Origin of the sequence: Yersinia similis (assembly GCF_001053095.1) — a bacterium.
Lineage (GTDB): Bacteria > Pseudomonadota > Gammaproteobacteria > Enterobacterales > Enterobacteriaceae > Yersinia > Yersinia similis.
On record NZ_CGBP01000006.1, the window covers coordinates 1 to 115,343 of the forward strand.

A 115,343-nucleotide genomic window follows, 5' to 3' on the forward strand; every position below is an offset into this window, starting at 1 on the left:
CTTTTCCGGGCAACAAACATGGGCTAACAAAAGTGTAGCGGTATTAAGCGCAGTTATTTAGCATCCCTTCGGACTAATTTCATACCATTGAAATCAATTGGGTTATGGCTGGCAGTGACCTCGATTCCACCATCCAATCCGAGATAGAACGTTGAGAAATATATTTCTTCTGTTCCAGATAAACCAATATCAAAAACATCAACGCCAGCATCTTGTAAACCACGGGAGAGTGCTGATTTTAATCTTTCAGTACTCATTCTTGCATCACCACCGAAAACTATTTTTTTAGGTCTTTCGAATTCACCGAATGCTCGCCCTATACGATAAGCGATATCTTCATTCAGTTCATCTCCTAGTCTTCCTCGGATATCATAAGATTTAAAGCAAGTTAAATTTTCCATTATTAATAGCCAATCCCATACTCTTCAAGACGAATTACATCATTTTCATTTAAATAAGTACCACTGCGAACTTCTATTAATTCTAATAATACTGAGCCTGGATTTTCCACCGCATGTGGTGTACCAATAGGAATATAAATTGATTCATTCTCGGTTAATAAAACTATATTATCTCCCTTCGTAACCTTTGCTGTTCCAGAGACAACGACCCAATGCTCTGCTCTATGATAATGAAGCTGAGTTGCTGTTTTTTCACCCGGCTTTACGGTTACAGCTTTAACCTGATAACGCTCACCTTCAGCTATAGTGTCATGCTTTCCCCAAGGACGGAATACTTCTCTATGCTGTAAATATTCAGGTCGGTCAACAACTTTTAGTTGCTCTACAATTTTTTTTACATCTTGTGTTGTATCTTTATCTGCGATTAATATCGCATCTTTTGTTTCTATTATAATTAAATTATGTACGCCAACGGCAGCAACTAGCCTATTTTGAGAGTATATATAGCTATTACTTGATTTATCTGTTAGTACATCACCACGAATAGCATTTCCATTAGCATCTTTCTCACTGACTTCCCACAGAGCTGACCACGAGCCGATATCACTCCATTTTGCATTCATACTAACAACAACGGTATTATCAGACTTCTCCATCACTGCATAATCAATCGAGTCACTAGAACAATTTATAAAATCACTCTCATTAACTCTAATAAAGTCAAGGTCATATCGAGATCCATTCATGGCATCTAAACAACTTTTATAAATGTCAGGCCTGAATTTCTTTAAAGCATCTAAATACACAGAAGACTTAAATAGGAACATCCCACTATTCCAGTAATACTCACCGGAGTCTACATATTGAGTTGCTTTTTCGATATTTGGTTTTTCAATAAAAGAGCTAACACTAAATGCCATATTGCTAATTTCAGCACCTTTTTTTATATATCCATATCCTGTTTCTGGCCCTGACGGTATAATACCAAATGTAACAAGTTTGTTATTCTTTGCATGTATAACTGCTTCTGAAATAGACCTCTCAAACTCTGATTTATCTTCAATTACATGATCTGCAGCTAATATTAGTAAAATCGGATTTTCGCCATCATTAACCGCTTTCAAAGCTGCCAATGCTATTGCCGGAGCAGTATTGCGGCCTTCAGGCTCTAAAATTATTCCACTATGATATGTTTCATTCTCTCTGAGTTGTTCTGCAACAACAAAACGATGCTCTTGATTGCAAATAAAAATAGGTGGTAAATGTTCTATATTAGACAATCTAGAAACTGTTTCCTGTAGCATCGTCGATGTAGATATTAATGAAAGGAATTGCTTAGGATATAAAGAACGTGATAATGGCCATAATCGACTACCAGAACCACCTGCCATAATAACTGGAAGTATATCATCTTTCATATTTATATTTTCTATTTAAGTGTAAAATTGAGAGTCAATTAGATTGAATCAGCACTACTATATCTTCACTAATATTAAAATAATTAAGTTAACATGATTTTCACCGATTAAATCAATTATGACTCATTCGATACGTTTTCATTTACTCAAATACAGAATACGTAGCGTGAAATTAGATCTCCATATATCTGAAAGTTCAACATTAATGTTAATAACCATATTACTAAAAACAGGCACACTTCAATTATATTAATTTTATGGGTATTTATTTCTTTAATATGTTAAATAGGTTTTTAATCTGTTCAGAAAGATCTATTTGGTGATTCCCCACAAACAATCCATGTTTATCTATATATTCGGCATCGGTTACTTCACCTGCGATTGTATAATCAAAAAATTTGAGTACTTCTTTATTCTTGAGAAAATTTCCCGTAACGATTGGCCGACATTCAATGCCAGCTTCAATAAGTTTTTTAACTAACTCAGCTCTTGTTATTGGAGAGGACTCTTTAAGAATTAAAGCGAATCCAAACCAACTACTTTCACCAGTCTCCTGTTGGATATCTATATAAGGATGGCTGCTGAATAGCTCTTTGAATATCGTGGCATTTTTCCTACGCATTTCAATAAAGCTTGGTAACTTCTTCAATTGTTCAATACCAATCGCTCCACTCATTTCCAACGGACGAACATTGTACCCTGGAAGAACGAATTTGAATGACTCTTCAAACGGATCAATACTTTTTTGGCCAGTAATATGATTGAACTCAGGTAAATTACGAGTCCAGCCATGCGCTCTTATACAAAGTAAGATATGATACAATTCTTCATCATCAGTTATAACACAACCACCTTCCATAGTTGCGATATGGTGAGAGAAGAAAGAACTGAATGTTCCCATTAAGCCATAGGTACCCGCCTGCTTACCATTTAGTCTTGCCCCCATAGATTCACAGTTATCTTCCAGAATAAAAATATCTTTACCTTCAGTAATTTTAGTAATAGCATCAAAATCGTTAGGATTCCCTAATAAATTTACAGCCAAAATTGCTTTTGTCTTTTCTGTAATCGCAGATTTTAATTTATCAAGATCTATGTTTAGTGTTTTTTTATCTATATCAACAAATCTCACGTTAAGACCGTATTGCTGTAATGGGAAATATGTTGTTGACCATGAGACTGCAGGAACAATAACTTCATCACCACGCTTAAACTTAGGCTTTTTAGTGAAAAATAATGCAGCAATCATTAATAAATTTGCTGTAGAACCTGAACTTACCATTACTGAATATTTAGAACCGAAGTATTCAGCAAAATCCTTTTCATACTGTTTTACAGACTCCCCCATAGTGAACATGTTTGAATCAATAATTCGTTGAATTGCGTTCAGCTCTTTTTCATCCCAAGTGCTACTAGCTAAAGGAAAATTAATCATTATTTTTCTCATTTAAAAAATATTGGCAGGTTTGTGATATACCACTTTCTAGATCTACTTTATTCGACCAACCGAATTCAGATAGCAAAGTATTATCTATTAATTTTCGACGCATCCCAACGGGTTTAGATTTGTCATAAACAAATGTCCCCTTATATCCTAGTATCTTAGCGATTACTTTGTAATATTCAGTGATAGTATAATCTTGACCCAAGCCTACATTAATATTCTGCGGCATCTTCGTGAAATTATTGATCGTATAGAATATAAAATCAGCTAAATCTTCAGCATACATAAACTCGCGCCTTGCTTCACCATCACCCCATATTTCAACTTCACTTTTACCAGTTTCAATTGCCGTGACAATCTTTTTTATAACAGCAGGAATCATATGAGAATTATTCTCATCAAATTTATCATATTTTCCATACAGATTACAGGGAATAGCAGTTTTATATTGAAACTCTGAATCTTCTCTATTTATATACTCGCATAATTTGGCACTTGTGATTTTAGCAAGCGCATAGCCTTCATTCGTTGACTCTAGTTCACCGGTAAGAATCATGTCCTCTGTTAATCCAGAGTCACAATCTTTTGGATACATACAAGAACTACCTAAATTCAGTAATTTTCTAATATTATTATCTTTTGCGGCAGTTAATAAATTAATACCCATTTGCATGTTTTCAACTAAAAATTTTACAGGGTTATTAATATTTGCATGGATTCCGCCAACGATCCCTGCAGCGTGGATAATAAAATTAGGTTTATGGTGTTTCAGATATGTTGTTATGTGCTTTTTTTCAAGAAGATCTAACTCTTTGCTTGATGGTGTAATAAATTCGTAGTCTTTAGACTTGGTGTGGGCGAGAATATTCTTCCCAACCATGCCACCTGCCCCTGTGAGTAATATCTTCACTTTTTTACCCTATTTAGACTCTATTGCAATAGAAACTTCATGACCGTGCGATTTTAAAATAGCTATTGCCTTTGCTTTTTGCAGATCATTTTTTACCATTTCAGCACACATTTCATTTACACTAATTTCAGGTACCCAACCCAGTTTTATTTTTGCTTTAGAAGGATCACCTAATAAAGTCTCGACTTCTGCAGGTCTAAAATATTTTTGGTCAACCTTAATAATAACATCGCCTACTTTTACGGACATAACATCGTCAGAGTCTTTGACCGATTTCACTACACCAATCTCATTAACACCCATACCTCTAAATTCTAATTCTATCCCCAATTCTGCCGCAGCCATACGAACAAATTCTCTGACAGAAATTTGTTTACCTGTCGCAATAACAAAATCTTCTGGTTGTTCCTGTTGGAGCATAAGCCATTGCATACGGACATAATCTTTTGCATGCCCCCAATCTCTTAGTGAATCTAGATTTCCTAAATGTAAGCAAGTTTCTAGTCCTTGCGAAATATTAGCAAGTACACGTGTAATTTTTCTTGTTACAAAGGTTTCACCACGACGCGGTGATTCATGGTTAAACAAAATACCGTTACAAGCATACATGCCATATGCCTCACGATAATTTACCGTAATCCAATATGCATATAATTTAGCTACAGCATAGGGAGAACGTGGATAGAATGGAGTAGTTTCTTTCTGAGGTATTTCTTGCACCAGACCATATAATTCAGACGTTGAGGCTTGATAAAATTTGGTTTTTTTTTCTAATCCTAAGAAACGAATAGCTTCAAGCAATCGCAAGGTTCCCATTGCATCAACATCCGCAGTATATTCAGGTGAGTCAAAAGATACTGCGACGTGTGACTGAGCACCCAAATTATATATTTCATCGGGTGTTATTTCTTTTACCAATCTAGTTAAGTTAGACGAATCAGTTAAATCGCCATAGTGTAAGAAAAAATTATCAGCACTCAAATTAGTGTCTTGAAATATGTGATCTATACGTTGTGTATTAAACGAAGATGAACGCCGTTGGATACCATGGACCTGATAACCTTTTTTTAGTAAAAATTCAGCAAGATATGACCCATCTTGACCAGTAATACCTGTAATTAATGCCTTTTTCATACTTACCTCTATTGAAATATTCTCTATTATTTTTATTTATCCGATTAGAAAAACAAACAAAATATTTAGGAAATGATGTATTATACCTTTTATCCATAATTATGGAGGTATATTAATAATCTACTATTTTTGTGGCGCTAGATAAAATATGCCATATTTTAGTCATTTACTGAAAAGTGTTTTCTGTCATAATTATAAAAATTATATTTTTCGTTCCAGCCATGTACACTTCCATTAAATAGGAGATAGTTAATATTTAAGTATTCACATCTTAAACCAGCATTGAAAGACCCAATAAAAATTCCCCATAGAAGTACTAGGGGGCAAGAAGTCTTATCTACAATGATTATCACCAAGTCGAATAGTCTTCTTTTGTAACGTAATCACTTAAATTGTTTTACTTATGTGGTTTTGTAACTTCACGAGGTATAATAAATAATATTATAGCTAGCTTATTATGGGGTAAAGTTATCTAGATTAAGTGTAGGCTACAGGATTATGTAAAATGCTTATAATATGTTCGAAGGTAAGTTAATAATCATATACCTAATCACGCCTTATTAAATAGCTGCGCTTAATAGTGCTCCACTTTCATCATCCCCTGCGAGGCAAGAGATTGGCTCAAATTTACCGCAAAATGCTATAGCGTAAAACTTGTAGACACCGCTCTTACTGAGCAATCATATACTCAAAAATTGCAGGTATGGCAGTAAAAGGCGTAGTTATTTAGAATGGTAATATATTAGCACTGAAGTAAATAAAAAAACTTCCAAGCTAATATTTTTATTTATTGATAGTAATCCAATTAGCGACAACTGGGTAGTCTTTTGATTCTGATTCATACCAAGGCCAAGGTGAAATTACAATTTGATCTTTATTTTTTGCTAACCAAGCCCCCCACCAGCTGAAAGTACTGTTAGCTATAACATGATTTTTTGCATTACTCATTAACCATAGATCTATTTCTTGATTGAATCCAATGGAGATACTCACGTTAATATTAGATGGAAATAAGTTAATTATATTTTTTTTACACCAATCAATATCATTACTGAAGATAAAGAACTCAGGATTTTCTACTTTATCTAAAATAATACCTATAGCTTCTTGATAATAATGGACAGAGCATACACCGTGTACTTTTAATGCTTCCTTATTATCTATATAATCACCACGTCTAATGTGAATTGAAACTGAATTTGTATTTTTTATTTTATCACAAAAGATCAATGCATCTGTTTCTATCTCTTTAGGAACAAAAATTTCTTTTAATTCGGAATGACATTCACTAAAATACTCCTCCTTTGCCCAATGACCTAACATTAGTACGTTTTTTCCACATACACGATTATGACCATTACACTCATGATGCCACTTATTTGATCTTGAGGAAAGAAATGGGAACCTATTCATCAACCTTATTTTCCACTCAGGAAAGATCTTCTCTTCTTCTTTAGTTAACTCTCTATTGGGTATTTTTAACCTATCTAACCGATACCCGCCATGAAGCGTATAATTGAATTTTTCATAGAAGCGTTTATCAATAATTAATTCTGCTCCCATACTTTTAGCTTTAGAATAAGCAGCAGCATACTCAAAAAGTTGATTCCCAAGCCCTCCCATTAAACGGCAAACTATTTTTTTGTTTGTCATTTTATTTTTCTCCAAGTCTTAATTAAATTATTTTATTATTTTTCAACTGACCATAGGCACTATGTATCATGATACATACCAAATCAGAGAATATGCATATTCATTATAGTACTGTAAGAAACCCCCTCTATACTCAGTGCTATACTATATCTTACTTTAATTGATATCGAAAAAATCCTGAGATAATATTAAAACTTCACATAACCCTCGCTAATTATTATTATTTAATTATAATAATTAATAGATAAATATTTTATATGTAATTTCCCACAGATAACGTCATTTTTATTCAGGAATGCTTTCTATGAATAAAAAAACCTAATAATAGTCTATTTTTGTAGATGCTATAAGAAAGTTATCCCCTCATAGTTCTTTATCATTTTTAAGCCATACCTCCAGTAAATTTAGACTTAATTATTTATATCTTCAGTATTTTTCGCTAAAAATTAAAAAAGGCATTATGCTGCTTTTAAAGTTAAAAGTCTTAAATGATCATATCAATACGTATTAAAAAATCATTACATATGCTTTCTTAACTTAATTTTTCTTACATGTAATAAGCATTTTAATTTAAGCAAAAGCAGTTTAAAAGTGTCTAATATACTTATTTCATAATCATCATTTTTTTTCCAATTAATGTTCCACGTGGTTTTTTCAATTTCCCTCATTATTTCTGCGAATTTATCAACACCAACTAAACCATGCTCTTCATTGAATATTTTCATTCTAAGCTCATAATTTTTATCAATAACGCCATTAATTACATCTGGTTGCATACAAGAATTTTCTAGTATTCTATACTTTGATACTTTAGTATTTATATATACTACATCACCGTGAAATCGTATCCATCGAATGTAAAATTCATAATCGATAATAGGATACCAATAATTATCAAACCCATTTATAGCCAATGCTTTTTTACGATCCATAACAACAGCTAACGTCGCAATATAATGGGAGCTAAAAATATAATTCTGAAGATCAACTCTTTCTTCATGCCCTTCAGTTACTATTAACTGCCTATATTTATTATAAATATTACGTAATCCCCTATAGAAAAAACCAATTTCTACCTTATTAGATTCATGTCTTTGTTCAAGAAAATATGCACCAAATCCAACCATTGGGATATTATAAAAACCGTCAAATTTATTCAGGTATTTATCTAACTGAGCAGGGAAATTTTCACATAACAAATCATCATCATGTAAAATAGTAATTAACTGTCCTCGGCCTAATTCTAAACAACGATTCCAATTACCTGCGGCCCCATAATTAGATTCATTTTTATAATATTTAAATTTATAAGTTAAAAAATCACGCATTTCTTCAATTGCTAAATCAGTATTTTCAGGATCATTATCAACCACAATTATTTCTACTGAAATACTAAATTTCAAATTAAATACACTTTGCAAAGTTTCTTTTAATAATGGAAACCTTTTATATGTAGGTATGGCTATTGTCAAAATCACATCATCTTCGTTAAAATAATTATTTATAATAAGATTACTATTCATTTAAAAACCTTGCTGTGACATTTAAACTTTCCTATTTACATGGTTTTAGTCATAACTAAAAATATATGAATTTTTTTAAAATTAATTTTTTAGAGAAAGAACAGAAATTATTTTCACTCTAACCACAAAACGAAACATAGCCCATTTTTGTGTAAATACATGTAAAAAACAATTAATAAAAATAAGGAAGGTAATAATAGAAGAAATTAAAGTAAATGAAATTCCATAACCCAACAACTAATAGTTTAAAAAATAGTTGTGATTTACCTAATAAATACTATATCGTCTATACAGATATCAGCGAATGAGCATAAATATTAATTAATAAAAACAGAACTAGCGGCCCATATTGGGAATTAATGTAATTCCTTTGTTGTTTAAATAAGAAATAGCTAGAAACCATTTTATATTTAAATTAGCAGACGAATTAATCATAGAATGCTAGACCCAATGACACCTAATCCACTATTTATACAACTTTTACATAAACTATATAACTTACTACCATTTGGAAAATCATGTAATTAAAAACAAGTCAAAAAACACCTAAAAAAATCAGCTAACACAACTAACCCTCTCGTAGCAATAGTGCATAGACGTAGTATCTATTTTATATAGCAACATATGGTTGCTAAATTGGCACTATTAAAAATATATTTTTATTTAATCTATCACTATTTAAAATTTATTATTTTTCTCATTTCGCTAACAATAGCATCTTTTGATGAATACTGAGGAATGAATCCAACTAACTGAAAAGCCTTTTTATTCTTGCTATAATAATAAATACGATCATTTTTTGGTATATTTATATCATCTAAATCAGTTATAAGATATTTCATTCCAAATTCATCATGCATAGTTTTCACTAAATCTTTCTTATTAATAGGGCAAAGCGAATAACAATCTAAAGCGCAATTATCAATGCCATTTGCTAATATAGAAGTAATTAAAGTATGAAAATCATCAGGATGTATATAATCTCTAACCATTTCTTTACTTGTTGTAACAAAAACTTCGTCGTCTCTTACTGCTCTACACATATCAGATAAAATGAATCGCGACTCTATATTCTGAGATGAACTAAAATAGCCAAAAACTCTTAAATCATATATCTTTAGTGACGATAATGATCTATGTCTTATCTCAGAGTAAAATTTTGCCAAACCATAAAAATCACTTCCATTATTATCTATATGAAAGCGACTATCCGTTCTAAGACTATCTTTATCGGAAAATACATCCCCATAAACTGCACCGCTACTAATAAAAACATATTTACAGTTTGAGTTTTTTTTTAAATATTTTATTACCAGATCATCATATTTATAAGTAATGTCGATAATTTCACTGCCCATCTCTTTAATTTTTTCTGGATCACCTGCACCAACAAAGTTTATTATGGCATCATATTTATAATTATGATCAAAATAATCTATATTACTTGATTTATAACCACTATGATTATTGAATGATAATAACCAAGCGCTTACATTTTCAGCATTTCTTGAGTATAAATGCAAGATAACCTTTTGGTTTTTAGATAGCCGAATTATAAGATCCTTAGCTATTTGACTTGTTGCGCCTAAAATTGCTAATTTCATATATTAAACCAACTATTTATAGGGAAATTGTTTATCAATTGGGTTACCAAAAGCTAATCTTGGTCTACATTCTCTTGCATCTTCCATCAAAACTTCAATAAGCATTGGCTTTGGATTATCAATAAACACATTGACTTTTTCTAAAAAGTCACATTCTGTTAATACAGTGTACGACTCAACATTATATGCTTTCCCAATTTTAGAGAATGATGAGCTATATCCACTCCAGTATGTTGACTCATTTCTACCGTCAAAATACATTTCCTGAAAAGCACGTACCATACCTAAAGAATTATTGTTTAAAACTATTGTTAGTATAGGACGATTTTCGCGAGATATAATATCTAGCTCTTGGATATTCAATTGAGCTCCACCATCCCCAGTAATTACTACAACAGGATAGTTTGTCGCATATGACACACCAATAGCTGTTGGGATGCCAAATCCCATCGCACCCAAGCCTCCAGAATTATGAATAGCTTGCCCTACACCTAAACGTAATGAATGGGCTGCCCACATCTGATTGTTGCCGACATCAGTTACGTAATGGACATTTTTATCATTAAAAGCATTATTTAGAATGGAGAAAAGGCTAAATGGACTTACTTTTAAATCTTGATATTCATCTACAAAATTTTTAGTCCAATTGTTTTCTAATTGTAGGAACCAAGAGTTATACGAATTACATTGCCTCGAACGTAAATAATAAGAAAAGAAATCCTCACATGATGCATTAATATTAAGTTGACATTTCACTCTATTATCTAATTGTTCAATATCAATATCAATTTGGACAATTTTCGCGTTTCTTGCAAAATCTTGCGTGTCAGCACCGGTCTGCCTTACGTCTAAACGGCTACCTAGAACAATAACCAAGTCAGCATTTTGTACTGCATAATTAGCAGTGCGGGTACCATAGCTACCGACCATACCAAAATAGCCTGGTATTGATAAAGTTTTCTCCGCACCTTTTAAACTGGCGACATGGGGTATATTATTTTCAGAAATTTTGTTTTGCCAAAGATTGAATTTTTCTTCGTGTATTGCACCACCACCAATTAAAAATACAGGTCGTTTAGACTGCTCTAGTAAGCTAAAAATCTCATCAAATATAGATGATGAATCTTTTTTAGATATCAGATTAGAATCTATTTCATTGTTAAGATAATTGATTATACTATCATCTAGTTCAGCTCTTTGCAGATCCATTGGGATATCAATAAGCACAGGCCCAGGTCTACCACTTCTTGCGATATCGATTGCATTTTGCAAACATGGAATTATTTCATCTTTGCTTTTTATCTGATATGCATACTTTGTTATACTTTTAACAATACTAACTATATCTAATTCTTGAAAACCTTGCTGCCGGATACCACGCCCCCCCTTAAGTTCATGAGTATTGACCTGGCCTGTAATAAAAATACAAGGAGAACTATCTAACCAACAATCTGCAATGCCAGTTATCAAATTTGTAGCACCAGGTCCACTAGTACCTAAAGCTAAACCTATTTTTTCATTACCCGTAGCTCTAGCTATTCCACCGGCTGCAAATGCTGCAGCCTGCTCATGGTGTACAGAAACTAATTTTGTTTTCCCTAATGAATTGATGCTATCCACAAGATGAGCAATCATTCCACCGATCAATTCAAAACCAAAATCTACATTATTAGCACTTAACACATGCGCTATTGCATCAGATGCTTTCATTTTCTGCCCCAGAAAAATTAAGCTAGCTAAACCAGCTCAATATACTAACTACATTAAAAATTCAAACCAAAGAACTCTTCAAACTTACTCACAACATAATCCAAATGATCATGTGTCAGGCCTGGGTAAATACCAATCCAGAAAGTTTGATTCATAATTCTATCGGTATTTGTCAATTCACCAACAACACGGTATTTCACATCATGGAAATACGGCTGGCGAGTTAAATTACCGGCAAATAGTAGGCGAGTTCCCACTTTAGCTTCATCAAGGAATTTAACTAGATCAATACGGCTAACTCCGCTATCTTCTTTCAGTGTGATAGGGAAACCAAACCATGATGGATCTGAATTTTCAGTTGCTTCTGGTAATTCAATAAAGTCAGCACAGGATTGAAGTGCGTCTTTAAGGTATTTAAAGTTAGCTTTACGTTTTTCAACAAACTCTTCTATGCGCTCTAGTTGCGCCAAACCACAGGCAGCCTGCATATCTGTGATTTTTAAGTTATAACCTAAATGGGAATAAGTATATTTATGATCATAACCGAATGGTAAAGAGCCAAGTTGCTGGCCGAAACGCTTTTTACATGTGTTGTCACAGCCTGGAGCACAATAACAATCACGACCCCAATCACGGAAAGATTCGATGATACTCTTCAGTTCCGCCGATTGTGTAAATACCGCCCCACCTTCACCCATGGTGATATGATGAGCAGGATAGAAGCTAACGGTACCAATATCGCCAAACGTACCAGCCATTTTTCCATCGTAGGTGGAACCCAACGCATCGCAGCAGTCTTCAATTAACCACAGGTTATATTTATCAGCTACTCGGCGAACTTCAGCTAGATCGAATAGATTACCTAATGTATGGGCAATCATAATAGCTTTGGTTTTATCACTAACCGCCGCTTCAATCAGGCTAGCATTTACATTGTAAGTTGGAATATCAACATCAACAAAGACAGGAATTAACCCATTCTGAATAGTTGGGTTTACTGTGGTTGGAAAACCTGCGGCAACAGTAATAACTTCGTCACCTGGTTTCAACGCCCGTACCCCTAATTTAGGTGAGGTCAGCGCGGTCAAAGCCAATAAGTTGGCTGAAGAGCCAGAAGTTGTAGTCAGAACATAAGGAACGCCCAAATACTCGCCTAGTTTTTTCTCAAAAGCGTCATTAAAACGGCCCGTAGTTAGCCAACCGTCTAAAGAAGCTTCAACCATTAACTGGAGTTCTTTGGTACCAATAACTTTACCTGAAGGTGGAACGACACTCTTACCTGCTTCAAATGGCTTAGGGGCCATAGCCGTTTCAGCGTACTGAGCAACCAGCTCAGCAATCTGTTGACGTAATTCTTCTTGACTCATTTATCTATGACCTCAAATCATTTAGTGTTCATGTAATTATTAATTTCAGTAATACTGTATTCATGCATATCTGTGCCTGATAACCAGTTCTTGTGCCAGCCCACAATATATTCGAGCGTAGTATTCAAGTTCCAGCGAGGATGCCAGCCAAGTTGCATTTTAGCTTTTGAACAATCCAGTTTCAGATAATGAGCTTCATGAGGGTGAGCATTGCCATCTAATTGCCAGCTTGCACCCTGTCCCCAATATTTCACCATTTTCTCAACAATATTTTTTACCGGAGTAGCATCAGCATCGTTAGGACCAAAGTTCCAACCTTCGGCATATTTAGCACCGTCAGTATATAACTTCTGTGCCAACAGCAAATAACCCGATAAAGGCTCCAACACATGCTGCCATGGGCGAATGGCATGTGGATTGCGGATAATCACTGGTTGGGACTGTTCAAACGCCCGAAGGATATCTGGAACGATGCGATCCAATGCCCAATCGCCACCACCGATAACATTACCAGCACGTACTGTCGCTACGGCAGTGCCATGCTGGTCATAGCTCGATGGATTGAAGAACGAATTACGATAGGATGACGTCACTAATTCCGCACAACCTTTACTGTTAGAGTAAGGGTCATATCCCCCCATCGCTTCATTTTCGCGATAGCCCCAGATCCACTCTTTATTATCGTAGCATTTATCACTGGTGATATTGACCACCGCCTTGACGCCACCAACATGGCGAATAGCCTCCAGTAAATAAACGGTACCCATAACATTCGTTGAGTAGGTTTCAACAGGCTCGGTGTAGGATAACCTGACCAGTGGCTGAGCAGCCATGTGGAAAACAATCTCTGGTTGGAATTCGCGGATTGATTCTAATAATTTGTTTTGATCACGAATATCACCGATTTCCGATTGCATCCCGTCGGCAACTCGTGCGGTATCAAATAGGCTAGGCACAGTGGGGGGGGCCAGAGAGTAACCTTTTACCGTTGCCCCCATGGTTTGCAACCATAAACTCAACCAGCCACCTTTAAACCCAGTATGACCGGTTACAAAAACCCGTTTACCTTGCCAGAAACTATTATTAATCATTTTGTTATTCCCATACCTTCCAAGGTGCCCTGCCTTCTTCCCATAGTTCATGCAGATAGATCTTGTCACGCAACGTATCCATTGGCTGCCAGAACCCGGCATGTTCAAACGCCATCAACTCCCCCTGAGCAGCTAATGTCATTAAAGGTTCCTGCTCCCAAGTAGACTTATCACCATCGATCAGATCGATAACTTTAGGCGACAAAACAAAATAACCGCCGTTGATCAATGCGCCATCGCCTTTTGGTTTTTCTTTAAAACTACGTACTTGTTTATCTTTAATATCCAGCGCACCAAAACGGCCTGGGGGATAGGTTGCCGTTAATGTAGCTTGCTTGCCATGGCTCTTATGGAATGCAATTAATTCAGCAATATTAACGTCACTAACACCATCACCATAGGTGAAACAGAAAGCCTCATCGTCTTTGACGTAATCCTTTACACGCCTAAGTCGGCCACCGGTCATAGAATCTTCACCGGTGTCTACTAACGTGACATTCCAAGGTTCGACTCGCTTTTGGTGTACTGTCATTTCATTATCACGCATGCAGAAGGTAATATCCGACATGTGCATAAAGTAATTCGCAAAATATTCTTTAATGACATAGCCTTTATAGCCACAGCAAATAACGAAATCATTTATGCCATAAGAAGAGTAAAGTTTCATAATATGCCAGAGAATAGGCTTCCCACCGATCTCTACCATTGGTTTTGGTTTTACTACGGTCTCTTCACTAAGACGGGTTCCAAGGCCTCCGGCCAAAATGACTGCTTTCACTTGAATCTCCATTACGTATTACTTTGATCTCTCAAAGTTATTTTGATGGCACAAAGGCATCAGAGAAAAATTTATTTTCAGCTAATCCATGATTAATGAAATCATTACGAGCAGCAGTAATCATAGCTAATGAACCACAGGCATAAACATTAAATAAGCTGAGATCGGGTATATCTTCAAGCACCGCTTGATGTACAAAACCAGTGGCTCCGGTCCAAGTACTATCATCGCCTGATACAACAGGCACATAATGAATATTAGGGTGTTGTATAGCCCACTCATTGGCAATGTCAGAATAGAAATTATGCCCTGCTGGCATTCCCCAATAGATATGAACCTGCCGTTGGTCATTCTTATTGATCAACGCCTCAACCATTGATTTCACTGGTGCAAAACCTGTTCCACCAGCAAGAAAAACAATAGGGAGATTATCTTCACGAACGAAAAAGGTCCCTTGCGGGCCTTCAATTCGCAAAAGCTGCTGTAATTTTAACTCATTAAAAATGATGTTGCTGAATACACCATTAACAACTTTACGTACGTGTAATTCGATATTGCCATTACCACCTGGAGCATTAGCAATAGAGTAACTACGGCGCTGTCCATTAATAATTAAATCAATGTATTGGCCCGCCAGATACTGTATTTTGGCCGTTGGTGGCAAACGTAAGGAGAGAATGGCAATATCTTCACCAATAAATTCAATGCTATCTAATTTACATGGATAAGTTTTTTTTTGTATATGACTTAACTCTGGATAGTAATTAACATCTAATTCAATATCAGATTTCGCCTTAGAGCAACAAGTTAGAATTGCACCTTTAGCAACATCTTCCTCAGTTAAAAAGGTATTTTCCGCACTGTCTACTTCACCAGAAATCAATATTGCCTTACAAGAACCACAGGTTCCATCTTTGCAGCTGTATTCAATATTTATATTACTATCCAGAGCCGCATCTAATATTGTAGATGTTCCATCGGAAGTAAAAATAATACCTGATGGATGCAGCTTAACATTTAATGACATAAAATAAGTCCAAATATATTATGTAAGGTTTATTAGACGTACTCAATACAAACTTAAGTCAAAAAAATTCAGTGACTAAAATAGAAACAAAAAAGCAAATAATTTTTGATAAAGAAGTACGGTTAAAAATCACTAAAGTAAAAAATTGTAGAAGGCCTTCTTCCTGCCGGTTCCAGAGTAAAAGGCAACTATTGGGGTTCTATCCCCCCCACGCTACCGCCCTTGGCTTGCAGCTACCAATGCACTGGTGATATGAAGCTTTAGGCCTACAACCATAACAGGGCCTTGAAGGTACGCGCTTTTACCTAAAACAGGTGTCGGAGCATTCCGAAATTACAGATGTAAGTTAAGTTAAGCACCCTATGACATAAAAACCCAAAATTTCGTGCTAATAATCGTACTTATATCCCTATATTACAAGAGAGATGTGATGTACATCATGTTCTATTTGATAAAGAGATTAGATCAAAATGAACAAATTCTAACCACCACAACATTTTACCCACTATTTATATTTTTTACTGATTCTTCATTGGATTAAAAATGTGAAATTTTTGAATGTGATAAACTATCAAAAGACATAATGTTTAGCAGTCATTATATATTATGTCGAATTAACTGTTCTAACAGGGTAATATGCCCCTCGTCGTCATTCAATGCTGGGATGTATTCAAACTTCTCTCCGCCCGCATGCAAGAAAAACTCTCGATTTTGCTCTTTTATTTCTTCCAGAGTTTCCAGACAATCGGCAGAGAAGCCTGGGCAAATAAGCTGAATATGCTTAACGCCTTGAGAAGGTAAACTTTTTAGGGTTTCATCAGTATAAGGTGTCAGCCAGGGTTCACGGCCAAAGCGGGATTGATAAGTCATTATGATTTTCTCGGCAGGCAGAGGTAATGCAGCCCTCAGTGCCCGGCTGGTATCTTCACAGCGGATAGGATAATCATCACCCAATTGAGCATAGCGCTTAGGAATACCATGAAAAGACATCACTAACCGGTCTGGCTGACCATGTTCCGCGAAAGAGCGTTCAACACTCTGTTTTAATGCTGAAATATAAGCTGGATGCTCAGCATAATCACGGATAAAAGAAACTGAGGGTAAGCGGCGGTAGCCTTTCAGAACCCGGGCAACAGCATCCCAGACCGCGGCGCTGGTTGAACAGGAATATTGCGGGTAAAGCGGTAATATAACTAGGTTGGTGACACCCTGAGCTAATAATTTTTCAATAGCATCTGGCAAATTTGGTGAACCATAGCTCATGCCTAATTCTACGGGAATATCGGGCATTCTTGCTGCCAGTGCTTTCTGCTGACGGCGGCTATAAACCAATAGAGGAGAACCCTCTTCCATCCAAACGGATTGATAAAGTTTTGCTACACGTGGTGACCGAAACGGTAAAATAACACCGTGCAGCAATGGCCACCATAGCAATGGGGAAGTATCAACTACCCGGCGGTCACTCAGAAACTCAGCTAAATAACGCTTGATAGCTTTCGACGTTGGGGCATTTGGTGTCCCCAAATTAACCATTAATACGCCGGGTTTGCTTTGCATCATGCCGAATCTCCTTTTGTAAGTACTACGCCCTTCTTACTTGAAATAGCTAAGGCGACCTTAGGCCGCCTTAGCTATAGTACCATCCAGAATTAACCGAGAATAGCCGCCAGTTCAGCACTGACTTCTACTACATTACGGGTTCCGTCCAGTTTAAAATATTGTGTATTACCTGCATCCGCTTCTTTATGATAGTAAGAAACCAATGGCGCTGTTTGTTGATGATACTCGATAAGACGCTTACGTACAGTCGCTTCCTGATCATCTTTGCGAATAGTCAACTCTTCGCCGGTAACATCATCTTTATCTTCAATTTTAGGTGGGTTGAATTTAATGTGGTAAACACGGCCTGAAGCAGCATGTACCCGACGGCCGACAATACGCTCAACAATCAGCTCGTCTGGAACATCAAACTCCAGTACATAATCAACTTTGATACCGGCTTCTTTCATGGCATCTGCCTGAGGAATGGTACGCGGGAACCCGTCTAACAGAAAACCATCGCGGCAATCTTCCTGTGTGATGCGCTCTTTGACTAATGCGATAACTAACTCATCAGTCACTAACTTGCCCGCATCCATAATTTCTTTTGCTTTCAGACCTAACTCAGAACCTGCTTTTACAGCGGCGCGCAACATGTCACCAGTAGAGATTTGCGGAATACCGTATTTCTCCATGATGAATTGAGCCTGAGTACCCTTACCTGCGCCCGGAGCGCCCAGCAGAATGATACGCATTGCGTAAATCCCCTTGCTTGTAGTTTTTCTATGTGTTTTTACTTAAATAAATAGAAATTGTGGAAAACAAGCAACCATACCATTTTCAGGGGGGTTGGCTCAAGGCGCGTGAGGTTGGGCGGCAAGATATTTGAGGAAATAAAATAATAAAATACAGATATAAATCAGACGGGTACAATAAAAAACACCCTTGAGAATACGTTAATCAAGGGTGTTTTTTTATCGATTAAGCAGTGAGTAACTGATTCATTCGGCGAATAAACTGGTTAGGATCTTCCAATGTTCCCCTCTCAGCGAGCAGCGCCTGATCCAGTAATAGCTCAACCCATTGTGCAAATTGAGTATCATCTGTTACTTCCGCAGCACGCTTAACCAAGCCATGATCCGGGTTCAGCTCAAAGATGTACTTCACTTCCGGAGCCTGTTGACCCGCGGCGGCGAATAGCTTAGCCATCTGCGTACTCATTTCATCCGCATCAGTCGTTACAATCGCAGGTGTATCCGTCAGGCGATGCGTTAGACGTACGTCTTTAACACGCTCACCCAATAGCGTTTTCACGCGTTCAACGAAGGGTTCCAGTGCTTTCTCTGCTTCTTGCTGCTCTGGATTTTCTTCATCAGCCAATTTATTCAGTGAGTCATCTGCTTTACTGACCGATTGGAACGCTTTGCCTTCGAACTCAGTCAGGTAGCTCATCATCCATTCGTCGATACGATCGGATAACAATAGGACCTCGATACCTTTTTTACGGAACAGTTCCAGATGCGGGCTACTCTTCGCAGCAGCATAGCTGTCAGCAGTGATGTAATAAATTTTCTCCTGCCCTTCTGCCATACGGCTGACATAGTCTTCCAGTGACACGGTCTGTGCGGAACTGTCGGTATGCGTTGAAGCAAAGCGCAATAGCTTAGCGATAGTCTCTTTATTGCTACCATCTTCCGCTGGGCCTTCTTTTAATGCCATGCCGAATTGTTGCCAGAATTGCTGATATTTCTCAGCATCATCTTTAGCCAGTTTTTCCAGCATTTGCAGCACACGCTTAGTCAATGCACTGCGCAGATTCTGTGTAATACGACTGTCTTGTAAAATCTCACGGGAGACGTTCAGCGGCAGATCGTTCGAATCTATCAAACCACGGACAAACCGCAGATAGTTCGGCATAAACTGCTCAGCTTCATCCATGATAAACACACGCTGCACATAAAGTTTTAAACCATGTTTGTGATCACGGTTCCACATATCCCATGGTGCCTGCGCGGGGATATACAGCAAGCTGGTGTATTCCTGCTTCCCTTCAACGCGGTTGTGGCTCCAACTGAGTGGGTCAGTAAAATCATGGGCAATATGTTTGTAAAATGCTTTGTATTCGTCGTCAGAGATTTCTGCTTTACCACGGGTCCACAGTGCCTGAGCTTTGTTGATTTTTTCCCAGGTGACAGTACCGTCTTCTTCATTTTTAACCTGAATTTCAACCGGCAGGGCAATATGGTCTGAGTATTTGCTGATAACAGAACGCAGACGCCAGTCATCCAGATACTCGTCTTCGCCTTCACGCAAATGTAGCGTAATTTCAGTACCACGCTCGTCTTTAGTTATATCGGCGATGGTGTAATCACCTTCACCAGCCGATTCCCAGAATACACCGGTATCGGCGGGGGCACCGGCTGCCCGGGTGCGTACGGTAACTTTATCGGCAACAATAAATGCTGAGTAGAAACCCACACCAAATTGACCAATTAATTGGCTGTCTTTGGCCTGATCAGAACCGATTGATTCAAGAAATGCTTTAGTCCCTGACTTGGCGATAGTACCAAGATTATCAATAACTTCGTCACGGCTCATACCGATGCCGTTATCACTCAGGGTTAAAGTACGTTTTTCTTTATCAGAAGATAAACGCACTCTCAGTTCGCCATCCCCTTCAAAGAGTTCGGGGTTAGACAGGGCACGGAAACGGAGTTTATCTGCAGCATCAGAAGCATTGGAGATCAGCTCGCGCAGAAAAATTTCTTTATTGGAATAAAGCGAGTGGATCATCAAATGGAGGAGCTGTTTTACTTCAGACTGGAATCCACGGGTTTCTTGACCTTTCATATTCATTAATTACCTCAATCCAAATTACCAACAGGCAGATAAAGTCGAACAATGAAGATCAAATGGGGCCAATAGCGGCACTTTCAAGCGGTAAAGCAGAAAAAAACAGAGAATCGGGGGCGATTGGCTTATTATCCTGAATAAAATTATCCGTAAGATAGTCAATAATAAGGTCATCGCCCACGGTTAGGAATACGATCAATACTTGATGGGATTACGCCCTGCTAACGAGTGAGATAACGTGGTGCCATCGACCATTTCTAACTCACCACCAACAGGAACACCATGAGCGATGCGGCTGGCCAGTATGCCATATTGGCCACACATCTGGCCGATATAGTTAGCCGTGGCATCCCCTTCAACGGTTGGATTCGTTGCTAAAATGACCTCACTGATAGTCTCAGTAGAAAGCCGCTTCTCCAGCAGATCTAACCCTATATCACCTGGGCCAATACCATCCATCGGTGATAAATGCCCCATGAGCACGAAATAACGCCCACCAAACTGGCCAGTTTGCTCAATGGCATGGATATCTGCCGGGCTTTCGACCACACAGATTTGACCATTTTGTTTGCGGCGGGTATTCAAGCAGATGGTGCAGTGCTCTTGCTCGGTAAATGTACGACAATCTGCACAATGGCCTATTTCAGACATTGCCCGTGTCAGAGCCTGCGCCAGGCGCATTCCACCACTACGATCGCGCTGTAATAGCTGAAATGCCATACGTTGCGCCGATTTCGGGCCAACACCCGGTAAACAACGCAACGCCTCCATTAATGACTCAAGGAGTGGACTGGTTTGCATCAGAACGGCATCTTAAAGCCTGGTGGCAATTGCATCCCATTGGATACAGAGGCCATTTTCTCTTTTTGCGTTTCATCAATACGACGAGCAGCGTCATTTAATGCGGCAGCAATCAAGTCTTCCAGCATCTCTTTATCATCTTCAACTAACAGGCTAGGGTCGATCTCAACCCGGCGGCAGTTATGCGCCCCATTAATTGTCACTTTTACCAAGCCCGCGCCAGATTCACCGGTAACTTCTAATTTGGCGACTTCTTCCTGCATCTGCTGCATTTTTTCCTGCATCTGCTGGGCTTGTTTCATTAAATTGCCAATACCGCCTTTACCAAACATAGTTATCTCTCATCGCAAAGGGCTGCGTCAGTGCACCATGCACTTATCGCAGCGGTTAAATCGGTCGGATACTGTCTTCATCCAGATCGGCATCGAAGAATCGACGCAGTGTCTGAATATTATTATCCGCAATAATTGACTGGCGTGCTTGTGCCAGCTTTTCTTCATAGATGGCCTGCCGCCATTCCAACGGGGTACGTTCCGCCGGATTGTCATCTTCAATAACGCTAAGTGTCACCGCGTTACCGTGTAATTCACTCAATGCATCACTCAGCGTTTTTTGTGCTGACGCTGAATTCAGATGACGCTGAGCAGAACGCAAATGCAGGCAAATATTACCCGGTTCTATTTCTTGTTTAAATGCATTCAGTGCAAGCTGCTGGACTAATTTAGGGATCTGTAACTTATTGACCTCTGCAGCCCAAGGATCACGGGCTATCGCCTCCTCAGCCAATTTAGCGGAAAGCTCTGGTGTTTTTTCATGTTCGAGCGCAGAGCGCAGCGCTTTAGGCGTGGCGATGGGTTCAGCCGCTACCTCAGGTTGATTTTTCGCGGTCCAGCGATAAGCTTCTTTTTTCGCAGGTTTCTTCTCTTCCATTGTTTTGGCTGCCAGGCGCTGCTGGCTACGCTCAGTCACCGAAGCTAAACGCTCCAGTGCTGAGTTTGCCGGCCGCGCTTTTCCTGGCGCTGCCGGCTCATTCTTTTTTGTTGTGGTCGTCCCCGACTGTCGCAGTAACTGCGTACGCGCCTGAAGCAATCGCGCCGTAGATTCCGGAAGCAGGGCGCTTGTCGCTACAGCGCCTAACGGCGGAGCCTCTTGATGAGAACTCGACGGTACTGGTACGGGTTGCTGCATATGTTGCCCCCCCTGAGAGATGGGCACAGCGTTATCGGCCATTGCAGATGGCGCGGCAACATGCGCTATTTGGGGCTCCACAATGATGGCTTTAGGATGAAAAGCCAGCGCTCGCAATAAGGTCATTTCAACCCCCATACGGCGATCTGGCGCATAAGCCAGCTCTTTACGGCCTACCAGCAAGGTTTGATAATACAGCTGAATATCAGCAGGCGGTAATGTGCGGGCCAGCTCCCGTAAACGGGGTTCAATGGCTGCATAGTGGTTATCCAGCATCGAAGGTAACAGCTGTACCATCGCAACTTTGTGCAGCAGGCTTAAGCTTTCCACCAACAGGTTTTCCCAGTCGACACCCCGCGATGCGGCCTGTTCTATCTGAGCCATAACCCGGGCACCATCAGCACTGACTAACGCCTCAATAATGGCGAGGGGCTGTTCGTCATCCAGCGTTCCCAGCATTTGGCTAACCGTTGCTGTCGTGACCTGCCCTTGCCCCATTGATACAGCCTGATCGGTTAAGCTTAGCGCATCTCGCATACTGCCATCAGCCGCTCGGGCCAGTAATTGCAAGGCTCGGGCATCACTTGTAATTTTTTCGGCCAGTAACACTTTTTCAAGTTGTGCGCGGATCTGCTCAACATCCAATGCTTTTAGGTGGAATTGCAAACATCGGGAAAGGATCGTAACGGGTAATTTTTGTGGATCAGTGGTCGCCAACAGAAATTTCACATGTGCTGGCGGCTCCTCAAGTGTCTTCAACAACGCGTTGAAACTGTGCCGCGATAGCATATGCACTTCATCGATCAAATAGACCTTGAAGCGGCCACGGGCAGGGGCATATTGGACATTATCCAACAGCTCACGGGTGTCCTCTACCTTAGTCCGGGAGGCGGCGTCTATCTCGATCAGATCAACAAAACGCCCCTGCTCAATCTCCTGGCAATTGGCGCAGGTACCGCAAGGGGTCGCAGTAATACCGGTTTCGCAGTTGAGGCCTTTAGCCAGCAATCTGGCTATCGAGGTTTTACCCACACCGCGAGTACCAGAGAATAAATAGGCGTGATGAATTCGCCCTAATGAAAGGCCATTAGCCAGCGCTGTCAGGACATGTTCCTGACCAACGACGTCGGCGAACGTTTGAGGGCGCCACTTACGGGCAAGGACCTGATAGCTCATTAATACTTCATCGTTGATTTATGATGGATAATTTAATCACTAATGAAAAAACCATGATTTAACCAAGTATATCTAATTTGGTTTATTTGCAAACCTACGCCGCATGAACCTACACAGCATGAACCCACCCTATACAGCATAGGACTCGCTCGTCGTAGTGTATCAGTACGCCCATTTTCATTCCCATAAATTTACCTTGTGAACACTAACTGACCTACCGTTCATCGTAAGGTTTGGTTTCAAAATTAATAGATATCCAAAAAAGTGAATAAACACATGGAAGAAATTTTAGCATTGGTATTTGTAGCCCACTCATCGCATCACTCATCACCGCACAAGATCAAAAAAAGTACTCTTAACGCAAAGTGAGGCAGAAAATATCCGTGTTCATGGGGTATGCCTAGGCTTCCATTTAGATGTAGTCGAAAAAATGATAGTCGAAAAAATGGCAGAGACGCAGGGATATGACGATATAGATCCAGATTTTGTCTGACTGGAATACCTTAACTATCTCGGAATACTCCCCGACATGTTAAAGAGTATCAGGCCAGAAGATGAGGTTGGGTGATCGGCGTTCTAGACTAAACAGCCCCGCTATTGGACTGATTCCATATAGATAGCGAGACTGTTATTTTCAATGCAATTAATGCCCGTCGAAAGAGACGAGGCTGTAGCAATGAATCCCTTGCTGAGTCAGGCGAGCTTCGCCGCCCAGTTCAGGTAAATTAATAATAAATGCCGCGTGAACCACTTCCCCCCCCAAGCGGCGAATAAGCTTAACAGTGGCTTCAATGGTACCGCCAGTCGCCAATAAGTCATCAACAACCAAGACTTTATCACCCGGTTGGATGCTATCCATATGGATCTCTAATGTGTCAGTGCCGTATTCTAATTCATAGCTTTCGCTGATCGTTTCACGTGGCAATTTCCCCGGTTTACGCACTGGAACAAACCCTACTCCCAGCGCCAGTGCCACCGGGGCACCAAACAAAAAACCGCGAGCTTCAGTACCCACGACTTTTGTCACACCGGACTCACAATAGTGTTCAGACAGCAGCTCGATACTGGCGGAATAGGCCTCTGGATTCTCCAGCAAGCTGGTCACATCACGGAACAATATTCCCGCTTTTGGGTAATCGGGGATAGTTTTGATACTGTCTTTTATATGTTTAAGCTGTTGTGCTGTCTTAGATGCAGAAGCGGTCATAATTTGTGCCTGATAAAACTGCTGGACATACTAAAGCGCGGCCAGATAATGCGAAAATGGCGTTATCTGAGTGACATAGGCCACCGAAAATTTCCGATAGAAACCCTGATAGCCTAATCGCCGCATCCTTAGCCTTAAGGATGCAACAAGGGATTACCCCCACGCACGAAACACTCAAATTTATGCAAACCGGCACCAAAAAGCAACTTATGTGCAAAGTTCATTGCCGTTTTTGTTGCGATGGGTCAATAACTGGCATCCGCAACATAAAAGTTAACAATACGGTTAACATCAAAAGTAGCATTCCCTTTACCCACCAGATTTTCACCAGCCAAAGTGAAACAGCAAAAGTCATTACTGTCACCAAAACTGCTTTCCATTTAACTCCTGGGGGTAAAGCACGATGTTGCTGCCATGTGCGTAAATAACTGCCAAACCATGAGCGGTAAAGCAACCAATGATGAAAGCGGGGAGAAGAACGAGCAAAGCACCACGCGGCCAAAAGTAAAAATGGTGTGGTGGGTAAAAGAGGAAGCACAACACCGAGCGTTCCCAATGCCACTGCCAACCACCCCAGCACTATTAATAACCAGCGAGACATAAGCACCCTTTATAGTTACTTTCGTCAAGAAGGCGTTATCATTAACGCATGTGGTGCCGACCATCAACAAATATTGTTGTCACTATTAGTACGATACATATCTACCCCGCCCATTGACTCGCTCATTCTCACTTGTAACCACCACTATTCAAAGGCAAGCTAACGGCAAAATGCCTAGGAGAGCGCTATGAGTACAGAAAAATTATTACAGGTGCTAGAGAGCCAGATTGAAGCATTGTCAGCTCAAATAGCCCCACAAGCCAATACGCCTTCTCAACAAGCACGTTTTGATCTGAATTTATTCAGTAACCACGGCAATCGCTTTCGCGATTACTTGCAAGAAGTGCGCAAAAATATGGCACAGCTAAAACAAGTTGTTAAAGAGAATCGCTTACAACAAGTAGCATTTCTGGCAGATAAGTTAGTTGCACAAATTTCAGCCTTACAAAGAGAACTAGCAACACAGAAAATAAGAAAATCTAATCCTGAACCACGTGATCATCAATCAGACCCTTATCATAAACTGGCTGAGCATCAAGATTATGAACGGCGGATCATGGCGATGATCCAAGACCGAGAAAGCCAGTTGGGTCAGCAGAGTTTGTTAGTTGAACAGCAGAAAATACAAAAAGAGTTAGCCGCTCTGGAAGGCCGTTTAATGCGTTGCCGCCAGGCACTGATAAGAATAGAGCGTAGTATTGAGAGAAAAGAGAACGGTTTTTGAATATTTGTCACATTTTTTGAATCGCTGAAGCTCTGGTCATGATTTATTATCTATAATATTTTCTGAACTAAAATGTTTTCTAAATGGAAACTTAGCGAAGCTGGCACTGGTGAATTACTGCTCTGCTCCGCTTCTTTCGTTAATTGAAACTTTAAATATTGGTCACATTATGTCAGTTGAACAAGCACCACCTGAACTACAACTGGCAGTAGATCTTATCTATCTGCTGGAATGTAACGAAATAGCACCGGAAACGGCTCTCGCAGCATTGGCTATCGTGCAACTTGATTACCAACGTAAGCTTCGCCATAAAGAATCAGACTGAACATACTACTTCTGATGTGTACTGAGGCGACTCGGCACAACATCGCCTCTGCTATTCCCGCGTTAACACTGCTGGCGCGATAACATGGGTTATCTCACGACATTAGCACTCTCACGACACCGGCCCTTTCGCAACATTAGTTATTTAACAACATTGGTTATTTAGCAACATTGGTTATTTAACAACATTGGTTATTTAACAACATTGGTTCTCCCACGTCAGCCACTATGGCTAATTGTTGGAGCCTTGATATCTGGAAAATCCAGGCAAGTCAGGGTAAATCAGGTTTCAGCTTTCCCTGCGTTGATTGCGTATCAGGCAAGCTTGTAGCTTCAATCGGGCGGCTGATTTCCTGAACTTCTGTGCCATCCGGTTTATGCAAATACACGTCTAACTGGTTAAACGCGATATTAATGTCATTTTCACGACATAATTTATCAATAGCCCGATTAAGCTCATCTACCGTATAACTGCGGTCACGTAGTTCACGGACATACAAACGTAGCTCGTGATCAAGTGTGCTGGCACCAAAATTAAGGAAGAAGACCTGAGGCTCTGGATCTGTCATTACCCGAGAATTGGCATGAGCCGCATGTAGCAGAACTTCTTTTACCTTTTCCAAATCCGAACCATACGCAACCCCCACTTTAATAATGATGCGGGTGATTGTGTCTGACAGTGACCAGTTAATCAGGCGCTCAGTCACAAATGCTTTATTCGGCACAATGACCTCTTTACGATCAAAATCGGTAATGGTGGTGGCACGGATACGAATTCTACTGACAGTCCCCGAGTAGGTACCAATCGTAATGGTATCGCCAATCCGTACAGGCCGCTCAAAGAGAATAATCAAGCCCGAGACAAAGTTGGCAAATATTTCCTGTAGACCAAAGCCCAACCCCACGGAGAGCGCTGCCACCAGCCATTGCAATTTATCCCATGAAACCCCGAGCGAGCTTAAGGCAGTTATCCCCCCCACAGCCGTGATCAGGTAAGTTAAGATCGTCGTAATAGCGTAAGAAGTGCCTTGGCGCAGTTGTAAGCGCGATAGCACCACCACCTCAAGTAAGCCCGGTAAATTTCGGGTCAGAACATAGGCAACCACCAGTGCCATCAAGGCAACTAGCATATTACCCAAGGTCACGGCTTGCGTTACGCTCGCACCAGCTACAGTGGCGGTGTAATGCCACAATGAGATACTGTCCAGATAAGAGATAACGGTTATCAGATCAGCCCAGATCCAGTAAAAACAGGTGGCAAAAATCAGGAATAGCGCCATTGTGGTCAAGCGCAATGATTGTTGGTTAATTTGATCCAGAGCCAATGGAGGTTCTTCTATCGGTTCACTGCCTTCGGCCCCTTCTTTCCCCATACTTTGCCGCCGCGCAATAGCTCGACGGTATGCCAAGCGCCGTGCAGCAACACCTAATCCACGGATCGCCGTCAGATAAACAATGTTCCACAAGAAGAGTAAATACAGGCTGTCAATCCAACGGCCAGCTAATTGCAGTGTTGTATAGAAATACCCCGCAACCATTAACCCCATCAAGACTATAGGTGTCGCAGTGACTGCAGTAATAATCACTAAGCGTACCGCATGGGAATCTTTTTCACGCCAGCTATCACGACAGAATGGGAAAATAAACAGTGCTAATAATGCCAAGGCAATAACAATCACTATCTGCCCGATAACATCATCCACAAGCCGTAGAGGGCTTCTTTCACCCAGAACAGACCAGAAAATAACCGGTAACAACGCGGCACCTAAGCGGACCATCTGGCGGCGATAATGCGCGCAACGGTCAGTTGATATCATAAAGTGCCGCTCGGTAATCCCCCCTGGAGATAGCATGCGATATGTCAGCTCAAAGACCAGCCAGAATAATGCCAGACGCTGGAAGAAGCTCCAGAGTAAACCGCTGAGGTTGAAATCAGCGAGCAAACACCAGTAGCCGATCCCCAGGATAAGTAAGACGTTCGGTAAGATCTCCAGCACAGTCAACAAAATAGCCTTTGGCGTATGCATTTGGCTATCGCGTTTCAATTGTCCGACATCAGCAGCCAGTTGATCCAAATAGGTATTAATAATGTGGTAGCGGGAGCGGATCACTACAGCCACAATCAGCATTGGTATTAGAAAAACCAGTGATTTGAGCAGGCCTGCCAGCGCATCCTCCAATGACAGAGTAACCTGGACGTTACTTAGTTCTGCTTTGATCGCCCCTGGCAGAGCTTTCAGCCAAGACCAATCCATTGGCTTATTACTACTAACCCAAAATATTTGCTGCGTTAATGTATGTTGCAGCGACTCATTGACACTGAGCAACTGCTGCTGGTTAATCTGTAAGTTGATTGCCAGTGTCAGTTGGTTACCCAGTTGCTTATTTAATTGATCCAGTAGTTCACGGCGTATATCAACAATCTGCCCCAGCGCATCTTCTACATTAGGGTCAACCTTCTCTTTGCTGTTCCCCAGCAGGGTTTGGATATAGTCATCCCCTTGGAATAACTTATCGCGCTGCTGGTTAATTTCAAATTGCTCCAGCCGCAAGTCAGCAATACGTGGCCCCATATTGGTGATAAGGCCAGAAGCCGGTAAGTTGAGCTGCTGCTGATAGAGAATTCGTGAAAGTAATAAGCTGCCACGCAATACGGTGATTTGTTCTTTTAAATTACGCTCAGATTGTAGAGCGCGATCTAACCAATTTTTTACCCGAATATTCTGCTGAACCAGCGTATTGCCCTCTTTCGTGGCATTAATCAGCCGTTCGCTTAACTCTTTGTTAATGGCCAATTCTCGGCTGACGAGCGGATCGTTCTGGATATCACTGCCATCAGTCTGTGCTTGCGCTTCTTTAACTGTTTTCTCGGAGAGAATCAGCCTTTTACCGCTGACAACCTCTTGTAGCAACTGAACATAACGCTCCAGTTGATTAATGTGTGCGGTCGTGTAATCCCGTTGTTTTTGCAGCAAATCTTGTAAGGTGGTATTTGCCTCCAGATTTTTACGCTGTAGATCCAACTGGCCGTTCAACATCACCTGTTCAGTTAGGAGTTCTTGCTGTTGCGTCGGGCGTAGGACCTCTTGATTCGGCGTCAGCCCATTGAGTTGGTTACGGATCTGCATTAAACGCATAGAAGCGCTATACATCGCGCTTTGCACACGTTCTGGCTGTGTTTGCAGGGCGATTAGCTGACTGTTATAAGCGGAGAGATCTTCCTGAGCTGATTGTAAATCATCCAGCGTTTCATTAAGACGTGATTCCAGTTGCCGCAAAGAATAATTAGCCAATGACTCTCGGGTCATGGTATCGGCTGAACTGTTCTTTAGCGCCTCCAACCCTTCGGTTGCCTGGCGTAACTTTGCAGGAGCTTGTGCCAATTGTTGCTTAAGCTGATTAGCCTCTTGTTTAGTGCGTTCAATGGTATCAAGGTACTCTAACGTTTGAGTCAAATCCTGCTGTGCTAACTTTTCCGCTGGCGACAATATTTTTTGTTTTGATAACAAATCGAGCTGGCTCTGTACCTCACTGCGAGTAGGCACATCAACATTTATTCCAGATGCAAAGGCCGATATTCCAAACGCAAAGGCCGAAGAAAATAACAATAAAAAAATAATAACCAGAGTAAACATCGTCTGGCGACATAATAGAAATAGATCTAATAGCGCAATTCGTGCTCTTGATGACACGAATAACGATAAAGAGGGCGAAGAAGGCCGTGTGTTAAATCTGCTACTCATATTTGAACTTCATTTCAATAGAGAGGCTGAAATCCTATCACGTTAAGTCTCAAGCTATGATAAGAAAAAACCTTTCAGGGCATGGATACCTGTAATAATGCGAGCAGCTACGCAGCCTGCGTTGCATAGGATGTAATAACTGAAAATATCAAATGATTGTAGCAGAAAAAATACCCTGCATATTATGTCAGAACGTCAGGACTTTTTCCGCAGCCAGAGTCCATTGAGCCAACTCCACTAGCGTCCCAATCTCCACACCATCAACGAGTGCCAGACCAGTAATACCACGCGCATCTGCGCAAGTTTTGCAGAGTTTTACGGGGACATTTTGTGCGGTGAGAATTTCCAGCATCTGTTGCAAATTATACCCTTCACGAGGTTGCTGACCGTTGAGACCGGCAATTACCGCATCAGACATTAGGAACAGGCGTAAATCCAAATCAGTTTGTTGCTCTTTCAACGCAATCGATAGGCGTAAGGCATTAAATAATGACTCATGGCCATAAGCGGCACCATTAGCAATAATGACCAGCGAACGCATATAAACCTCCAGTTAATCCGATATTCTGCTATTAGTCTCATTTCGCAATGAAAGACTATGGCCTAGCATCTCCAGATAGGCATCAATTAATACAGGTGCCTCTTGTTTTATATCAAAACTTTCTGGCATAAAAAGCCAATTCTCCATCAAACCTGTAATATAGGCCCTCATAATAATTGCCGCCCGATGAGTATCAAGATTAACAGGTAATTGATTAGCATCGATGCAACCTTGTAAAACCAGTTCAATTCGCTCATAGCTAGCTAAATCAAGGACTTTACGTGCGTCATGAACGGAGGTCATTTCACCGACGAATTCACATTTGTGGAAAACAATTTCCATCAGTGCACGACGTCGGTGGTCCTCACGAGTAGAAACTAAAATATAGATTAGGAGTTCGCGGAGTATACGTAGTGGATTATCAGGATATTTTGCCTGATACTCTATCTCGAGCTGATCAATTTTAGACTCGGATAACTCCCAAACTTCGTTAAACAGGTCTACCTTATTCTTGAAGTGCCAGTAAATAGCGCCTCGGGTTACACCCGCAGCGATAGCAATATCGGTAAGAGAAGTCCCGGAAACGCCATGCGCAGAAAACTCCCGCACTGCGGCATCTAGAATTTGTTGCCGAGTCTCTTCGGCTTGCTGTTTGGTTTTTCGTGCCATAGCGTTGTTTTTTCGGGGGGTGCGATTTACATACATTCACGAATGTATGTACCATAGCACGCACATATCATTTACGCAGCAATGGGTTTTAAAGCTTGTGATCCATTGAATTAAATTAAAAATCGGACACTTGAGGTTTATCTATGAGCAAAAACAGAGGGGTAATGCCTCTGGCTGCAATTCTGGTACTTTCAGGCAGCTTAGTACTTATAGGATGTAATGACAAAGATGCGGCGCAAACCGGTGCTCAACAGGCACCTGAGGTTGGTGTTGTGACATTGAAAACGGAGCCGCTGAATATCACAACCGATCTGCCAGGCCGCACGTCCGCATTCCGTGTTGCAGAAGTTCGCCCGCAGGTGAGCGGGATTATTCTCAAACGTAATTATGTTGAAGGCAGTGATGTCACCGCCGGAACATCCCTTTATCAAATTGACCCTGCGACTTATCAGGCCGCTTATGACAGTGCAAAAGGTGATCTGGCTAAAGCACAGGCTTCAGCACAAATTGCGCATTTAACCGTCAATCGCTACAAGCCATTGTTGGGTACTAACTACATCAGTAAACAAGAATATGATCAGGCCCTATCAGATGCCCAACAAGCAGATGCCACCGTGTTAGCAGCTAAAGCGGCACTGGAATCTGCACGCATTAATCTGGCGTATACCCAAGTGAGATCACCAATCAGCGGCCGTACCGGTAAATCTGCCGTGACGGAAGGTGCATTGGTTACCAGTGGTCAGGCGTCAGCAATGACCACCGTTCAGCAGCTTGATCCAATGTATGTCGATGTCACTCAATCAAGTGATGAGTTCCTACGGCTTAAAAAAGAGCTGACTGATGGCACGCTTAAGCAAGAGAACGGCAAAGCTAAAGTCCGTTTGTTGCTGGAAAACGGGGTTGAATATACAGAAACCGGTACTTTGGAGTTCTCCGGTGTCACTGTTGATGAAACTACCGGTTCGATTACTCTCCGTGCGATCTTCCCTAATCCGAATGAAACGTTACTGCCAGGTATGTTTGTCCGTGCCCGTTTGGATGAAGGTATCCGTCCTGATGCGCTGTTAGTTCCGCAACAGGGCGTGACTCGCAACCCGCGTGGTGAAGCGACAGCCATGGTCGTTGGCGCTGGTGATAAAGTTGAAATGCGTACCCTGGTAGCGAACCAAGCGATCGGTAATAAATGGCTGGTCACTGAAGGGCTGAAAGCGGGTGATCGCCTGATTATTTCCGGCTTGCAGAAAATCAAACCAGGTGTAGAGGTAAAAGTGCAGGAAGTTACTGACACTGCACCAGAAACAGCCCCGGCTGATACAGCGAAGAAGTCTTAAAAGGAGCCGGTAATTCATGGCTAAGTTCTTTATAGATCGCCCTATTTTCGCTTGGGTCATCGCCATCATCATTATGTTGGCTGGTGCCCTTGCGATAATGAAATTACCAGTAGCGCAATATCCGACCATTGCGCCACCGGCGATTACAATTGCCGCCAACTATCCTGGCGCCGATGCGACAACTGTGCAGAATACAGTGACGCAGGTTATCGAACAGAACATGAACGGCATCGATAACCTGCTATATATGTCTTCCAGCAGTGACTCCTCCGGTAACGTTCAGTTGACGTTAACCTTTAACTCTGGCACTGACCCAGATATTGCTCAGGTTCAGGTCCAGAATAAACTGCAATTAGCCATGCCACTGTTGCCACAAGAAGTGCAGCAACAAGGCGTGAGCGTTGAAAAGTCCAGTAGTAGCTTCCTGATGGTTGCCGGCTTTATTTCTGAAAACGGTACGATGCAGCAGGAAGATATCGCCGACTATGTGGGCTCTAACATTAAAGATCCCATCAGCCGTACGCCAGGGGTAGGTGATGTTCAGTTGTTCGGTTCCCAATATGCCATGCGTATCTGGATGGACCCGCATAAGCTGAATAACTACAAGCTAACACCGGTCGATGTTATTAACGCGATAAAAATACAGAACAACCAGGTTGCTGCGGGTCAGTTAGGAGGGACACCACCAGTACCGGGTCAGGAATTGAACTCATCAATCATTGCGCAAACCCGTTTGACCAATGCAGAAGAGTTCAGCCAGATATTACTTAAAGTAAATACCGACGGGTCGCAAGTTCGCTTGAAAGATGTGGCTATCGTTAAACTGGGTGCTGAAAGCTATAACATCATTGCCCGTTATAACGGTAAACCGGCGGCAGGTATTGGTATTAAACTGGCCACCGGTGCTAACGCCTTGAACACCTCGGCAGCAGTAAAAGCCGAACTGGCTAAATTACAGCCATTCTTCCCATCGGGGTTGACCGTAGTTTATCCGTATGACACCACACCATTTGTTAAAATTTCGATTAACGAAGTGGTTAAGACACTGATCGAAGCCATTATCTTGGTGTTCTTGGTAATGTACCTGTTCCTCCAGAACTTCCGCGCAACCTTGATCCCAACGATTGCGGTGCCGGTAGTGCTATTGGGTACCTTTGCTATTTTGTCCGCCTTTGGCTATTCGATAAACACCCTAACGATGTTCGGGATGGTGCTGGCGATAGGGCTATTGGTGGATGACGCCATTGTGGTGGTGGAAAACGTCGAACGCGTGATGCAAGAGGAGGGCTTACCACCGAAAGAAGCAACCAAAAAATCCATGGAACAGATCCAGGGTGCATTGGTTGGTATCGCGTTGGTATTGTCTGCGGTATTTGTCCCTATGGCCTTCTTCGGTGGCGCAACTGGGGCTATTTACCGTCAGTTCTCTATCACTATCGTTTCGGCCATGGTGCTTTCGGTTCTGGTGGCATTAATTCTGACACCAGCACTGTGTGCGACCATGCTAAAGCCGATCAAGAAAGGCGAGCATGGCCCAAAAACTGGCTTCTTCGGCTGGTTTAACAACATGTTTGAGAAGAGCACACACCACTATACCGACAGTGTCGCCAATATTTTGCGCAGCACAGGTCGTTATCTGGTTATCTATCTGGTCATTGTGATTGGTATGGCGGTGCTCTTCATGCGCCTACCGTCTTCATTCCTGCCAGAAGAAGATCAGGGCGTGTTCCTAACTATGGTGCAATTACCTTCGGGGGCCACGCAAGAACGTACCCAGAAAGTACTGAACCAGGTGACGGATTACTATCTCGACAAAGAAAAAGACGTGGTTAACTCCGTGTTCACCGTTAACGGCTTTGGTTTCAGTGGTCAAGGTCAGAACACCGGCCTGGCATTCGTTAGTCTGAAGAACTGGGATGAGCGTAAAGGCGAGCAAAATAAAGTTCCGGCAATTGTCAGTCGTGCCTCTGCTGCATTCTCAAAAATTAAAGACGGTATGGTATTCGCCTTTAACTTACCCGCCATTGTGGAGTTGGGTACGGCTACCGGTTTCGACTTCCAGTTAATTGATCAGGGTAACCTGGGGCATCAACAATTAACGGATGCACGTAACCAACTGTTGGGTATGGCAGCACAACATCCAGATATGCTGGTTGGCGTGCGTCCTAACGGGCTGGAAGATACACCACAGTTTAAAGTGGAAGTTGATCAGGAGAAGGCTCAAGCCTTGGGCGTTGCTATTTCTGACATCAATACCACGCTGGGTTCAGCTATGGGCGGCAGTTATGTAAACGACTTTATCGACCGAGGTCGTGTAAAGAAAGTTTATGTACAGGCCGATGCTCCATTCCGTATGTTGCCGGATGATATCGATAAGTGGTATGTCCGTAATAATATGGGTCAGATGGTGTCATTTGCGACCTTCTCCACGGCGAAATGGGAATATGGCTCACCACGGCTCGAACGTTATAACGGGTTGCCATCAATGGAGATCCTGGGTCAGGCTGCACCGGGTAAGAGTACCGGCGAAGCCATGGATCTGATGCAAGAACTGGCAGCTAAATTACCAAGCGGCGTAGGCTATGACTGGACCGGAATGTCCTATCAGGAACGTTTATCGGGTAATCAAGCTCCAGCACTGTATGCCATCTCATTGATTGTGGTCTTCTTGTGTTTGGCCGCTCTGTATGAAAGTTGGTCGATTCCATTCTCCGTTATGCTCGTGGTACCGCTCGGGGTTGTTGGTGCATTATTGGCAGCCACTCTGCGTGGGTTGGAAAACGACGTTTACTTCCAGGTAGGCTTGCTGACCACCATTGGGCTATCAGCCAAGAACGCCATCTTGATTGTTGAGTTTGCCAAAGACTTGATGGATAAAGAAGGTAAGGGCTTGGTGGAATCAACATTGGAAGCGGTGCGTATGCGTCTGCGCCCAATATTGATGACCTCACTGGCCTTTATCCTTGGGGTAATGCCACTGGTTATCAGTAGCGGTGCCGGTTCTGGTGCACAGAACGCGGTAGGTACCGGTGTAATGGGTGGGATGATCACTGCGACCGTACTGGCTATCTTCTTTGTTCCGCTATTCTTCGTTGTGGTTCGTCGCCGCTTCAGTAGAAAGTCTGATGATATTGAACATAGTCATCCGGTTAACACTCCGGTGAAATAAACCGCATCAACAACTTATCAGTTCATACTAAAAGGCCGCGCAAGCGGCCTCAGACTGCTGACAAACCCCGATGACTCACTCTTGAACGGTGAGGATAGGCAGAGGAGTAAAGCGTCCGCGCCAAGGATGGCGCGGCTCGAGCCTACATGGATGTATTTACGGCGTCTTTACGATCTGCCTGTTCTCTCCGTCGCGGGCACTTTGTCAATAACCTCAGGCCGCGCAAGCGGCCTTTTTTATTGCCGTGCCCCGTCCTAAATAACATTGACACATTTAACTCGCATACTGAGGAAAATGTGATGAACCAATATGTTAAACGCACACAACGCGATTACCCTCTATCCTTTAAAAAAGTGTCAACCTATAGCAGGACTAGTCACTGAGCTTATCCTTTCCCCCTCCCCTCTCTACAAAAAATAGCGATGAAGATTCATTTTGGACTTGAAACTGAAAACAGTAAAACGCATAATAATGTTATATTATAACATATCAAAAGGAATCATTATGAAGCCCAATATCCACCCTAGGTATCGGACTGTGGTATTTCACGATACCAGTGCAGATGCTTATTTTACTGTAGGTTCAACCATTGCCACTGAGCGGACAATCGAGCGCGATGGCCAGACATACCCTTACGTCACATTAGATATCTCTTCAGCCTCGCATCCGTACTACACCGGTAAGCAAAAAGAGTTTGCTAAAGAAGGCAGTACCGCACGCTTCCACCAACGCTTCGGTAGTTTCTTAACGAAGAAAACCAACTAATTTGGAGAGTTAACCATGCAAGTATTAAGTTCATTACGTTCGGCAAAGAACCGCCACCCAGACTGCAAGATTGTCCATCGCCGTGGCCGAGTGTACGTAATTTGTAAAAGCAACCCTCGTTTTAAAGCAGTTCAGGGAGGAACCCATAAAAAACGCTGATGTTAAGTTTGTTATAAGCTATAAGAGTGTTGTAACAGCTATCGGCCAACCAAATAACCATCAGTCAACCAAAGGTCCGTTGTGCTCTGCCGCCAACAGGCCTTTTTATTCATTTGTTATCAGAGAAGCGCCTGTAGACTCAGACCTGACGGAGCTTAGGAGCCCAATATGTAACGGATCAGATGATACCCCATATCCTCATACGGTTACTTACAACGCCCTACAATACGTTTAAACGCTTCACTATTGGTTACCGTATATAAAACGCTACTGGCCGCAGCTATTGGTTTGAGAAACCGCGTATTCATCTGGTTTTCAATAAAATAGACACTTATTTTTTCTGGCTAATCCGTGTTATCTCCCCCCCACATTATTGACTTCAACTTCCGTTGCTAACCCCATAGGTGACAGAAAATAGACCTTATATTATACTCACAAGACTGATTCTGACTTTGTTGCTCTGCCACCAAGTTTAATCCTCTTGGTTTGTGGAAGAATACACCGTACAATAAACAGAGAAATAATATGGCTATTAACATTCATGGCCAAACCGACAGATGTGACCAAACCAACAGAGCGGATCAGGTTAATAGTAGGGCGAATTAAATTAAGTGGTGATTCTCCCTTTTAAATATGTGAAAAATTATTTTGCAGATGTTATTTTATCGCAGAGCATGATGTTCAAATAACACGGTGATAAGTCACTCAACAATTCACATTGAAAAATATCATTAAATTTGATTTAAGTCATGTGGGTGATTGTTGAAATGCTAATATCCGAGCATTTCTCACAGCAATTATAATGTAGTTATGACGTATTTTTACCCCTATAGCTGGATGATTAATGAACAATGAAATGGCTGGTGACTTCACTTCAGAGCATTACTCAGTTTCATTACTGAAAGACGTTATCCGTAATAATATCCACTCAGTTGAGGAAGTTTTGGTTTCTGGGTTAATGTATTATTCAGAAGATGCTCGGTACACACCTGGATCATTAGAAATTCTTGAGATTACAAACCTCAAAGACAACCAGCATTCAATGACTTACCGATATCAGTGGTATATTTTTAATGCTTGTCTGGATATCAATACTGAAGAAATCCTAACAAACACTGTAACATTTATTGTACATCCTGAAAAAATCATTTTTGATATAATTAGTAATGACAGGCCTTCTCCTGCGGATGAATTGTAAGATTCCGTAATAAAGTTGCGCGATAAGCGAAGAAATGATTTATATTCATAACATAGCAAGTTTATTTACTTTAACGATAGACAGCTGTATTTATATGACTACGAATCTACTCACATTGTGTTATCAACACCGAATTAAGACTTTACGGAGGGGATGATATGGATGAGTACTCGCCTAAGCGGCATGACATTGCCCAGCTGAAGTTTCTATGTGAAAGCTTGTATGATGAAGGTATTGCAACTCTTGGCGACAGCCATCATGGCTGGATAAATGACCCGACATCGGCCATAAACCTTCAACTCAATGATTTGATCGAGCATATAGCTTCATTTGTGATGAGTTTTAAAATAAAATACCCGGATGGAAGCGAGCTTTCCGAGTTAGTGGAAGAATATTTAGACGACACATATACTCTGTTTAGCAGTTATGGAATCAATGATCCTGAATTGCGTCGTTGGCAGAAAACCAAAGAGCATTTATTCAGACTTTTCTCAGGGGAATACGTATGTACCCTGATGAAAACTTAAGGGATAGTTTCACCAATATTAATTTGTATATCGAGAAGAAAAACCACCATGACAAAAACTGACTACCTGATGCGTTTAAGAAAATGTACGACTATCGATACGTTAGAACGTGTAATTGAAAAAAATAAGTACGAACTTTCTGATGATGAACTGGAATTGTTTTACTCAGCAGCAGACCATCGCCTGGCTGAACTAACGATGAATAAGCTTTATGATAAAATTCCACCTACTGTTTGGCAACATGTGAAATAGTCTGCTTAACGCTGGTTAAGACACACAACGTTGAGCCGATAATCGCTATCGGCTTCAATGGGTTTGATGATTGGCTTATGTTTTAATTCTTAATAAAATTATTGGTCTAGTGGCGGTATTGGAGATTAGCGTTCAATCCCGTATTTCTGCCTACCTATTCTTAGGTGAAAATTGAGTGTTATCAAACTAATGTAAGATCATTTAAGTAACAAATGTATTCATTTGTTTGCTCATTCAAATTCAGCCCCATAGTCTAATAATTATAAGATATTATTAATCAGCCGTATTTTACAAACCTAATACATAAATAAAAATCAAACCACTCGTCCAGAATGGGAGGAATCTTATTTTCCCTGACGACAATTTCTTTGCTCAATCGTGTCGGAAATAAAAATCCACTGATAAATGACGTTTACGGCGAAAGGTCCCAGAGACTGAACTCAGAGCTGTGATGACACAGAAAAATAGTGATGATGCAGAGAAACAGTGGGGAAATAGGAAATAGCGATAAACTGATAAAGTGGAAATACGGTAAGGCTGAATTGGTGGAGGCCCTGCCAGCTACATCCCGGCACACACCTCGCCTGCTGCGGCTGCTTCCTTCCGGACCTGACCGAGTTCACAAGTTAGTGTTGCGGGAGAACCAACAGGGCCTCCATTGATATTAACGGCCCCTGTATTCTGGAGCGGTGGGCATTATTGACCATGCCCCGAAAAATAGCAAGACAACACACGCTAACCGATGGTTTCTTGCCCAGTAAATGCTCACATCAGGCTAAATCTATTTTCCTCTGGAATAAAATCCCCCATAGTGCTGGGTATCCATGTTGCTGTGGGCTACAACAGGCCACGCAAGCCATCGGTTAAAAGAGAGAATGCTGTGTCACCCTCAGAAAACCGTCATTCAAATCAGGATGAACACCAAAAACCAGATTACACTACAGAGCAAAATACGCCGCCGGTAGCCGATAGCTTTCGTCAGCGGGTATTCCATGTGGTTGCTGCGATCCCCTATGGGCAGGTAGCGACCTATGGTGATATAGCACAGTTAATTGGTTCCCCAAGAGCTGCCAGGCAAGTTGGCGGCGTGCTAAAGCGCTTACCAGAGGGGTCTGCACTACCCTGGCACCGGGTAATTAATCGACATGGTGAGATATCATTAACAGGCAATGATTATTTTAGGCAAAAAAAGGCGCTCGTTGCAGAAGGTATTTGTGTAGATGCTGCTGGTCGAATTAATTTGCAGCAATATCGTTGGCAATACAGCTAGCGCGATGTGATAGCGGATATACCCAACGTAAGTGGCGTTGCAGTACGGCACAACCTGCGGACTCCAATGAACTGACCTATGTCAGTGATTGGAGGGGGGAGCCACTAACACCGCTGCAACGTCAAATAAGAAGGGTATAAGGCTGTTTACTGTATCGTGGCAGCGTTTGGCGCTGGAGCGATTTCAATTGCCACCGAAGGTACAGGGACCAGCAATAGATCGGCCTGAGTACCGGCACCACGGTTTATGACTTCCTGGATAGTATCAGTGATAAACAGTAATTGCCCATTACGGGTGATCGCGGCACTGACAATGACGCGTGCATTTGGCTGGATATCCGACGGATTAAACGGTAAGGAGTAAGTAAACGGTGCCTGTTTACCTTCAGTACGAACCGCCTTCTGCGCGATAACTCGCGATGGGGCATCAGCCAGTGAGATATCCGACAATGTGACGGTTATCACCGCATCAGGCGGTAACGCAACGCGTTCACGAATATTAACGGTCCCATGGACAGTCGACTGTGCGACCGATGCCGCAACCGTTGCTGTACTTATAGGCGCTGCAACGGGAGCCTCCGCGCTTTGATGAGCACACCCTGTCAGGCTTACTGCTAATGCCGCGCCACCCACTATTTGCCATAATGCCTTTGGCTGCCAAGGTTTCATAGGCCTCTCTCCTTGTTATTATTAAGATGCTGGCTATTCACAGAAAAGCCTGCGTTAATAAGTGGCTTCAACCACCTAGCGCGCTAATTATAGCATAAAGCTCGAATTATTACCGAAGCGCCCCAATTTGATGTATTCAGCAGATCACTTCCCACGATTAATTTATCACTTGAGTAATGGTTTCACGGCAATATATTGACGACTGACGGGTTGATTCAGCACACTGTGTATGAACTCAACCATCAGGGGCTACAACATGAGTCAAGCATTAGAAAAACTGCTCGATCTGCTCGATCTCGAGAAAATTGAAGAAGGCATTTTCCGTGGACAAAGCGAAGATCTAGGTTTGCGGCAAGTATTTGGTGGTCAGGTTGTTGGTCAGGCGATTTATGCTGCGAAACAAACCGTCCCCGCAGAACGGACTGTTCACTCATTTCATAGCTATTTTCTGCGCCCTGGAGACAGCAGTAAACCCATTATTTATGACGTAGAAACACTGCGTGATGGCAACAGTTTCAGCGCCCGCCGGGTCAGTGCGATTCAAAATGGTAAGCCTATCTTTTATATGACGGCCTCGTTCCAAAGTCAGGAAGAAGGGTTTGAGCACCAAAATACAATGCCAGACGTCCCATCACCGGAAGGGTTAATGTCCGAAACGGATATTGCCCGCCAATTTTCGCACTTGATCCCCGAGAAAGTGCGAGAAAAGTTTATTGGCACACAACCTATTGAAATGCGCCCGGTAAAATTCCACAACCCGCTGCAAGGCAGTGTAGAAGAACCCCATCGCCATGTCTGGTTCCGTGCTAATGGCAAAATGCCGGATGACCTAAGGGTTCACCAATATTTACTGGGTTATGCCTCCGACTTTAATTTCCTGCCCACGGCTTTACAACCACACGGCATTGGTTTCCTTGAACCCGGTATGCAAATCGCCACTATCGACCACTCCATGTGGTTCCATCGGCCATTCCGTTTGGATGACTGGTTACTCTATGCCGTAGAAAGTACTTCTGCGTCAGGTGCCCGTGGTTTCGTTCGAGGGCAAATCTATAACCGGGAAGGGGTATTGGTGGCTTCTACTGTGCAGGAAGGTGTGATTCGTTTACATCACTGATGCGGGTGGCATAGATCAGTGAGGCGTTATCTCAACCAGTTGATGAAAAATAAAATAACACAGGGGCGATGCCACCATCGCCCCTGTACTTCATCGTTATTATGTATTTTTATGCGCAGCTGGTATTACTGAAACGGCATTTAACGACGCCCCATTATTCTCCAGAAACTGCCCTACTTTTCTTTATGTCTTTTTTCTTTTTAACTTACCGACATGCTAACGGTTGATGGCGACGTAACTTATTGGTTGTATGCATTTTCGCCGTGGCTGTTAACATCCAGACCTTCGCGCTCTTGCTCTTCAGGTACCCTCAGGCCCACAATCAAGCCCGCAATTTTAAAGGCAATGAAGGCAACAACACCTGACCAAACCACTGTCACACCAACACTGAATAACTGAACGCCAACTTGATGCCCCATGGTTACCCCAGCAGCATAACCAGTACCGCCCAACGACGCCGAGGTGAAGACGCCAGTCAGAATACAACCGACGATGCCACACACACCATGAACACCGAAGACATCACAGGTATCATCGACCCGTAGCCATTTTTTCAGTAGTACTACCCCCCATAGGCCAGCAACACCACCAACCAGACCAATAATCAATGCACCGCCAACACCTACCGTACCCGCTGCAGGGGTGATCGCAACCAAGCCTGCAATACAACCGGAACATGCACCCAACAGCGAAGGTTTACCTCGTAAAATCCACTCAGCAAATACCCACGAGAGGATGGCGCCCGCCGTTGCAACGACAGTATTCAAGAACGCTAGCGCTGCAATTTCGTTCGCAGCACTGGCTGAACCGGCATTGAAGCCAAACCAGCCAATATACAGAATCGCCGTACCGGTAAAGACCATCGGTAAATTATGAGGTTTGAAGGCCTCTTTACCGAATCCGGCACGTTTACCCAACAGATAAGCCCCGACCAAACCAGCAACAGCGGCGTTAATGTGCACCACTGTACCGCCTGCAAAGTCCAGCGCTCCATCCATTGCCAGGAAACCACCACCCCATACCATGTGCGCTATTGGTAGATAAGAGAAGGTGAACCACAGCACAGCAAAAATTAATACTGCTGAGAAACGAATACGCTCTGCGAATGAACCCACAATCAGAGCAACTGTGATACAGGCAAATGAAGCTTGGAACACGACATGAATATATTGATAGAATGAGCCACTCAGGCTAGTCAGCTCAATACCTTTCAGCATGGCCATATCAAAACTGCCGAAGAACGCATTACCCGCACTAAACGCTAGGCTGTAGCCGTAGAGAATCCACAAAACACATACCAAAGCAAAACTCACCATGACCTGAGTCATCATCGACAATACGTTTTTGGAGCGCAACAGGCCACCGTAGAACAGGGCAATACCGGGTATCGTCATAAACAGTACTAACGCAGTGCAAATCATCATAAAAGCATTATCTGCTTTGTCAGCAACTGCCGGAACTGCCGCCATTGCCCAAGAAGGTAGCAGTACTACCGCACCCAGGCCCAACACGGATAAAAGTTTTTTCATCATCAACCCATCCCTATTTTCTATATTTGAGCCTGCAAATTACAGCGCTGCTTCGTCTGTTTCGCCAGTACGGATGCGAATAACACGTTGCAATTCAGTAACGAAAATTTTGCCATCACCAATTTTGCCGGTATAGGCCGCTTTACTGATCACATCGATCACTTCATCTAATTGATCATCGGCGATGGCGATATCAATTTTTACTTTGGGTAAGAAATTGACGCTGTATTCAGCTCCTCGATAAAGCTCTGCATGCCCTTTCTGGCGACCAAATCCTTTGACTTCGGTTACGGTCAGCCCCTGAATACCTACAGAGGATAAGGCTTCTCGCACATCTTCCAGCTTAAATGGTTTTATCACCACGGTAACCAGCTTCATATTTGCCCCTTCTCGAATTAAGTCGAATTCACGTCTGCCACGAAACAGATAAAGCAAAGGCTATGCCATAAGTAATGACGGCGATAATTTAGTGTAAAAATAGCGTGTATAGGGAGATTGAGATAAGTAAAACCAGAGAGGGTCAATGCAGCTACCGCGATTGAATTGCTTTAGTGCACCAAATTGGTGCAATGAGCCTTGCAAAAGTGCATATTGAGGTTATTGACAAAGTGCCCGCGACGGAGAGAACAGGCAGATCGTAAAGACGCCGTAAATACATCCATGTAGGCTCGAGCCGCGCCATCCCTGGCGCGGACGCTTTACTCCTCTGCCTATCCTCACCGTTCAAGATCAAGTCATCGGGGTTTGTCAGCAGTCTGGAGGGCGGCTAACAGGCGATGAGTATGCAAGATGGATGGGCTTGCAAGATGGATGGGCTTGCAAGATGATAGTGCGATGTAGCGGTAAATATGGGCATTCAAAGGGCTGCCTACCCCTTAAGAGCAGAGGACGAGAATCAGTAAGTGAGTAAGTGAGTAAGTGAGTAAGTAAGTAAGTAAGTAAGTAAGTGAGTAAGTAAGTAAGTAAGTGAGTAAGTAAGTAAGTAAGTAAGTAAGTAAGTAAGTAAATAGCGTGGGGCGACATCACCCCACGTGGCACCGCTTAACTCACAGTTATTCCGGCTTGAGCAATAGCGCTTTGATCAATAGAGCCTTTATCAATAGCTCCCTGATCAATGGCAGCCAAATCTTCGCTGACTAACTGTAGCTGGTACATCTGATAATAACACCCACGGGCAGCCAACAGCGCTTGATGACTCCCCTGCTCAACTGCAACACCACGGTGCAGTACCAGAATAGTATCCGCATCCACAATCGTCGAAAGACGATGAGCAATAACCACCAGCGTGGTATTTTTTCGAATCACCTGTAATGCCCGCTGAATAGCCTGTTCAGTGCCAGAATCAATATTCGCAGTTGCTTCATCCAGAATCAGGATTTGTGGCGTTTGCACCAACACCCGAGCCATCGCCAGCAACTGTTTTTGCCCAACAGACAAGGTATTGCCCTGTTCCCCAAGTAAACTGTACAAGCCATCAGGTAAGGCACGAACCAACGGTGCCAATTGGACGGTTTCGAGTGCCTCCCACACTTGCTGTTCACTGATGTCACGCCCAAGGGTGATATTCGCAAAGAAGGAGTCGGCCAACACCACGGGATCTTGTTGTACCAACGCTACCCCCTGGCGCAAAGCCTGATGGGAGAGGCGTGATAATGGCCGATCATCAAGCAAAATCTCACCTTGCTGAATGGGATAGTAGCCCATCAACAGGTTAGCTAGCGTACTTTTGCCACTGCCAGTGTGCCCAACTAAAGCCACAAATCCACGGGAGGGGACATCGAGAGAAATATTGTGTAGCACCATTTTATCCGAGCGATACGCAAAGCTGACGTTTTCTACCTGAATACGACCACTGTTCAAGGGAGTATTGTCGCTACCATAACCCTGCTGCGCACGATCCATCAGATCAAAAATACGCTCTCCTGCCACCACAGCCTGTTGCATAATTGATTGCTGTGATGTCAGTTCAATCAACGGCTCATTCAAGCGGCCAAGGTAGTTAATGAACGCATACAGCACACCTACCCCCACAGAACCTTCAGGGCTGAAACCGAAAAGCAGCAGTAAACCGCATAACACCAAGGCAGAGAATAGGCTCAATAAAGGGCGTAATAGAAAACCCTCCAGCCGTAAGGTTTGCATCCGGGCAACATAATGCGCACGGCTGGCAGACGCCATGCGCTCCCCGAAGCGGGCCTGCTGACGGAATTGCTGAATGACGCCCATACCATTAATTATTTCATTAAAACCATCGTTAATATCAGCCAGATAGGATCGTACCCGGCGAACTATAGGAGTGCTATAGCGCTGATAGATGGTCATCACCACCAACACCGCAGGGAAGATACAAATTGAAATCAGCGCCATCCGCCAATCCAGACTAAACATCGCTACCAGCATCGCGCTAATTAAGGCCGCACTTTTCAAAACCGTAGAAACCACCATGACATATAAATCTTTGATCACTTCGGTGTCATTGGTTACTCGGGAAATCAACTGCCCAACAGGCTGAGTATCAAAAGCACTGAGGGGTTGGCGTAATGCGGCATCCATCACATCAATGCGTAGCCGCTGAACGACCCCCACTGCCGCACGGTTAAACAGCAATGCCTGAAAATAGTGCAATGTCGCGGCCAATAATTGCAACAACAGATAGGCCAATACCAAACCACTAACTAGCCCCAGAGGTAATGTGCCTTTGGCGACTACATGGTCAATAAAATAACTGATCAGTAGTGGACCACTCACCTCTGCTGCTGCTGCAACCCACAGCATTAAGACTGCCAGCCCCAGCGGTTTACGATAAGGCGAACCATAGGAAAGCAGGCGTTTCAACGTCGGCCAAAGTTGCTGAACGTTACTCATCGGCTTCGACCTCCTGCTCACCGTCATCCAATGCGGCTTCTAATTGCTGATAGCGGTACATCTCCCGATACCAACCCGTCTGATTGACTAAAAGGTTGTGGGCCCCCCGCTGCATCACATCGCCATGTTGCATCACCAGAATCTCGCTGGCTTCTGTCAATGCAGAAAGGCGATGCGCACTGATAATGACGGTGCGATGTTCTCCCCACTCACGCAGGTTTTTTAAAATTTCATACTCCGTCTGGCCATCAACCGCAGAAAGCGCATCATCAAGAATAAGTATTTCAGCATCCAACAAAAGCGCTCTGGCAATGGATATGCGCTGTTTTTGACCACCAGACAACATCACTCCACGCTCGCCCACTTCAGTGTCATACCCCTGTGGCAGACGCAAAATATCTTCATGTACACAGGCCAAGCGGGCAGCCTGCTCAATCTGTGCGGGGGTCGCATCGGGTTTACCCAAGGCAATATTACCGGCCACCGTATCGGAGAACAGAAAGGGGGTCTGACTAACGACCGATAAACGGCCACGCCAATCATTCAACCGAATATCCGACAGCGGATGCCCCTGATAACAAATAACACCGTCATCAATATCAAATTGCCGCTGGATTAAGGCCAGCAAGGTACTCTTACCCGAACCTGTTGGACCACATAGCCCCAGCATGGCCCCTGGAACCAGCGTCAGTGCCACATTATGTAGTGCCGGTTGATCATTGCCTGGATAACAAAAATGACGAATATTAACCGCTAATGTGTCACGCACATCAGACAAAGCAATGTGACCATCTTTAACCACAGGCGCTTCATCCAACAAACTGCGGATGCGGCTATAAGCGGCACTACCGCGCTCAACAATATTAAACATCCACGCCAATGCCAGCATCGGCCAAATCATTAGCCCCAAATACATAACAAAACTGGTTAATTGCCCCAAGGTAATGCTGTTATTCACCACCATCCAGCTACCGCCACCAATCGCTAATAAATTAGCGACACCAATAGCAACATAAATTGTAGGGTCAAAGCGGGCGTCAATGCGGGCCACATACATATTCTTCGCCCCGGTTTCTGCCGCCACTTGAGCAAACTGTTGTGACTGACGATCTTCCAGACCAAAGGCCTTAATCATGCGAATACTGGTCAGGCTCTCTTGAGCCTGATTATTAAGTAAAGAAAAGGCACCCTGAGCGGATTTAAAACGCTGGTGAAGTTGGTCACCGTAATACTTAATCACTATCGCCATGATGGGCATCGGTAATAGCGATAACAGTGTTAATTGCCAGCTGATTTGGGTGCTCATGACAATCAATACCGCACACCCCATGACCAGTGAATCGACCAGCGTTAATACCCCTTCACCAGCAGCGAAGACAACGCGATCGACATCATTGGTGGCGCGGGCCATTAAATCGCCAGTGCGATGACGTAAATAAAAACCGGGAGTTTGCCGACTCAGCTGACGATAAAAATCAGATCTCAGTTCCACCGCCAACTGATAAGAGGCACCAAATAATAAGACTCGCCAGACATAACGCAACAAATAGACCACCACGGCAGTCGCGAGCATCACGCCAATCCAAACCAATAACATATTGGTGGACATCTGTTTTGTGCTTATACCGTCTACAATAACCCCCACCAACTTGGGCGGAATTAATTGCAGAATAGCGATAATAATCAGTAGTAGCACCGCCCCTACATACCGGTGCCATTCACGGCGAAAATACCAACCTAATTGTGCAAACAATCTCACGCAGTTTTATTCCATGGTCTGATACCGAAAGTGTCGGTGTGTTTTTCGCGATAGGCGATGCTCTAGGATACCATTGATAAACAGGTTTCTTAGTGAATTATTCACTCCGGGACGGGCAGCACGGTGGTGTATTTAATCTTTTCCATCGCAAAACTTGACGTAACATCAATAAGCCCCGGAACGCCGTTAACCATCCGTTTATAAAAACGGTCATAACTTTTCATATCTGCCACTTCTACTTGCATGAGATAGTCGTATTCTCCGGCCATACGATAGAAAGCCAGTACCTCAGGCATTTGCTTAGTAAATGCGACAAACTCTTGGTACCAGTCACTGTTATGCTGCTGTGTTTTGATCAGTACAAATGCCGTCAGCCCCAGCCCCAATTTTTCGCTATCCAGTAACGCCACCCTCCGGCGGATAAAACCTTCATCCTCCAAACGCTTTAAACGTTTCCAGCAAGGGGTTGACGTTAGATTGACCGCATCGGCCAACACGTGTAGCGATTGCGTGCAATCTTCTTGCAGCATACGCAGTAGTTTACGATCTGTTTTATCTAGCATAGCGGTAAACCATAGAATTAATTTCTACCATTTGGCGATAAAGAAGGAAAAATGGCAACGCTTTTTTCTTTGATAACCGTTAACCTAGTCACCATTAGTTAACTACCTACATCACAGGCCATCAAATGACCAATACATGGGTAAAAAATGCTATCAATGAAATAGAAGCTGACTTTCAACGCTCCGCTGATACGCATTTAATTCGCTTAAATTTATCAGCTTTTCCAGGTGTTTATCTGTATTTAAAAGATGAAAGTACCCACCCAACAGGCAGTTTGAAACACCGCTTGGCGCGTTCACTGTTTTTATATGGCTTATGCAATGGCTGGATAACCGAAGGGACGACCATTATTGAAGCTTCATCGGGGAGTACTGCTGTCTCGGAAGCCTACTTTGCTCGCCTGATCGACCTGCCATTTATCGCTGTCATGCCAAGTGGTACCGCGCGACGTAAAGTGGAACAAATCACCTTCTATGGTGGCCGTTGCCATTTTGTCGATCACGCAGGACAAATTTATGCCGCATCGGAACAACTGGCCCGCGATTTGAACGGCCATTATATGGATCAATTTACTTATGCGGAACGGGCTACCGATTGGCGCGGCAATAACAATATTGCAGACAGCATCTTTCGTCAAATGGCACGGGAGCCTTTCCCAACCCCAGACTATATTGTGATGAGCGCAGGGACCGGTGGTACCTCAGCAACCTTAGGCCGTTATATCCGTTATCAAGGACATGACACTCAGTTAGTGGTGGTCGACCCGGAAAACTCGGTATTTTATGATTGCTTCTGTACCCGTGACCGCACTGTCACGGGCCGTTGTGGCAGCCGTATTGAAGGGATAGGCCGCCCACGTGCTGAACCTTCTTTTATTCCAGAAGTGATTGATAGCATGTTACGCGTGCCTGATGCCGCCAGTATCGCCACTCTTCATTGGCTGGAGAGTGTTCTTGGCCGCAAAGTGGGAGCCTCAACGGGTACCAATGTCTGGGGTGCATTGCAACTGGCAAAACAGATGCGTGAACAAGGTAAATCTGGCTCTATCGTGACATTGATCTGTGACAGCGGTGAACGTTATCTTGATACCTATTATAACGAGGAATGGGTCAGCAATAATATTGGTGATTTAACGCTATTCACCAATGAATTGAATAATCTGTAGGCAGATATATATCTGCGATTCGGATGAATGAATAGCTTAAAAAAGGGAAAAACGAAGCGCGAATAACGCCGCGGTGACTTTAGGTTTCAGTAGCTTCAAATTTCAGTAACTTTAAATTTCAAAGAGATAAAAGCGGTTTGTCAGATAGGCATGAACACTGACAAACCACCTTACGGAAGAAAAAAACCGGATGGTTCTCCGGCCGGCTAATAGCTATCACCTCAGAATTCGGGGGAATAGGTGAGGTGTGGTGAACTTAGCCAATGGTGCAAATAGTGGGCGACGCCTTGTTGCTCACAACGACCAATAATCTGTAATTGGGGTAATTCTTGCTTCAATTGCGGTAATGCATTGCCCATCACTAACCCACGCCCCACGCGCGACAACATCTCTTTATCATTCATCGCGTCGCCAAATGCCATACAGTCAGCCAAGGTTAAATCAAGATGGTGGCTTAGTTTTTCTAAAGCCACCCCTTTGTTACAACCACGGGGCAAAACTTCAAGACAATCCGTCGCTGAAAAACAGAAATCAGCTTCACCGCCCATCTGCTGTTCTAATTGCGCTTTCAATTCTACAAGCTCCTGATGTGAAGCAATAAAACAGAGCTTGTGATTACCGGTTAGAGGTAACTCATCCCATTCGGTAAGCTGGAAATGGAAACCACTGGTAGTGTGTGCTATCAGCAGATCGGGATCATTACGATCAGTAAACCAGCCATCATCACGAAAAAGGTGAATACTGGCATTTGTCTGCCATGGGGTACGCAGTACAAACTCCACCAACTCTGCCGGTAAGTCCATACCGTATAAGGGGTTACCCTCGGCGTCGCAGACTCGAGTGCCATTACCCGTAATCAAATAACCATTTAGGCCTGAATGGGATAATATGCCTTTCATATCAAGGTAGTGCCGTCCGGTCGCGAAGGTCAGAATTACCCCAGCATCGGCTAATTGATGTAGCGCATTCAATGTGATGCTACCTATCTTATGGTCACGCATCAGCAACGTTCCATCCATATCAAAAGCGGCTAAACGGTACATTCAAAACCTCGTAAAATATGAAACCGGTGGCATGGATAAAATTATGGCGTAGTATTTACGGAACTAATAGTGAACAAATAATTTAAACTATTCCGGATTTAATTATGCGCATTATTCACCGGCTTACCCAATATGAGCGTTTGTATCAAAAATTTGGTGACCACCTAGTTGCGACTACCGTGGGTGACGTGGCGAGTTTACTCTTTTGTAGCGAACGGCATGCCCGTACCCTGATTCAGCAACTACAGATGAAGAGTTGGCTCAGCTGGCATTCACAGGTGGGCAGAGGGAAACGAGCGCAACTGCAATGCCTGAAAAAACCTGATGTATTACGGGCTATTTACCTGCAACAGTTCCTTGAACAAGGCGATCATCAGGCGGCATTCTCATTAGCGCAATTGGAACCAGAACGCCTACAAACCTTACTTACCCCCCATATGGGCGGACAATGGCAAGCAGATAGCCCTATTCTGCGTATCCCCTACTACCGCGAACTGGAACCGCTTAATCCCATGAATGCTACAGGGCGGGCAGAACAGCACCTGATTTATACTTTGCATGCCGGACTGACACGGTTTAATACAGGCGACCCGTTGCCTAAACCTGATTTGGCTCATCACTGGCAAATCAGCGCAGATGGCTTAACCTGGCAGTTCTTCTTGCGCAGCCAATTACGTTGGCATAATGGCGACCACATTCATGGTAAGCAATTATTGCAAACACTGACGATTCTGCGCGCAAACCGACGTAGCCAACCCAGTTTTGCTAATATTGTTACTATTACTCTTCCCCACGCTTTATGCCTACAATTTACCCTTTCCCAACCAGATTATTGGCTAGCACACCGACTGGCTGATTTGCCCTGTAGGCTTTTTCATCCAGACGATCCCTTTTTGGGTGCCGGCCCCTTTAAATTAGCGACCTTTGATAAACATTTAGTTCGGCTAGAACAGCACGAATTTTACCATTTGCAACACCCTTATCTGGATATTATCGAGTACTGGATAACCCCTAGCCTGACGGTGAATTCAACAAATGGCAGTTGCCAGCATCCGGTTCGCATCACCATCGGGCAAGAGGAAGAGTTCCCACTGGCCCACCCCGTACAACGCAGCATGAGCCTCGGTTTCTGCTATCTGGCTATTAATCGTCATCGTAGCAATCTCTCTCCACAGCAAATAACCAAGCTACTGATGTTAGTCCAAACCTCGAGCATATTAGAGGCGCTTTCCATCAGCCGTGACGTAATAACGCCCTGCCATGAAATCCTTCCGGGCTGGCCTATTCCACAGTTTACGACGGATGAAAACCCACCCCTTCCAGACTGTTTGGTTCTGACCTATCAACCACCGATGGAGCTTGAGAGCGTCGCTGAGCAACTAAAAGTGGCACTAGCAGCTCATGGCTGTACATTAGAGATCCGCGCCTGCCATGATAAACAGTGGCAAGATGCTGACAAAATTAAAGAGAGTGATTTACTTTTGGCCGATCATTTAGTCGGTGAATCGCCAGAAGCCACAATGGAGAGCTGGCTACGGCTGGACCCTCTGTGGCGCGGAATTTTACAGAACGAACAGTGGAACCAGCAGCAAAAGACGCTGACATTCATTCAGCAGATAGAAAGTGCGCCAGAGCGTTTTCGCCAATTACAAGCTCATTACAATGACCTGATGTTAGCGGGACTGATTTTGCCGCTGTTTAACTATGAATATCAGGTCAACGCCCCACCACGTATCAATGGGGTTACATTAACGGCCTATGGTTGGTTCGATTTCTGTCAAGCCTGGCTACCGCCAATAACGAATTAATGGCTACTATAGCTAATAGGCAATTAGCTATAACGTTAAGCGGGCATAGCGGCATAGCGGCATAGCGGCATAGCAATCATAATCAGCCACCGGTTCTAATCTCTAACGCTAACAGCACAATGACAAGCAACCCAATGGAGGGTTACTACCCTTCTGCGTTTTAACTGAGTAACATACTGTCAGTTCTTAATTTATGCTGCCGGATTAGCCCAATCATTGTTACCCGCAGCCGTACGAGGTTACCGAATGAAACGTGCCGTAGTTGTTTTTAGTGGTGGGCAAGACTCCACCACCTGCTTAATTCAAGCGTTACAGCAATATGACGAAGTACATTGCATTACCTTCGATTACGGCCAACGCCACCGTACGGAAATAGATGTTGCCCGCAAACTTGCACTCCAACTAGGTGCCACAGCACATAAAGTGCTGGATGTCGGCATGCTGAACGAACTGGCCGTCAGCAGCCTGACTCGTGACAGTATTCCTATCCCGCCATATGATGCCAACGCTGAGGGTGCATTACCCAGCACTTTTGTCCCTGGGCGTAACATACTGTTTCTCACCTTAGCCTCTATTTATGCGTATCAAGTACAAGCCCAAGCCGTTATCACCGGTGTTTGCGAGACTGACTTCTCTGGCTATCCGGATTGCCGCGATGAGTTTGTTAAGGCATTGAACCACGCTATCGATTTAGGCATTGGCCGGGATATCGCTTTTATCACTCCTCTAATGTGGCTTGATAAAGCCGAAACGTGGGCGCTAGCCGATTACTATCAACAATTGGAGCTCATTCGCCACCATACACTGACTTGTTACAACGGAATTAAAGGGGACGGCTGTGGCCAATGTGCTGCCTGTCACCTACGAGCTAAAGGCCTGGCATCTTATCTGGCGAATAAACAGCAGGTTATATTAAGCCTCAAACAAAAGGTTGGGTTGGCCTAATATATACCCTAAATAATTCGAGTTGCAGGAAGGCGGCAACTGAGTAAGTCCCCAGGCGCTGACACCAGTAAGTGACTGGGGTGACAAATCTGCCGAGCCTGCCGGGGCAGATTTGAACGCTGCTTGTAGTAGCCTCATAGAAGCGAGGCCCATGGACGGGCCGAGTAACTAACGTAGCCAACGTACATGTAACTTGGAATATGAGCGGTATAGCAGCCTATCTATATAGTATGGCCGCAACACACTCTCAATAACTGTTCCATTCCTCAACCGCCGTTTGGGATTAATATCAAGCTACCCGATTGACTAGCTCCTCCAGTTTTTCACGTAACTCACCTTCCAGCGGCAACGCTTTCTGGCTACGTTGGTCAATACAGACGAATGTCAGTTCCGCATCAACAACTGGGATAGCGGTTGGCTCAAGCGTGATCGTATGCTTCATCACACCACTTTTACCGTTTAGTTTAAGTAACTGGCTATCGATACGTAGCAAGTCACCTAATACAGCAGGCCGACGGTAGCTAATATTGATATTCACCACGATAAAAGCAATTTGGCGCTCAACCATCCATTGGAATGCGGGTTGCCCATCCAGCCATTCCCAGCGAGCCTCTTCGAGAAACTCTAAGTATCGGGCATTATTAACATGTTGAAAAACATCAATATGGAAACCCCGGACTTTAATATGAGTATGCATGGCTATGAGCTTCTCCAATCTGTGAACAAGTATGAGAGGATGACCAACGAAACTGGTAGGACCTCAATACAAGATTAGCAGACGAAAATTACTGCATAGCGTGCTCACTATATAACCTTGATCAGAATCACAGTTTTAAATCACCGTCCTAATCCACATAATAAAATGCTAATAATTATGTTGGTACAAGCCGCCAGACCAATACCTACCCATGGCCTGGCGGCTTGATTTACCAATTTATTGTTCTATTTATAATCCATATACCACTTTTTATAATCCAGATACCGCTTTGGCTCCTATGAAACTCATCGGCAAGCATCAGGGGCCCCCTTACGACAAGAGCATCACAATTTAATCTTGTCGTTATTTCGTTCCAAGAAAGAGGGACCAAGGCCAGGCACTTCGAGTAATTGATCCACATGTGTGAATGGCCCCGACTGTTCACGATAGGTAATGATTGCTTCCGCCTTTTTTCTGCCAATACCACTCAAAAACTGCGCTAACTGTTCAGCATTAGCGCTATTAATATTGATCTGGTGTTGTTGGTTATCTGATGCGTTAACCGAGGAACCTGCTGCTACATTTTTAGTGTTATCACTTGTCTTCTCTGCCGACTGTGCTGGCGTACCTTTTACTTTAGCGCCGTTATCTGCTGCGATATTAGAAGACTTTTTTGAGACTTTATCCTGAGTATTATCTGTGGAAGCGGCAGGAGCCGCATAAGCGAAAGAATGAATATTGAGACCCGTTAGTAATACGGTTATGGCAAATAATTTTCCTAAAAATTTCATGCTGTATCCTCCTTGTGTTTGACAGCATGGCTACCTTGCCGTACCCCTTGTCTCAGCGCAAAGGGCAGATCACAGATATGCGAAAGGTCGCCAGAGCGACCTTTCTTTTATTACATCGGTTTGCAAATGAATGCGAAGCTTATTGCGGTTGTTGTTGCTCTGCAGGGCCTATTTTAATGGTTGCCTGCTTATGCAGATTAGCCATCAACGCATCAAAAATCATGCTAACAGACTCTTCCTGCATCTTCTCGATAAAGACCTTCGTTTCACTTTCCGGCAATTTACCCGGTGTCACCGATAACAGCTCGATCAATACGATGTTGCCTTGACGGTCCTGAGATAAACCATAAACCGGCTGGTCTTTCTGTGGATGCGCCAGAGCGAAGATAGTCTGCATAAGTTGATCATCAACCGATGCATATGACAGTGTTTTCTTGTCCCCGAAGCTGATATCAGCGGACTTCATCGCCTCTTCGCCTTTACCTTGTTTCAACGCGGTTAAGATCTTCTCACCATCCACACGCGCCTGTTGTTCCGCTTTTTGGCGTTTCACCAGCTCACTAATTTGATCGCGAACCTGATCGAATGGCTCAATACCTTCTGGCTTGTGACCATCAATACGAATGACAAAAGCACGGTCACCATCCACGGTAATAACATCTGAGTTACTACCCGTAGAACCATTCTCACCCATCAGGCGGCCATCAAAGATTGCCTGTACTACCGGTTTGAAATTAATTTCAGCCGGTACCGTGTCACGGGTGAACCAACCTGTTTGTTGAGCTTTAATCCCCGCGACCTCTTCGGCTGAAGCCAGAGATTCGTTATCGCTAGTTGCCGCATCATTGACTTTTTGCTGTAGCGCATAATAAGCGTCAAGCGCTTTTTCCTGCTTAAGCTTTTTAGCCAACTCATCATGAACTTCTGATAGCGGTTTAACTAACTCTGGTTTGATATCATTTAAGCGAACAATTAAATAGCCGACAGAAGATTTGATCACATCAGACAGTTGGCCTTTATCGTTCAGATTGGCGACTTTCACCTCTTCAGGTGTTGTTTCTGGCTCCAGCCAACCTAGTTCGCCACCATTATTACGAGAAATAATATCGGTGGATTTTTCTTTGGCTACCGCAGCAAAATCAGCACCTTTTTTCAGCTCATCAAGCGCCGCTTTAGCTTCGGCTTCTGTTTTAAACTGAATGACGCTGTAATTACGGCGTTCAGGTTGGGTGTAACTGCTGCGGTTCTGATCGTAATACGCTGCAATATCCTCTTCAGTCACCGTGATACTGCCCTGCATTGCCGCTGCATCCATAGCAATAAAACTGACCTTCATCTGTTCCGGTGCAATGAAATTATGTTTGTTCTGATCGTAATAAGCTTGTAGCTCTTCATCAGTAACTTTCTGCTGTGCTTGAAGTGCTTTGAGGTCCAAAGTAGCCAGGCGGACGTCACGTTGCTGTAAAACCAACGCTGACATTGCCTGAACTTCAATAGGCAGCACAAAACCGGTATCACTAAAGGCTTTCAGCAATTGCTGATTGATCAGCTGCTGACGTTGCAATTGAGCAAATTGCTCTGGGGTGTAGCCCAGTTGGTTAATCAGTGCGAGATATCTGTTATTGTCGAAATGTTCACCTGTTTGGAAATCAGGTATCTGGCGGATAGACTCTTTTACTTGTTCATCGCTAACAGTCAGACCCAATTTTCTAGCATATTGGTCAAGTAACACATTGTTGATCAATTGCCCAAGCACCTGTTGACGCAACTGTTGCATGTAGCCCTCATTCGCGGCCAGCACAGAGAACTGTTCACCTAATTTTTGTTGCAGGCGACCACGTTCACTTTGCATAGCCTGTTCTAACTGAGCCCGGCTAATGTCTTGGTCATTAACTTTGGCTGCGTAATCGTTGGAGCCACCAATCAAATAGCTGCCAACCCCAGTCAGGATAAAGGACAACATGATCAGGGCCAGAATGATTTTGAGCACGACGTTATTAGCAGCCGCGCGTAAATTGTCCATCATAATGTGACAATACTCCGCTGTAATGTGGATTAAAACTCTTGCGCAGGTCTAAATAAAACCAGCATTCCTTGCGACAGCCCTTCGTGCTGCTGCGCGTTAAAACTGCTTACTGTGCTTTTATTACCGTTAGCCAGCCACTAAGGTTCTTTCGTCAGACTGGTATTTTACGCCAGTTCAGTAGCTAAGCGAAAAAAAAGCGCATCATAAACGATGCGCCTTGTATCTTACCTTACCAGCTCAACTGCGTCAGGTTATTGTTTAACACAAACAATATTTGCCACAGGTGATATTTGACGCAAATCAGTTTACTGCGTCTTTCAGGCCTTTACCGGCACGAAAACCCGGTACTTTAGCGGCTGGAATACTAATTTCTTTACCTGTCTGCGGGTTGCGGCCAGTACGTGCAGAACGCTCACGTACTGCAAAAGTACCAAAACCAACCAGAGCCACATCATCCCCTTCTTTCAAGGATTCAGTAACAGAAGTAATAATTGCATCTAACGCACGCCCAGCGGCCGCTTTAGAAATATCAGCACCTGCGGCAATTTTGTCTATCAGTTGTGACTTATTCACTCTTTCATCCCCTTTAGAATTCTATCGTCGCGCCGAAAATCCCTACGGACAACACGACAGCGCGGCTGTTATATCAATCCTGTCCAACCTTGGCAAGCAGCCCAAGAGCTTAAAATTTTGCCGGACAGCCGAACTAACTTAGCGGCACAAAAAATAGCTGGCAAGCAGGATTTCACTTACCAGCATTAGTTTTATCAATACTTCTTGCGATCCGTCACTATTTTAGCGCTACTGGCTGGGCACCAAAGGCCGGGTGTTCCAACGCAATGGCTAAAACATCGTCAATTCGTTTAACCGGATGGATCTCCAGATCAGCTATAACATTGTCAGGAATCTCTTCCAGATCACGTTTGTTATCATCTGGAATCAACACCACTTTGATCCCACCACGGTGAGCAGCCAGTAATTTCTCTTTCAAACCGCCAATCGGCAATACTAAGCCGCGTAAGGTTATCTCACCAGTCATCGCAACGTCAGCACGAACGGGGTTACCCGTCAGACAAGAAACCAGCGCTGTACACATTGCAATACCGGCGCTCGGACCATCTTTAGGTGTTGCCCCTTCCGGCACATGTACGTGGATGTCGCGTTTTTCGTAGAAATCAGGGTTAATGCCCAATTTATCCGCGCGCGCACGCACCACGGTCAAAGCCGCCTGAATCGACTCTTGCATTACTTCACCCAGAGAGCCGGTATAAGTCAACTTGCCTTTACCCGGAACACAAGCAGTCTCGATAGTAAGTAAGTCGCCACCCACTTCAGTCCACGCCAAACCCGTTACCTGACCTACGCGGTTTTCAGTATCGGCACGACCATAGTCAACCTTTTGAACGCCAAGGAAATCTTTTAGGTTATCCCCGTTGATTTCAATGTGCTTAACCGTTTTGTCCATCAGCAGATTTTTTACCGCCTTACGACACAGTTTAGAAATTTCACGTTCCAAACTGCGCACCCCAGCTTCACGGGTGTAGTAACGGATAATACTCATAATGGCGCTGTCATCAATGGTCAATTCACCTTTCTTGATGGCATTACGCTCAAATTGTTTTGGCAACAGATGCTGCTTAGCAATATTGAGCTTCTCATCTTCGGTATAGCCGGACAGACGAATAACTTCCATACGATCCAGCAGCGGTGCTGGAATATTCATGGAATTAGAGGTCGCAACAAACATGACATCCGAGAGATCGTAATCCACTTCCAGGTAGTGGTCGTTAAATGCAACGTTTTGCTCTGGATCCAGAACTTCCAACAACGCAGAAGCAGGATCCCCACGCATATCCGATGCCATTTTATCGATCTCATCCAATAGGAAGAGTGGGTTTTTCACACCAACTTTCGCCATCTTCTGGATCAACTTACCCGGCATAGAACCAATATACGTACGGCGGTGACCACGGATTTCAGCTTCATCACGCACCCCCCCCAATGCCATACGCACATACTGGCGACCCGTTGCTTTAGCAATTGACTGCCCCAGTGAGGTTTTACCGACCCCTGGAGGCCCAACCAAGCAAAGGATTGGCCCTTTAATTTTGCTGACCCGGCTCTGGACTGCGAGATATTCCAAAATACGATCTTTAACACGCTCTAAACCGTAATGGTCGGTATCCAGAACTTCTTGTGCTTTAACCAGGTCTTTTTTAACTTTGCTGCGGCTATTCCAAGGAACCTGCAACATCCAGTCGATGTAGCCACGAACCACGGTTGCTTCCGCAGACATTGGCGACATCATTTTCAGTTTTTGCAGCTCCGCTTCGGTTTTTTCACGCGCATCTTTCGGCATTTTAGCCGCTTCAATTTTACGTTTCAGCGCTTCATGTTCGTCTGGTGTATCGTCCATCTCGCCCAGTTCTTTCTGAATAGCTTTCATTTGCTCATTCAGATAGTACTCACGCTGGCTCTTTTCCATCTGCTTTTTAACACGATTACGGATCCGCTTTTCAACCTGTAACAGATCGATTTCCGACTCCATCATCGCCATCAAGTATTCCAGACGTTCGGTGATATCGAACATTTCCAGAACAGCTTGTTTATCATTTAACTTCAATGGCATATGTGCAGCGATGGTATCAGCAAGACGTGCCGCATCATCAATGCTGTGCAACGAAGCCAGCACTTCCGGCGGGATTTTTTTGTTCAGTTTGATATAACCTTCAAACTGATTAATCGCGGTACGTACCAAGACTTCTTGTTCGCGATCATCCATAACGGGTGATTCAAGATATTCCGCCTGGGCAGCAAAATGCTCGCCACTGTCAGAAAGCGTGGTGATACGCGCACGCTGTAAACCTTCAACCAACACTTTTACTGTGCCGTCAGGCAACTTCAGCATTTGCAAAATCGAGGCTACGGTACCCACCGAAAACAGATCGTTGATACCAGGCTCGTCGGTCGAAGCTTCTTTCTGCGCAACCAGCATGATTCTTTTATCATGGTCCATCGCAGCTTCCAGGCACCGAATCGACTTTTCCCGGCCAACAAATAGTGGGATCACCATATGCGGATAAACCACCACATCGCGCAGAGGCAATACGGGGATTTCTATGCGTTCGGAACGCTCAGGGTTCATAGAGCTCTCTCTTAGTTTAGCTTCCGCCAGATTACTGGAAATCTCGTGAAACACGAGTCATCACGAGTTTCACTAAATAGGTATTTGAGTATATGGGGACGAATGTCTTACATTCAACGATAACAATACGAGGAAAAAGAAATGGGGGATAAAATCCCCCATTGTCATACTAACTGCCTGGACAAGCTGGTTAATTATTCACCAGAAGCTTGCGCTTCGGGCTGACCATAAATCAGCATCGGCGCGGATTGACCAGCAATAACTGATTCATCCACGACCACCTTCTCTACGCTATCCATTGATGGCAGATCATACATCGTATCCAGCAAAGCGCCTTCGACAATGGAGCGCAGGCCACGAGCACCTGTTTTACGCGCCATCGCTTTCTTGGCAATCGCAGTCAATGCTTCGTCACGGAACTCGAGCTCAACACCTTCAAGGCTGAATAATGCCTGATATTGCTTGGTCAGTGCATTTTTCGGCTCTTTAAGGATCTGAATCAGTGCGTCCTCACTCAGTTCGCTCAATGTGGCAACTACCGGCAAACGACCGATAAATTCAGGGATTAAGCCAAATTTGATTAAGTCTTCTGGCTCAACCTGACTCAGCAACTCGCCTTCTGTTGCCTTTTCTGATTGGCCTTTTACCACTGCGCCAAAGCCGATACCGGAACCGGTATTAATACGCTGCCCAATAACTTTGTCCAAACCGGCAAAAGCACCACCGCAGATAAACAGAATTTTGGAGGTATCAACCTGCAAAAACTCCTGCTGCGGATGCTTGCGGCCACCTTGTGGCGGCACCGCAGCAATAGTCCCTTCGATCAATTTCAGCAGAGCCTGTTGCACGCCTTCACCTGAGACATCACGGGTGATAGATGGATTATCAGACTTACGTGAAATCTTATCAATTTCATCGATATAGACGATACCACGTTGTGCTTTCTGTACGTCGTAATCACACTTCTGTAGTAGCTTCTGAATGATGTTTTCGACATCTTCACCCACATAGCCAGCTTCAGTCAGCGTAGTCGCGTCCGCCATAGTAAACGGCACGTCCAGGAGGCGAGCCAATGTTTCCGCCAACAGCGTTTTACCGCTACCTGTTGGACCAATCAGCAAAATATTACTTTTACCCAGTTCAATACCATTACTGGTATCACCGTTACGCAGACGCTTGTAGTGGTTATACACTGCAACTGCCAGCACTTTTTTCGCAGGTTCCTGCCCGATGACATAATCATCAAGGTGGTGACGAATTTCATGCGGTGTAGGCAGTGAACTGCGATCCCGGTGCGGGGAAACTTCCTTGATCTCTTCGCGAATAATGTCATTGCACAAATCGACACATTCATCGCAGATATACACTGACGGCCCGGCAATTAGCTTACGCACTTCATGCTGGCTTTTGCCGCAGAAAGAGCAATACAGCAGCTTTCCTGAACCGTCTTTGCGCTTATCTGTCATCAGTAAACCTCTTTTTCAGTATCTGCCACACCCGAAACTATGGTGGCAGGGAGACTATTCTCGCTATTTCTGGACATCACGTTAACACTCAACGGATAGCCGATATATCAGGGAGTGTTCGAACAACACGCGATTGCATCTACTCGATCCCATAATTTGTTCTATTTACATACACTATAGTATATCGGCTCGCAGAAATAATTCGTTAGTCACGACGGGTGAATACGGAATCAACTAACCCATATTCTACAGACTGTTCTGCTGACAAGAAACGGTCACGCTCTGTGTCTCTCTCGATTTCTTCGAGAGATTTCCCCGTGTGATATGCCATCAGTTCATTCATGCGCGATTTTACTTTTAAAATCTCTTTGGCATGGATTTCAATGTCTGTGGCCTGCCCCTGGAAACCGCCCAACGGTTGGTGAATCATCACCCGTGAATTCGGCAAGCAGAAACGTTTACCTTTGGCGCCCGCAGTCAACAGGAATGCCCCCATTGAACATGCTTGCCCCATACAGATAGTGCTGACATCAGGCTTAATGAATTGCATGGTGTCATAAATTGACATCCCGGCAGTAATCACCCCACCTGGTGAGTTAATATACAGAAAAATATCTTTTTCTGGATTCTCGGCTTCCAAAAACAGCATCTGTGCTGTGATTAGGTTAGCCATATGGTCTTCAACCTGACCCGTCAGGAAGATAATGCGTTCTTTCAACAGACGGGAGAAGATATCGTAAGAACGCTCCCCACGTGAAGTCTGCTCAACTACCATTGGCACCAGAGCCATGTTAGGTGCAAATTGATCTCGTTCGCCACTGTATGACATTACCGTCTCCTAATAGAATTTACTTTGGCGCCATTCATAACCGATTCTACTTGAGATAAGTAATGATGACTATGTTCATGCAACAAGGTCGCATACAAAACGCCTGGCCTCCCAGACTCATTCGACAATGGTAATCAGCCAGTATTTCATCAACATCTTATATGAACGTCTGTTAGCTTAATTGGGGATAAATACGTATTTTCAAGCCCCACGAATACCTTTTATCTAACGACCAATTCTTATCCCTACTGTAATCTCGACACCCAATTAATTATTTAGTTGCTAAGTGCTTCATTCTACTTTTTAAATATAGCGCAGATTACAACGAAACATGTCAGATGAATCATACTATTAAGTGATTATTGTTACCAAAAGAAAAAGCCCGTGACCAATAATGGCGACGGGCTTAATCAATCAAAATACTGAATGGGTCCCATCCAGCATCATGCGCTGAAAAACATTACGCTGCAGTGGTCTGATTCATCAGCTCACTGAAAGTCGTTGGTTTTTCAGTGACTTTGGCTTTAGCCAGCAGCGTTTCCACTGCTTGCTCTTCCAGAGCAACATTACGCATATTATTCATCAGCTCTTTATTCTTGCTGTAGAACTCAATCACTTCTTGTGGATCTTCGTAAGCAGATGCCATTTCTTCGATCAGAGCTTTAACACGATCTTCATCCGCTGTCAGCTCATGCTGGCTGATCACTTCGCCCAACAACAGACCAACAACAACACGGCGCTTAGCTTGTTCTTCGAACAGTTCGCGTGGCAGTTCAGCAGCTTGTTTCTCGTTGCCACCGAAACGCTGTGCAGCCTGACGACGCAGAACATCAATTTCGCCGTCAACCAGTGCAGTTGGAACGTCGATATTATTAGCGCTGACCAAGCCGTCGATTGCCTGAGTTTTAACACGGTTACGTACCGCGCCTTTCAGCTCACGCTCCATATTTTTACGCACTTCAGCACGCAAACCTGCCAATGAACCATCAGCAACACCAAAACGTTTGATAAATTCTTCAGTCAGTTCTGGCAGCTCGCGGACTTCAACTTTCTTCAACACGATGGCGAATTTAGCTGATTTACCTTTCAGGTTTTCTGCGTGGTAATCTTCTGGGAAGTTTACGTCGATAGTGAATTCTTCACCGGCCTTGTGGCCGATAACACCGTCTTCGAAACCAGGGATCATACGGCCCTGCCCCATTGCCAGCACGAAATCAGTCGCTTTGCCGCCTTCAAACTCTTCACCATCGATAGAGCCAGTGAAATCCAGAGTCGCGCGATCTTCAGCCGTTGCTGCAGCGTCGGTTTCTTTCCAGGTAGCTTGTTGCTTACGCAGTGTTTCCAGCATGGTATCAACGTCAGCGTCGTTAACTTCAACAACTGGCTTCTCAACTTCAATGCTTTCCAGATCTTTCAGTTCCACTTCTGGATACACTTCAAACTCAACAGAATAAGTAAAATCTTCACCCTGCTTGTACTCACCTGGCACGTAGTTTGGCGCGCCAGCTGGATTGATTTTTTCTTTGATGATCGCATCAACGAAATTACGTTGCATCAGATCACCCAGTACATCTTGACGTACTGACGAGCCGTAACGCTGTTCAACGATATTCATCGGCACATGGCCTTTGCGGAAACCGTCGATACGAACATTTTTAGCGGCTTTAATTAATTCACTTTTTACTGCTTTCTCAATGCTGTCAGCAGCAACAGTAATTGTTACACGGCGGCCAAGGCCTTGAGTGGTTTCAACAGAAACTTGCATCTTGTTACCTCAAAAAAATCACAGTGCTCGGTCAACTCCAGAAGCTGCAAACGAAGCAGCACCATTACCTTTTCAGGAATGATGCGAACTCTGAAAACACCCTCCAAGAACCGGGACGGCCGCATTACAGAACCGAGTATCCCAGATGTCAGAAGCGTCCCGAAACCATTCCGGAAAAATAAGACGCGACATTATAGCGGCGCATAGGTTATGAGTCGAGGAAAGCAAGCGAATGTTGTCGCGGTAAAATTCACGCATGAGTCGTTCCCTCGGCAAAAACTCCTATGGCGCAACTATTAAATGAAGATGTCGCCCGTACAGAAACACAAACGGCCCTAGAGCCGTTTGTAAAATTCTCATCTACTAATACCCTAAATCAGGCCAGAATGACTACTGCTATTAAGCCTGTTTATGGATTAAGCCAGCGTATTGGCACCACGACAAGAGGGAGATGCTGGCACGGTATCTTGTAATCCTGCCCACTCTTTCCGTGTATAAGTATGTAACGCCAGCGCGTGAACACTGCCAGCTAGCTCATCAGCCAGCACACTATAAATAGAACGATGGCGGCTCAGAAAACGCTGATCTTGGAACTTATCGCTCACGATCACAATTTTAAAATGACTTTCAGAGCCGGCAGGTACATTGTGGCGATAGCTTTCATTAATCACCTCCAAATGATCCGGTACGAATGCCGCTTTTAGTTTTTCTTCAATTTGTTCCCGAATCAAAATCATGTTGCTCTCCTTACTGCCGAGACAGAAAACTGCCTACTCTCTTGCAATATTAGTCGATTCCTGCTGCTTTATAACATTTTAGATACAAAATATCCTGGATAAATCTCTTTTGTCTGTATGGCGTATGACGCTAATCTGCTAATCAGATAAAAAGGTCACTTGTCAGTGTCTTAAGTAAAAATAGAGGTGTCTAGGGGGAAATCGGCTTTTAGATGAATTTCTGTTCATCAGGTTCTTCCCCCAGCCAATGGCAGTGTTATGATGGGGCAACTGCAAATTCGCAAAATAAGATGGCAGCTATCCTGCTCTGATTATTAAAGAATTCCATAACTATCGAGAAAGTGAACATGCTAAAGAAAATTCTTTTCCCGCTGTTGGCTGTTTTTATATTGGCCGGTTGTGCTACCACAAGTAACACGCTGAATGTCACGCCAAAAGTGGTATTGCCAACACAAGATCCAACACTGATGGGTGTAACTATCAGTATCAATGGCGCAGATCAGCGTCAGGACTCCGCGCTGGCTAAAGTTAATCGCGATGGGCAATTAGTGGTGCTAACACCATCACGTGATTTGCGCTTCCTGTTACAGGAAGTTCTCGAAAAACAAATGACGGCCCGCGGTTATATGATTGGTGCTGATGGTGCGGTTGACCTACAAATTGTAGTTAACCAACTGTATGCCGATGTGCAGGAAGGTAACTTGCGCTACAACATCACCACCAAAGCCGATATCTCAATCACGGCAACGGCGAAAAATGGCAACAAGCAGGTAAAAAACTACCGCGCGACCTACAATGTTCAGGGAGCGTTTACGGCAACTAACGAAAAAATCACCGATGCTGTAAATACCGTGTTAAGTGACGTTATTGCCGATATGGCGCAAGACACTAGCGTCAGTAGCTTTATCAAACAAAATGCACGCTAATTTGATGTTTGCTTAACCTTTTTTGCCTAACACAATTATAGTTACTTAACAGAATTATAGTTGCTTAACAGAATGCTCTGCCCCACACCTTGCGGCAGAGCAGGTAGATTTCTTATGCCCAATCGCTATTCAAACCTTTTTACCCAACGTAACTCTATTATTCTTCTGTTATTGGGCTTTGCCTCTGGCCTTCCTTTAGCGCTTACCAGTGGCACACTACAAGCATGGATGACCGTTGAAAATGTCAATCTTAAGACAATTGGTATTTTCTCGCTGGTTGGCCAAGCCTATGTTTTTAAGTTTCTTTGGTCCCCGCTGATGGACCGCTACACGCCGTCCTTTTTAGGGCGTCGGCGCGGTTGGTTGCTGATAAGCCAGTTATTACTCATTATTGCCATTATCGCGATGGGCTTTATGGAGCCTGCCAAACATTTATGGTGGCTGGCAGCGGTCGCGGTATTAGTCGCATTTTGTTCAGCTTCTCAAGATATCGTTTTTGATGCTTATAAAACTGACTTGCTTACCACTGAAGAACGCGGTACTGGTGCGGCAGTATCGGTATTAGGCTACCGCTTGGCAATGCTGGTTTCCGGTGGGTTAGCGTTGTGGATAGCAGATCGCTATCTCGGCTGGCAATCAACTTATTGGCTAATGGCCGGATTGATGTTGATTGGGGTGTTCGCTACCTTGCTCGCCCCTGAACCCGATATTCGAATTGCCCCACCCAAAACACTGGAACAGGCCATTGTCGCTCCATTACGTGATTTTTTCGGTCGTAATAATGCTTGGCTGATCTTGCTGCTTATTGTGTTTTACAAAATGGGGGATGCGTTTGCTGCAAGCCTGAGTACGACTTTTCTTATACGCGGCGTCGGGTTTGATGCCGGTGAAGTGGGGTTGGTGAATAAAACGCTGGGGCTGATCGCCACTATTATTGGCGCTCTATATGGCGGTCTATTAATGCAGCGACTGAGCTTATTCCGAGCCTTAATGATCTTCGGTATTTTACAAGCGGTTTCCAACATGGGCTATTGGCTACTAGCCATCACTGATAAAAATATATTATCCATGGGCAGTGCCATATTTTTGGAGAACTTGTGTGGTGGGATGGGAACCGCAGCCTTTGTCGCATTACTCATGACACTCTGTAACAAGTCCTTCTCCGCCACACAGTTTGCCCTATTATCAGCCCTCTCTGCTGTAGGCCGAGTTTATGTTGGCCCGATTGCTGGTTGGTTTGTCGAGGCCCATGGCTGGCCACTTTTCTATTTATTCTCTATCGCCGCCGCTATTCCAGGGCTATTGCTACTGTATATCTGCCGTCAAACGCTGGATCATACTCAGAAAACCGATGAATTCATGCCCCGGACCGCATTTAAAACGGCTTATCGTTGGGCACTACGCTTGCTCGTTATTGGCTGCCTGTTGCTGTCTATGTGGCTAATTTTGTTGATATGTAACGCACTGGATTGGACCTCCATACCACAAGTGGCCGATACCTTATTCTTAAGGGGAATTCAGTTCAGCATCGTCGGGATGACTCTCGGGGGGCTACTGGATTATTTAGCGCTCAGACGGCAAAAACTAGCCTAGTAAATCACTTCAGTCACATAAAGCCGGTGCTTGCACTGGCTGAGGTTATTGACAAAGTGCCTGCAACGGAGAGAACAGGCAGATCGTAAAGACGCCGGCTTCCCTGTATAAAAATAGCCTTCCCTGGGGGCTCGAGCCGCGCCCTCCCTGGCGCGGACGCTTTACTCCTCTGCCTATCCTCACCGTTCAAGATTGAGTCATCGGGGTTTGTCAGCAGTCTGAGCCGGTGCTTGCACTGGCTTTTTTGTTTTTATCAGAAAAACAAGCCTAACAAATAAACCCCACGGATACCTCACCCTCAATTCATTGACACAAATCACACCCTTAAATTCTTGTTGCATGTTTTTTTAAAAAAAACGAGATACGCATCACCTTAAACTATTTATCCTTTCGTGCTCCGAGATTATGATGAGCACACTTTTTGCTAAGGGCTCAGTCCCTTCGCTTTTCCTTAATATTTTTTATCTACACAGAGGCATTTATGCGTAAAATTCTTATCGGCGCTGCAGCACTGGCAACAGTGACTTTGACGCCATCCGTCCAAGCTGAATACCAGTGGGGATTCGGTAATGTCAGCTTGAACTACCTTGACTGGACCAGAAGCACGACGCATAAATCAGGCGATTCTTCGCATAAAGATGACTTCGCCTATATTGAGTTAGAAGGTGGGGCAGGCTTCAGTTGGGGTGAGATTTATGGTTTCTTCGATTTAGAAAACCCCTTCAATTCAAAAACAGCCCAACCAGGTGATAATCAACGCTATACCTTTAAAACAACTGGCCGCTATTATCTGGGTGACAGCGGTTTTAACCTTTATGGCCATGTTTACGGTACATATTCTCTGCCAGGGGATAACAGAAACTTCCATGAAGTGAATACACTGTATGGGGTTGGCTATAACGCTGCTTTCGATTCTCTGTGGCTAAAACCTTTTGTTGCCCTGCACTATGTTGATCAAACTTACTATTCAGGTAACAACGGCTATGTGGTTGGTTGGGTTGCTGGCTATGACTTCACTGCTTTCGATGAAAAATTCAGCATCACTAACTGGAATGAACTGGAATTTAACCGTGCAGAAGCCTATGCAGCAGGCAATGGCGGGAAAAATGGTATCAACGGCGCTATCGCATTGTGGTGGACACCGGTTAAGCAACTCACTACAGGTATTCAATACCGTTATGCCTATAAAAAATTAGGCGAAGACTTTTTACAAGATGGTATCGTTTACTCAATTAAATATAATTTCTAACTATAACTAAATGATTCCAAGGTACCTATTTAGGATACCTTGGAATATATTTTAATTTACCTTTATATCACATATTTTTTACATAAAATAAGCTCACATCCCAATTAAACATCACTATTTCCCTCACACAAAAATGCCAATGAACGTTGTTTTTCCTTAACATTCATGATTTTCTAACCATAGAGCATCGCCAATATATTATTGCTACTGGAAAATTGCCAAATAAGGTAACATCTGTGACCCCCTTAACATAAAGTGTCAACAAGGCGCTGACAGAATATTAAGCATGTTTACAGTCCTGCAACCTTCCCGTAAAATGCCCGCACACATGAAACGACAATAGAGCCATTTTGTAATTGAGGTCGTTAGATGAGACTTAAGAAATACATTAAAAATATGGGAATATTGTCTTTATTTGCAGCCACCGTCATGCTAAGTGGTTGCAATATGGTATTGATGAATCCCAAAGGCGCAATCGGAGTCGAACAAAAAACGCTGATACTGACTGCTATCGGTTTGATGTTGATCGTCGTTATTCCGGTTATTTTTATGGCGTTTGCTTTTGCCTGGAAGTTCCGTGCTTCCAACAAAAGTGCAACGTACACCCCGAACTGGTCCCACTCCAACAAAATTGAGCTTGTTGTTTGGGCTGTTCCAATCATTATCATCGCTATTTTGGCTACGATAACGTGGAAAACAACCCACGAACTTGATCCATTCAAACCTATCGTTGTGGCCGGTAAAGATCCGATCACCATCGAAGTGGTCTCCCTTGACTGGAAATGGTTATTTATCTACCCAGAACAAGGCATCGCTACCGTAAATGAACTGGCCTTCCCTACTGGTGTTCCGGTGAACTTCAAAATCACTTCTAACTCAGTAATGAACTCGTTCTTTATCCCTCAGTTAGGCGGGCAGATTTATGCGATGGCCGGGATGCAGACTAAATTGCATCTGATTGCCAATGAACCAGGTAAATACAACGGTATTTCCAGTAGTTTCAGTGGCCAAGGCTTCTCTGGTATGAAATTCACTGCGATTGCAACACCAACGCAGGAGGACTTCAACCAATGGGTCGAACAAGTGAAAAAATCGCCGAACACCCTGAATACAACTAACGATTTCGAGAAACTGGCTACGCCAAGTGAAAATAACCCGGTGGAATACTTCTCCAGTATCAAACCGGCGCTATTTAAAGAAATCATTGGTAAGTTTATGGGCGATATGAACATGCCAAAAAATGGTAATGGCATGCCAAAAGGCATGGATATGAGCCAGGGCATGGAAATGGGCGAACACACTGCTCACGCCGGAGCCGAGGAATAAAACGATGTTGGGAAAATTAACACTTGATGCGGTTCCATTAGGCGAACCAATCATAATGGTGACCGTTGCTGCAATTATTATTGGGGGAGCGGCACTTGTCGCTGCTCTGACTTATTTCGGCAAGTGGAAATGGCTGTGGAGCGAATGGCTGACTTCGGTTGACCATAAAAAAATCGGCATCATGTACATTCTGGTTGCCATGGTCATGCTGTTGCGTGGTTTTGCCGATGCCATCATGATGCGTAGTCAGCAAGCACTTGCTTCTGCGGGCGAAGCAGGTTTCCTGCCACCTCACCACTATGATCAAATCTTCACCGCGCACGGCGTTATCATGATTTTCTTCATGGCGATGCCTTTCGTTGTTGGCTTGATGAATATAGTTGTACCGCTACAAATCGGTGCACGTGACGTTGCCTTCCCGTTCCTAAACTCTCTGAGCTTCTGGCTCTTTGCTGTTGGGGTGGTGTTAATTAACATCTCTCTGGGAGTCGGTGAATTTGCTCAGACTGGCTGGCTTGCTTATCCACCACTATCAGGTATTGAATACAGTCCTGGTGTCGGGGTTGACTACTGGATATGGAGCCTACAGATCTCCGGTCTGGGGACATTGCTAACCGGTGTGAACTTCTTTGCGACTATCCTGAAGATGCGTGCACCTGGCATGTCAATGATGAAAATGCCGGTCTTCACTTGGGCTGCATTTTGTACCAACATCTTGATTATCGTTTCTTTCCCAATCCTGACAGTCACCGTCGCATTACTGACGCTGGATCGTTACCTTGGCACCCATTTCTTTACCAATGATATGGGTGGCAACATGATGATGTACATCAACCTGATTTGGGCCTGGGGCCATCCGGAAGTGTACATTTTGGTGTTGCCGGTATTCGGGGTCTTCTCCGAAGTTACCGCAACCTTCTCAAGAAAGCGCCTGTTTGGTTACACCTCTCTAGTGTGGGCAACCATCGCGATTACCGTCCTGTCGTTTATTGTTTGGCTACACCACTTCTTTACCATGGGGTCAGGTGCCAACGTTAACGCCTTCTTCGGTATTGCCACGATGATCATTTCCATCCCAACAGGGGTGAAAATCTTCAACTGGTTGTTCACTATGTACCAAGGCCGTATTCAAATTAACTCCGCGATGCTGTGGACTATTGGCTTCATCGTGACCTTCTCTATCGGCGGGATGACCGGGGTTCTGCTGGCCGTACCGGGTGCAAACTTTGTTCTGCATAACAGCCTGTTCCTGATTGCGCACTTCCATAACGTAATTATCGGTGGTGTGGTCTTCGGGTGCTTCGCTGGCCTAACGTATTGGTGGCCTAAATCATTCGGCTTTATGCTGAATGAAAAGTGGGGAATCCGTGCATTTTGGTTCTGGATTATTGGTTTCTTCGTTGCCTTTATGCCGCTGTACGTATTGGGCTTTATGGGAATGACCCGTCGTCTGAGCCAAGATATCAACCCAGAATTCCATACGATGCTCATGGTAGCCGCTGGTGGTGCCGCACTGATTGCTTGCGGTATCTTGTGTCAGGTAATCCAAGTATTCGTCAGTATCCGTGACCGCGAACAAAACCGTGATCTGACCGGTGACCCATGGGGTGCCCGTACGCTGGAATGGTCTACTTCTTCCCCTCCGCCGTTCTATAACTTCGCCGTTGTTCCTAATGTTGTTGACCGTGATGAGTTCTGGGACATGAAAGAGAAAGGCGAAGCCTATAAGCGCCCAGCGAAATACGAAGAAATCCACATGCCGAAGAATACTGGTGCAGGTGTGATTATTGCTGGCTTCAGCTTGATTTTCGGCTTTGCTATGGTCTGGTATATCTGGTGGCTAGCCATTATTGGCTTCGTTGGCATGATCGTTACCTGGATCGTGAAAAGCTTCGACGAGGATGTAGATTACTATGTGCCAGTGGCTGAAGTGGAGCGCATCGAAAATCTTCATCATGAACAAATCAGCAAAGCAGGCGTGAATCATGTCAACTGAAACTCTGACTAACCACAACGTAGCCCATGCAGAGCATGAGCATCACGATGCGGGAGCGACGAAAGTATTCGGCTTCTGGGTCTACCTGATGAGCGACTGTATTTTGTTTGCGACTCTATTCGCAACTTATGCAGTGCTGGTAAATGGGACCGCTGGCGGTCCTTCAGGTAAGGAGCTTTTCGATTTAAACTTTGTTCTGATCGAAACCTTCCTGCTGCTTTTCAGTAGTATTACTTACGGCGTGGCAATGCTGGGCATGAACAAAGGGAGTGTAAAGCAGGTCAATACCTGGTTGGGCTTCACCTTCCTGTTCGGTCTCGGCTTTATCGCAATGGAACTCTACGAATTCCATAAACTGATTGAAGAAGGTTACGGTCCGGCACGTAGTGGGTTCTTGTCGGCCTACTTTGCCTTGGTTGGCACCCATGGTCTTCACGTAACCGCTGGCCTCGCATGGATCATTATTATGATGATTCAAGTAGCAAGACGTGGTCTTAACTCAACCAATAGAACCCGTCTGATGTGTCTGAGTTTGTTCTGGCACTTCCTAGACGTGGTCTGGATCTGTGTATTCACCGTAGTTTATCTGTTAGGAGCCATATAATGAGTCATTCAACAACTACTCACGGTGGAGCCAGCCACGGTAGCTTGAAGTCCTATATTATAGGCTTCGTGCTGTCGGTGATCCTGACAGTTATTCCATTTGTTATGGTGATGAGTGGTACTGCTTCCTATACAACGACTCTGCTCACCGTGGTCGGTTTAGCTGTTGTGCAAATTGTTGTACATTTAGTGTACTTCTTACATATGAATACTTCGTCTGAAGAACGCTGGAATCTGGTGGCGCTCCTGTTCACCGCTATGATTATTGCAATCGTTGTAGTGGGCTCACTCTGGATTATGTACAACCTCAACATCAATATGATGGTTGACTGAAGAGCTGCATGTGATGATTAAGCAATACCTGCAAGTCACTAAGCCAGGAATTATTTTCGGTAATTTAATTTCTGTCATTGGGGGTTTTCTCCTCGCTTCCAAGGGCGATATTGATTACCTCCTGTTTCTCTCCACCTTATTAGGTGTCTCGTTAGTTGTTGCCTCCGGGTGCGTATTTAACAACTATATTGACCGAGATATCGATAAAATCATGGAGAGAACGAAGAATCGTGTCCTGGTAAAAGGGCTTATCGATCCGAAGGTATCCCTGATTTATGCATCGGTACTGGGTATTGCTGGCATGCTGTTGCTCTACGTGGCAGCTAATGCATTAGCAATGATGCTAGCTGTTATTGGTTTCGTTATCTATGTTGGGGTTTATAGCCTCTACATGAAACGCAAATCAGTCTACGGCACCTTGATTGGCAGCTTGTCAGGCGCCGCTCCCCCCGTTATTGGTTACTGTGCTGTAACGGGGCAATTCGACACTGGCGCACTGATCTTGTTGCTGATCTTCAGTCTGTGGCAAATGCCTCATTCCTATGCCATCGCCATTTTCCGCTTTAAGGATTATCAGGCTGCTAACATTCCGGTACTGCCGGTGATAAAAGGAATATCGGTCACCAAAAACCATATTACCCTTTATATTTTGGCGTTTATGGTCGCAACCTTGATGCTGACATTAAGTGGCTATGCTGGTTATAAATATCTGGTTGTGGCTGCCGCCGTTAGCGTCTGGTGGCTCGGTATGGCATTGCGCGGTTACAAGGCAACGAATGACAGCGTATGGGCGAGAAAACTCTTTGTCTTCTCAATCATTGCCATTACTTCATTGAGCGTAATGATGTCAGTTGATTTCAATGTACACTCTTCAGCGGTACTCCTGACTTACGCTGGGTAGTCTCAGCGAAAATGATGAGAGTGAAATAAATCAAGTGGCTGGCAGGAATCGCTCTTGCTAGCCACTCTGTATTTGTCCCCTGATCTGTATTTGTGCCCGACCCTATTTCTGTCAGTATCTTGTTATTTATTTTTGCACCGACTTGTCTCTACAGTTAGCTATTTACGATCCACGATTGACCACCAGTCACCTATAATAAATCATCAAAAATTAGCTCATACAATCATGCGCCTACGAACAACCCTCTACGATTAACGTCTTGTAAAATAAGCTATCTGAATTACAAACGGGCTAGCATTGTTCGGATACAAGTGGTTCTGTTTCCTCTCTAGTCTCGTCTGTCATACATTCTAAACATCAATAGATTTACCGACTGGCATAAACATCACTACAATAGCGCAGAATGTTTTTTTGAGGTGGCAATGAACGATAATAAAATGACTCCGCTAGAGCTTCGAGCTACCTGGGGGCTAGGTACGGTATTCTCACTACGCATGCTGGGCATGTTCATGGTGTTACCGGTTCTTACCACCTATGGTATGGCACTTTCCGGTGCCAGTGAGGCATTGATAGGTATCGCAATTGGTATCTATGGTTTATCTCAGGCCATTTTTCAGATCCCCTTTGGGCTGCTTTCTGATCGTATCGGTCGTAAACCCATGATTATCGGTGGGCTGTTGGTTTTTGCATTAGGAAGCATTATTGCCGCATTAAGTGATTCTATTTGGGGCATTATTCTTGGCCGTGCACTACAAGGCTCCGGGGCAATCGCCGCCGCTGTCATGGCGCTATTGTCTGATTTAACCCGTGAGCAAAACCGTACCAAAGCAATGGCATTTATTGGTGTCAGTTTTGGTGTCACCTTTGCTATGGCGATGGTGCTGGGGCCAATCGTGACGCATGCTTTTGGTCTGCAAGCTCTGTTTTGGGGGATCGCAGTACTGGCGCTGTTAGGCATTGTTATCACATTAGCCGTGGTTCCTTCAGCCGATAACCATGTCCTCAATCGTGAATCGAGCATGGTTAAAGGCAGCGTGAGCAAAGTGCTTCACAACAGTCGATTACTTAAACTCAATTTCGGCATCATGTGCTTGCACGTTCTACTGATGTCGAGCTTTGTTGCCTTGCCTCAAATGATGGCCAATGCTGGGTTAGCTCCCGCTCAACATTGGATTGTTTATCTGGTAACCATGTTGATCTCTTTCGCCGCAGTGGTACCGTTTATTATTTATGCCGAAATAAAACGCCGTATGAAGCAGGTCTTTATGGGCTGTGTGGCAGTATTGTTTATCGCTGAGGTCGTATTGTGGTTTGCTGGCCAAGACCTATGGATAATTATTGCCGGTGTACAGTTATTCTTTATTGCTTTTAATGTGATGGAGGCTATTTTGCCGTCGCTGATCAGTAAAGAATCACCCGCAGGTTACAAAGGCACAGCAATGGGGATTTATTCCACCAGCCAGTTTATTGGCGTAGCGATTGGCGGCAGTTTTGGGGGCTGGATATTTGGCCTTGAAGGTGCCGATATGGTATTTGCTGCTGGAGCCATTATCGCACTGGTATGGTTTGCCGTCAGTGCCACTATGCAAGAACCACCTTATGTTAGCAGCCTGCGTATAACCTTATCAGAATCGGCTGTAAAAAATACAACCTTGGAAGAGCGACTCAAAGCCCAGCCAGGTGTTACCGAGGCGGTCGTGGTCACGGCGGAGCACAGCGCTTATGTCAAAGTCGATATTAAACAGACCAATCGCAACCAGTTGGAACAGTTGATCAACACGGCTTAAAACAGAATGATTTATAGGGTGAAAAATTAAGGGGCAAAGACATGAAAAATCCGTTGCCCCTTTAGTCGTTGTACTTTTTAAAAGCTCAATAGCAACCTATTGGCTAACTATAAACTTGCTGAATATCAGTCACGGAAGTTATTGAACTGGAAGGGTTGCCCCAGATCGGCAGCACGTACCAGTGCCATAACCGACTGCAAGTCATCACGCGCTTTACCCGTGACACGAACTTGCTCACCTTGAATCTGTGCTTGCACTTTCAGCTTGCTATCTTTAATCAGCTTAACCAACTTTTTAGCCTGAACACTTTCAATGCCTTGCTTAAGTTTGGCATCTACACTGTAGGTTTTACCACTACGAGCCATCTCTTCCGGGATTTCCAGCGCGGCACCTTCAATACCCCGTTTACTCAACTGGGCACGTAAAATATCAAGCAATTGCTCTACCTGAAAATCAGATTCGCTGACGACTTTGATACTTTCGTTTTTTTCATTTAATTCGAAGCTCGCTGGCACATTACGAAAATCCCAGCGGTTCGCCAGATCACGGGTGGCGTTTTCAACGGCGTTACGCACTTCCTGCATATCAATTTCAGAAACAATGTCGAAAGATGGCATATTCCCCACTCCTGATAAAATAAATGGCGAGCATAATAACCGCTTTATTCCCATAGACAAAATTAAGCCACTAACTATTTCACAATACCTCTGTTTTTACCGAGAGCTTTATACTTGTGGTTAACGTTTCGTTTATCGCTGACCCTGCGTTTAGTGAAAAAAAAGTCTATAATCAAAGCATAACGCTTAAAAATAAGCAGTGTATTTTCTTTTCATACTAGGGGGATCCCAATGAAAATTACTGTGCTTGGTTGTGGAGCTCTTGGGCAGTTATGGCTTTCAATGTTGCATCAGCAAGGCCATGATGTGCAGGGCTGGCTTCGTGTGCCACAGCCCTTTTGTTCAGTTAATGTGATCATGTTAAACGGCGAGTCATTTAATCGAAATCTTACAACAAATGACCCAAAGCATTTGTTGCAAAGTGAACTGTTACTCGTGTGTTTAAAAGCCTGGCAAGTTTCCAGCGCGATTATAGCCTTGCTGCCAAAACTAAACCCAGAATGTAAAATATTACTGCTACATAACGGTATGGGAACACAGGAAGAGTTACCACAGAATGGACATGTTTTTCTGCACGGCGTTACCACTCATGCCGCACGCCGGGACGGCAATACAATTATCCATGTCGCCAGTGGCATGACCCATATTGGCCCAACCTCACCGGTTATAATAGATGACAGCCATCTGGCCGATACACTCCATCAAGCGCTGCCAGATGTCGCTTGGCATAATGATATCTCAGCCGCCTGTTGGCAAAAACTGGCGGTCAATTGTGTCATCAATCCTCTTACCGGTCTGCATAACTGCCGCAATGGTGATGTACAACGTTATCCTGAGCTGATTGAGCGTTTATGTGCTGAAGTCGCCAGCGTCATGGAGATGGAGGGATATCACACCTCAACCGAAAGTCTGCTCAGCTATGTCAACAATGTTATCCGGAGCACTGCCGATAATACCTCATCACTGTTACAGGATTTACGTAGCCAACGGCATACCGAAATCGACTATATAACCGGTTATTTACTGCGGCGCGCCCGTAATCATGGTATGGCATTACCAGAAAATGCTCGGCTGTATGAATTAATCAAACGTAAGGAAAATGATTATGAACGTATCGGCGCTAGTTTGCCTGGCTCCTGGTAGCGAGGAAACCGAGGCAGTCACAACTATTGATATTCTGGTACGCGCAGGCATCAATGTCACAACCGCCAGTGTCGCGGGTGATGGTGCACTGGAGATTATCTGTTCGCGCGGAGTGAGGCTGCTGGCCGATACCCGTTTAGTGGATGTCGCCGATCAAAAATTTGATGTGATAGTGCTCCCCGGTGGCATTAAGGGCGCGGAGTGCTTTCGCGATAGCCCGTTACTGGTTGCAACAGTCAGACAAACCCACAATGAGGGCCGTTTGGTTGCCGCAATTTGTGCGGCTCCCGCACTGGTGCTTGAGCATCATCAGCTATTTCCCGTAGGGAATATGACCGGGTTCCCTTCACTAAAAGATAAAATAGCCCCAAATAAATGGATGGATCAACGCGTCGTCTATGATAGACGGGTTAATTTAGTCACCAGCCAAGGGCCAGGAACATCCATCGATTTCGCCCTAAAAATTGTGTTTTTATTACTTGGCAGGGAAAAGGCAGAAGAAATTGCCTGGCAGCTAGTGTTGCCGCCAGGAATTTATAACTATCGTGAATAATGGTCGCCGTAACGGTTACTGTGCAAATCCTGAATGGCAACGCGCAGTAGTCGTCATAAAACTAAGGGCGATAGACTTTCACGTTGGTATATCCCTGCTCACGCAGATAAAGTGCCTGCAAACGGCTCATCACACCGCGATCACAATACAGCAAATAGGTTTTACTCTGATCCAGATCAGCAAATTGTGAGCTGAGCTTATAGAACGGCAGTGATCGCACTTCAACCTGATCCAATTTCAGTGGCTTCTCTTCCTGTTCATCAGGCGCACGAATATCTAGCAACACATCGGTATCGGCCAATTCAGCAACGGTTTCAACTTCAACGACTTGTTCGCGGCTTTGCTGTGCGATTTCACGGATATCAACGTTTTTGGCTTCGCTCACGACCCGATCCAGAACAGAGAAATCAAAGTGAGACTCCTCTTCTTCGATTTTGGCCTTAACCGCTTTTACCGTTGGGCTTTTTGAAATAACGCCACAATATTCCGGCATGGTTTTAGCAAAATCTTCCGTACCAATCTGCCGTGCCAAATTGATGATGTGCTCTTTATCGTGGGAGATAAGCGGACGCAAAATCAGGGTATCCGAGGCATTATCAATTAAACGCAGATTAGTCAGTGTCTGGCTGGATACCTGCCCCAGAGCCTCACCGGTAACTAAAGCCTGGACACCATAGCGTTCAGCAACCTGAGAAGCTGCACGCACCATCATGCGCTTTAGAACCACGCCCATCTGGCCGTCTTCGACTTTTTCCAGGATCTCGCCAACAACCGGTTCAAAATCAATGGCGATAAACCGCACTCGATGGGAGCTACCAAAGCGATTCCACAGATAATGTGCCACCTGCTTAACGCCGATTTCATGGGCTGAGCCACCGAGATTAAAGAAACAATAATGGACACGACAGCCACGGCGCATCAGCATATAGCTCGATACACCTGAGTCAAAACCGCCTGAAATCAGGGAGAGAACATCCTCCTGAGTGCCAATAGGGAAGCCCCCCAGCCCTTCATGACGAGCCTTAACCAAAGTCAGTTTATCTTGATCAACTTCCAAATTAACCGTCACCTGTGGGCGGGTCAGGTTGACTTTAGCACTTTCAATATGTTGATTCAGACCACCACCGACATATCTCTCAACATCACCAGAAGAGAATTCATGCTTACCACGACGTTTTACCCGAACGCAGAAAGTCTTACCAACCAGTGTCTCACGGTAGGCTTCGAGCGTTTGTTCAAAAATATTGTGCATATCGCTGTAGCTACGATCTTCTACTTCAAGGATATGGTGAATACCCGGTATGCGGGTCAGTGCATCACAAATCTCTGGGCCAAGATTGTCATTTTTGGTACGAAGCTCAATATGATCCCAATGACGGACAATCGCGAGGGTATCGTCCTCAAGGTGTTTCAGTACGTTGCGGATATTGGTAGTAAGAATCTTAATGAAGCGCAATCGCACAGATTGACTCTTGATGGTGATTTCTGGGAACAATTTAATGATAAACTTCATGGCGGCTTTTAGTTGTCTAGTGATGGAATGATAGCGTTACTATTGAAAGTAACGGCCATAAACGTTAGCGAAAATATGCAAGCCGTGGAGTATATCATTATATGATGTGCCGCTGCGTACTAAAACCTGGCCTAAACGCCACGATTTCCCCCACATTATCCGCTAGAATAGCCGGTAATAAATTTTTGGTCTGAATACGACGGATCTGATGTTCTGGTGGGTTATGCCCAGAAAATCCCTCATTAGCTGGAATGCATTACGTGACATTAATTTATGACGCTACATTAATTCATAACGTTATGTTAATTGATGTTACGTTCCATAGAAAACATTGAGTCGACGAAAACTATGCCGAAAAAAGCCGCTTCACCAGAAATCAAAGCCGCCAGCTTTGAAACATCACTTAGTGAACTGGAACAAATTGTTACTCGCCTGGAATCTGGTGAATTGCCGCTGGAAGATGCGCTAAACGAATTTGAACGGGGTGTACAGTTGGCCCGTCAAGGGCAACAAACCCTATTGCAAGCCGAGCAACGGGTGAAAATCCTCCTGAGTGACGATGTTGACGCCCCGTTAAAACCTTTTACCCCAGATACTGAGTAGCCTTATGTCGGATACCAATGCACCTGCTGATTTTAAACAACAACTTGCCGCTCATCAGCAGCGAGTCAATCAGGCTCTGCTAGATTTCATTGCTCCCCTGCCGTTTGGCAACAGCCATCTAGTCGAGGCCATGCGCTATGGTGCGGTAATCGGGGGGAAGCGGCTACGCCCCTATCTGGTCTATGTCACGGGGCAAATGTTTGGTTTGTCACTCGCCAATTTGGACGCCCCGGCGGCGGCAATTGAATGTATTCATGCCTATTCATTAATACATGATGATTTACCCGCCATGGATGATGATGATTTACGCCGTGGACAGCCTACTTGCCACGTTAAGTTTGGCGAGGCCCACGCTATTTTGGCCGGTGATGCACTGCAAACGCTGGCCTTTTCTATTTTGGCTGAAGCCTCTATGCCCGATGTCGCTGATAAAGATCGCCTATCAATGATTATCGAGTTGGCTCAAGCCAGTGGGGCTGCGGGGATGTGTGCTGGTCAGGCACTGGATCTAGAGGCGGAAACACGCCCTGTTTTATTAGATGACCTTGAGCAAATCCACCGTCATAAAACCGGTGCGTTGATTCGTGCGGCGGTTCGCCTTGGCGCACTGGCAGCCGGTGAAGCTGGCTGTAACACATTATTGTCACTCGATCGTTACGCCGAGGCCATCGGTTTGGCCTTTCAGGTCCAAGACGATATTTTAGACGTCATTGGCGACACGGCTACAATTGGCAAACGTCAAGGATCAGACCAACAACTGGGCAAAAGTACTTATCCGGCGCTACTTGGTCTGGATTGCGCCAAAACCAAAGCGATGGATCTTTATCAGGAAGCGCTAGAGGCCTTGGATGAATTGGCGAAGCAGTCCTATAACACCGATTCATTACAGGCATTGGCCCGTTTCATTATTGAGCGTAATAATTAAAACGTAATCATTTAAAATAGCCCCAGTATTATTGCCATTACCGCTAAACAGTGAGTAAATCCTGAACAGTGAGAACCGCGAGCAACGCAATAACATCAAGGATGATGGGGATGGCAGTTAAGCCGTTAGACACCTACATAAACACTTTTTATATGAGCATCGAATGAGTCTTGATATAGCCAAATACCCGACATTGGCACTTGCGGAGAACCCTGAAGAACTGCGCATGCTACCGAAAGAAAGCTTGCCGAAGTTATGTGATGAACTCCGGCAGTATTTGCTCACCTGTGTCAGCCGATCCAGCGGGCATTTTGCTTCGGGGTTAGGCGTAGTCGAACTGACTGTTGCATTGCATTACGTCTACAATACGCCGTTTGATCATTTGATATGGGACGTGGGTCATCAGGCTTATCCGCATAAAATATTAACTGGCCGTCGTGAGCGAATCTCTACTATTCGTCAAAAAGATGGTTTACACCCTTTTCCGTGGCGTGGTGAAAGTGAATACGACGTGCTTTCTGTTGGTCACTCCTCTACATCGATCAGCGCGGGTCTGGGTATGGCGGTTGCTGCCGAGCGGGAAGGTAAAGGGCGACGTACCGTTTGCGTTATCGGTGATGGCGCGATCACCGCAGGTATGGCTTTTGAAGCAATGAGTCATGCCGGAGATATTCACTCAGACATGCTGGTTATCCTTAATGATAACGAAATGTCTATTTCAGAAAATGTAGGTGGCCTGAACAACCACTTGGCTCAACTATTATCTGGAAAACTCTATGCCAGCCTGCGTGAAGGCGGTAAAAAAGCATTTTCTGCCTTACCACCGATTAAAGATCTGCTGAAACGGACCGAAGAGCATCTGAAAGGGATGGTAGTACCCAGTACGTTGTTTGAAGAGTTAGGTTTTAATTATATTGGTCCAGTTGATGGGCATGATGTACACACGTTGACGCAAACGCTAAAAAATATGCGCGACCTGAAAGGTCCACAACTTCTGCACATCATGACTAAAAAGGGCAAAGGCTATGCTCCGGCAGAAAAGGATCCAATCGGTTGGCATGCCGTACCTAAGTTTGATCCCGCCTCCGGCACCTTGCCTAAAAGCCAGAGCAGCCTACCCACTTACTCCAAAATCTTTGGCGAATGGTTATGCGAAACCGCAGCCAAAGATAGCAAATTAATGGCAGTGACACCGGCGATGCGTGAAGGCTCCGGTATGGTGCGTTTCTCGCGCGAATATCCGCAACAATATTTCGATGTCGCTATCGCTGAACAACATGCTGTGACTTTTGCCGCAGGCCTTGCTATTGGTGGTTACAAACCTGTGGTTGCCATCTATTCGACTTTCCTGCAACGCGCCTATGATCAGTTGATCCATGATGTCGCAATCCAAAATCTGCCCGTACTCTTTGCGATTGACCGTGGCGGTTTGGTCGGTGCTGATGGGCAGACCCACCAAGGTGCATTCGATCTTTCATTTATGCGCTGCATTCCAAACATGGTCATTATGGCCCCAAGTGATGAGAATGAGTGCCGTCAGATGTTGCACACCGGCTATCACCATAATGGACCTGCCGCAGTACGTTACCCACGAGGTAATGGTACCGGCGCGGTACAGGAGCCATTGGAGATGCTGCCTATCGGCAAAGGGGTGCTACGCCGTGAAGGTGAGAAGATTGCCATCCTTTGCTTTGGTACGTTACTTGCTCAGGCACAGCTTGTCGCAGAGAACCTCAATGCCACGCTGGTGGATATGCGTTTCGTGAAACCGCTAGATGAAGAATTGGTATTGGAAATGGCAGCAAAGCATCAGGTACTAGTGACCGTCGAAGAGAACGCTATCATGGGTGGAGCGGGTAGCGGTGTGAATGAGCTATTAATGGCAAAACGGCGGTTGGTCCCAGTACTCAATATTGGTTTACCCGATCTGTTTGTGCCACAAGGTGAGCAAGATGAAATGCGAGCTGAACTCGGTTTAGATGCAGTGGGTATACAGCGTCAAATTGAAGCCTGGCTAGCTTAACCGCTGCTCGCCTGGTTAAACACACCGATCATATTTTTTATGATCTCAGAATTTTTTAGATCTCAGAAACAATAAAGGGAGGTTATTGACAAAGTGCCCGCGACGGAGAGAACAGGCAGATCGTAAAGACGCCGTAAATACATCCATGTAGGCTCGAGCCGCGCCATCCTTGGCGCGGACGCTTTACTCCTCTGCCTATCCTCACCGTTCAAGATCGCGTCATCGGGGTTTGTCAGCAGTCTGAGGCATAACCCGTGGGTTATGCCTTTACGTGATAATATCGCTTACACCCTGAATTAATTGAACAATTACAGCGGCCAATAGTGCCCAATCACAAAGATAACCGCAGCGGCAGCAACCCCGGCAATAATATCATCAACCATTATCCCCGTTCCGCCATGAACGTTACGGTCAAACCAACGAATCGGCCAAGGCTTCCAGATATCAAAAATACGGAATACAATAAACCCTGCCACAACCCATTGCCAGCTATTTACCGGCAATGCCATCAAGGTTATCCACATCCCAACAAATTCATCCCACACAATACTGCCGTGATCATGAACTTGCATATCTTTGGCTGTACGGTGACAAATATAGATACCGATACCGATACCGAACATCACCAACAAGACGTAAAGCTGCCATGGCAACTGAATCAGTAACAGCCAGAATGGGATGGCTGCGATTGACCCCATAGTACCCGGTGCCCATGGTGATAACCCACTACCAAAACCGGTCGCCAGTAAGTGCCAGGGGTTGCTTAACCGCAGACGGCGCTTGGCTTCATCCATGAGATTTACCTGTTGAGAAATGATCAAAACCACGGAAATCCAGCTTGACTATTTTGCCTTCACGGAAGAATTTAACCCCTTCCGATTGAGGGCCTATCTGGCCAATACAGGTATAACCCGCGCCGGTATTACTGAGCGCGACTTCCAACGCGCCCCGGTTGATTTCTGGTACGGTAAAGCACAGTTCATAGTCTTCACCTCCACTCAACGCCCAGCGGAGAGCTTGCTCTGTATCAACCTGATGTTTTAATGCATCGGAATACGGCAACATATCAAGTTCAATACGAGCACCACAATGGCTGGCTTTCAGAATGTGTTGCAGATCAGAAATTAACCCATCAGAGATATCAATGGCGGCACTGGCAAGCATACGCAATGCTTGCCCCTGTAAAACTCGGGGTTGTGGCCGTAAATGACGATGAATTAATGCCACTCGATCAGATTCGTTATCTACCCGCAGTTCATTTTGCAAAATAGCCAGACCCGCAGCGCTATCACCCAATGTACCAGTAACATAGATCCAGTCACCAACCCGCGCACCAGCACGAGTCAATGCACGGCCTTCGGGGACAAAACCTTGAATAGTTAGTGTCAGACTCAATGGCCCACGGGTGGTATCACCACCGATCAATTGCATACCATAGTAATTGAGTTGATCAAATAAGCTGTCACTGAATGCCTGTAGCCAATCTTCATTTACCGATGGCAGAGTCAAAGCAAGAGATAACCAGGCAGGATCGGCCCCCATCGCGGCTAAATCGCTGAGGTTTACCGCTAGAGATTTGTAACCAAGATCGGCCGGATCGATATCCGGAAGGAAATGAACACCGGACACCAGTGTATCAGTACTGATGGCCAACAGCTGTTTCTCTGCCACTGTAAGAAGTGCGCAGTCGTCTCCAATACCCAGCTCCACATCCCGGCGGTTACTTCTAAACCGGTCAAAGTAGCGGGCAATGAGGTCAAATTCGCCACATGCCATAATACAATTCCAGAAATGTTAACTGATATATAAATTAAGGCCGGATACCGGCCTTAATTTATATCGTTAATGCATACCCTTCTATCTTGACGTTGCAGCACTGTTTGCATAAATGAAAAATGAGCAGCATTCAATCTGCTCTTGGCAGATTTGTCACCCGAATCACTGACGGGATCAGCTCAACGAGATTTCCTCGATTACTGCCTGGCTGCAACACCAATAACGTTGGATATAACGAGATTATTTTCTCTTACGTACTGTCGGAGCAACTTTATCCAGCACTCCGTTAACGAACTTATGGCTATCTTCCGCGCCGAAAGTTTTGGCCAGTTCGATCGCTTCATTGATTGCCACCTTATAAGGGACATCATCACGTTTGCTCAGTTCAAACAGAGCAATACGCAAAACAGCACGTTCAACCTGACCTAATTCTTCGAGCTGACGGGAAAGAAAAGGTGCCATTAATGCATCCAGAGATGCTGCATTAACCGCAACCCCTGACAGCAATTCGCGAAAATAGGCGATGTCTACATCTTTGACATCCTGCTCCGACAGGAACTGTAATTCAACATCAGCGATGTCGTTTTTAGACAACTGCCAAGAGTAAAGCGCTTGAACAGCGCACTCACGAGCGCGGCGACGAGCAGCAGGTTTCACGGAATTCCCCTTAACTAAATTCAGCCTTTAATAGCTTTGATTACATTAATCATTTCAAGCGCGGTCAGGGCAGCTTCTGCACCTTTATTACCCGCTTTAGTACCAGCACGCTCAATGGCCTGCTCAATACTTTCTGTGGTCAGCACACCGAACGCCACTGGAATATCGCTGTTCATAGCAACACTTGATAGACCAGAACTTGCTTCGCCAGCAACATACTCAAAGTGTGCTGTGCCCCCACGGATCACCGTACCCAGCGCAATTACCGCATCATAACGATTTGTTTTTGCTAAAACATTGGCAACTAACGGCAACTCATAAGCGCCTGGCACCCAGACAACGGTAATGTTGTCATCGGACACCTGACCAATGCGTTTCAGGGCATCAATTGCACCATCCAGCAGGCTGTCGTTGATAAAGTTGTTAAAACGCGCAATCGCAATCGCCACACGGGCATTAGGAGTAGCAACAACACCTTCGATAACGTTCATAGCTTTCCTCAATATGGGTTCATACCCCGCAGGGGGGCGGATTCTATCATATTCTTTCACCGCCCGCCCCTGCGCATTTGTAAAACGCCTGACAAGGCCGTGATTAGCAGGGGAATTCCCTACCCAATAATTAGATTAATACTTTGGCTTCAAGCGTAAACGCAAGTCTGGACCGACCAGCCGTACATCGCTGAATACAAATTCAGGGGCTTGCGATAAATTCGTCAGCCCCGCTAGCTCACATAATCCACGCGCATCACTGCCCAAGAGTTTGGGGGCGATATAAAGGATTAATTCATCCACCACTCCGGCTTGTAGCAATGCACCCGCCAGTTGTGGCCCAGCCTCTACCCAGACAGAATTAATCTTCCGTTTACCCAATTGCATCATCAAGACAACCAAATCCACGCCATTACCATAACGTGGCAACAACAGTTGTTCGATATTGTCAGGCCATAGCTGATCATCGGCATCTACGCGAGCCAGCCAGCATGGGCCATCTTGCTGTATCACTTTATGCAGTGGAGTCACGCGGTTATGGCTATCAAGTATAATTTTTACTGGTTGGCGAACACTATCCTGAGGATACAAAACCTGCGTTTCGGCATCTAAATCCTGCCAGCGTACAGTCAGTGAGGGGTCATCTGCCAATACAGTGGCACTGGTACTAAGAATAGCTGAACTCTCGGCCCTAAATCGCTGCACATCCTGACGTGCCTGTGGCGAGGTAATCCACTGGCTCTCACCTGATGCCATGGCTGTACGCCCGTCCAATGATGCCGCCATTTTCAATTGCACATAAGGGAAACCAGTCCGCATACGCTTCAAGAAACCAAGGTTAACAGCCTCGGCCTCAGCTAACATTAAGCCATGATCGACGGCGATACCGGCCTGTTTCAATTTATACAGCCCCCGCCCGGCAACTTCTGGATTAGGGTCCTGCATGGCAGCGACAACCCGTATCACACCGGCGGCGACCAACGCATCAGCACAAGGTGGCGTTCGGCCATAATGGCTACACGGCTCGAGAGTGACATAAGCCGTGGCTCCTCGCGCTTTCTCACCCGCCATACGTAACGCATGCACTTCAGCATGTGGCTCTCCAGCACGTAAGTGGTAACCTTCACCGACGATCTCGCCATCACGAACCAAGACACAGCCTACATTGGGGTTAGGCGACGTCGTAAAGCGCCCTAAACGCGCCAGCTCAAAAGCTCGGGCCATATAGAACTCATCAGGCTGCATGGCTTTCCTTAATTTTTAGACTGCCGTTAACGGTAATCTGAGGTTAAAACGTAATACAGAGTTAAAACGTAATATAGAGGTTAAAACGTTGCCTCAAATAAAAATAGCCAAGTGCCGATTAATCCTGCAAACGCGCAATTTCTTCGCCGAACTCGCGGATATCTTCAAAACTGCGATAAACCGATGCAAAGCGGATATAAGCGACTTTATCCAAACGTTTTAGCGCTTCCATCACTAAATTACCTACCATTTTGGTCGGCACTTCCCGCTCACCTGTGGCACGTAATTGAGATTTTATGTGGCTTATCGCGGTCTCAACATCATCTGAGCTAACTGGCCGCTTTTCTAACGCTTTCAACATGCCGCGTCGCAATTTCTCTTCATTGAACGGCTCGCGTACCTCGTCACTTTTTATGACCCGTGGTAACACCAGTTCAGCCACTTCAAAAGTGGTAAAACGCTCATTACAATCCAAACACTGGCGGCGGCGGCGAACTTGCGAGCCATCACTCACCAGACGAGAGTCAATCACTTTAGTATCCACAGCGGCACAAAACGGACAATGCATAACGCTTCCTGATTGGTGAACCTAAACTTACCGACAGTTTACCGCGAAGTGTGATGACAACAAAGGCCGATCAGCCATCAGATGTGTGCCTCGCGGCTTTACGATACTTATAAGCGGCATATTTATGGCGCAGATATTCGAAGCGGCCCAATTTCTCATCCTTTAGCTCACTCCCCAATGTCGCCCCGATATCTTTGATGCTCGCATCCAGTAATTTACTGGTTTCTGTTTCTTTTAGTTGTGGATTAAATGCATATATTGCACACCCTAACGCCGCTAAAATAGGCGCTATTGCAGCCACTGCACCGGTGGCGATAAATGTAGGTATCACACCTGCGGCGATGCCAGTTACCGCAAGCGAACTCAGCATAGCTAAATCCTTCTTAAGATTAGAAAATGAAAAATTACCTTTCGAACTTTTCGCCATTTTCTGAATTTTTTTCAATTTCAACTCAAGGACTTCACCAACCACTTTATTTATAGAATATTTTAAATTCTCATCACTAATAGAGTCATTTAGCTTACTCAACTCATTAGCTAAAGAGGCTAAATAAATTAATTTATTTTCTACCATTTCATGTTTTGACGATTTAAAAACCACAGCCTGATTTTTATTCTGGCTATCTTTCGTTCGCTGAGTGAACCTATCATAAATGTCTTCCATTTTTTTATTAATCTCTACGTTTTTTTTTGCATCTATTAGTCCGGATTTATCACCGCCTCCCCAAGCGTCTTTAAAGTGAATTGATGAAGAGCGTTGCCTTCTATTACTGAGTAAATTCTTACCTGATAATACTTTTTTTAACTGATACAAATAGTCATTCAACGTCTCAACGCTACAATTGACATGGGGTCGGGATCGCTGCAACTTAGCTGATTCCTTCGCTATCTTCGGGTAATATTTTGCAACAAAATTCAATAACTCTATAGCACCATTTATTCGTTCATTCGTAGTGTCAGATGCGATATCTCTTGGTTCAATGCGATAAGGCACACCTTCCAGTAACACTATGTACTTACTCATTTCAGTTTGCTTTTGAAGCGTCGAATCCAAAATATTTTTTAATACTTTACCATCATGACAATAAAGTAATTTTTTATTTATTTCCTTACACACTTCATCCAGTGATGAAATATCTTTTTGAGTTAAAAGATAAATTTCACCTTTGCTTACCCCCTTAACCTTATCATTATATTCACTTATAAATGACGCAATTAGCGATTTATTTTCTCTAGATAAAACAGAATTATAATTAGCCGAGAAACCCATATTATCAAATTGAGTGAAGTCATTAAAAGGTGAATCAACCACATCTGAATTTGGTATATCAACATCACCATATACCCATACATGTGATCCCCCTCCCTCGATAGCATTAATATGCATAACAACTCCTTTTAGTGATCAGCCTGTAAATTACTCACCGTTTAAAGGTGACTGATCACGGACCTATTAACTATCAGAAAAAGAATAAACTTATCAACAACGAAGAATATGGTGAAATATAGTGATTCTAATTAATTCTATTTTATGTATACAAAAGCAATAACTATTTAGCTGGGGAATTTACTGGCAAAAAAAACCCTGAAACCAACAGTTTCAGGGCTCTCTTATACATCGAACGATGATTAATTAACGATCACGGCAGTATTGAAGGTTGGTCAGCACCTTCTTTTTCAACTTTCTGCTGCAACATGTGTTCACGTTTCATCCCTAATTTCAGCGCCAGCGCGGACGCAACGTAGATAGATGAAACGGTACCGATAGTAACACCGATCAGCATCGTTAATGAGAAGCCTTGCAGCATCGCACCACCGAAGATAAACAGCATCAACACTACCATCAGGGTCGTCGCAGAAGTCATAATCGTACGACTTAAGGTTTGCGTCAGAGACACGTTCATGATCTCGTAAGGCGTTCCACGACGAATTTTGCGGAAGTTCTCACGAATACGGTCTGATACCACGATACTATCGTTCAGAGAGTAACCAATAACCGACATCAATGAAGCAATGATCGTCAGGTCAATCTCAATATGGAACAACGACAAGATCCCCATGGTAATGACCACGTCATGGGCCAATGAGATAACAGCCCCCAATGCCAGACGCCATTCAAAACGGAAACCAACGTAAACGAGAATAGACAGTAACGCGACCAATAGCGCCATACCACCAGCCTGGGCTAAATCACTGCCCACGCTAGGCCCGACGAATTCGATACGTTTTACTGATGCATTCTTATCAACAGATTCATTGATAACCGAGATGACTTTGTTACCTAACTCCTGCCCGGCAGTACCAGTCGCAGGCGGCATACGCACCATAACATCTCGAGAGCTACCAAAGTTTTGCAGAATCGGTGATTCAAAACCCGCGTTTTGCAACGTGTCACGTAGTTGATCAAGGTCCGCGGGGTTTTCCAGATTAATTTCAATCACCGTACCACCGGTGAAATCCAGACCCCAGTTGAATCCCTTAGTCGACATCACCACAATGGATGCGACTAACAACAACAGTGAAACGCCGAAAGCAACATAATCCCAGCGCATAAAGTCATAGACTTTACGGCCATAGTTTAGTTGTTCAACAGTATAATCCTGTGCCACAACGTACTCCTCAAATAGACAGCTTGTTAATGCGCTTGCCGCCGTAAAGCAGGTTGACGATGGCACGAGTACCGACTATTGCGGTGAACATTGACGTTACAACACCGATTGCCGTTGTAATAGCAAAGCCTTTAATCGAACCAGTACCCACAGCATAAAGAATAATTGCTGTGATAAGCGTCGTTATGTTCGCATCGACGATACTTGAAAAGGCACCTTTGTACCCTTCATGGATCGCTTGCTGGATCGTCCGCCCGTTTCTATACTCTTCTTTTATTCGCTCGTTAATCAGTACGTTAGCATCCACTGCTACCGCCAGCGTCAATACGATCCCGGCAATACCCGGCATGGTTAATGTCGCCCCCGGTAATAAGGACATCACGCCAACGATTAACACCAGGTTGGCCATCAGCGCAGTACTGGCAATCACACCAAACTTACGGTAGTAAATCACCATAAATAGGATGGATACAGCCAGCCCCCATAAACAGGCTTCTAAACCTTGCGCAATGTTCTGGGAACCCAAAGTTGGCCCGATAGTGCGCTCTTCCACAATCTGGATAGGTGCAATCAACGCACCAGCACGCAGTAACAGGGAAAGTTGACGCGCTTCAGCCGGGTTATCAATGCCGGTAATGCGGAAACTGTTACCTAAACGCGACTGGATGGTCGCTACATTGATAACTTCTTCTTGTTTAACCAGAATAGACCGGCCATTCGCATCTTTTTTACCGCTGTCTTTATATTCTACGAATAAAGTCGCCATCGGCTTACCGATATTGTCTTTAGTAAAATTAGACATCGCCGAACCACCCGCGCTATCGAGTGAGATATTAACCTGAGCCTGGTTATACTCGTCGGTACTGGAGGTTGAATCGGTAATATGGTCACCGGTCAAGATCACTCGTTTGTACAAGACAACCGGGCGGCCTTCACGGGTATTTTTCACTTCCGAATCGCCAGGTACACGGCCAGAAGCCGCAACAGAAGCGTCAACGTTAGTGTTTACTAAACGGAATTCCAACGTTGCAGTCGCACCCAGAATTTCTTTGGCACGCGCGGTGTCTTGAATACCGGGTAGCTCAACAACAATACGGTCGGAACCCTGCCGTTGGACTAACGGCTCAGCGACACCTAGCTGGTTAACTCGGTTACGCAGGATTGTAATATTTTGTTGAACCGCATATTCCCGAGCTTCTCGCAGACGCTCATCACTCATCACCGCTTTTAGCGTATTGCTGCCATTGGAGCTGAACACCAAATCACGATGGCGCGAAGAGAGGTAGCTGATAGCGTCATTGCGCGCTTTATCATCGCGAAAACGCACTTCAACACCATAGTTATCGAGCTTACGCACTGTGGCATACGGGATATTTTTCTCACGCAAATCAGTGCGTAAGGTATCCATCGTTTGCTCTTGCAGTTTGCCCAGCGCGGTATCCATATCCACTTCCATCAGGAAATGGACACCACCTCGCAGGTCAAGGCCTAATTTCATGGGTTCTGCACCCAATTTGGCAAGCCAGGAAGGTGTTGCCGGAGCCAGGTTCAGCGCGATAACGTATTTATCACCCATCGCCTCCACCAGTGCTTCGCGAGCACGTAGCTGGACATCAGGATCTCTAAAGCGAGCCAGGATTGCACCGTTTTCCAGCGCAATAGACTTGCTCGCTATGTTGTCTTTTTCTAAAATGTCACGGACTTGGACCAGCGTTGTTTCACTGGCGGCGATTCCTCGCGCACCAGTGATTTGAACAGCCGGATCCTCACCATAAAGGTTGGGAAGCGCATATAGCAGACCGATGAAGATCACAACGATCAGCATCAGATACTTCCACAAAGGATAACGGTTTAACACGGTAGTTCCCTTCGGGAAAATCGAAAATTACAGGGCCTTCATTGTACCTTTCGGTAACACGGCAGCCACGAAGTCACGCTTGATCATCACTTCGGTAATGTCATTCAGCGCGATAACAACATAGCCCGTTTCCGCAACTTTAGTAACACGACCAATCAAGCCACCCGTTGTTAATACTTCATCACCTTTGCCAATAGAATCCATCAATTTTTTGTGTTCTTTGGCACGTTTTTGCTGTGGACGCAGGATCATGAAGTAGAAAATCAGACCGAATACCACCAGCATAATCACCAGAGAATACGGGCTATTTTGAGCCGGAGCACCAGCGGATGCAACAGCATCGGAAATGAAAAAACTCATTAAAATTCCCTCGATTGTTATCAATATCAGTAGTGTGAAATCAGTGCGATAAAACAGCCGCGACAAATCGTAACTGCTCTCTCTATAAATACAAAGACAATAATTTTAGAATCAAACGTTTAATGGTGGAACTGGCTTCCCGATCCGACCATAGAAATCCTCAACGAAGTGCTCTAATTTACCCTCTTCAATAGCCTGACGTAAACCCGCCATTAAGCGCTGGTAATAACGCAGGTTATGAATAGTGTTCAACCGTGCGCCCAGTATTTCATTGCAACGATCAAGATGATGCAAGTAGGCACGGCTATAATGGCGACACGTGTAGCAATCACAGTGCTCATCCAACGTTGCCGTATCATCCTTATGCTTCGCATTACGGATTTTTACCACACCATCAGTCACAAACAAATGACCATTGCGGGCATTGCGCGTTGGCATGACACAGTCAAACATGTCAATACCACGGCGTACCCCCTCAACCAGATCCTCGGGTTTCCCCACGCCCATCAGGTAACGAGGTTTATCTTCTGGGATCTGTGGGCAGACATGTTCAAGGATACGGTGCATATCTTCTTTTGGTTCACCGACCGCCAAGCCGCCAACAGCGTAACCATCAAAGCCGATATCTACCAGCCCTTTTACTGACACATCACGTAAATCTTCGTAAACGCCGCCCTGAATGATACCGAATAAGGCATTCTTATTATTCAGTTCATCAAAGCGCTGGCGGCTACGGGTAGCCCAGCGCAGTGACATTTCCATCGAACGTTTAGCGTAATCCCAATCAGCAGGATAAGGCGTACACTCATCAAATATCATGACGATATCAGAACCGAGATCGTACTGAATTTCCATCGACTTTTCAGGGCTAAGAAACACCGAATCGCCATTGATTGGGTTTTTAAAATGAACCCCTTCTTCTTTGATTTTACACATCGCGCCAAGGCTGAAGACTTGGAACCCGCCGGAATCAGTCAGGATCGGGCCATGCCATTGCATGAAATCATGTAAGTCGCCGTGCAGCTTCATGATTTCCTGGCCTGGACGTAACCATAGATGGAAGGTGTTACCTAACAGGATCTGCGCCCCGGTCTCTTTAACTTCTTCCGGTGTCATCCCTTTCACGGTGCCATACGTCCCAACGGGCATAAAAGCCGGGGTTTCGACCACACCACGTTCAAATACCAGCCGACCGCGGCGGGCACGCCCATCAGTTTTTTGTAATTCGTACTTCACATAACCTCCAGCATCAGAGAAACAGTCTGATGTTGTTTTTGCCTGATCACACGCTTATGCCGTTGAAAATACACAACCTGTGTGACCGAAATTTATGGGTTAACCCTCTCTTGCGGTGCCCGTGGATTACGGCTGATAAACATAGCATCGCCGTAACTGAAAAAACGGTATTGTTCTGCCACAGCCTGCTGATAAGCGTTCATGGTGTTTTTGTAACCTGCAAAAGCAGAAACCAACATTATCAATGTTGATTCAGGTAGGTGGAAGTTAGTCACTAACGCATCCACAACCTGATAGTGATAGCCGGGATAAATGAAGATGCGGGTATCACCGAAGAACGGCGCAATTAACCCGTTTTCAGCGGCCTTAGCTGCACTTTCCAATGAACGTACCGATGTCGTACCGACAGCGACCACACGCTTGCCACGAGCTTTACAAGCCAGGACCGCATCAACCACCTCTTGCGGGACTTCCGCATATTCAGAGTGCATGATGTGGTCTTCGATGGTATCGACACGTACTGGCTGGAAAGTCCCCGCGCCAACATGTAGTGTCACAAAAGCCATCTCAATGCCTTTTTCCCGCAGTGCCGCCAGCAGGGGTTCATCGAAATGTAATCCGGCGGTTGGCGCCGCAACCGCCCCCGGACGTTGACTATAAACCGTTTGATACAGTTCGCGGTCTGCATCTTCATCAGGGCGGTCAATATAAGGAGGCAAAGGCATATGGCCGACTGCATTTAGGATGGTGAAAACATCCCGCTCATCGTCAAAACGCAACTCAAACAATGTGTCATGCCGTGCCAACATGGTCGCCCGGATACTTTCATCATCGCCCAATAGCAGTTCTGCGCCCGCTTTCGGTGCTTTAGAGGCTTTGACATGAGCCAATACCCGGTGGTCATCCAAAACACGCTCGACCAGCACTTCGAGCTTGCCACCACTGGCTTTACGGCCAAATAAACGGGCCGGTATCACCCGAGTATTATTGAACACCAGCAGATCACCCGGCTCCAGCTTATCCAGCAAATCGGTGAAAATGCCGTGCGTTAACGTCCCCGTAGGGCCATCCAGCGATAACAAGCGGCAACCGCTGCGCTGAGGCTGAGGGTAATGGGCAATTAGAGCTTCAGGTAGCTCAAAAGAAAAATCGGCAACACGCATGGCTTTCCACTTCATCTAAGACCAAACCCACACCAACAGGCCGTGTTGCTGCAAACTAATTTGAGTACCAGTGGTACACAAAATGGTAAAAAACAGCCTCATGGAGTCGGTTCACAAAAACAGGCGGCTAGTCTAGAGCCCTCAAGGGCTGGCTGCAAGAAATAAGGATAGTTCGTGGTGATTTGCATTATACTTCTTTACATGAACTTTCTCGCACACCTCCATCTGGCTGCTCTGGCCGACAGCTCATTGCTGGGTAATCTCTTGGCAGATTTTGTCCGTGGTAATCCACAGGGTGAATATCCCCCAGAAATTGTCGCTGGTATTATGATGCATCGCCGAGTTGATGTTATGACGGATACGCAACCGTTGGTTAAAGAAGCTCGCACCTATTTCAGTGCTGAGTATCGCCGGGTTTCACCGATTACACTGGATGTGCTGTGGGACCATTTTCTGGCGCGCCACTGGGATCAACTGGTACCAAATTGCACGCTACCCGATTTTCTTCAGTATGCACAGAGCCAGATTTTGCCACATTTGCCACATACGCCCGATCGTTTCCAAAGCCTTAATGCTTATCTGTGGTCAGAGCGTTGGCTCGAACGCTATGCTGAGCTCCCCTTCATTGCTGATGTACTACAAGGCATGGCGAATCGGCGGCCCAAACTAGCCGCCCTTGCAGGGTCTTTTTACGCTATAGAGCAACATTATCAACCGCTAGAAGACCTTTTTTTGACGTTTTACCCTGAAATGATGCGACATGCACAACATAAGCAGATTTAGATTAAAACGTTCTTTGCTGTATACCCATTTACGGTATAGCTATTGAATTTACGATATAGCCATTGAATTTACGGTATAGCCATTGAATTTACGGTATAGCTACTGAGTGCAGCCCACTTGCGCTTTTCAGCGAAATAGGTATCTTAGCAAGACTGCAAAACTAAAATCGTTTAACGATAGGCAAAAACTATCATAACAATTGGTATTTATTCCTTTCTTCATCACACTTAAATACCTATGCTGTTACGATAATTTTTAAGACATCTGGTTAATCCATCCCTATTAACAGGAGTAATTTATGGTTCTGGTAACTCGTCAAGCCCCTGATTTTACAGCGGCTGCTGTTCTTGGTAGTGGCGAAATCGTTGAAAACTTCAACCTGAAAAAGCACCTGAACGGCAGACCAGCCGTCCTGTTCTTCTGGCCAATGGACTTTACTTTCGTTTGCCCTTCAGAGTTGATCGCTTTCGACCACCGTTACGAAGAATTCCAAAAACGTGGTGTTGAAGTTGTTGGGGTTTCTTTCGATTCAGAGTTTGTGCATAACGCATGGCGTAAAACCCCAGTTGATAAAGGCGGTATTGGCGAAGTTAAATACCCAATGGTTGCTGATATCAAACGTGAAATCCAGAAAGCCTACGGTATCGAGCACCCAGATGCTGGCGTTGCGCTGCGTGGTTCATTCCTGATCGACAAAAACGGTATTGTTCGCAGCCAAATCGTTAACGACCTGCCAATCGGTCGTAACATCGACGAAATGATCCGTACCGTTGATGCACTGCAATTCCACGAAGAACACGGCGAAGTTTGCCCTGCACAGTGGGAAAAAGGCAAAGCAGGTATGGGCGCATCCCCAGATGGCGTAGCTAAATACCTGTCTGAAAACGCATCTAAGCTGTAATAAGATTTAAGCCGTTCCCGATAAGCTCGGGAGCTATCAAGCCAGTTAGTTCACACTGACTGGCTTTTTTTTACCTCCTAATACCGACCCTCATTTCGATTCATCATACCTTATTTCCAATCAGTCACTTTCCTTCCATTACTTTTATATCTATAAAAATCAATATATTGAATGAAAAATCCTCCCATCCTGATATTTAACAAAAAATTAATGAGTCTCACAAAATAATAATTCTGCTATTAATTATAATTGATGTGTAATTTTCACATTCCACAAACAAAGCAGCGTTTTTAGTGCTGTCAGACAACGATGACCGGGTAACTCCCGGCAGGCAGGAGCACAATAAGGAGTCCGTATGTTTTTAACGAAATGGAATAAGCCATTAGCAGTATTAGCTTTACTGGTAAGTGGCACGCTGCATGCCGCCTCCACACCTGCGGTGGAAGAGAAAAATGGCATGGTTGTGACCTCCCAGTATCTGGCTTCACAGGTTGGGGCAGATATTTTAAAAATGGGCGGTAATGCTGTTGATGCCGCGGTAGCAGTAGGATATGCCCAGGCAGTAGTAAATCCTTGCTGTGGCAATATTGGCGGGGGGGGGTTTATGACCATTCATCTTGCCGATGGAACCGATACATTTATTAACTTTCGTGAAACCGCCCCTTCCACCGCCAATGCTGATATGTACTTGGACAAAGATGGTAACGTTACCAAGGATGCCAGTTTGTATGGCTATCTAGCGGTAGGTGTGCCTGGTACTGTATTGGGCATGGATAGTGCGCAAAAGAAATACGGCAAACTAACCCGTCAGCAAGTCATGGCACCAGCTATCCGTTTGGCCCGTGACGGCTTTATCCTGACTCGCGCCGATACTGATATTCTGGACACTACCGTCAAACGTTTCCGTCAGGATCCTGAGTCTGCCCGTATCTTCCTGCGTAAAGATGGAGAGGCACTACAACCGGGTGATCGTCTGGTTCAGGCCGATCTGGCGGATACGTTAAGCGCGATTTCAGAGAAAGGGCCGAATGCGTTCTATCAGGGCAAAATACCGCAAGCCGTGGAAGCAGCGGCTAAAAAGAGGGGCGGAATACTGACCGCCGCCGATTTCGCCGATTATAAAATTACCGAAACCGCACCAATCACCTGTAGTTATCGCGGTTATAAATTCGTTTCAGCCCCTCCGCCGAGTTCCGGGGGCGTCACATTATGTGAAACGCTGAATGTTTTGGAGGGCTATAACCTCAAAAGTATGGGCTTTAACTCCGCTGACTATATCCATACGCTAACTGAGGCAATGCGCCATGCCTATATGGACCGCAATACCTTCCTCGGTGACCCAGAGTTTGTTAAAAATCCGCTTGACCGCCTACTGAGCAAAAGCTACGCCGACGATATCCGTAAACAGATCGTCGCCAACAAAGCGACACCATCAGTTGAAGTACAACCGGGTATGCAACCTCACGAAAAACCGGAGACAACACATTACTCCATCGTCGATCATGAGGGTAATGCCGTTTCTACCACGTATACCGTTAATGGTCGCTTTGGTGCCGTGGTTATTGCTCCTGGTACCGGCTTCTTCCTCAATAATGAAATGGATGATTTTACAGTTAAAGTTGGCGAACAAAATTTGTACGGATTGGTGCAAGGTGCAACCAACGCTATCGCCCCCGGTAAGCGCCCACTATCGTCAATGAGCCCGACACTAGTGACCAAAGATGGAAAAACATTTATGGTCTTGGGTTCACCGGGCGGCTCACGGATTATCAGCATCACGCTGCAAACCGCCTTGAACGTCATTGACCACGGTATGGCTCCGCAAGAAGCGGTTGATGCACCACGTATTCACCATCAGTGGCTACCCGATGAAGTCTATTATGAGCAACGCGGTGTATCAGCGGACAGTCTAAATATCCTGAAGAATATGGGGTATAAGATGGTTGAACAGAGTCCTTGGGGCGCAGCGGAGTTGATTTTAGTCGGCCTGCCCGGTGTTGAGGGCGTAAGCCCGGCTAACTCGGGTAATGATTCTGCTGTCTCGGGCAAAGTCCGTGAGGGCTACCTGTACGGTGCCAATGATGTCCGTCGCCCAGCGGGGGCTGCTATTGGCTACTAATTAATCTACTGGCTACTAATTAATCTAATGGCTATTGATTAAGCTATTGACCGATTACTAACCAAACTGTCGGCGGCGAAATATCTGAAAAAGAGTATCCCCCATCGAACTATTGGTGGGGGAAATTAATCAGACTTACGCGTATTAATTGTGAACAAAAAGCATTAACATTAATGATTAATCATGAATAAAAACATTAACTATGGATAAAACATAAACTATAGATAAAAAGTATTACCACGGTAATGAATGTCCCTGATAGTCAATAAATCCGTGGCCCCCTTTCCCTGAAGCCTGTTCGATTTGATCGACAACGCCCTTCACACTGGTAGTAATCGTCAACGGTGCCGCATCACCGCCCATATCCGTTTTCACCCAACCGGGATGAATCGATAATACCGTCAAGGTAGGATCTGCTACTTCTGCCACCAGATTACGCGTCATCATATTCAATGCGGCTTTACTGGCTGAATACAACGGTTTATGCCCAGAAACATTGTGACCAATACTGCCTAACTGGGAAGACATAAACGCCAATACGCTCTGGGTTGGATTGCGCTGTGCCAGCAAATGTTGAGCAATTCGGATAGGAGAGATAGCGTTAGTCTGGAACAGTTCCTGGATTTCATCTGGTGTGGCATCAACCGCAGATTGGTGTGCTGGCCCAGAAATTCCGGCGTTAACAAATATCAGGTCGAATCGCTGCCCCTGTACTTGTGGTAAAAACTGCCTAATGCTTTCTGGCTGATTGATATCTAATTTTAACCAATGGGCGGCATGTGCTGACGTATCTTGAGCGGCACCACGTGTGGTCGCGGTGACAAACCATCCGCGGCGGCTAAGCTCATCAACCAACCCTAGCCCTAATCCCCGTGAAGCACCAATAACCAATGCCGTTCTTTTCGCTGTGCCCATATCATGCTCCTTTCAGTGAGTGTTATTCGCCCTATAAATATTCTCTTGTCCCTATAAATATTATCTTACTGGAGCGAAAAAACAGCTCAGTTATAACTGAATTGTTATTACTGAGCCGCTCTGGTGAGTCATCCGTCGCCGCGCCTTTTGAAAGTTAGCACTTACCAACGCCGCACCATAAGGTGACACTCTTACCCTCCAGCCACACGTTTACGCCAGTATCACTGACAGCCAGACCTCCTCCACCTTCCAGACGCTGCCACTCAGCCACATTGAGTAAAGGAGAGGGTGGCAGGAAAATATCCGTATCACCGGAACGTTGTATCGCCACCATCACACGCTCAGTTTGATAACTACGAATAAAAACCAGGGAATCACCACTGGCATGGATCACCTGACAACCCCCGCGCCGCAACGCTATGCTTTTGTGGCGTAAAGCCGCCATACGTTGACACAGTGATAATAGGTCATGATCCCACAGAGCCTCATCCCACGGGAACGGCTTGCGGCAGAACGGATCATTCCCTCCATCCAGCCCAATCTCATCACCATAAAATAGGCAAGGCACGCCAATCCAACTAAACAACCATATTAGCGCCATTTGCATACGGGTTTTATCACCATTCAACAAGGTAAGAAAACGGGCAGTATCATGACTATCTAATTGATTAAATAAACGGAGTTGCTGACTATGGGGCAATCCCGCACGGTACTCATCCATCCAGTGGGCGCAATCCGCAGCATCCAGTTTTATAGGATGGCAAGCCACATCCAGCTCTGCCAGAAAACTACGGACTGGCAAAGCAAAACCCATATAATTCATTGCCGCGTCTTCCACTCCAGCGTGCAACCAATTACGTGCATCGCCAAAATGTTCGCCCAGAATATAAGCCTGCGGATTTTCTTCTTTTGCTGCCTGATAGATACCGTGCAGATGCTGCAAATTCCCTTTAGCGCCACCATCCTCCCCGAGCATGTGTACGACATCCAGACGCCAGCCATCAATACTGTATGGTGGCCGTAACCAATAACGCACCACGCTGTCATCACTGCGATAGATTCGTTCAGCAACCTCTTCATTGGCAAAATTAAGTTTTGGCAAACTGGCATTACCTTTCCAATCTAATGCTCGTCCATCAGGGAGGAACGTAAACCAACCACGATAAGGAGAATCTTCGTGATGGCAGGCGCCGTTTTCCCCTTGTTGATAGCGATCAAACCAGCGATGAGAATCACCAGTGTGGTTAAACACACCATCGAGTACCAACTTTATTCCTACTTCACGGGTGGCGGCTCGCAATTGCAGAAAATCACGCTCTCCCCCCAAATAGGGATCAACCTGATAATAATCTTCAGTATCATATTTATGCACACTTGGGGCGGTAAAAATGGGGTTCAAATACAGCGCAGTGACCCCTAGTTGCTGCAAATAAGGGATTTTCTGACTAATACCGGCCAGGTCGCCACCATAAAATGTCGATGCGGCATGCACATCATCCAATGGCTGCTGCCACTCGCGGCGAGATACCGGGCAACCGGCAGCGTGATGAATATAACTCCCCTCCTGCACACCATGCTCTGCCTGACTACTGGCAAAACGATCGGGGAAGATCTGATAAAAAATTTGGTCCGCAACCCACTCAGGCCCGCTATCGGGTACATCTATAGCAAACTGTGCCAACTGTGCTGGAGGGATAACCGAGAACCCCAACGGGCCAAACCACTGTTGGCGGTCATCCCATAATAGTTTGAAGCAGTAGCGCCGGGTTGGCTGCCCCTCATATAAAGGTAAAGAAACGCTATAGCGCCAGCGATCATGGCTCTTATGCCTCTCCATCGTGAGCAGCCACTCTTCATTATCTGGCTCACAACGCAGAAAGACTTGCGCGGGTAAACTATCACCTTGCAACCATAGCGTGATATGTAATGCGTCGTCTTCCAAACGAACAAAAGGCGAGACCGGAAGGTGCCAACCACTAAGCATAAAATTCTCCTGCTTTAACCAAAACTATTCCTGTGAAGACTATCTGGTGCAGACATTAACCTGATGCAGGCACTAGCCTTATTCAGATACTAACGTCGCGACACATTCATCTGAGATATACGATTTTTGATACAAACCATTTATTAGATGTAACCACTTGATAGATATAACCAATTGTTATGCATGGTTATTTTACAGATACACTCTAAATAATTCGAGTTACAAGAAAGCGACAAGCTGCGGCCTCATAGAGGCGTGACCCACGAATGATCCGAACAACGAACGTAGCCAACGCACATGCAACTTGAAGTATGACGAGTATATAAATAGTTTATCGTCACTAACCATGCCACGTTGTGGACAGCACCCCCTCATCTGTAAGTATAAATATTGAGGATGAGAGAGGGGGCGGAGAAGATTTTTTTAACTTGCCGGTATTAAAAGAAAAAAACCGGGACAGATGAACTGTACCCCGGCTTTGTATCGATTATCGACTCAGTGTTTATTGATCAATATCTATCATTCAGTGTTTATTGAACTGTGTTTTTAATCAGCATTCTTAATCAACGTGGCCTGTCTTTTCTGATACTTGACCTTAAAGTAATACCCCACCAGTAACAGCATGATCCACACTAATCCAACATACAGTGAGATTCGAGTCGTAGGGAACCAACCAATAAGGCCGATAATAAACACCAGAAAAATGATTGCTAGCACTGAAGTAAAGGTTCCACCACGCAGTGGGAAATCCAGTGCTTTGACCTGATCTTTACTCAGTGAACGGCGGAAAGCAATCTGAGAGAACAGGATCATGATCCAGACCCAGACAGTAGCAAACGTCGCTAATGACGCAATAACCAAGAAAACATTTTCCGGCATGATGTAGTTCAGATAAACCGCAATTAGCATGGCACACATCATCACCAGCACGGTGACCCACGGCACACCACGTTTAGAAATAGCAGTAAAGGCTTTTGGTGCATGGCCTTGCTCTGCCATCCCATTCAGCATACGCCCGACCCCAAACACATCGCTGTTAATTGCGGATACAGAAGCGGTGATAACCACAAAGTTCAAAATACCGGCTGCGATGGTGATACCCATATGCTGGAAGGTCAGAACGAACGGACTACCGTTCGTGCCCACTTGATTCCATGGGTAAATGGACATAATCACAAACAGAGTCCCGACGTAAAATACTAAAATACGCCATGGCACTGAGTTGATTGCTTTCGGAATCGATTTTTTCGGATCCTCGGCTTCACCGGCAGTAATACCAATAATCTCAATACCGCCATAGGCAAACATCACCAATTGTAATGACAGGATCATGCCAACAAAGCCATTACTGAAGAAGCCACCGTTAGTCCATAAATTATGGATACCCGTTGGCTGACCACCGTTACCAATACCCCAAATAATAATACCGATACCGGCCAAAATCATGATGATAATAGTGGCAACTTTGAAAAACGAGAACCAGAACTCTAGCTCACCGAAGACTTTCACACTCATCATATTGACCGCGCCGATGATCAAGACAACACTCAGCACCCATACCCAATGAGCGACATCTGGGAACCAGAGCCCCATATAGATACCGAAAGCTGTCACATCAGCAATAGCCACAATCAAGATCTCAAAACAATACGTCCAGCCGGTGATATAACCTGCCATCGGCCCAAGATAATCTTGCGCATAACGAGAGAAAGAGCTGGCCTGTGGGTTATTGACCGACATCTCACCCAAAGCACGCATGATAACAAATGCCACCACACCACCAATCAGGTATGCCAACAACACGCTTGGCCCGGCCATTCTTATCGCATCGGCCGAACCATAGAATAGGCCAGTCCCTATCGCTGAACCCAATGCAATAAAACGAATATGACGTGTCGTCAGGCCACGTTTAAGCTTATTTTTAACTGGTAATTCCATTCACAAAGCCCCGTCTTTTTTCAGCAAAAAGCCACGGATATTAACCGTGGCTAAAAATACTCTATTGCCGCGCAGCTATTGTTTAACCGCAATTTTCTGGCGACAGAAAATGCGATCGTACAACCCTATGACGACGAATACCAGCAAGGAAGGCGGTAACCATGCCAGACCTTGTTCTGCCAGCGGCAGATGATGAGCCCATGCAGGTAAAAAGTTCGCAAAAGTAGAGGCTTTCACGGCATCAAGAATACCGAACACCAGGCTAATCAACATAACTGGCGCGACGATACGTGACGCGTGATTCCACCATCGTAAGGTAAAACTCATCAGAACCAGCACAATACAAGGCGGATAAATCGCTGTCAGGACCGGAATAGAAATCTGAATAAGGTGGCTCAGCCCCAGATTAGAGACCAGCATTGAGAAGATACCGAGGATAAACACCAGCGTACGGTATGACAGCCGCAGGTATTGCGCAAAGAATTCAGCACAAGCGCAGGTCAGGCCAACTGCCGTCACCATACAGGCAATAAAGATCAGTGCCGCCAGGAACATACTGCCCAAGCCGCCAAAGGTGTGCTGGACATAAGCATGCAAAATGACCGCGCCATTTTGCGCATCGGGTACCAAACTACCGCTGCTAGAGCCTAATTTAAACAGGCTCAGATAAACCAGAGTCAGGCCAACACCCGCAATCAGCCCCGCCCAAATGGTATAACGAGTCAGTAACACGGCAGAAACCACGCCACGCGAGCGGGCTGCATTCACGATAACAATACCAAAGACTAATGCACCCAAGGTATCCATGGTGAGATAGCCATTAACGAAACCAGAGGAGAAAGGAACTTGCTGATAAGCATCTGTTGCCGTAATCAAAGGCCCCGCGGGCCAAATCAGGGCCGCAATCCCCAAAATAGCTAACGCTAAAATTTTCAACGGAGCCAGAATATGCCCGACCGTATCCAACAAACGCCCTGGGTACAGTGAAATTCCAATGACCAATGCAAAATAAACAACACTATAGATAAACAGTGGTAACGGGCCATTACCCGTTAAAGGTGCAATGCCGACTTCGAAGGAAACTGTAGCAGTGCGCGGAATGGCAAATAATGGGCCTACCGCCAAATAACAGACAGTAGCCAGTACCAAACCAGCACTACGGCCAATTGGCGTACTCAGAGCATCAATACCGCCCCCGACCCTGGCCAGAGCAATAACGGTAATAACCGGTAGCCCAACGGCAGTAATCAGGAAGCCCAGAGCAGCCCACCAAACATGTTCTCCTGACTGTAATCCAACCATCGGTGGGAAGATGATGTTGCCCGCCCCAACGAATAAGGCAAAGGTCATAAAACCTAATGCCATAATATCTTTAGATGATAAACGATGACTCATAGTGAAATAGTTGCCTAGTTAAAATGACCAAAAGAAAAAATTCTACGCTGTGGTCTTTCCTACGAGATCGAAACGATACAAAGCTCTGATAAACACGAACTCCGAGGGGTTAAAAGCCATCTATTTCGACAGTATGCAGTGTTTTTGAAGTTATTTGCAGGTGGAATAGGCCAACAACGGCGATAAGTAGACAGTTTATAGCGAAGAAAGGCAAGCTGGGATCATGAAAGCAGAATCATCATCCAGATAATTTTTACAAGCCAGTCGATGATGTCGAATTTATGGCGATATGCGCCATATGATTTGTATTATTTATAGCCAATAGTTAACAGCTCACAGCTAGAATATCAGATAAATATCCCCCAACAAGCTGGTCATACAGGCAACACAGGCCCTACCAATTCCACTGAATCGGAATAACCCCAAATTATGTTTGTTGGTTAAAACAGTGATAGATCTTAATTTTGAGCACCTATTAGGGTGCAAATTAATCAGTAAAACCCAATTTTTTTCGGGTTTTATTCAACATAGCAGGCGGTAATGGCAAATAGCCGTCATGGCTGACCAACTTTTGCCCTTCGGGGGATAGCACACGCTCAAGAAATGCCGCAGTGAGTGCTTCCAGCGGCTGTCCTGGTGCTTTATTAATATAAATATAGAGATAGCGTGATAACGGATAGAGGCCATTACTGACATTTTCTGCGGTTGGCATAATAAAATTTTGCCCATTCGCTGCCAGCGGCAGTGACTTAACACCACTGTTACGAAAACCAATACTGGAATAACCGATGCCATTCAATGAACCCGCAACCGCTTGTACCACGGATGCAGAACCAGGCAATTCATTGATATTATTTATAAAATCACCATCACAAAGTACCCGGCGTTTGAAATAGCCATACGTCCCCGATGCGGAATTACGGCCATAACGTTGTAGGGAACGAGCCGCCCAATCGCCACTCAACCCCAAGTCACCGAAATGTCGAATTCTCCGGGGCTCTCCGCAACGGCGATTTTGCGAAAAAACAGCATCCAGTTGCGATAACGTCAGCCCATTCAGAGGATTATCCTGATGAACAAACACCACTAGCGCATCCACAGCTACTGGTACCTCTAACGGTGGGTAGCCATAGCGTTGAATAAAAGCAGCAATCTCGCCATCTTTCATTGGCCGGCTCATTGGGCCAAGCTGCGTTGCCCCGGCAGCCAACGCGGCAGGAGCGGTAGATGAACCCGCAGCCTGTATTTGCAGATTAACGCCAGGATAGTGATGATTAAAATCATTTGCCCACAATGACATCAGATTGGCCAACGTGTCAGAGCCAACACTGGAAAGGTTTCCTGATAGGGTGCTGGCAACTGGCATTGATACCGCTGGAGAGACGCTCATTGAGGGAGAGGCTACCGTCACTGGCGGTGCCAAAGCCACAGGTTGAGTTAAAGCCACTGGCTGTACTAAAGCTATTGGTTGCGCTAAAGCTATTGGTTGCGCTAAAACAGCATAGCTATGCCATAGCATGACATTTAAGAGCGCCAGTTTTCCCCATTTCATTAGGCTTTTATCCGCACAGTCTTAGGATTTGACTGCATTCTCGACTAAAACAGTTGGAACAATCAACCTGTTCGGTAAGGTAAAGATAAAACGGGTACCCAGACCAATTTCACTCATCACATCCAAACGCGCATCATGGTGGCTCAGAGCATGTTTCACAATTGCCAACCCCAGCCCACTGCCACCCGTTTGCCGTGACCGGGCTTTATCGACCCGATAGAAGCGCTCGGTAAGGCGTGGAACATGCTCAGGGGGGATCCCCGGCCCGTTGTCGCTGACTTGAAATTGAGCACCTTGTGGTGTTTGTTGCCAGCAGACCTCAATCTTCGTCCCTTCAGGCGTATGATTTACGCCGTTGTAGACCAAATTCGATACCGCGCTACGCAGTTGGTCTTCGTTACCGAATACCTTTAATTGATCGTTAACTCTGAAAGTAATCTCATGGCGGCCATTGCTCAGTGCCTGTACCTCATGCTGCAATACTTTCAACATCAGCGGAATATCCACCCGCTCATTTAAATCCACATTTGGTGCGGCTTCGATACGTGATAATGTCAAAAGTTGCTTCACCAGCCCATCCATACGCTTAGTCTGCTCTTGCATCGTCCCCAAGGCTTTATCGCGCAACGGCCCGGCCAACTCTTGGTCATGCATCATTTCCAGATAGCCTTGCAGCACCGTCAGCGGCGTACGTAATTCGTGGCTAACGTTGGCAAAGAAGTTACGTCTTGCACCTTCCAACTGGCGCATTTGAGTCACATCACGGGCCACCATCAGTAACTGCCCTTCAGAATAAGGCATCACGCGAAACTCCACGTAGTAACCGTTATTCAATTGCAAGGTTAATGGGCGGGAAAACGTTTGTTGTTGCAGATATTGGCTAAATTCCGGGTAGCGCAATAAATTGAGAATATGCTGCCCGTTATCCTCTGGCCAGCGGAACCCCAACAATTGTTGAGCTAAACCATTACACCAGAAAATATTACCGTCAACCGTCGTGATAACCACGGCATCAGGCAGTGACTCTGCACCACTGCGAAAACGCTTAATTAAGAGCGCCAGCTCGCGCCGACGCCTGCGGTTGCGCAATTGCATCTGATATAAGCCGTAAAATAGGGGTTCCCAACTCCAACGCCCCGGCGGCGGTGTCATACTGCGATCAAGCCACAACCAATGGGAGAGTTTGAGTTGATTATAAAAGTTCCACGTCAGTGCAGCGACCACTGAAACCAGCAATAACCAAGGGAGATAGCCAATAAACGCCCCCAGTAATAATGCAGGCAAACAAAAAAGAGCCAGCTCTAAAGCCAGCGTTTTCCATGATAAGCGTTCTAACACAACGAATTCTCCGGCACTGAAAACTCAGTAGCGCGTTGAGAAACGGTATCCGGTTCCCCGGACAGTTTGTACCATTTTATCGTGACCATCAGTTTCAAGCGCCTTACGTAACCGACGAATATGCACATCAACCGTACGATCTTCTACATAAACGTTAGTGCCCCAAACATAATTAAGCAACTGTTCACGGCTATAAACACGCTCAGGATGAGTCATAAAGAAGTGCAATAATTTAAACTCAGTCGGCCCCATATCTAGCGCCTGATCATTCGCCATTACCCTGTGAGATGAAGGGTCAAGGCTCAACCCTTGCATTTCAATCACTTCTTCAACGGCCATTGGCGATATCCGCCGCATCACCGCTTTGATCCGCGCTACCAGCTCTTTAGGTGAAAAAGGCTTGGTAATATAATCATCTGCGCCCACTTCCAAACCGCGCACACGATCTTCTTCTTCACCACGGGCGGTCAGCATCATCACCGGAATATCTCGGGTCAACGCTTCACGTTTCATATGTTTAATAAACTGAATACCCGAGCCGCCGGGTAACATCCAGTCTAACAGCACTAAATCAGGAAAAGGCTCCGACAGGCGAGCTACCGCGCTGTCATAATCTTCGGCTTCTAACGGTTGGTAGCCATTTTGCTCCAACACAAAGCACACCATCTCACGGATTGGTGCTTCATCTTCCACCACCAGTATGCGTCTTGCCATCATCAACCCTGCCAGTATGTTAGCGGTCACTATTCGATTTCGGGGCCATTATGCGTCAGTTTTGTGACAGATTTATGAAAAATATCACGCTTCAGTGACCAATAAGCATAGTGATAAATATTATTTTTTTTGCAAAACTCAGTAATCAACTTTGCGAGGCATCTCGGAGATTTATTTCATCCTGTGTTTTTCACCGCGACATCTCGATGCCAACGCTTATAATCAGCGCCATTCTCTTTCGTCATCATCGGCTATAGCGAGAGCTTTATGCGCATTATTCATACCTCTGACTGGCATTTGGGGCAGTATTTTTTCACCAAAAGCCGTGCTGCTGAACATCAAGCATTTCTGCACTGGTTGATTGAGCAGATTAAAGAACACCAGGTTGATGCGCTGATTGTCGCAGGGGATATTTTTGATACCGGTGCCCCGCCCAGCTATGCCCGTGAGCTATATAACCGTTTTATTGTCGAGCTCCAGCCTACCGCCTGTCAATTAGTGGTGCTAGGTGGCAACCATGATTCAGTAGCCACACTAAATGAATCACGAGATTTACTTTCATACCTGAATACCACGGTAATCTCGTGTGCCAGTAGTGATCTGGAACAACAAGTGATTATCTTGAAAAATAGACAGCAGCAACCCGCAGCGGTGCTATGCGCCATTCCGTTTTTACGGCCCCGTGATCTGGTGACCAGTCAAGCGGGTGAATCTGGTGGTCAGAAACAACTGGCATTACAAGAAGCTATTGCTGGCCACTATCAAACGTTATATCAACGCGCCCTAGAGCTGCGATCTCAGCTTGGCTTGCCTCTGCCCATTATCGCCACCGGGCACCTGACCACCGTGGGTGTGACAACTACAGACTCAGTACGAGACATTTATATTGGTACACTAGATGCCTTTCCGGCTCAGGCTTTTCCGCCCGCTGATTACATTGCCCTTGGTCATATCCATCGCGCTCAACAGGTCGCTAAAACTGAACATATCCGCTACAGCGGCTCACCTATAGCGCTCAGTTTTGATGAACTAAACAAAGAGAAAAGTGTGTATTTGGTGGAGTTTGACCAGCAAAATCTGTCATCAGTTACCCCACTCTTCATTCCACAATTTCAACCGATGCAATTGATCAAAGGTGATTTGTGCCAAATAGAGCAGCAATTAGCTGCATTTGCTGGCCATGAAGGCTTACCCGTATGGTTAGATATAGAAGTGGCAACCCAAGACTATCTCACTGATATACAAAGACGGATCCAGGCACTGGCAGCGGACTTGCCCGTTGAAGTGGTATTACTGCGCCGTAGTAAAGAGCAACGCAATAACAGCATCCACCGGCAGGAAAAAGAGACGCTAAACGAATTGACCGTCAGTGACGTATTTGAACGTAGGCTGGCACTCGAGGCAGATTTACCCGCGCCTCGCCAGCAGCGAATGCGCCAAATGTTCAATTACGTTGTTGATGAAATAGCGCAAGATGGCAGTAACGATGCGGTGGAGGAGCCAGCCCAATGAAAATTTTGAGCCTACGTCTGAAAAACATTAATTCATTACAGGGCGAATGGAAGATAGATTTCACTGCCGAACCTTTTGCCAGTAACGGTTTATTTGCTATCACCGGTCCGACTGGCGCGGGTAAAACAACGCTGTTAGATGCTATCTGTCTGGCGCTGTATCACCAAACCCCTCGCCTCATTGTAACCCCCAACCAGAATGAGCTGATGACGCGCCATACCGCAGAATCGCTGGCAGAAGTTGAATTTGAAGTGAAAGGTATCCGTTATCGCGCCTTTTGGAGCCAGCGCCGCGCAAAAAACAGTCCAGATGGCAATTTGCAAGCCCCAAAGGTTGAGCTGGCCTTATGCGAAGACGGCAAAATTTTGGCCGATAAGGTCCGCGATAAATTAGAGATGGTGGCGGCAATCACGGGTCTGAATTTTGGCCGTTTTACCAAATCCATGATGCTGTCACAGGGGCAGTTTGCTGCCTTCCTCAATGCAGATGCCAATGATCGCGCTGAGTTACTGGAAGAATTGACGGGGACCGACATCTATGGACGTCTATCTGAACGCGTATTTGAAAAACATAAACAAGCCAAGATCGATCTGGAGGCATTGCACCAACGTGCCAGCGGCATCGAACTATTAAATGAAGAACAACGCCTGGCCCTGATACAGCAAATTGATGCACTGAGTCAACAAGAACAGCAGCTCAGTAAAGAACAGCTCGTCACGCAAAACCAAATAAACTGGCTAACAGGTTGGCAACAGCAACAACAACACGTACAGCAATATCAGCAGCAACAGGTGTTAGTTGAACATGACTATCAACAGGCACTGCCCGACCTACAACGCTTAGCGCGTAGCGAACCAGCAGAAAAATTGCGCCCGTTGCAACGAGAACGCGACCATAGCCAAAAGGATTTACAACAAGCGCAGCAACACATTACCGCATTGGCGCAACAGCAACTACAATATCAGGCACAGCTCACACCACTGGCTCAGGCAGTAGATCAAGCCACTGCGACACGGCAACAGCAACTGCTTAATCAGCGTGAGCAAGAAACACTCATCGAACAACAGATCGTACCGCTGGATAACCTTATCACCCAGCAGCAGCAGACATTGTCGCACCTTGCGGAGCAAATACAGCAATTACGCACCAAAGAACAGCAAAACAGCCAGCAGCTTGCGTTGAATGAGCAAAAACTATCGCAGACCCATCAACGCCTGCAACAACTGGCAGACTATGCCAATCTACATGCCCATCATCAACACTGGGAAAAACATCTCCCCCTATGGCATGAGCAGTTCCGCCAATTACAACTACAGCAACAACAATCAGCTCAAAGCGAACAACAGCTACATCAACAAACCGCCTTGCTGACCAAACTGCAACAGCAGGCTACAACGCTAAATGCGCAAGAGAAACAGCAACAAACGGCCTTAGCGGAGGCCAGCGCACAAGTAAGCAGTCTCCAGCAGAAATTATTAGCACTTGAACAACAGCACCCTTCAGCACAGTTGCGCCAGCAGCTAAACGAGTTCAATGATCAACGTCAGATACGCCAACAATTGGCGGCTTTATCGCCTTTAGCACAACAAATACAAGCACTCTATGATAAGCAGCAACAACAATTTACGGCTCAGTTGCAACAGCTTAAACAGTTAGAGCAACAGTTAACCGAAAAGCGTCAATTATATCAGCAGCAGAAACAACATCTGGTTGATTTAGAAGCCTTACTGGAACGCGAAAAACAGATTGTCACATTAGAAGCAGAAAGAGCCAAACTGCAACCAGGAGATGCCTGCCCACTATGTGGTGCTGTGGAGCACCCGGCAATCGCCGCGTACCAAGCGGTGAAACCCTCAGAAACAGCCGTACGAGTTGCAAAACTACGTCTACAGGTCGAACAGCTATACACTGAGGGAACTGAATTACGCACCCAAGTTGCAAGCATGCAACAACAGCAACAGCGTATAGATCAAGAGTTACAAGACCATCGCCAACAGTTAGCTGCATATCAGCAACGTTGGCAAACACTGACACAACCGTTATCGCTGGCATTCGCCTTGAATGAACCTGACGCATTAGCTCTGTGGCTAGAGCAACATGAGCAGCAAGAACAAGCGTGTCAACTAAAGCTGGTGGAGTATGAGCGTCTGACTCAGCAGCATCAGCAGGCCAAAGATATCCTGACCCAGTTGGAACAACAGCAGCAAGAACATCAACAACAGTTGGCACTGATCACTGAACGCCAAAAAAATGCTCAACAAACCTACCAACAGCTGCAATCGCAATATCAGCACCAGCAAGAAGCGCTTATAGCTCAGCAGCAAGTGTTCAACCATACGCTGACTGAATTATCCTTATCAGTACCCGATGCCGATCAACAACAGAATTGGCTAGCACAGCGGGAAGAGGAATGTCAGCGCTGGCAACAACATCAGCAAGAGCAACAGCGGCTCACTATTGAACAAAAAACGCTGGAAACACGTATTGAGAATGAACGGCGTCATTTACAGGAGTGTATTGACCAATTATCGGCGCTAAGTCAACAACGCCAGCAAGCTGAAACGCTATTACTGCAGCAAATCCAGCAGCGCCGGGCACTGTTTGGTGAAGATATCGTTGCCGAAGTCCGCCAGCGATTACGCTTACAGCAGCAACAGGCAGAGCTTGCCCAGCAAAACGCAGAAAAAGCCCTACAACAGGCTCAATCCCAACTGAATAGACTATCAGGTGAACTGACTGGGCTGGAGCAACAATGCCAACAGTATCAGCAACGTGCTACCACCACACAGGCTGAATTGCAACAAGCACTGTCCACCAGCGAATTTGCTGATGAAACGGCATTAACCGCAGCCCTGTTAAGTGAGGAAGAAAGGCAGCATCTACAACAACTGCAACAGCAATTAAATGAGCGACGGCAACAAGCTCAGATCCGCCTGCAACAAGCCAGGGAAATATTGGATCAACATTTACAGCTTTGTCCCCAAGGTGTCGATAAGTCCTCTGAATTAACCTTATTACAACAACAGTCAGAACAGCTATTGGCACAACTGAAAACCACAACGTTACGGCAAGGCGAACTACGCAATCAGTTAGAAAGCGACACCACTCGACGTCATAATCAACGTACGCTATTTGAACAAATTGAGCGTAGTCAGCAGCAATATGATGACTGGAGTTACCTCAATCAATTAATTGGCTCCAAAGAAGGCGATAAATTCCGTAAATTTGCGCAAGGTCTCACACTCGATCATCTGGTTTATCTGGCCAATAACCAACTTAATCGTTTACATGGGCGCTATCTATTACAACGTAAGACTACGGATGCATTGGAATTACAGGTGGTAGATACTTGGCAAGCGGATGCCATACGCGATACCCGCACACTGTCGGGGGGAGAAAGTTTCCTGGTGAGTCTGGCGCTAGCATTGGCACTGTCTGATTTAGTCAGCCATAAAACCAGTATTGACTCACTGTTCCTTGATGAAGGCTTCGGTACGTTGGATGCAGAAACCTTGGATACCGCTCTGGATGCCTTGGATAACCTGAACGCTTCAGGCAAAACTATTGGGGTAATAAGCCATGTCGATGCGATGAAAGATCGGATCCCGGTACAAATAAAAGTGAAAAAAGTTAACGGGTTAGGCGTCAGCCGTTTGGATAATGCCTTCCGAGTCAATCAAGACTGAACAGATACTCCAACTCATTGGCGTTACAACAAGGTTGTAAGTGAACAACAAATCGGTCGGGAATCAATTTGAACAGCATTTATGCTAGCCCGCAGGGTGAGCCTCAAGGACGAGGCTCATTAATCCCGATGAGTCTATCTATTGCAAGGTCAACCACAGTAAGTGATTCGGGTGAGTGAGCGTAGCTAACACCGCTGTAGCGTCAAGTTAGAGGGGAAATACCCAAAATCATTGGCGTTACAGCAAGGCAGCAAGTGAACAAATCCCGATGAGCTTACATTAGTAAGTGATTCGGGTGAGTGAGCGTAGCTAACACCGCTGTAGCGTCAAGGACGAGGGGTATTCCATAGCCAAGCAGCCCCCCGCACCCCACTCGAATCACCATGCAAAGCTTTAAGAATAGGCGTTTCACACTCACCACCAAATACCCAAGGGCTGATTAACGCAGGTAATGTGTCATACAAGCGGTCAACATTACTCATACCGCCTCCCAACACCACAACATCGGGATCGAACAGGTTAATAACATGGGCCAGCGATTTAGCAAAACGCCGCTCATAATTGTTCATTGCCTGTTCTGCGATGACATCGCCCTGCTCAACCAACTCAATAATTTCATGGCCTTTTAACGGTTTTCCACTCAACCTAAAGTAATCAGTGGCAAAACCCGTACCCGATACAAAAGTCTCGATACAGCCTTTTTTCCCGCAATAGCACGTCACTTCTTGTGCATATTCTCGCTCTTCTTCATCTTGCCAAGGTAACGGGTTATGCCCCCATTCACCGGCAATACCATTACCGCCAGCATGTGAACCCCCATCAATAGCAATACCCGAGCCACACCCCGTCCCGATAACGGCAGCAAACACCCATTTTTTACCTGCCCCCGCCCCGTCTGTTGCCTCAGAAACGGCCAGACAGTTCGCATCATTGGCTAACCGCACCGGACGGTTCAAAAACACCGAGAGATCTTTATCTAACTCCTGCCCATTCAACCATACTGAGTTTGAGTTTTTCACTTTGCCGGTAAAAGGAGAAAATGTGCCAGGGATACCGACCCCGATACTGCCTTGCTCGCCAGTCGCGTGCTCGGCATCAGCGATTAAATCAGCAATAGCCTGTAAGGTTTTTTGGTAATCATGGCGTGGAGTACCAACCCGTTTACGGAAAAGCACCTGCCCATCATTGGCCAATGCTATGACCTCTATTTTGGTACCACCCAGATCTATACCAATGCGCATCGCATCTCACCTCGTTGACAGGATTGTTTTATTTTCTTGCGATCAAGATACCCTGATAGGCTGGATAACTATGACCATGAAAGTATTATCTTTTCAGTTTGAACAATACACCGTAGCGATACAATCTTTGTTACCCATAATTTTGCATTCCGTCTGTTTTTAATCAATTAAACCGAGGATAGCATTCAGCTGATA

95 protein-coding genes, 1 other RNA gene, 4 pseudogenes and 1 other annotated feature are annotated in these 115,343 nt (G+C 44.9%); of the genes and pseudogenes, 34 read left to right on the plus strand and 66 right to left on the minus strand.

Going from position 1 to position 115,343, the window contains the following annotated elements; all coding sequences use genetic code 11:
- Positions 1–56: 56 nt before the first annotated feature.
- The 21 genes and pseudogenes from AC971_RS06335 to AC971_RS22790 form a co-directional block, all read right to left on the minus strand.
- Positions 57–401, minus strand: a pseudogene (locus tag AC971_RS06335) (phosphomannomutase CpsG); the annotation flags it as partial.
- A gap of 2 nt (positions 402–403) precedes the next feature.
- Positions 404–1,819 (minus strand): mannose-1-phosphate guanylyltransferase/mannose-6-phosphate isomerase, encoded by a 1,416-nt coding sequence (locus AC971_RS06340; protein WP_038402151.1) that lies wholly within the window; start codon positions 1,817–1,819, stop codon positions 404–406.
- A 265-nt stretch (positions 1,820–2,084) separates the two neighbouring features.
- Positions 2,085–3,254 (minus strand): DegT/DnrJ/EryC1/StrS family aminotransferase, encoded by a 1,170-nt coding sequence (locus AC971_RS06345; protein WP_025382878.1) that lies wholly within the window; start codon positions 3,252–3,254, stop codon positions 2,085–2,087.
- Complete coding sequence (locus tag AC971_RS06350; protein WP_025382877.1) at positions 3,247–4,173, minus strand: GDP-L-fucose synthase family protein; 927 nt, start codon at positions 4,171–4,173, stop codon at positions 3,247–3,249. The genes AC971_RS06345 and AC971_RS06350 overlap by 8 nt, the downstream gene beginning before the upstream one ends.
- Positions 4,174–4,182: 9 nt before the next feature.
- A complete protein-coding gene (gmd, locus tag AC971_RS06355) occupies positions 4,183–5,307 on the minus strand; it encodes a GDP-mannose 4,6-dehydratase (protein WP_025382876.1) in 1,125 nt (374 codons plus the stop codon).
- Positions 5,308–6,090: 783 nt separating this feature from the next.
- Entirely contained in the window at positions 6,091–6,960 is an 870-nt protein-coding gene (locus AC971_RS06360) for an alpha-1,2-fucosyltransferase (RefSeq protein ID WP_025382875.1), read from the minus strand.
- A 518-nt stretch (positions 6,961–7,478) separates the two neighbouring features.
- Positions 7,479–8,483, minus strand: a complete 1,005-nt coding sequence (locus AC971_RS06365; RefSeq protein WP_025382874.1) for a glycosyltransferase — start codon at positions 8,481–8,483, stop codon at positions 7,479–7,481.
- A 674-nt stretch (positions 8,484–9,157) separates the two neighbouring features.
- Positions 9,158–10,087: an NAD-dependent epimerase/dehydratase family protein gene (locus tag AC971_RS06370; protein WP_025382873.1), complete on the minus strand. Its 930-nt coding sequence runs from the start codon at positions 10,085–10,087 to the stop codon at positions 9,158–9,160.
- 12 nt (positions 10,088–10,099) lie between these two features.
- Complete coding sequence (locus AC971_RS06375) at positions 10,100–11,797, minus strand: thiamine pyrophosphate-binding protein (protein ID WP_025382872.1); 1,698 nt, start codon at positions 11,795–11,797, stop codon at positions 10,100–10,102.
- A 53-nt stretch (positions 11,798–11,850) separates the two neighbouring features.
- Positions 11,851–13,164: a lipopolysaccharide biosynthesis protein RfbH gene (gene rfbH, locus AC971_RS06380; protein WP_002208596.1), complete on the minus strand. Its 1,314-nt coding sequence runs from the start codon at positions 13,162–13,164 to the stop codon at positions 11,851–11,853.
- A 17-nt stretch (positions 13,165–13,181) separates the two neighbouring features.
- Positions 13,182–14,255 (minus strand): CDP-glucose 4,6-dehydratase, encoded by a 1,074-nt coding sequence (rfbG, locus tag AC971_RS06385; protein ID WP_071825481.1) that lies wholly within the window; start codon positions 14,253–14,255, stop codon positions 13,182–13,184.
- Between the two features lie 4 nt (positions 14,256–14,259).
- Positions 14,260–15,033: a glucose-1-phosphate cytidylyltransferase gene (rfbF, locus tag AC971_RS06390; protein WP_025382870.1), complete on the minus strand. Its 774-nt coding sequence runs from the start codon at positions 15,031–15,033 to the stop codon at positions 14,260–14,262.
- Positions 15,034–15,070: 37 nt separating this feature from the next.
- Positions 15,071–16,060, minus strand: coding sequence for a CDP-6-deoxy-delta-3,4-glucoseen reductase (locus tag AC971_RS06395; protein ID WP_025382869.1), 990 nt, complete (start codon positions 16,058–16,060; stop codon positions 15,071–15,073).
- Between the two features lie 597 nt (positions 16,061–16,657).
- Positions 16,658–17,620 (minus strand): ferrochelatase, encoded by a 963-nt coding sequence (hemH, locus tag AC971_RS06400; protein ID WP_025382868.1) that lies wholly within the window; start codon positions 17,618–17,620, stop codon positions 16,658–16,660.
- 89 nt (positions 17,621–17,709) lie between these two features.
- Complete coding sequence (gene adk / locus AC971_RS06405) at positions 17,710–18,354, minus strand: adenylate kinase (RefSeq protein WP_025382867.1); 645 nt, start codon at positions 18,352–18,354, stop codon at positions 17,710–17,712.
- Positions 18,355–18,580: 226 nt separating this feature from the next.
- Positions 18,581–20,449 (minus strand): molecular chaperone HtpG, encoded by a 1,869-nt coding sequence (gene htpG, locus AC971_RS06410; protein ID WP_174407867.1) that lies wholly within the window; start codon positions 20,447–20,449, stop codon positions 18,581–18,583.
- A 198-nt stretch (positions 20,450–20,647) separates the two neighbouring features.
- Complete coding sequence (recR, locus tag AC971_RS06415; RefSeq protein WP_025382865.1) at positions 20,648–21,253, minus strand: recombination mediator RecR; 606 nt, start codon at positions 21,251–21,253, stop codon at positions 20,648–20,650.
- Positions 21,253–21,585, minus strand: coding sequence for a YbaB/EbfC family nucleoid-associated protein (locus AC971_RS06420; RefSeq protein ID WP_002208604.1), 333 nt, complete (start codon positions 21,583–21,585; stop codon positions 21,253–21,255). The genes recR and AC971_RS06420 overlap by 1 nt, the downstream gene beginning before the upstream one ends.
- A gap of 55 nt (positions 21,586–21,640) precedes the next feature.
- Positions 21,641–23,617, minus strand: a complete 1,977-nt coding sequence (gene dnaX, locus AC971_RS06425; protein WP_025382864.1) for a DNA polymerase III subunit gamma/tau — start codon at positions 23,615–23,617, stop codon at positions 21,641–21,643.
- Positions 22,247–22,311, minus strand: a sequence feature (DnaX frameshifting element). Its footprint overlaps the gene before it by 65 nt.
- Positions 23,618–24,260: 643 nt before the next feature.
- Positions 24,261–24,824 carry an adenine phosphoribosyltransferase gene (gene apt, locus AC971_RS06430; protein WP_025382863.1) on the minus strand — a complete coding sequence of 188 codons (564 nt, stop codon included), beginning with the start codon at positions 24,822–24,824 and terminating at the stop codon, positions 24,261–24,263.
- Between the two features lie 220 nt (positions 24,825–25,044).
- The gene (locus AC971_RS22790; RefSeq protein WP_071825480.1) at positions 25,045–25,425 is read right to left on the minus strand and encodes a DUF454 family protein; all 381 of its coding nucleotides are present in this window, start codon (positions 25,423–25,425) and stop codon (positions 25,045–25,047) included.
- A 187-nt stretch (positions 25,426–25,612) separates the two neighbouring features.
- Between AC971_RS22790 and priC the strand changes: the two genes are divergently transcribed.
- Entirely contained in the window at positions 25,613–26,149 is a 537-nt protein-coding gene (gene priC / locus AC971_RS06440; protein ID WP_025382861.1) for a primosomal replication protein PriC, read from the plus strand.
- A 169-nt stretch (positions 26,150–26,318) separates the two neighbouring features.
- The gene (gene rsmS, locus AC971_RS06445; protein WP_002208611.1) at positions 26,319–26,474 is read left to right on the plus strand and encodes a pleiotropic regulatory protein RsmS; all 156 of its coding nucleotides are present in this window, start codon (positions 26,319–26,321) and stop codon (positions 26,472–26,474) included.
- A gap of 271 nt (positions 26,475–26,745) precedes the next feature.
- Here the strand turns inward: rsmS and mscK are convergent, their stop codons facing one another.
- From mscK to acrR, 3 genes are all read right to left on the minus strand, one after another.
- Positions 26,746–30,108, minus strand: a complete 3,363-nt coding sequence (gene mscK / locus AC971_RS06450; protein ID WP_025382860.1) for a mechanosensitive channel MscK — start codon at positions 30,106–30,108, stop codon at positions 26,746–26,748.
- A 295-nt stretch (positions 30,109–30,403) separates the two neighbouring features.
- Positions 30,404–30,757: a DsrE/DsrF/TusD sulfur relay family protein gene (locus tag AC971_RS06455; protein WP_025382859.1), complete on the minus strand. Its 354-nt coding sequence runs from the start codon at positions 30,755–30,757 to the stop codon at positions 30,404–30,406.
- A gap of 12 nt (positions 30,758–30,769) precedes the next feature.
- Positions 30,770–31,426 (minus strand): multidrug efflux transporter transcriptional repressor AcrR, encoded by a 657-nt coding sequence (gene acrR, locus AC971_RS06460; RefSeq protein WP_025382858.1) that lies wholly within the window; start codon positions 31,424–31,426, stop codon positions 30,770–30,772.
- A gap of 143 nt (positions 31,427–31,569) precedes the next feature.
- Here acrR and AC971_RS06465 point away from each other — a divergent pair, with 143 nt between their 5' ends.
- The 7 genes from AC971_RS06465 (at position 31,570) to ymoA (ending at position 38,827) form a co-directional block, all read left to right on the plus strand.
- A complete protein-coding gene (locus AC971_RS06465; RefSeq protein WP_025382857.1) occupies positions 31,570–32,757 on the plus strand; it encodes an efflux RND transporter periplasmic adaptor subunit in 1,188 nt (395 codons plus the stop codon).
- Positions 32,758–32,773: 16 nt separating this feature from the next.
- A complete protein-coding gene (acrB, locus tag AC971_RS06470; protein WP_025382856.1) occupies positions 32,774–35,926 on the plus strand; it encodes an efflux RND transporter permease AcrB in 3,153 nt (1,050 codons plus the stop codon).
- Positions 35,927–36,430: 504 nt separating this feature from the next.
- A complete protein-coding gene (locus AC971_RS06475; protein ID WP_025382855.1) occupies positions 36,431–36,691 on the plus strand; it encodes a type B 50S ribosomal protein L31 in 261 nt (86 codons plus the stop codon).
- Between the two features lie 15 nt (positions 36,692–36,706).
- Positions 36,707–36,850 carry a type B 50S ribosomal protein L36 gene (ykgO, locus tag AC971_RS21840; protein WP_038402146.1) on the plus strand — a complete coding sequence of 48 codons (144 nt, stop codon included), beginning with the start codon at positions 36,707–36,709 and terminating at the stop codon, positions 36,848–36,850.
- Between the two features lie 844 nt (positions 36,851–37,694).
- Positions 37,695–38,048: a hypothetical protein gene (locus AC971_RS06480; RefSeq protein ID WP_025382854.1), complete on the plus strand. Its 354-nt coding sequence runs from the start codon at positions 37,695–37,697 to the stop codon at positions 38,046–38,048.
- Positions 38,049–38,206: 158 nt separating this feature from the next.
- Positions 38,207–38,575 carry an Hha toxicity modulator TomB gene (tomB, locus tag AC971_RS06485; protein ID WP_025382853.1) on the plus strand — a complete coding sequence of 123 codons (369 nt, stop codon included), beginning with the start codon at positions 38,207–38,209 and terminating at the stop codon, positions 38,573–38,575.
- Between the two features lie 48 nt (positions 38,576–38,623).
- Positions 38,624–38,827 carry an expression modulating protein YmoA gene (gene ymoA / locus AC971_RS06490; RefSeq protein WP_002208622.1) on the plus strand — a complete coding sequence of 68 codons (204 nt, stop codon included), beginning with the start codon at positions 38,624–38,626 and terminating at the stop codon, positions 38,825–38,827.
- A 552-nt stretch (positions 38,828–39,379) separates the two neighbouring features.
- Here ymoA and ffs read toward each other — a convergent pair.
- Positions 39,380–39,476: signal recognition particle sRNA small type (gene ffs, locus AC971_RS22805), an RNA gene on the minus strand.
- A gap of 231 nt (positions 39,477–39,707) precedes the next feature.
- Here ffs and AC971_RS06500 point away from each other — a divergent pair.
- Positions 39,708–40,097, plus strand: coding sequence for an MGMT family protein (locus AC971_RS06500; RefSeq protein ID WP_025382851.1), 390 nt, complete (start codon positions 39,708–39,710; stop codon positions 40,095–40,097).
- 146 nt (positions 40,098–40,243) lie between these two features.
- Here AC971_RS06500 and AC971_RS06505 read toward each other — a convergent pair whose 3' ends face one another.
- Positions 40,244–40,765, minus strand: coding sequence for a YbaY family lipoprotein (locus tag AC971_RS06505; protein ID WP_025382850.1), 522 nt, complete (start codon positions 40,763–40,765; stop codon positions 40,244–40,246).
- A gap of 256 nt (positions 40,766–41,021) precedes the next feature.
- On the opposite strand from AC971_RS06505, the gene tesB reads away from it, so the two are divergent.
- Positions 41,022–41,882: an acyl-CoA thioesterase II gene (gene tesB, locus AC971_RS06510; RefSeq protein WP_025382849.1), complete on the plus strand. Its 861-nt coding sequence runs from the start codon at positions 41,022–41,024 to the stop codon at positions 41,880–41,882.
- A 239-nt stretch (positions 41,883–42,121) separates the two neighbouring features.
- Here tesB and amtB read toward each other — a convergent pair whose 3' ends face one another.
- The 6 genes and pseudogenes from amtB to AC971_RS06535 form a co-directional block, all read right to left on the minus strand.
- The gene (amtB, locus tag AC971_RS06515; protein ID WP_038402569.1) at positions 42,122–43,411 is read right to left on the minus strand and encodes an ammonium transporter AmtB; all 1,290 of its coding nucleotides are present in this window, start codon (positions 43,409–43,411) and stop codon (positions 42,122–42,124) included.
- 39 nt (positions 43,412–43,450) lie between these two features.
- On the minus strand, positions 43,451–43,789 hold the full coding sequence (glnK, locus tag AC971_RS06520; RefSeq protein WP_025382847.1) for a P-II family nitrogen regulator: 339 nt from the start codon (positions 43,787–43,789) through the stop codon (positions 43,451–43,453).
- Positions 43,790–44,004: 215 nt separating this feature from the next.
- A pseudogene (locus tag AC971_RS25055) lies at positions 44,005–44,073 on the minus strand (gluconate 5-dehydrogenase); the annotation flags it as partial.
- Between the two features lie 379 nt (positions 44,074–44,452).
- The gene (locus AC971_RS06525; protein ID WP_025382846.1) at positions 44,453–46,276 is read right to left on the minus strand and encodes a SmdB family multidrug efflux ABC transporter permease/ATP-binding protein; all 1,824 of its coding nucleotides are present in this window, start codon (positions 46,274–46,276) and stop codon (positions 44,453–44,455) included.
- On the minus strand, positions 46,269–48,035 hold the full coding sequence (locus tag AC971_RS06530; protein WP_025382845.1) for a SmdA family multidrug ABC transporter permease/ATP-binding protein: 1,767 nt from the start codon (positions 48,033–48,035) through the stop codon (positions 46,269–46,271). Before AC971_RS06530 ends, AC971_RS06525 begins: the two co-directional genes overlap by 8 nt.
- A gap of 101 nt (positions 48,036–48,136) precedes the next feature.
- Positions 48,137–48,598 (minus strand): Lrp/AsnC family transcriptional regulator, encoded by a 462-nt coding sequence (locus tag AC971_RS06535; RefSeq protein WP_025382844.1) that lies wholly within the window; start codon positions 48,596–48,598, stop codon positions 48,137–48,139.
- Positions 48,599–48,723: 125 nt separating this feature from the next.
- Between AC971_RS06535 and AC971_RS06540 the strand changes: the two genes are divergently transcribed.
- Entirely contained in the window at positions 48,724–49,764 is a 1,041-nt protein-coding gene (locus AC971_RS06540; protein ID WP_025382843.1) for a PLP-dependent cysteine synthase family protein, read from the plus strand.
- Positions 49,765–49,985: 221 nt separating this feature from the next.
- On the opposite strand, the gene cof is transcribed toward AC971_RS06540, so the two are convergent.
- Positions 49,986–50,807 carry an HMP-PP phosphatase gene (gene cof, locus AC971_RS06545; protein ID WP_025382842.1) on the minus strand — a complete coding sequence of 274 codons (822 nt, stop codon included), beginning with the start codon at positions 50,805–50,807 and terminating at the stop codon, positions 49,986–49,988.
- A 104-nt stretch (positions 50,808–50,911) separates the two neighbouring features.
- Between cof and AC971_RS06550 the strand changes: the two genes are divergently transcribed.
- On the plus strand, positions 50,912–52,615 hold the full coding sequence (locus AC971_RS06550) for an SgrR family transcriptional regulator (RefSeq protein WP_025382841.1): 1,704 nt from the start codon (positions 50,912–50,914) through the stop codon (positions 52,613–52,615).
- Positions 52,616–52,861: 246 nt separating this feature from the next.
- Positions 52,862–53,560 (plus strand): 7-cyano-7-deazaguanine synthase QueC, encoded by a 699-nt coding sequence (gene queC / locus AC971_RS06555; RefSeq protein ID WP_025382840.1) that lies wholly within the window; start codon positions 52,862–52,864, stop codon positions 53,558–53,560.
- Positions 53,561–53,849: 289 nt separating this feature from the next.
- On the opposite strand, the gene AC971_RS06560 is transcribed toward queC, so the two are convergent.
- The 9 genes from AC971_RS06560 to bolA form a co-directional block, all read right to left on the minus strand.
- On the minus strand, positions 53,850–54,257 hold the full coding sequence (locus AC971_RS06560; RefSeq protein ID WP_025382839.1) for an acyl-CoA thioesterase: 408 nt from the start codon (positions 54,255–54,257) through the stop codon (positions 53,850–53,852).
- A 344-nt stretch (positions 54,258–54,601) separates the two neighbouring features.
- Positions 54,602–55,048: a ComEA family DNA-binding protein gene (locus AC971_RS06565; RefSeq protein ID WP_025382838.1), complete on the minus strand. Its 447-nt coding sequence runs from the start codon at positions 55,046–55,048 to the stop codon at positions 54,602–54,604.
- Positions 55,049–55,187: 139 nt separating this feature from the next.
- The gene (gene ppiD / locus AC971_RS06570; protein WP_025382837.1) at positions 55,188–57,074 is read right to left on the minus strand and encodes a peptidylprolyl isomerase; all 1,887 of its coding nucleotides are present in this window, start codon (positions 57,072–57,074) and stop codon (positions 55,188–55,190) included.
- A 300-nt stretch (positions 57,075–57,374) separates the two neighbouring features.
- Positions 57,375–57,647: a nucleoid-associated protein HU-beta gene (gene hupB / locus AC971_RS06575; RefSeq protein ID WP_002208639.1), complete on the minus strand. Its 273-nt coding sequence runs from the start codon at positions 57,645–57,647 to the stop codon at positions 57,375–57,377.
- Between the two features lie 217 nt (positions 57,648–57,864).
- Positions 57,865–60,219: an endopeptidase La gene (lon, locus tag AC971_RS06580; RefSeq protein WP_025382836.1), complete on the minus strand. Its 2,355-nt coding sequence runs from the start codon at positions 60,217–60,219 to the stop codon at positions 57,865–57,867.
- A gap of 194 nt (positions 60,220–60,413) precedes the next feature.
- Entirely contained in the window at positions 60,414–61,685 is a 1,272-nt protein-coding gene (gene clpX / locus AC971_RS06585; protein WP_002208641.1) for an ATP-dependent protease ATP-binding subunit ClpX, read from the minus strand.
- A 205-nt stretch (positions 61,686–61,890) separates the two neighbouring features.
- The gene (clpP, locus tag AC971_RS06590; protein WP_002208642.1) at positions 61,891–62,514 is read right to left on the minus strand and encodes an ATP-dependent Clp endopeptidase proteolytic subunit ClpP; all 624 of its coding nucleotides are present in this window, start codon (positions 62,512–62,514) and stop codon (positions 61,891–61,893) included.
- 460 nt (positions 62,515–62,974) lie between these two features.
- Positions 62,975–64,279 (minus strand): trigger factor, encoded by a 1,305-nt coding sequence (gene tig, locus AC971_RS06595; RefSeq protein ID WP_025382835.1) that lies wholly within the window; start codon positions 64,277–64,279, stop codon positions 62,975–62,977.
- 416 nt (positions 64,280–64,695) lie between these two features.
- Entirely contained in the window at positions 64,696–65,016 is a 321-nt protein-coding gene (bolA, locus tag AC971_RS06600; RefSeq protein ID WP_002208644.1) for a transcriptional regulator BolA, read from the minus strand.
- Between the two features lie 347 nt (positions 65,017–65,363).
- Between bolA and AC971_RS06605 the strand changes: the two genes are divergently transcribed.
- The 9 genes from AC971_RS06605 to AC971_RS06645 all read left to right on the plus strand — a co-directional run bounded on the left by AC971_RS06605 (position 65,364) and on the right by AC971_RS06645 (position 75,730).
- Positions 65,364–65,942 carry a lipoprotein gene (locus tag AC971_RS06605; protein WP_025382834.1) on the plus strand — a complete coding sequence of 193 codons (579 nt, stop codon included), beginning with the start codon at positions 65,364–65,366 and terminating at the stop codon, positions 65,940–65,942.
- Positions 65,943–66,056: 114 nt separating this feature from the next.
- Positions 66,057–67,535, plus strand: coding sequence for a muropeptide MFS transporter AmpG (gene ampG / locus AC971_RS06610; RefSeq protein ID WP_025382833.1), 1,479 nt, complete (start codon positions 66,057–66,059; stop codon positions 67,533–67,535).
- Positions 67,536–68,016: 481 nt separating this feature from the next.
- Entirely contained in the window at positions 68,017–68,784 is a 768-nt protein-coding gene (locus tag AC971_RS06615; RefSeq protein ID WP_025382832.1) for a nucleoside-specific channel-forming Tsx family protein, read from the plus strand.
- Between the two features lie 369 nt (positions 68,785–69,153).
- The gene (gene cyoA / locus AC971_RS06620; protein WP_025382831.1) at positions 69,154–70,110 is read left to right on the plus strand and encodes a cytochrome o ubiquinol oxidase subunit II; all 957 of its coding nucleotides are present in this window, start codon (positions 69,154–69,156) and stop codon (positions 70,108–70,110) included.
- Between the two features lie 4 nt (positions 70,111–70,114).
- Entirely contained in the window at positions 70,115–72,106 is a 1,992-nt protein-coding gene (cyoB, locus tag AC971_RS06625; protein WP_025382830.1) for a cytochrome o ubiquinol oxidase subunit I, read from the plus strand.
- Positions 72,096–72,710, plus strand: a complete 615-nt coding sequence (locus AC971_RS06630; protein WP_025382829.1) for a cytochrome o ubiquinol oxidase subunit III — start codon at positions 72,096–72,098, stop codon at positions 72,708–72,710. The genes cyoB and AC971_RS06630 overlap by 11 nt, the downstream gene beginning before the upstream one ends.
- On the plus strand, positions 72,710–73,042 hold the full coding sequence (locus AC971_RS06635) for a cytochrome o ubiquinol oxidase subunit IV (protein ID WP_002208652.1): 333 nt from the start codon (positions 72,710–72,712) through the stop codon (positions 73,040–73,042). The genes AC971_RS06630 and AC971_RS06635 overlap by 1 nt, the downstream gene beginning before the upstream one ends.
- 13 nt (positions 73,043–73,055) lie before the next feature.
- Entirely contained in the window at positions 73,056–73,943 is an 888-nt protein-coding gene (cyoE, locus tag AC971_RS06640; protein WP_025382828.1) for a heme o synthase, read from the plus strand.
- 422 nt (positions 73,944–74,365) lie between these two features.
- A complete protein-coding gene (locus AC971_RS06645) occupies positions 74,366–75,730 on the plus strand; it encodes an MFS transporter (RefSeq protein WP_025382827.1) in 1,365 nt (454 codons plus the stop codon).
- 125 nt (positions 75,731–75,855) lie between these two features.
- Here AC971_RS06645 and AC971_RS06650 read toward each other — a convergent pair whose 3' ends face one another.
- The gene (locus AC971_RS06650; RefSeq protein WP_025382826.1) at positions 75,856–76,347 is read right to left on the minus strand and encodes a YajQ family cyclic di-GMP-binding protein; all 492 of its coding nucleotides are present in this window, start codon (positions 76,345–76,347) and stop codon (positions 75,856–75,858) included.
- Positions 76,348–76,578: 231 nt separating this feature from the next.
- Here AC971_RS06650 and panE point away from each other — a divergent pair, with 231 nt between their 5' ends.
- On the plus strand, positions 76,579–77,490 hold the full coding sequence (gene panE / locus AC971_RS06655) for a 2-dehydropantoate 2-reductase (protein WP_025382825.1): 912 nt from the start codon (positions 76,579–76,581) through the stop codon (positions 77,488–77,490).
- Positions 77,453–78,043 (plus strand): protein deglycase YajL, encoded by a 591-nt coding sequence (yajL, locus tag AC971_RS06660; RefSeq protein ID WP_025382824.1) that lies wholly within the window; start codon positions 77,453–77,455, stop codon positions 78,041–78,043. The genes panE and yajL overlap by 38 nt, the downstream gene beginning before the upstream one ends.
- A gap of 61 nt (positions 78,044–78,104) precedes the next feature.
- On the opposite strand, the gene thiI is transcribed toward yajL, so the two are convergent.
- Positions 78,105–79,556: a tRNA uracil 4-sulfurtransferase ThiI gene (gene thiI, locus AC971_RS06665; RefSeq protein ID WP_025382823.1), complete on the minus strand. Its 1,452-nt coding sequence runs from the start codon at positions 79,554–79,556 to the stop codon at positions 78,105–78,107.
- Between the two features lie 348 nt (positions 79,557–79,904).
- Between thiI and xseB the strand changes: the two genes are divergently transcribed.
- From xseB to dxs, 3 genes are all read left to right on the plus strand, one after another.
- Entirely contained in the window at positions 79,905–80,159 is a 255-nt protein-coding gene (xseB, locus tag AC971_RS06670; RefSeq protein WP_025382822.1) for an exodeoxyribonuclease VII small subunit, read from the plus strand.
- 4 nt (positions 80,160–80,163) lie between these two features.
- On the plus strand, positions 80,164–81,084 hold the full coding sequence (ispA, locus tag AC971_RS06675) for a (2E,6E)-farnesyl diphosphate synthase (protein WP_025382821.1): 921 nt from the start codon (positions 80,164–80,166) through the stop codon (positions 81,082–81,084).
- Between the two features lie 163 nt (positions 81,085–81,247).
- Positions 81,248–83,107, plus strand: coding sequence for a 1-deoxy-D-xylulose-5-phosphate synthase (gene dxs, locus AC971_RS06680; protein WP_025382820.1), 1,860 nt, complete (start codon positions 81,248–81,250; stop codon positions 83,105–83,107).
- A gap of 78 nt (positions 83,108–83,185) precedes the next feature.
- On the opposite strand, the pseudogene AC971_RS25060 reads toward dxs, so the two are convergent.
- The 14 genes and pseudogenes from AC971_RS25060 to queA all read right to left on the minus strand — a co-directional run.
- Positions 83,186–83,254, minus strand: a pseudogene (locus tag AC971_RS25060) (gluconate 5-dehydrogenase); the annotation flags it as partial.
- A 161-nt stretch (positions 83,255–83,415) separates the two neighbouring features.
- On the minus strand, positions 83,416–83,901 hold the full coding sequence (gene pgpA / locus AC971_RS06685; protein WP_025382819.1) for a phosphatidylglycerophosphatase A: 486 nt from the start codon (positions 83,899–83,901) through the stop codon (positions 83,416–83,418).
- Positions 83,894–84,883, minus strand: coding sequence for a thiamine-phosphate kinase (gene thiL / locus AC971_RS06690; RefSeq protein ID WP_025382818.1), 990 nt, complete (start codon positions 84,881–84,883; stop codon positions 83,894–83,896). The genes pgpA and thiL overlap by 8 nt, the downstream gene beginning before the upstream one ends.
- Positions 84,884–85,123: 240 nt before the next feature.
- A complete protein-coding gene (gene nusB, locus AC971_RS06695; RefSeq protein WP_002208665.1) occupies positions 85,124–85,540 on the minus strand; it encodes a transcription antitermination factor NusB in 417 nt (138 codons plus the stop codon).
- Between the two features lie 20 nt (positions 85,541–85,560).
- A complete protein-coding gene (gene ribH / locus AC971_RS06700) occupies positions 85,561–86,031 on the minus strand; it encodes a 6,7-dimethyl-8-ribityllumazine synthase (RefSeq protein ID WP_002208666.1) in 471 nt (156 codons plus the stop codon).
- A gap of 135 nt (positions 86,032–86,166) precedes the next feature.
- Complete coding sequence (gene ribD, locus AC971_RS06705; protein WP_025382817.1) at positions 86,167–87,276, minus strand: bifunctional diaminohydroxyphosphoribosylaminopyrimidine deaminase/5-amino-6-(5-phosphoribosylamino)uracil reductase RibD; 1,110 nt, start codon at positions 87,274–87,276, stop codon at positions 86,167–86,169.
- A 118-nt stretch (positions 87,277–87,394) separates the two neighbouring features.
- On the minus strand, positions 87,395–87,844 hold the full coding sequence (gene nrdR / locus AC971_RS06710) for a transcriptional regulator NrdR (RefSeq protein ID WP_004393175.1): 450 nt from the start codon (positions 87,842–87,844) through the stop codon (positions 87,395–87,397).
- A 70-nt stretch (positions 87,845–87,914) separates the two neighbouring features.
- Entirely contained in the window at positions 87,915–88,508 is a 594-nt protein-coding gene (locus tag AC971_RS06715) for a hypothetical protein (RefSeq protein ID WP_025382816.1), read from the minus strand.
- Between the two features lie 35 nt (positions 88,509–88,543).
- Positions 88,544–89,231, minus strand: a pseudogene (locus AC971_RS06720) (hypothetical protein).
- A 253-nt stretch (positions 89,232–89,484) separates the two neighbouring features.
- Positions 89,485–90,453, minus strand: a complete 969-nt coding sequence (gene secF / locus AC971_RS06725) for a protein translocase subunit SecF (RefSeq protein ID WP_025382815.1) — start codon at positions 90,451–90,453, stop codon at positions 89,485–89,487.
- 10 nt (positions 90,454–90,463) lie between these two features.
- Positions 90,464–92,311 carry a protein translocase subunit SecD gene (gene secD / locus AC971_RS06730; protein ID WP_025382814.1) on the minus strand — a complete coding sequence of 616 codons (1,848 nt, stop codon included), beginning with the start codon at positions 92,309–92,311 and terminating at the stop codon, positions 90,464–90,466.
- A 27-nt stretch (positions 92,312–92,338) separates the two neighbouring features.
- Complete coding sequence (gene yajC / locus AC971_RS06735; protein ID WP_025382813.1) at positions 92,339–92,671, minus strand: preprotein translocase subunit YajC; 333 nt, start codon at positions 92,669–92,671, stop codon at positions 92,339–92,341.
- Positions 92,672–92,782: 111 nt separating this feature from the next.
- The gene (tgt, locus tag AC971_RS06740; RefSeq protein WP_025382812.1) at positions 92,783–93,907 is read right to left on the minus strand and encodes a tRNA guanosine(34) transglycosylase Tgt; all 1,125 of its coding nucleotides are present in this window, start codon (positions 93,905–93,907) and stop codon (positions 92,783–92,785) included.
- 92 nt (positions 93,908–93,999) lie between these two features.
- Positions 94,000–95,070, minus strand: coding sequence for a tRNA preQ1(34) S-adenosylmethionine ribosyltransferase-isomerase QueA (gene queA, locus AC971_RS06745; RefSeq protein ID WP_025382811.1), 1,071 nt, complete (start codon positions 95,068–95,070; stop codon positions 94,000–94,002).
- A gap of 201 nt (positions 95,071–95,271) precedes the next feature.
- On the opposite strand from queA, the gene AC971_RS06750 reads away from it, so the two are divergent.
- The 3 genes from AC971_RS06750 to ggt all read left to right on the plus strand — a co-directional run bounded on the left by AC971_RS06750 (position 95,272) and on the right by ggt (position 98,873).
- Positions 95,272–95,853, plus strand: coding sequence for an acyl carrier protein phosphodiesterase (locus AC971_RS06750; RefSeq protein ID WP_038402143.1), 582 nt, complete (start codon positions 95,272–95,274; stop codon positions 95,851–95,853).
- A 298-nt stretch (positions 95,854–96,151) separates the two neighbouring features.
- Complete coding sequence (locus AC971_RS06755) at positions 96,152–96,754, plus strand: peroxiredoxin C (RefSeq protein WP_025382809.1); 603 nt, start codon at positions 96,152–96,154, stop codon at positions 96,752–96,754.
- A gap of 355 nt (positions 96,755–97,109) precedes the next feature.
- Positions 97,110–98,873, plus strand: a complete 1,764-nt coding sequence (gene ggt, locus AC971_RS06760; protein ID WP_025382808.1) for a gamma-glutamyltransferase — start codon at positions 97,110–97,112, stop codon at positions 98,871–98,873.
- Between the two features lie 234 nt (positions 98,874–99,107).
- On the opposite strand, the gene AC971_RS06765 is transcribed toward ggt, so the two are convergent.
- A complete protein-coding gene (locus AC971_RS06765) occupies positions 99,108–99,788 on the minus strand; it encodes an SDR family oxidoreductase (RefSeq protein WP_025382807.1) in 681 nt (226 codons plus the stop codon).
- On the opposite strand from AC971_RS06765, the gene AC971_RS25585 reads away from it, so the two are divergent.
- On the plus strand, positions 99,764–99,946 hold the full coding sequence (locus AC971_RS25585; protein WP_071825478.1) for a hypothetical protein: 183 nt from the start codon (positions 99,764–99,766) through the stop codon (positions 99,944–99,946). The genes AC971_RS06765 and AC971_RS25585 overlap by 25 nt on opposite strands.
- Here AC971_RS25585 and malZ read toward each other — a convergent pair.
- The 6 genes from malZ to phoB all read right to left on the minus strand — a co-directional run bounded on the left by malZ (position 99,943) and on the right by phoB (position 108,709).
- Positions 99,943–101,772: a maltodextrin glucosidase gene (gene malZ, locus AC971_RS06770; RefSeq protein WP_025382806.1), complete on the minus strand. Its 1,830-nt coding sequence runs from the start codon at positions 101,770–101,772 to the stop codon at positions 99,943–99,945. The genes AC971_RS25585 and malZ overlap by 4 nt on opposite strands.
- Positions 101,773–102,318: 546 nt before the next feature.
- On the minus strand, positions 102,319–103,710 hold the full coding sequence (proY, locus tag AC971_RS06775; RefSeq protein ID WP_025382805.1) for a proline-specific permease ProY: 1,392 nt from the start codon (positions 103,708–103,710) through the stop codon (positions 102,319–102,321).
- Between the two features lie 75 nt (positions 103,711–103,785).
- The gene (brnQ, locus tag AC971_RS06780) at positions 103,786–105,105 is read right to left on the minus strand and encodes a branched-chain amino acid transport system II carrier protein (protein ID WP_025382804.1); all 1,320 of its coding nucleotides are present in this window, start codon (positions 105,103–105,105) and stop codon (positions 103,786–103,788) included.
- Between the two features lie 487 nt (positions 105,106–105,592).
- Entirely contained in the window at positions 105,593–106,657 is a 1,065-nt protein-coding gene (locus AC971_RS06785; protein WP_025382803.1) for a PstS family phosphate ABC transporter substrate-binding protein, read from the minus strand.
- Positions 106,658–106,678: 21 nt separating this feature from the next.
- Complete coding sequence (gene phoR, locus AC971_RS06790) at positions 106,679–107,995, minus strand: phosphate regulon sensor histidine kinase PhoR (protein WP_025382802.1); 1,317 nt, start codon at positions 107,993–107,995, stop codon at positions 106,679–106,681.
- Positions 107,996–108,019: 24 nt separating this feature from the next.
- Complete coding sequence (phoB, locus tag AC971_RS06795) at positions 108,020–108,709, minus strand: phosphate response regulator transcription factor PhoB (protein WP_002208685.1); 690 nt, start codon at positions 108,707–108,709, stop codon at positions 108,020–108,022.
- A 267-nt stretch (positions 108,710–108,976) separates the two neighbouring features.
- On the opposite strand from phoB, the gene sbcD reads away from it, so the two are divergent.
- Both sbcD and AC971_RS06805 read left to right on the plus strand, forming a co-directional pair.
- Positions 108,977–110,221 (plus strand): exonuclease subunit SbcD, encoded by a 1,245-nt coding sequence (gene sbcD, locus AC971_RS06800; protein WP_025382801.1) that lies wholly within the window; start codon positions 108,977–108,979, stop codon positions 110,219–110,221.
- Positions 110,218–113,907 (plus strand): AAA family ATPase, encoded by a 3,690-nt coding sequence (locus tag AC971_RS06805; protein ID WP_025382800.1) that lies wholly within the window; start codon positions 110,218–110,220, stop codon positions 113,905–113,907. Before sbcD ends, AC971_RS06805 begins: the two co-directional genes overlap by 4 nt.
- A gap of 326 nt (positions 113,908–114,233) precedes the next feature.
- Here AC971_RS06805 and mak read toward each other — a convergent pair whose 3' ends face one another.
- The gene (mak, locus tag AC971_RS06810) at positions 114,234–115,148 is read right to left on the minus strand and encodes a fructokinase (RefSeq protein ID WP_025382799.1); all 915 of its coding nucleotides are present in this window, start codon (positions 115,146–115,148) and stop codon (positions 114,234–114,236) included.
- Positions 115,149–115,343: the final 195 nt, after the last annotated feature.

Excerpts from the sequence above, each read along its gene's own strand:
- AC971_RS06340 (WP_038402151.1), bottom strand. The coding sequence starts at position 1,819 with ATGAAAGATGATATACTTCCAGTTATTATGGCAGGTGGTTCTGGTAGT.
- AC971_RS06345 (WP_025382878.1), bottom strand. The coding sequence starts at position 3,254 with ATGATTAATTTTCCTTTAGCTAGTAGCACTTGGGATGAAAAAGAGCTG.
- gmd (WP_025382876.1), bottom strand. The coding sequence starts at position 5,307 with ATGAAAAAGGCATTAATTACAGGTATTACTGGTCAAGATGGGTCATAT.
- AC971_RS06360 (WP_025382875.1), bottom strand. The coding sequence starts at position 6,960 with ATGACAAACAAAAAAATAGTTTGCCGTTTAATGGGAGGGCTTGGGAAT.
- AC971_RS06365 (WP_025382874.1), bottom strand. The coding sequence starts at position 8,483 with ATGAATAGTAATCTTATTATAAATAATTATTTTAACGAAGATGATGTG.
- AC971_RS06370 (WP_025382873.1), bottom strand. The coding sequence starts at position 10,087 with ATGAAATTAGCAATTTTAGGCGCAACAAGTCAAATAGCTAAGGATCTT.
- AC971_RS06375 (WP_025382872.1), bottom strand. The coding sequence starts at position 11,797 with ATGAAAGCATCTGATGCAATAGCGCATGTGTTAAGTGCTAATAATGTA.
- rfbH (WP_002208596.1), bottom strand. The coding sequence starts at position 13,164 with ATGAGTCAAGAAGAATTACGTCAACAGATTGCTGAGCTGGTTGCTCAG.
- rfbG (WP_071825481.1), bottom strand. The coding sequence starts at position 14,255 with ATGATTAATAATAGTTTCTGGCAAGGTAAACGGGTTTTTGTAACCGGT.
- AC971_RS06395 (WP_025382869.1), bottom strand. The coding sequence starts at position 16,060 with ATGTCATTAAATGTTAAGCTGCATCCATCAGGTATTATTTTTACTTCC.
- hemH (WP_025382868.1), bottom strand. The coding sequence starts at position 17,620 with ATGATGCAAAGCAAACCCGGCGTATTAATGGTTAATTTGGGGACACCA.
- adk (WP_025382867.1), bottom strand. The coding sequence starts at position 18,354 with ATGCGTATCATTCTGCTGGGCGCTCCGGGCGCAGGTAAGGGTACTCAG.
- htpG (WP_174407867.1), bottom strand. The coding sequence starts at position 20,449 with ATGAAAGGTCAAGAAACCCGTGGATTCCAGTCTGAAGTAAAACAGCTC.
- recR (WP_025382865.1), bottom strand. The coding sequence starts at position 21,253 with ATGCAAACCAGTCCACTCCTTGAGTCATTAATGGAGGCGTTGCGTTGT.
- AC971_RS06420 (WP_002208604.1), bottom strand. The coding sequence starts at position 21,585 with ATGTTTGGTAAAGGCGGTATTGGCAATTTAATGAAACAAGCCCAGCAG.
- dnaX (WP_025382864.1), bottom strand. The coding sequence starts at position 23,617 with ATGAGCTATCAGGTCCTTGCCCGTAAGTGGCGCCCTCAAACGTTCGCC.
- apt (WP_025382863.1), bottom strand. The coding sequence starts at position 24,824 with ATGACCGCTTCTGCATCTAAGACAGCACAACAGCTTAAACATATAAAA.
- AC971_RS22790 (WP_071825480.1), bottom strand. The coding sequence starts at position 25,425 with ATGTCTCGCTGGTTATTAATAGTGCTGGGGTGGTTGGCAGTGGCATTG.
- priC (WP_025382861.1), top strand. The coding sequence starts at position 25,613 with ATGAGTACAGAAAAATTATTACAGGTGCTAGAGAGCCAGATTGAAGCA.
- rsmS (WP_002208611.1), top strand. The coding sequence starts at position 26,319 with ATGTCAGTTGAACAAGCACCACCTGAACTACAACTGGCAGTAGATCTT.
- mscK (WP_025382860.1), bottom strand. The coding sequence starts at position 30,108 with ATGTTTACTCTGGTTATTATTTTTTTATTGTTATTTTCTTCGGCCTTT.
- AC971_RS06455 (WP_025382859.1), bottom strand. The coding sequence starts at position 30,757 with ATGCGTTCGCTGGTCATTATTGCTAATGGTGCCGCTTATGGCCATGAG.
- acrR (WP_025382858.1), bottom strand. The coding sequence starts at position 31,426 with ATGGCACGAAAAACCAAACAGCAAGCCGAAGAGACTCGGCAACAAATT.
- AC971_RS06465 (WP_025382857.1), top strand. The coding sequence starts at position 31,570 with ATGAGCAAAAACAGAGGGGTAATGCCTCTGGCTGCAATTCTGGTACTT.
- acrB (WP_025382856.1), top strand. The coding sequence starts at position 32,774 with ATGGCTAAGTTCTTTATAGATCGCCCTATTTTCGCTTGGGTCATCGCC.
- AC971_RS06475 (WP_025382855.1), top strand. The coding sequence starts at position 36,431 with ATGAAGCCCAATATCCACCCTAGGTATCGGACTGTGGTATTTCACGAT.
- ykgO (WP_038402146.1), top strand. The coding sequence starts at position 36,707 with ATGCAAGTATTAAGTTCATTACGTTCGGCAAAGAACCGCCACCCAGAC.
- AC971_RS06480 (WP_025382854.1), top strand. The coding sequence starts at position 37,695 with ATGAACAATGAAATGGCTGGTGACTTCACTTCAGAGCATTACTCAGTT.
- tomB (WP_025382853.1), top strand. The coding sequence starts at position 38,207 with ATGGATGAGTACTCGCCTAAGCGGCATGACATTGCCCAGCTGAAGTTT.
- ymoA (WP_002208622.1), top strand. The coding sequence starts at position 38,624 with ATGACAAAAACTGACTACCTGATGCGTTTAAGAAAATGTACGACTATC.
- AC971_RS06505 (WP_025382850.1), bottom strand. The coding sequence starts at position 40,765 with ATGAAACCTTGGCAGCCAAAGGCATTATGGCAAATAGTGGGTGGCGCG.
- tesB (WP_025382849.1), top strand. The coding sequence starts at position 41,022 with ATGAGTCAAGCATTAGAAAAACTGCTCGATCTGCTCGATCTCGAGAAA.
- amtB (WP_038402569.1), bottom strand. The coding sequence starts at position 43,411 with ATGAAAAAACTTTTATCCGTGTTGGGCCTGGGTGCGGTAGTACTGCTA.
- glnK (WP_025382847.1), bottom strand. The coding sequence starts at position 43,789 with ATGAAGCTGGTTACCGTGGTGATAAAACCATTTAAGCTGGAAGATGTG.
- AC971_RS06525 (WP_025382846.1), bottom strand. The coding sequence starts at position 46,276 with ATGAGTAACGTTCAGCAACTTTGGCCGACGTTGAAACGCCTGCTTTCC.
- AC971_RS06535 (WP_025382844.1), bottom strand. The coding sequence starts at position 48,598 with ATGCTAGATAAAACAGATCGTAAACTACTGCGTATGCTGCAAGAAGAT.
- AC971_RS06540 (WP_025382843.1), top strand. The coding sequence starts at position 48,724 with ATGACCAATACATGGGTAAAAAATGCTATCAATGAAATAGAAGCTGAC.
- cof (WP_025382842.1), bottom strand. The coding sequence starts at position 50,807 with ATGTACCGTTTAGCCGCTTTTGATATGGATGGAACGTTGCTGATGCGT.
- AC971_RS06550 (WP_025382841.1), top strand. The coding sequence starts at position 50,912 with ATGCGCATTATTCACCGGCTTACCCAATATGAGCGTTTGTATCAAAAA.
- queC (WP_025382840.1), top strand. The coding sequence starts at position 52,862 with ATGAAACGTGCCGTAGTTGTTTTTAGTGGTGGGCAAGACTCCACCACC.
- AC971_RS06560 (WP_025382839.1), bottom strand. The coding sequence starts at position 54,257 with ATGCATACTCATATTAAAGTCCGGGGTTTCCATATTGATGTTTTTCAA.
- AC971_RS06565 (WP_025382838.1), bottom strand. The coding sequence starts at position 55,048 with ATGAAATTTTTAGGAAAATTATTTGCCATAACCGTATTACTAACGGGT.
- ppiD (WP_025382837.1), bottom strand. The coding sequence starts at position 57,074 with ATGATGGACAATTTACGCGCGGCTGCTAATAACGTCGTGCTCAAAATC.
- lon (WP_025382836.1), bottom strand. The coding sequence starts at position 60,219 with ATGAACCCTGAGCGTTCCGAACGCATAGAAATCCCCGTATTGCCTCTG.
- clpX (WP_002208641.1), bottom strand. The coding sequence starts at position 61,685 with ATGACAGATAAGCGCAAAGACGGTTCAGGAAAGCTGCTGTATTGCTCT.
- clpP (WP_002208642.1), bottom strand. The coding sequence starts at position 62,514 with ATGTCATACAGTGGCGAACGAGATCAATTTGCACCTAACATGGCTCTG.
- tig (WP_025382835.1), bottom strand. The coding sequence starts at position 64,279 with ATGCAAGTTTCTGTTGAAACCACTCAAGGCCTTGGCCGCCGTGTAACA.
- bolA (WP_002208644.1), bottom strand. The coding sequence starts at position 65,016 with ATGATTTTGATTCGGGAACAAATTGAAGAAAAACTAAAAGCGGCATTC.
- AC971_RS06605 (WP_025382834.1), top strand. The coding sequence starts at position 65,364 with ATGCTAAAGAAAATTCTTTTCCCGCTGTTGGCTGTTTTTATATTGGCC.
- ampG (WP_025382833.1), top strand. The coding sequence starts at position 66,057 with ATGCCCAATCGCTATTCAAACCTTTTTACCCAACGTAACTCTATTATT.
- AC971_RS06615 (WP_025382832.1), top strand. The coding sequence starts at position 68,017 with ATGCGTAAAATTCTTATCGGCGCTGCAGCACTGGCAACAGTGACTTTG.
- cyoA (WP_025382831.1), top strand. The coding sequence starts at position 69,154 with ATGAGACTTAAGAAATACATTAAAAATATGGGAATATTGTCTTTATTT.
- cyoB (WP_025382830.1), top strand. The coding sequence starts at position 70,115 with ATGTTGGGAAAATTAACACTTGATGCGGTTCCATTAGGCGAACCAATC.
- AC971_RS06630 (WP_025382829.1), top strand. The coding sequence starts at position 72,096 with ATGTCAACTGAAACTCTGACTAACCACAACGTAGCCCATGCAGAGCAT.
- AC971_RS06635 (WP_002208652.1), top strand. The coding sequence starts at position 72,710 with ATGAGTCATTCAACAACTACTCACGGTGGAGCCAGCCACGGTAGCTTG.
- cyoE (WP_025382828.1), top strand. The coding sequence starts at position 73,056 with ATGATTAAGCAATACCTGCAAGTCACTAAGCCAGGAATTATTTTCGGT.
- AC971_RS06645 (WP_025382827.1), top strand. The coding sequence starts at position 74,366 with ATGAACGATAATAAAATGACTCCGCTAGAGCTTCGAGCTACCTGGGGG.
- AC971_RS06650 (WP_025382826.1), bottom strand. The coding sequence starts at position 76,347 with ATGCCATCTTTCGACATTGTTTCTGAAATTGATATGCAGGAAGTGCGT.
- panE (WP_025382825.1), top strand. The coding sequence starts at position 76,579 with ATGAAAATTACTGTGCTTGGTTGTGGAGCTCTTGGGCAGTTATGGCTT.
- yajL (WP_025382824.1), top strand. The coding sequence starts at position 77,453 with ATGAACGTATCGGCGCTAGTTTGCCTGGCTCCTGGTAGCGAGGAAACC.
- thiI (WP_025382823.1), bottom strand. The coding sequence starts at position 79,556 with ATGAAGTTTATCATTAAATTGTTCCCAGAAATCACCATCAAGAGTCAA.
- xseB (WP_025382822.1), top strand. The coding sequence starts at position 79,905 with ATGCCGAAAAAAGCCGCTTCACCAGAAATCAAAGCCGCCAGCTTTGAA.
- ispA (WP_025382821.1), top strand. The coding sequence starts at position 80,164 with ATGTCGGATACCAATGCACCTGCTGATTTTAAACAACAACTTGCCGCT.
- dxs (WP_025382820.1), top strand. The coding sequence starts at position 81,248 with ATGAGTCTTGATATAGCCAAATACCCGACATTGGCACTTGCGGAGAAC.
- pgpA (WP_025382819.1), bottom strand. The coding sequence starts at position 83,901 with ATGGATGAAGCCAAGCGCCGTCTGCGGTTAAGCAACCCCTGGCACTTA.
- thiL (WP_025382818.1), bottom strand. The coding sequence starts at position 84,883 with ATGGCATGTGGCGAATTTGACCTCATTGCCCGCTACTTTGACCGGTTT.
- ribH (WP_002208666.1), bottom strand. The coding sequence starts at position 86,031 with ATGAACGTTATCGAAGGTGTTGTTGCTACTCCTAATGCCCGTGTGGCG.
- ribD (WP_025382817.1), bottom strand. The coding sequence starts at position 87,276 with ATGCAGCCTGATGAGTTCTATATGGCCCGAGCTTTTGAGCTGGCGCGT.
- nrdR (WP_004393175.1), bottom strand. The coding sequence starts at position 87,844 with ATGCATTGTCCGTTTTGTGCCGCTGTGGATACTAAAGTGATTGACTCT.
- AC971_RS06715 (WP_025382816.1), bottom strand. The coding sequence starts at position 88,508 with ATGGAAGACATTTATGATAGGTTCACTCAGCGAACGAAAGATAGCCAG.
- yajC (WP_025382813.1), bottom strand. The coding sequence starts at position 92,671 with ATGAGTTTTTTCATTTCCGATGCTGTTGCATCCGCTGGTGCTCCGGCT.
- queA (WP_025382811.1), bottom strand. The coding sequence starts at position 95,070 with ATGCGTGTTGCCGATTTTTCTTTTGAGCTACCTGAAGCTCTAATTGCC.
- AC971_RS06750 (WP_038402143.1), top strand. The coding sequence starts at position 95,272 with ATGAACTTTCTCGCACACCTCCATCTGGCTGCTCTGGCCGACAGCTCA.
- AC971_RS06755 (WP_025382809.1), top strand. The coding sequence starts at position 96,152 with ATGGTTCTGGTAACTCGTCAAGCCCCTGATTTTACAGCGGCTGCTGTT.
- ggt (WP_025382808.1), top strand. The coding sequence starts at position 97,110 with ATGTTTTTAACGAAATGGAATAAGCCATTAGCAGTATTAGCTTTACTG.
- AC971_RS25585 (WP_071825478.1), top strand. The coding sequence starts at position 99,764 with ATGCCGTTCTTTTCGCTGTGCCCATATCATGCTCCTTTCAGTGAGTGT.
- AC971_RS06765 (WP_025382807.1), bottom strand. The coding sequence starts at position 99,788 with ATGGGCACAGCGAAAAGAACGGCATTGGTTATTGGTGCTTCACGGGGA.
- malZ (WP_025382806.1), bottom strand. The coding sequence starts at position 101,772 with ATGCTTAGTGGTTGGCACCTTCCGGTCTCGCCTTTTGTTCGTTTGGAA.
- proY (WP_025382805.1), bottom strand. The coding sequence starts at position 103,710 with ATGGAATTACCAGTTAAAAATAAGCTTAAACGTGGCCTGACGACACGT.
- brnQ (WP_025382804.1), bottom strand. The coding sequence starts at position 105,105 with ATGAGTCATCGTTTATCATCTAAAGATATTATGGCATTAGGTTTTATG.
- AC971_RS06785 (WP_025382803.1), bottom strand. The coding sequence starts at position 106,657 with ATGAAATGGGGAAAACTGGCGCTCTTAAATGTCATGCTATGGCATAGC.
- phoB (WP_002208685.1), bottom strand. The coding sequence starts at position 108,709 with ATGGCAAGACGCATACTGGTGGTGGAAGATGAAGCACCAATCCGTGAG.
- sbcD (WP_025382801.1), top strand. The coding sequence starts at position 108,977 with ATGCGCATTATTCATACCTCTGACTGGCATTTGGGGCAGTATTTTTTC.
- AC971_RS06805 (WP_025382800.1), top strand. The coding sequence starts at position 110,218 with ATGAAAATTTTGAGCCTACGTCTGAAAAACATTAATTCATTACAGGGC.
- mak (WP_025382799.1), bottom strand. The coding sequence starts at position 115,148 with ATGCGCATTGGTATAGATCTGGGTGGTACCAAAATAGAGGTCATAGCA.